Raw genomic sequence first — 113,703 nt, 5'->3', positions numbered from 1 at the left:
CCTTACTGCCGATTTCATCATTGCCGCCGACCACGCGCAATTCTGGCTGCCGGAAACTTCGCTCGGGGTTCTGCCGGATATCGGCTCATTCGTTCTGCCCAAGCTCCTGCCCAAGGTTATAGCGAACGAAGTTCTTTATGGAGGGCGGCGCTTTAGCGCGCAGGACTGCCTCCGCTGGGGTTTGGTCAATGACGTGGTGCCGCAGGCGGAGCTGATGAGCGCAGCCCGTGCGCTCGCTGCCCGTATCCTGCGCTCCGCACCGCTTTCTGTTGCCGCAGCCAAACAGACAGCGCGTATGGCCGAACATATGGGTCTGGCCGAAAGTTACGCCGCCATGCGGGCCGGTAATTTCCCGCTGTTCAAATTGCTGATCGAAAGCGAAGACGCACTGGAAGGACCGCGCGCAGCGGTCGAAAAGCGCGATCCCGTATGGAAAGGCAGATGAAATGAGCGCACATGCCGAAGACGCCATAACAACCCGCCGGGACGGGGCTATTCTGGAAGTTACGCTGGATCGGCCCAAGGCCAACGCCATCGACTTGCCGACATCGCGCGCGATGGGTCAAACTTTTGCAGCCTTCCGCGATGACCCGGAATTGCGTATCGCCATCCTCAAGACCGCTGGCGACCGTTTCTTTTCTGCCGGTTGGGATTTGAAAGCCGCGGCAGAAGGCGCGCCTATCGATGGTGACTACGGAATTGGCGGTTTCGGCGGCATCCAGGAACTGCGAGACCTGAACAAACCTGTCATCGCCTGTGTCAGCGGCATGGCCGCGGGCGGCGGCTTCGAACTGGCGCTGTCCTGTGACCTGATCTATGCCTCGGAGCATTCAACCTTTTCGCTTCCCGAAATTCGCTCCGGAACCATTGCAGACGCGGCAAGTATCCGGCTTCCGAAACGCATTCCATACCACATAGCCATGGAACTTTTGCTGACTGGCCGCTGGATCGACGCTCACGAAGCTCATCGCTGGGGTTTCGTCAACGAGGTCCTGCCTCAGGAGAAGCTCGAAGAACGTGTCTGGGAAATTGCCCGTCTGCTCGCCTCCGGTCCTCCACTCGTTTACGCCGCGATCAAGGAGACAGTCCGGCGCGCGGAAAGCGAGGACTTCCAAACCATGATGAACCTCATCATGCGGCGCAAGTTGGCGACGGTCGACATTCTGTATGGATCGGAGGATAATTTGGAAGGCGCCAGAGCTTTCGCCGAAAAGCGCGATCCTGTCTGGAAGGGAAAATAGCGACTGTTGTATCAAGGAGCAGACGCGCTGCCGGTGGCAGATACCATCCGCCAGACCGGCTTTTTATCGCAGGCTGCCGATCAGAAAGTCCGGCAGCTTTTTTCTGCGTTCAATATGTCCCGCAATTATTGATTGCGGAGTTTCTCCAGCTTCTCCGAAACCAGGTCCTCAGCGACCAGTTTGGCGAATTCATCACCATCCTGCGGTTCGGAATGCTTGAACACGTACCAGCCGCCGGTGGGTTCCTTCCTCTGGTAGATCATCTGGCCATCGATCATGTGCTCGAAACACGTCCTGTCGCTGGATGTGCCGTTTGGAGCATGCCAGTCGGCCTCAAGGCACATCCGTCCGGTGTCGGCCACGGTCCAATGTCCCAGTGCCCAGGAAGCACGGGCACCCGAGCCTGCCCATCCCTTGAATATCCGCTCCTTGTCCTGCATGTAAGCGGCGCCATCGCACCATTTCCAGCTCTTGTCGCGGTAGAGTTCATGAAGTTCCACTGCGGTCATTGGCCGTGCATTCTCCGGCAAACGCAGGCTGACCCGCGCTTCGCCATTTTCCGGAGCGCTACAGGTTAATTCGTCAGCCACGGCTGAGGACCACGCCATCATCACGCCCACCGACGCGGCCATGATTGCCATGCAGGTCTTTCCGATACGTGATGTAAAATGTTGGAATTCGTTGGTCTTTAACATCGTTTTCGCCCTCTACGTGAAACTTTACATCTCTTGAATTAACGACAGGCCAGAGTTGGTGCGATTTACAGCCTTCTCCCGAGCAACCCTCAAGAAGCCTCCCGCACTATCGTTCTTTACCGGCGATTAGCCTTCAGCCGCGCCACTTCTGCGCCCACCCGGTCACCTTTGACCAGTTTGCGTATCTCATCGTCTTTCCGAACTGGATTGTGCGCAAAGACATACCATTTTCCGCCAAGAGCGGGTTTCTGGTAGACCACGCCATTTTTCTCGCGGTGCAGGAAGCAGGTGACTGCGCCGCTGCTGTCGCCTTGGCTACTCCAGAGCGCGCGCAAGCAGAGCTTTCCGCCATCGGTCACGTACCAATAGCCTGTTGCATGGGTTGTGGCCGCGCCTTTGCCGGACCAAGCGGAGAATTGTTTCTGTTCGCCAGAAAGGATCCAGCTGCGGGCTTTCTTGCTTGAAAAGAATCCGCCGCCGGTTTTCCATTTCCAGGTGCGGCCGGCATAGAGCTTTTCAAGCGCAGGGCCTTTCATCGGTGAGGCGGCGGCCGCAAGTTGGGTGACGGTATTATCCGTCGCTGGCTTTGGCGCTGCACTGGCGTTGCCTGCCAGCGAGAGCGCTAACATCGCAGCGCTCGCAATGACGAAATGCTTCAATAGCATTTTCTTCTTCCTGTTGATCGAGCAGTTCCGGCAAGCTGGCTTGGCGGAACTGCAAGAATGCAAAGAAAGGAGCGGCGGCGTTTTCACAAATAACAAGCCGCTCCGGTTGAATTACCCGGGTCAATCGAGCGGATGGTTTGCGACGCGCCAGTCCGGGCGTCCGACACCACGCGGCCATGGGTAGACTTCACGGTCGTTAAAGTAGATGACGGCGGTCAGGGCCGGAAACTCGGCGTGGGGCTTGTTGGCTTCCGCCGCCCAATCCCGTACGTAGCTGTCACTGCCTTCATAACCGAGCTCGGCAATGGCAACTGGTTTGCCAAAACCTGCCACACGATCATATCCCGGCTTGGTGCGCTCGACGAATGTCGTATCTCGCCCTACAACCAGCTTGTCATAGGGTTGGTAGCCGAACACCGACAGACCGATGATATCGAGATATTCGTCACCCGGATAATAGGCTTCCAACTGGGCATCTCCCCGCGGTGACCACATATATCGCGCGTTTGGAAGATGCTTCCGGCAAATGCTGATAACATGCCTGTATGCCTTGCTCAAAAGATTCGATTCAGTCCGATTGATCATTGGCGCATCGCACTCCTCCACTCAGGTCGTAATTGGACCGAAGTGGACGGCCATGTTGCACAAAATGAGCCGGGCATGATGGAAGTTCGTTCGCTCGGCCGACTGTTTCGCCGGCGTCATCTTCTCACTGCTCATGCCATGCTGGCAGATCCTGCGGGTAGCCAGAAAATTGCAGACATCGGACTGGCGATTGGCATCAAATCCTCGGCCAATTTCAGCCGCACCTTTACACCGTATTTCGGTTATAGCCCTAGCAGCGTATACAGGAAAAATTCTATTGTAGATCAAATTCCTCCTGCTGAGCGAGGAGTTATAAAAGATTACCATCAACATACATTTGAAGGCTTGTTGAGGCCCCTCGGTCTCTTCTGATCATGAAGCATTATCTGAACTTGCCCACATGTACACACCTATGACGAGTCGTGCCCCACGCAAAGTTAGCTTAACGGACTTTGGTTTCTCAACACAGCATCGGCGAACTTCAGGATGCCAGCGTTCGGGCTACGGTGGTTCTCGCCACCGAGATCGAATTCCGTGACCTTAATCGTCTCGCGTAGAATGTCGAGCCGCCGTGGATCGATGTCATCTCGATAATCAAAGATGCGTTGCTCAGGATCGGCGAGACAGAAAACGTTCGTGACGCCCAACAGCGCCCGTACGATCCCCCACTGATTGTCGTCCGTGTCCTGGAATTCATCGACGATTATCATCGGAAAGCGGTCGGCAATCAGCTCGCGCAACGCGGCGCAGCGTTCGAGCAACTCGACAGTTCCGGCAGCGAAAAGATCGAAACAATGAAGGCCAGACTCGGCCGCCTGCCGTTGGCGCTCCAAGTTCCAATCGCCGTCGAAAGATGACTTCTGAAGCCTCTCATCGCCGGGGTAGAGGAAGCGCACGGGTTTGCCGCTCAGTAAGCGACCGTGCGCTTTTTCCATGCAGAAGGCGTGATAGGTTTGCACCGTCACCGCGCGTCGTTCCGCTGGCGACAGGATTTCCTTGCAACGCCGAGAACCTGGCGGATCGCCGCGCGCGAACAACTCAGGAAAAGGATTTCCTGACCGGATTTCAACTCGGCGAACCGCTTCTGCGCTTTGAACAAGGCGATGGTGGTTGTTCCGGAACCCGGACCGCCTAACACCAGAAGGTGCCCGTCGTGCGCGATGATTGCCTTACGCTTGTCGCACAGATCGACCTTCATTCGAGCAGGTCCACGAAGTCATCTGGCGGCGGTGACGGTACAGCAATGTCTTCCGGAACCGCGCTCAGCGCCTTGTGGATCGTCTCCAAAATCTCACGGACTGTCGCCGGCAGTTCGTTGGCGTCCTGGCATTGTGCGATCAGCATGGCGGCGTAGCCATAAGCGTCGCCCTTGCGCGCCTTCAGCACCTTGCCGGCCAGCGTGAGAACATCGGCGTCTCCGGCCGCCGGATCATAGGCGCCGACCGGCGGATAGTCCGAACGGCTCTTTACCTCATCAAGAAACCGACGGACCACCTGGATGGGCATCTGTTTCAGCAGGACGTTTTCAATGCCCTTCTCCGGCTATCCCCAGAACTGGGTGTAGCCCTTCAGCTTCTCCGTGGCGTCTGCGGTCAGCGCGGCATTCGGCTTATCGTAGAACCCTAAAGACAGCTTACCGAGCGCAGAGAACACCGGCCCATGTCGGGGCACTGCCCCATCGCCGCCCGCATTGAAGATGCTGGACTTCCCCTTCAAAGGTGAAGGGCTTCTGTTAGATAAGACTGACAGGAGACTTAAAATTGAAGCGGCGAGAATTTACAGAAGAGTTCAAACGCGAAGCCGTTCGTATTTTAACGACGAGTGGTCTAAGCATTTCATCGGTCGCCAAGGACCTTGGCATTGGCAAGTCAACACTTGACCGTTGGCGGCGTAATATTGCTGAGAAAGATTTGCTTTCTGGCCCCATGAGGACATGAACTAGGAGCTTGCCCGTCTTCGAAAAGAATGAGCTTCTACGACAGGAACGAGAATTATTAAAAAAAGCGACGGCCTTTTTCGCGCGGGAGACAAGTCGATGAAGTTTGCGTTCATCGACACGGAGAAGGCCCATATGTCTCTGTCACGGCTATGTGCTTTCGCAGGTGTCAGCATCAGCGGCTATTATGTATGGAAGCGTCGTTTACCCAGTCGTCGCCAGCTTGATGACATGATTATCCTGGCTCACATTCGTAACCAGTTTGTACTATCACGCGAACCTTACGGCAGCCCTCGCATGCATGTTGAGCTGAACGAAGAGGGCATTCGGGCAGGTCGTCCCCGCACAGCGCGACTGATGCGTCAAAATGGTTTGAAAGCCCGACAAAAGACGCGTTTCAAGCGCACGACGGACAGCAATCATGGCGAGCCTGTCGCTCCCAATCTTCTGGATCAGGACTTCACTTGTGACGGACCGGATCAGAAATGGGGTGTCGATATCAGTTACATATGGACGGTAGAAGGCTGGCTGTACTTGGCAATCGTTGTCGATCTCTATTCTAGTCGCATCATCGGCTGGGAAGCGCGCGATCGGATGAAAAAGGATCTGGCTATCTGTGCTTTGAAGAAGGCTATTGCAATCCGGCAACCAAAACCGGGACTGATCCAACATTCGGACAGGAGAAGCCAATACGCCAGCCCGCTGGCCCGTATCGGCCGAGGGTCAAGGTCTCGGGTCGACCGTGCATACGGTAGTCATAGCCGAACACGACGGCGCCCGACGGGTTCACGACGACATACATACCGTCACGGTCAGTGACCTTGTATAATTTGTCCTTTGGCTTCAGTGCTTTGATTGCCGCATCGGTAAGCATCGGCCCCTCCTAGATCGTTCAAAAAACGCCAGAGAGCCCCTGAAAATACCGTCAGGCCAAAATCGACCAATCCTGTCGCCGAATTTTCCTTTATTCTCAATGGAATAAGGGGCAAAAAAATACCGTCACAAGCTCTCTAAGCCATGACGGTATATGCAATTCCGCGATGTCACAAGACACCCATACCGTCAACTCCGCCGTCGATAGCGAGGCTGGCTCGGCGATTGACGGCGAAAGACGGCGGAAAGAAAAGTGTTTATTTTGAGTGCGTTATAGAGGGAGATAGGCGGCTATTGGCGGCGTCTGGGTAGGCGCGAATTATTCCCACTCTATTATCAGTAGATTGATATTTCTCTTATACATCAATTACCTGCATACCATCGACACCAGGATGCCATGAAAAATGCCATGAAGTGCAAGCCGCGGCCATATTCTCCCCTTTAATGCTTTAACCGACGTCGGATACCGGCTTCGGTATCGTGTTGTTCAGCTTCACGCTCATACGTATTGACCATCGACATCAGCAACGATGACGACACGAAGGGATGCGTAAATTGCAAGGCGTCGGCCCAGGCGCGATACTTGTCTGCAAGCTCCCGCTCCTGACCACCGCCTTCCCCGCGCCAATGGACGCCGCGCGCGTTGTATAAACCCGTATGTGCGCCGCTGCTGATGTCCTCAGACCGCAGGTCCTCCATCACATCGCGAACGGCTTCGTTCGGCCACACGCCATCCTCGCCAGCCGGTGCGTTAGAGAATAGCTTTCCAAGGCACACGTCCGCGATCTCCGCGCGGTCGAGCTCAGCACAAGACCGCCTTACCGTTGCAACCCATTCTGCGAGCTTTTCCTGCTGTTCCTCTTTAGTTGCTTTGTCCTGACCAGGGATACGTTCAACGGCTTCAAGGAGGCGGTACCCGCGCTGTGCCAAATGCTCGAGACCTTCTGTAACGCGAAACTCGGCGGGATCTTCGCCACGGTCCTTGCGCTTATAGGCCCACACTACAGCCTGCACGAATAGTTCAGGATGTTCCTCAATGTAGCGCTCAAGGTTTGGAATCTGCTGCTGGTCTTCCCCTCGGAAAGAGCGAGCCAGAACCTCTAAATATGCGAACTCCAGTCCAGCTTTTTCCTCTAGAGTGAGGTCTGAGTTGCGATTGAGTAGCTGGAAGGCTCGCCGCACATCGTAGTCGTGCAACTGGTACTCCCCAGCTTTATCCTGACTATTTTTCGCCATGGCAGATAGCATCTGCACAAGGAGGGGCGGGTGTATTTCTTCGAGCTTGAAATGCATCGACGCGAAGGCTGCCCTAGGACGTTCGACTTCAAGCAGGCGGCGAACGCTCTCGTTGTTTTCGTCAGGCGAGTCAAATGAATATTGCGGAACCACTTCAACCCAGTACCGACTCCGAGCTTCAGCCGAAAGTTGATCTACAAGCTCCCACGTAGAAGCCCGGTAAGGCGAAAGGAGCAAGAGACGGAGCGCTTCCTCTTCGGCAACTTTACCCCGCAGGCTCGCATATATGGCCTTTCTCCTATCCTCGTCCAACGACCAGAGCGCCCCGGCGACGATGCCATCACGACCCGAATAATTTTCTGCCGGACGTAGGCATTGCAAGATCAAATCTTCAATCTGCTCGTCGGCAAGTATGCCGGACACTAGGTGAGCGCCGATTTGGCGTTGGGCATTTCCTTTTTCAGAGAGCGCGAGAATGCCCGGAATACCTCGTTCTTGCGCAATGTCTGTCAGGGCTTCAACGCGTAGCTTTTCTATGCGTTGCTCACGCGCTCGGAAGTCCATCTCGTCTCCTGCGAGTTCGTCCGCCGACTCCTCAACCCATCCCTGGCGAAACAGCCACTCATACTTGTTCACAATGTCCTTGGGCTGCAACTCGGCATAGACTGCCTTGGCTTTTTCCGTCAGGCTCGCTTGGCCTTCCTCATTGACCTTTTTACGCCCCCGGCGAGAGAGAACAGTCACACGAATTTTTTCGCGTATCTTCGCAACTTCCTCGTCAAGAGCGCCCGCGTTGCGCCACTCGTCGATGATCTCCCATACGCGCGCCTGATCCTCCGACGCGAGTGCATGCAGCCTTGACACCAGGTCACATAACATCTCGACAGTGTAGGACGGCCTGCTTAGCGCGACTTTCACCATCTCTCTGACGAATGCATGGATCGGTCCCCATGTCTTGAAAGGCTCCCCGAACCCGTAGCCGTCAGGACGCCACTTCGGCTTATGGCTATAGCCGCCGACGCGACTCCCGTAATCACCGAACTGCTGGAGACAAACCCTCCACCCGACCGCCGGGTGCTTATCCAAAAGCATGCTGACCGCCTTCAGGCGCATCTCGTGGTTTGCCGCCGTCTGCGGCATCCATGCACGAAGAATGGAGCCAAGCGATTCGATAGGCTTATTTGCCCAGTTATCGTTAATCTCTACCTCAGAAAGCTGACCCAGAATCTTCACTACCCGCGGAAAGGTGGTCGGATTCCAAGCAAGTCCTTCGAGAGCCCAAAGCAGTCCAGTGCGCGGACATGAGCCAAAAAACCCGGTATCGGCAGGTCTCAGCAAGCCCATGACTTCGGACTTTTCTGCTCGCAGATCACGCTCGATGATATCAAGGAACTCGGCGGGAGCAGCTTCTGCATAAAGTGGAAGGTCGTGCCCGTTAGCCTCTAGCTTTCTAGTCGTTACAGGCACAAGAAGATCACGCACGATTCTCGCGGCTTCAAATTCCCCATCAAAGCCAAGGTGCTTCCCGAAGAGATTCTTGCCGTACACAGCCAGCAAAACCAAAGTCTCGGAAACGCCTTCTCGCACTGCCCCGGAGAACTCTCGTCTTTTGCCATGCATGGCCGCCGCCCAACGATCTTCCTCGGGCAAGTCGAGGGCAGGATCATCTTCACCCAGTACAGTCCGCGCAACGTCAAGAAAGCGGTCAAGATCGGCCTTGGAGACCGTGCCCGCAATTGCGAAGAGGGAGTCGATTTTCGAAATCACCCCCCGATACCCACCAATTGACCAGACTGGAGAGTCGTTGAGCCGCAACAAATCAAGAATGCGCTTTTCCAACACCTCAAAAGGTGCCTCAGCCAGATGGGACAGGATAGTTCGATCCGCCTTGTTCTGGGCGTCCCATGCGCCGACAAGAACGAGCGGAACAAGCCCCGATGCGATTCTTGGATCTTCAGCCCAAGCAGGTGTGTGGATTGCCGGAATATTCGAGAGTTGACGTCGAAGAACCGTCAACGAACGCCCCGAGGCGTTAGTTAGTTTCGCTATGTCATCGCGCGATTTTCCCATCGCTTCCAGAGCTTTAGTGAACGGCTCGAACCCGAGCGGCTCCAACACGACATGAGGCTCCACGCTAGTAGCATTGCGGGGATAAACAACAATGGTTCGCAGCGATGTGCTGTAGGGCCCAAGCTCACGCTCCACTTCCCGCGTATGGGCTACGGCAATGAAATCGGTAGTGCCTTGGGCGAGTTTCGGCAGTACTCCTGCCTTGTCAAACACCAACACCCGATCCATATACTGTTCAAGCTCGGGGGTTGCCAAGACTTGATTTAAAAACGCCAGCGCCTCTTCAACGGAGTCAGCCGCTATTACTAAGGGGTTCGCATCGTCTTTCGCTAGGAAGGATTTGATCCTGCCGTTCCACGCCTCGTTCGCCGTAGCAAAAAGAGAAGGATGAAGCGCGGGGGCCGCTACGTTTGCCCAATCGCTCCAGCAACGCTCCAGGGTTCTGACGCCATTAGAAGGACGATCCGTCTGGTTCGCAAACCAGGTCTGGGCCGCGAGTGATTGCTCCATCCACTGCTCAAGATCACTGGCGTCGTATGCACGAATGTCTTTCCAGAGCTTCTTGCCCTTCATTTCCGCGACCCAGGCAGCCTTACCCGGCCACCGCCTTGGAGTGACAAAGACAAACGTAATATTTGCCCTTTCAGCGCTCTTGATCGCCCGGACGCTTTTTGCAAAATCCCCGTCTGCCTTGGCTTTAATGTCCGCGGTGACACCGAACTCCCACCCAGAGGCGCCAGAAGGTATCCAAGGCGTGCCGGAACTGGCCTCAATGAAGCCGTCCCAGCCGGCACGCTCGGCATCGTCGTTACCGGGGAAATCCACTTTCTGAAGATCGCGTCCCGTGGAGTGAATGAGCGTTCGCAACAGCACCGACAGCTTAGTGCGTGCAAGAATTGTCGTTGTGAACCAATTTACGAGATCGTTGGCCTGGACATTTAAAAAAGGAGGCACGTAAGTGCGCGCCTTTTGAGCTGCGCCTGCCGTTTTATCAGCTTTCGCGTCATATTCTGTCTGCAAATCGAGAATGGCCTTGGCAGAAATCCCGAAAGCACGTTCAAGACGTGCCGCCATATCGGGCGTTGCAGATACCTTCCCATTGAGGAAATTCGATAGGCCCGGGCGGCTAACGCCGATCAACTTCGCCACCTCAGTAACCGTGAGTCCGCGAGGATCAAGGACGTTTTTCCGAACATAGGAACCGGGATGAAGGGGGAGGGAATCATCAGTCATGGCCCGCGCCTCACTGTAAAGTGTAATGTGACACTTTACACGTTAGCACCGAAGACGATCCATTGCAATGTCTAGTGCAGCTCTCCCGCAATAATTTCTCCAAGACAGCGGCTCGCCAGTATGGCTTTGGCCCATTCGATAGACTCCCTCATCTCCTGGCGCAGCGCCTCAATCTCGGCTGGCGACAACTCTCGCACCCGTGGTTCACGGTCGTTCGTCATGGTCGTGCGCCTCTTTGGCCGGCCGCAGCCAGGGCATCGGCTTCGCTCAGGGCGTCCTGGAAGGCTCCCATGCGTTCCGTTTCGTCCTTGCTGACCTCGGCCCATATCCGCTTGACCTGGGCAGGACTATAGCCGGCCAGCTCGGCCGTCTTGGTGATGCTGTGGCCGGATCGGCGCAAGGCGATCACCTGGGCGCGGCGCTTCGGATCGGCACGCCGGCCCTGGTACTTGCCCGCATTCTTCGCTAGCTCGATGCCCTGGCGCTGCCGCTCGCGGCGGTCCTCGTAGTCATCGCGGGCCATCTGTAGGGCCAGCTTCAAAAGCATGTCCTGGACCGATTCCAGCACGATCCTGGCAACGCCCTGTGCCTCGGCCGCCAGTTCAGACAGGTCTACAACGCCAGGAACAGCCAGGCGCGCGCCCTTGGCCCGGATCGTGGCAACCAGGCGCTCGGCTTCGGCCAGTGGCAAGCGGCTGATGCGGTCGATCTTCTCCGCAATGACCACCTCGCCAGGCTGTAGGTCCGCGACCATGCGCAGCAGCTCGGGACGGTCGGGACGCGCGCCGGATGCCTTCTCCCTGTAGACGCCGGCGACGTAGTAGCCGGCCGCCCGCGCGCCGTCGATAATGCTTTCCTGGCGTTCCAGGTCCTGCGCGTCGGTGCTGACGCGCAAATAGACGCGGGCGACCTTGAGGACAGGGGCGTCGTCAAATTTCATCGGCTCGGCCGGCGTCTTTTCGCGGAGCTGGTCAAAGCTCTCGGCCTCGGCATCGGTTAGCCGGCCCGCCTCGCGTGCGATTCCGGCCAACATCGAACCGACGCGCCGGACCTTTTTTGTGCTCATGCAGGCTCCTTTGGGTATAGGCTAATGCGCCCCATCGTAACTGACACGGCTCAATTTTGAAATTCCGATTTATATGCGCCTAGCGCAAAACCACGACCCTAATGAGCTTCCACGACAAATTCAGCGTTGCCGTCTGTAGCGGCTAAATTTACTCATGAACTCAACGCCAAAATACGGAAGAACAATTTTCTTGCCCCCCACGCTGTCCACGTGGCGGGGCGTATCAAATCTAGGGACCTGCACACCAACATGGAGAAGAGGGAACGATGACCAACGAGACCTTTGCGAGTGTGTGGGATGCCATCGAAGACGCGCCTGCCGAGGCTGAAAACATGAAGCTGCGTTCGGCGCTGATGATGGCCCTGGAAAAACAGATCCACGATCACGGATGGACGCCGGCCGAAGCCGCGCGCCGTCTTGGCGTGACGCAATCTCGCGTGTCTGACCTGATGCGCGGGAAGATCGACGAATTCGGGATGAATACGCTTGTGGACATGGCCGTCGCTGCAGGCCTGCACAACGATGATCCAGCATGGGCGCAACTCAAGGCTTTGCTGGCCGAACGGATTAATGCTGGCTTGGCGGGGCAGGTGTCCCCCAAGAGCGTCAGCGAGATTCTTGATGATGAACTCGCTCAGCTCGTCGCTGGCATCACCCCGGACAACCTGCACCCTGAAACCAACACCGGTCCCGACGTCGGCCGTAAGCGGGATAAGCCGAAATAGAAAGTGCGGCACACTCGCCGCCCTTCTCGTTCCGTTGCTAGGCTTTCGGCAGCACAACTCTCATCATGACCTTGCCCAGCTCATCTTGCTTTTCCTCGATCTTCGCCAGCAAGGCGAGGATCGTTGCATCACCGAACCGCGCCGTGCGCGGGTCATCGGTGAGCCAGAGTTTCAGTAGGCCGCCCAGGCGGCCAAGGTCGCCATTGATGCGGGCCAGCTCGCGGACGTGCTCATAGTCCACGACGCCAATGATCTTGTAACCTTGGCCGACCTCGCGCAGATAACGGGCGACGCTCATGCCCGCGCGCTTCGCATTCTCTTCAATGGCTTGCGCTTCGTCCGGGAACACCGGCACCCGCAGATGCCGGTGGCGTTTTCGGGCAGTGTCTATCTCGTATGTCTCCATCATCAGCCCTCGTGGGACGGCTTCTCGCCACGAAGTTGCCGAACGGCGGCGAGATCAATCACGCCCGCTATATGCTCCACAGGCTGCACCTGCCTTGCTGGCTTGACCGGCAGTGCAGGTGCCGGCGCGGGCCGGATCAGTTCACGCACGTAGATAAAGGCCAATACGAAGGGCAGGACCGGCAGGACAATCAACGCGGTCGGAATGAACACCGCCAGATAGCCGACAACGCCCACTGATCCTTCCTCGCGCGCAGCCGCAAAACTTTTCCGAAGAATTCCCATGTCTCCTCCTGTCAGTTGTGGCCGTGAGGCTGATGCAAGGCGAGCTGAATAGCTGTCCTGGCCTGGGAGAAGTCCTCGCGCGTCGCAAGACCCGTTTCCGCCTGGTAGAACAGCACCATGAACAGGTTGGCCGTCGCTTCGGCCAGCGGCCCCAGCTCGCGTGCGGTGTCCTGGTCCAGCCAGTCGATAGCGTTCAACTGCGCCGCCGCTTGCTGAACTGCCTGAGAAAATTGATTAGGATTGATGGTTGCCATGATTTCACCTCTGCATCAGGTGGGAATGTGGAAGTGTCGGCCGGCGTTGCATCGTCGGCCGACACGCCTTAGGTCGCCTCAGGGCGATTCACGAACGCGGCCACCTCGTCATTTCTGGCTGCTGCCGTCGCGTCGTCATTCGAGCCGGAGAGGGTGTTGCCATCGGCCCAGCTGCTGGCCGCCTTAATCGTCGCGGCGAGCTTGCCGCCGGTTGTCTCTGCAATCCGGCTCTTGGCCGTGTCGGCCATGCTGCCGGCCTTGGCCGACGCCATCGAGCCGATGCCTTTGGCAAGGTTGGCGACCGTTCCTTTAGCAACCCGGCCCGCTTTCCCGGCCGCGCCAGAGAAACCACCGCCGCCCGAGCTGCCGTCGCCGGCGGCCGAGGCCATCGGCGTTGCACCGCCGCCGGATGCTGCGGCCATAGGCTCGCCGCTTGCACCGCCACTACTACCGCCGCCAGCTTCCCCGCCGCCGCTACTCGTGCCGGGCATATCACCACCGTCAGCGGCCTTTGCGGCGGCCGACGCGGCCGCCATGACCGCCTGCGCACCGCCGGCGGCCGACGCAGCCAGAGAGGCACCGCCGGACGCAGCAGCGGCCACGGCTTGCGCTGCCATGCCGGCCGCCGCCATGCCTGCGCCGACGACAGCACCGGCCCCGAAGTTGCCGAGGCCGCCGGCAGCCCCAACGCCGCCGCCGGTGATGATGCCGGAGACCAAGGGCGGCACCCTGTTGATGAGCAACAGCAGCGCCAGGCAGAAAACCAGCATCACGCCCATTTCCTCAAAGTTGAGCGTGCCCTTGCTCATCTTGGCGTAGAACCCGGCCAGCAGATCGTTGCCGATCCCGACCAGGGCCACCATGACGAGCAGGTTGACGCCCACCCCGAGGACGGTCTTGTAGTAGTTGATCGCCATGTCCGAGGTCCAGCGCGAGCCGCCGAAGCCCAGGAAGAAGATTCCCAGGTACATCAGGCACCACGACGACACCAGGACCAGCAGCATATTGACGGCAATGGTGGCGAGCAGCAGCAGGATTCCGAGGCTCAGAATTGCGCCGATGACGGTATCTACCGGACTCCACACGGACGAATTCTTGACGTGCTGCTGGAAGATCATAAAGCCCACGTCGACGATGCCGGATGGCGTCACCGACGATATGCCGGTTGCTTTCGATCCGAGTTGCTGCATCGACCGAATGATCGAATCCGCGAAGTCTGGCCCGTTGCGGAGCAGCCAAAGGTAGAAGCCGAAAAACAGGATGAAGCGCACGAACTCCACAAAGAACTCGCCAATGTCGGCCCTTTTCATGACCAGGGTGCCGCCCGTCCAGACCAGGGAAATCGTGCCCAAGGTCCAGAACAGCCAGGTCGCGGCATCCATGATCGCGGTTTTCCAGTTCGCCGCCTTGCTGGCAAACTCCGTCACCACCTGGTCAAGCATGCCCTGGTTGGTCAGCTCGGCGGCCGCGCCCGATGAATAGAGCGCGAAGGCCAGGCCGAGGCTAAGAACGACCGCCGTTCTATTCATGGTTTCACCTCCAGCCAGTTCTTAGGATTTTCGGTCGGCGCAATCGCTCCCGACCTGCGGGAGCACGCGCCGGCGAACTGCTCGCGTGTCGCCCGATCCTCGATTTTCTGGATGCGATCGAGCGTGCAGTTTTCCGCGTTCACCTCGGGCATTTGGGCGGGCTGCTTGTTATCGCAGCCGGCAACCAATGCGACGAGGATGGCGGTCAAAACGACCGTTGATTTCCTCATTTCCCACCCCTCCTTACGGCTTCACTTGCAGCCAGTTTTTCGGGTTGGCGGTCTGCCCGATCCTGGATTCCGTGGATGCCTTGTGCGCGGCTTCCTGCTGCGCTTCGCGGTCGGCTTGTGCCTGCATCCGTGCGCCGATGGCGTTCTGCTGCGCGAGCAGCAGGCCACGGATTTGCAGGAGCTGGTTAGCCTGCTGGCTGGCGAGCTGGTTGGCGTAGCCGATGGCTTCCATCTGCCCTTGCGCGCCCTGCGCTTTCGATTGCAGCCGTTCGAGCTGGCGCGCGTCCGCCTTTAGGTTGTCCTGTTGATCCTTGATGCCCTTGAACAGCGCATCGTTCGCCGCTTTTTGCGACTGCGATGCCAGGTCGCGGGTTTTCTCGAACGCTGCGCGTTCGGTGTCAGAGCAGCCGGACGAGGTGAAGCAAGGCGACGACTTGTAGTAGGAAATGTCCTGGAACTTGCCCAGGTAGGCATCCAGGCTACCGGCCTGATTGGTGAGGTTGTTCAGGGTGTCAATGGACTGCATCAGCCCATTGATGGTGGTCTGCGCCTGGTCCCAGATGTAGGCCGCCGGCGCGACGGTGTTTTGCAGCATGTTTTCGTACTGCTGCAACTGCGTCCGGTATTGCTCGATTTGCTTCTGAACCTGCGCAACCTGCTGAATCGCGGTGACGGTGGTCTGCGACAGGTTCGTGCCGTCAAGGACCGGGATACCTGCGTGCGCAGGCATCGCGGCGACGCCAACGGTGAGGGCTATGGAGAAAGCGATTTTAGCCGCTAAAACGTGCTGCTTCATGGTCATTACCTCGCGATGAATGGCTGCTTCCTTGAGCAAGCGCGCTTGCTCAAGGGTTCATCGCGTAGCTGCGCCACGGAGCTACCGGTAATTGACCTGGGCGACACCGAAGCCCGGCCTTTTTGATCAGATCACGGTGTCAGGTAGCGATCGGATTTACTGATGGTCCCAAGGATTGATAACAGTAAGCCCAGCCGCTTCAAAAGGGCTGGTGTCGCGTGTTGCTACGATAAATCCCTTGGAGGCCGCAATAGCCCCGATATATCCGTCGGGTGTTGGGAACCCCTTCCCGGCTGTGCGGGCCTTCACCGCCAGCTCGGCATAATGGCGAGCTGCTTCGGTGTCGAACATCAGCACCCGCTCGCCGAACAGTTCGAGCAAGCCGTCCAGGGCTTCGCCCAGGCCTTTCTTACGTTTCCCGTTCGGCAGCGCGCCGATGCCGAACAGCAGCTCGGCCAGCGTCACGCTGGACAGGTAGAGGGTTTCCGCTACCTGTTCATTCAACCAAGCTCGCACGGCCGGGTTGGGTTCGGGCTTCATCGCCTCGGAGACGACATTCGTATCCAAGACAATCATTCAAACCTCATCGGTTCTGCCGGCACCTTGTCGCGCACCTGGTCCAACACTGCGAAGTCTTCGTTTGTCAGCCCTACGCGGCGGCCAAGCTCCGCCAACGCGTCGCCCATGCGGATGCGCTTTTCCGACTTCACTGCACTTTCCAGAATCTCGCGCACCTCCGCCTCTGTACTGCGGCCATGCTCGGCGGCCCGTAAGCGCAGAGCGCGATGCACCTCGTCCGGCACATTCCGCACTGTCAGGATTGCCATAGTCAAAACCTCATTTGTGACTTCATTGACTGCAATCATAAGCAATTGACAGCATCAAAGCAAGGGGCGGCTGCGCCCCTCCTTTTGGCGTTTCACGCCTTCGGCGGTAGCCGGTCGGCCTCGCAGAGCAGGATTCCCGTTGAGCACCACCAGGTGCGAATAAGGGACAGTGAAGATAGATGACCGGCTCGCCGGTTAGCTAACTTCACCTATCCTGCCCCGCTCACGCACCTGCAAACTCCAAGGAAAATAATGCAGTCCCTTCTGCATAAGGCGGTGTATTGCATGGAAATGACAGAAATCGCTGGTAAATGGGCTGAATACAGCGAAAGGCCGTGTTTTCAGGGCGATAAACTGCCATTTGCCAAGGTTCTACTGATTAAAAACAGGCAAATACAGGAACTTGCAAACATTTGACTGTCGCGACCTGCGACCGCGCAGCGAGGGCCGCCGCACCTGTCAAAGAACCATCAGACCCAAACGCAGAACGCCCGTTTTTCCCAGGTTTACCGGTCACACGTTCCTGGTTTGTGCCGTGTTCTTTGACACTTGAGGGGCGGCAAATTTAGCCGCTGAAATTCTGAGGTCGCCGCAAGGAGTTCCGCACTGGTCGAACCGCACTCATGTACACGAAGCCGCAGACGTTTGGCAGCAAGGGCTAGGTAGTGATAATAAGAATATTATTCTTATTATTCTTACCGACTAAAGAGGCTGTTGGTCCAATCCGCTGCGTTCTTTCTCTGGCGATTGCAGAATCGAGTATCGGCCTGCGGCCGATGGTTGGACGCCAAGGATGGGGAGTGGCCCCCAGAGGGCCTATAGCAGCCGTAGCGGCGTTGTAAGTGCGATTCGGTGGCCCAAGGGTGAGACGAGCCCTAGAAGGCCATAGCGGTCGTCGTAGGCGGTCTGACGACCACCCGCACTTTCCTTGGTGTTCAACCGTCGGCCCACGGCCGACTGGCAAGGCCAGGTCGCGCGTCAAGCGCGGGCTGCGCCGCGCAGGATCTGAATATCCTGAATATCCTGCTAACTCCGGGCGGGTGTGCGACGTTTCGGGCGCCTGTGCGACGCCATCGGGCGGGTGTGCGACGCTATCGGGCGGGTGTGCGACGCTTTAGGCGTCACCAGCACCTTTTTTCCTCACGCGGTCGCCATCCACAGTCAGGCCGAGCGCCTTCAATTCGTCGGCGTCTTCCCTCAGCCTGAATCGTGCATCGCGCATTGCCTTGCTTGGTACGGTGCCAGCAACGGCTACGATAACGGTGTCTACATACCAACCACCCGTCGGCTCGACTTTGTGGCTTAAGACGTGCCTTGCGACGGCCTGGCTGATGCCATGCTGTAGGCGAGCAATGGGGGCCGGGTCATAGTACAAACTCAAGTCATGTTCGAGCAGCATCACAAGCGCAACCCCAAGCCGCACCCTCCACAGATTCCGCTCTCTTCCCGTCAAAGGGTCAGGGCGTGTCATGGGTGAAGGGATAACGTGATCAATCAATCCGCCGATGATTGGGAAATCGAACTGAGGCGTCTCGATTGTGATCGTCGCAGCTCTCAGCTCGGCCAACAGCTTTTCGATCTGAGTAAAGCTGTACCGGCTGTCGGAAAGCGTTTTCCGCACGCGGGCTGGGTCTACGAGCAGCTCGACTCCACCATCTGAAACATCACGCCGCCGTTCGGCGCAGTACAGAATCGCCTCAACAATATCGGCGTGCCGCTGACCTAACCTGCCGGTCACGCGACATCGACCAAAAGAGGTATCCATCCAGTCGCCTTCCCGCAACCGCGGGCGCTGGCTAGGTTGATAGAGCATTACTCGTGCCTGCGCGCTGGTACTGGTGGGGGTCACGGCATTACCACCGCTCATCGTCACTCCCGTTTACGACGTGCAGGACGTTCTCCTTCTTCACCTCCACCAGTTCCACCGGCACCAGGACGCCGCCATCGTGACGTCGGTACCATCGGTCGAGAGCGGTCGCGTCATAGTTCTGCTTGCTGACACCAAACCGGATAAAGAAGCCGCGTCGGTCGTTGCCGATGGGCCGTCGGTCATAGTCGCGGTCGCTCAAACGCTTCGCCTCGTCTTCACTCATCTTGGCGACGAAGCCACACCAGCGGGCATTGTCGATTAGAGCGGATGCGCCTCGCGCAGCCTGCTGCTGATCGGTTTGCCCTTCGCGGGCGCTGCCCTTGCTCACATGGTGTAAGTACAGAACCGATGCGCCGGTGCTGGCCGCGACGTGCTCAAGCGTGGCGACAAGCCTCGCCATGTCACCGTTGCTGTTCTCGTCCTTGTCGTGAATTCGGCTCAGGGTATCCAGTACGATCAACCGAGCACCCGCGCAAAATTCAATGACACGGGCAAGGTGCCGATCATCCATCACGTTCAGGCGCTTGCCCATGATCGGCTCAAGGGTGAGGTTCTGCGCGATAGCTTCGCGTGCCTGCTGATTCAGGTGCAGGCCTATCGCATGAATTCGCCGTACCAACGCAACTTCCGGGTCTTCCCCTGCGAAATAGACCACGCGTCCAGCGCGTTCAGGGGCAATCCCCACCAGGTCCCCACCGGCAACGGCGCACGCGATGGACATTGCAGCTTCCAATGCCCAAAAGCTCTTCCCCGTGGCTCCTGGGGCTACTAGCGCTCCCACGGTTCCTGCGAGAAAACCTGGCCATACAAAGTCGAGTAAAGGCGGCTCGTTGTCGAACGCGGCTCTTAAATCAATCGCCACGATTAAGCCCCCAATCCAGGGCGGCGAGCTTGGATACCCGACAACTTGCGGGCCTCGATCCACTCCTCAACGTCAGCCAGGTCCCACACGACATTTCGGCTGGTTAGCGCAATGCGGCGCGGGAATTCTCCCCGCTGCTCCAAGTTGTATATCGTGCGCTCACACAGCGGGATCATGGCGAGCAGCCTCTTCTTATTGATGAGCGTTCGGTTTGTCGTTGCTTGCATGCATTGACCTCCATCAGGCACTTTCGAATACGTGCCTGATCATGCCTTGCAACGCGGGTTGCAGCAGCCGAATAATTGGCGATAATGGTTGACATGAAAATTAAACCAACCATAGCTGTTTGGGAGAATTGCGATCCCACAGTGTCTGAAGCCATCGGGCAGTTTCTGGATCGCTGGCACCCGTATTCCAGGTACTCGGATCGCTACCCCATCATCAGGCTGATAAAAAAGCTGATCGACCCTGCCGTGGCCCGATATATGGCCACGCTGCCACAACGCTACTTGGGCCACGTCCCTGGCGCGGGAACCGGGGTGAGCTTTAGCGAAATCACTCGATTGATCGGGCTTGACGCGATGGCTCGCGTGCAACGCCAGTTACTGCGCCAGTTCATCAAGACCTTGGACAAGCAATCCGCAAGGGACACGCGGTTCGTGGCGACGCTGGAAACGTTAATTGAGCTAGTAGAGTCCTGCGCCAGCAAACGACCAGGAAAGTCGCAAGTTCGCACCACACGCCTAAATGGAGAACGGCGGCAGGGTTTTTGCCGGTTCTGTGGATCACGTACCGAACTCGCCTTGTACGCTGACGGAGACGACGCTCCGAAAGCTGGGGATCACGAGGATGCGCTTCGGCTAAGCAGCCAATACTGTCTAAATCATCGACCTCGGTTACCGAATGGCGCATGGAACCCGGCCTATCGGCAGGCGAGGTGGTCAGCCGCTCAATTCGAGCTTGAACTAGCCAGACTTACCCGGCAATGCGCGAAGCGATCCACCCCCCGTGCAGCAGCATCCGGTGACCCGCTCGTTGATGAGTACTTTTTTCACTACATGCTGGGCCAGACCATACAGCCTGCCGACATAGCTGAGCTGCGTGACTTGGCACGACTGATGGTGGACTCCAAGCTGTCAGACACCAAAAAGAGAATACTGATGCTCCAGCATTTGGACCTCAATCAGTCGGAAATCGCAGAACAGCTTGTAGGCAACGGCCAACGGCCACTGACACGCCAAGCAGTATCCAAGGCAATTGCCTCTATCCCCAAGAGCTTTCACCTGAAACAACCGAAGCGCCCTGGGCGGTGAACACTGCTCGGTCGCGCTCAGGGTTCGCATTGGTGAAAGCACAGGAAATCTCTGTATTTCTCATGGAAAATTCGAGGGAAATCCGGCGAAATCCAATGAAAACACAAGGATCGTCAATGCGCGCCGTACGCAGAGCAATTGCAGCGCTTTACATAGGGATCGATGTGGATTTTCCTTGGTGTATCCAACGGCGTCAGCCGGGCAAGATGGGTGAAGTTAGCTAACCGGCGAGCCGGTCATCTATCTTCACTCCCCCTTATTCGCACCTGGCGGTGCTCAACGGGCATCTTGCTCTGCGAGGCGGGTGGAACTTGGCCGTCATGCCGAGGCTGTCCGCCGAAGGCCATGCCGTTTTTTAGCGGCTAAAATCGCATGAGGCAGGAAAGTGCTCCATGCACTCATTCCTTCGGACCTGGCTTCCTGAGCGTCCATTCGTCAATCATGTCCGCCCAATCCTGTAGCATCGCCGTCCGCTGCTCGCGGTACTCGGCTTTGTTGTACACAGACCTGACGCCTCTCTGCTCGTGCGCCAGGCACTTCTCGATCCAGTCCGTGTTGTAGCCGGCCTCATGCAACAGCGTGCTGGCCGTACGGCGCAGATCATGCGGCCCAAATTTGGCTAGCGATTTCCCCTCCTTCTGCGCCAGTCGGTATGTCAACGTCAGTACCTGGTTGAGTGTGGCACTGCTCATGGGTAAGTCCGAGTCATACCGCGACGGAAGCACATAGGCCGATCCGCCGGCAAAAGTCTTGAGGGCGATGAAGATGTCCAGCGCCTGCCGTGACAGGAAAACCAAGTGCGGATTGCGTCGCTTCATCCGCTCCTTGGGGATTGTCCAAAGCGCCTCGCTGAAATTGATCTCGCTCCAGGTAGCGTTGGTCAATTCGCTTTTACGCACCATCGTTAGAAGCAACAGCTTCGCGGCTGCCCGGATGGATGGTGTCGTGCCGATCCGCTCCATGTACTGGTACATCAACCCGATTTCATCGGGTGTCAACGCACGGTCACGCGGCTCGAATTTGGCGATGGTCGTCGGTCGAACCAGTTCTGCCGGGTTCTCCACCTTCTGACCACGCTCAATGGCCCAGCGATAAACCTGCAACACGATGTCGCGGGAATGCACCGCAGTCGCTGGTGCACCTCGCTCGACAATGGCATCGGTTAGTGCCCTCAAATCTTCGTGGGTGATCTCGATCAGCTTCTGATTGCCGAATTTCGGCTTCAACTCACGCTCGTACACCGAACGACGCATATCGCGGGTGGAGTCCGCCATCTGATAGCCCCGCAGCCACTTTTCCGCCCAGGCTCCGAACGTCTCAGCGCCCTTGACGCGGGCTTTATCGCGCGCCTTCTCCTTGGCAGGTGACTTGCCGGCTGCGATCAGCTTCTTTGCCTCCCCCAGCCGCTCGCGCGCTTCTGCGAGGGAGATGCCGCCGAGACCGTAGCGTCCGAAGGTGATCGTCTCCTGCCTGCCGTGAATTGAGTAGTTGTAGCGGAACGAAATCGAACCCGCCGGAGTGACCGCCACGTAGAGGCCATCACGGTCATTCACCTTGTAGAGCTTGTCCTTTGGCTTGAGGTTGCGCAGCTTGGTATCAGTCAGCATGGTTCGGCTGGGTCTCCACTCAAAAATACCATGCTCAAAAAGCCTCGCACCCCTCCAATAAAATCCTTATAGATCAATGCGTTGCCCAATCTCAATACCATGACAGGCCCGCAAAGGGCAGCATGGTATCGAGTGCCGAACATGGCACCAGACTCAAATCGTACCATCTACCATGCCACAGAAACGGGATGCTTGGCGATGCAAAAACTTGCCAGTCAGTACCAAGCAGAGAATGAAAAAAGCCCGCAGTTACGCGGGCTTAGAGGTGATTTCCTGCCATTTGGTGCCGGTCTATGCCAGACGCGGGATCACTCCCACTCAATCGTACCCGGCGGCTTTGACGTCACGTCGTAGACGACGCGGTTGATGCCCCGCACTTCGTTGATTATGCGGGTTGCCGCATTGCCAAGGAAGTTCATGTCGTAGTGATAGAAATCAGCGGTCATGCCGTCTACGGAAGTCACAGCGCGCAGCGCGCAGACGAATTCATAGGTACGGCCATCGCCCATCACGCCGACAGTCTGAACCGGCAGCAGAACCGCGAAAGCCTGCCAGATGGCATCGTAGAGGCCAGCCTTGCGGATTTCGTCCAGATAGATCGCATCCGCTTCACGCAGAATTTCCAGCTTTTCGCGCGTGATGCCGCCGGGGCAGCGGATCGCAAGACCCGGCCCAGGGAACGGGTGACGACCGATAAAGCTGTCCGGCAGGCCCAGTTCCTTGCCGAGCAGGCGCACTTCATCCTTGAACAGTTCGCGCAGCGGCTCAACCAACTGCATCTTCATGCGCTCGGGCAAACCGCCGACATTGTGGTGCGACTTGATCGTGACCGAAGGTCCGCCGGTAAAGGAAACGCTTTCGATAACGTCCGGATAAAGTGTGCCCTGCACCAGGAAATCTGCGCCGCCGAGCTTCTTGGCTTCTTCTTCGAATACTTCGATGAAGAGGCGTCCAATCGTCTTGCGCTTCTTTTCCGGATCGGTTTCGCCTTCCAGTTCACCGATGAAACGGTCGGAAGCATCCACGAGGATCAGCGGCAGATTGTAATGTTCGCGGAACATCTCAACGACCTGCTGCGCCTCGTTCTTACGCATCAGGCCGTGGTCGACGAGAATGCAGGTGAGCTGGTCGCCAATGGCTTCGTGGGCCAGAAGGGCTGCAACAGAGGAATCCACGCCACCGGAAAGCGCGCAGATGACCTTTCCGCTGCCGACCTGCTTACGGATCGCTTCGACAGCCTGTTCGCGGTATGCGCCCATCGTCCAGCCCGGCTTCACACCGACGATACGATGAACGAAATTCTGCAACAGCTTGGCGCCATCCGGCGTATGCACAACTTCCGGATGGAACTGCACGCCGTAATATTTGCGCTTTTCGTCGGCGATGGCTGCAAAAGGTGCGTTCGGCGACGTACCGATGATTGTGAAACCATCCGGCAGCGATGTTACCCGATCGCCGTGGCTCATCCAAACCTGGTGACGGGTACCCTTGGCCCAGATGCCTTCGAAAAGCGGGCTGTCTTCCTGCACATCCAGGAAAGCCCGACCAAATTCGCGGTCATGACCACTTTCCACCTTGCCGCCCAGTTGGGCGCAGATCGTCTGTTCGCCGTAGCAGATGCCAAGAACCGGAATACCTGCCTCGAAAACCGCCTGCGGCGCACGTGGCGAGCCGATGTCGGTCGTCGAATGCGGGCTTCCTGAAAGGATGACGCCTTTCGGCTTCAGCCGTTTGAATGCCTCTTCAGCAGACTGGAAAGGAACGATTTCACAATAGACATTGGCCTCGCGCACGCGACGCGCAATCAGCTGCGTGACCTGGCTGCCAAAGTCGATGATAAGGATTGTGTCGGGATGTGCCGTAATACTCATGTGCAGCATCTATTTAAAAAGTGGCCGGGATGCAATGCCTATATGGGGTATGGACGAGATGCTCAACAAGTGTGTTGCGAAAAAAGGGCCCATACTGACACACCATTGTCAGGAGGAGATGAGGCCATCCGCGATTGCAGCTTCCAGTCGCTCGACCGCGTCGGCTAGTTTTTCATCTATAACATGCAGATACTGCGTCCAGTCGCCGACATGCTGCAACTCGCTTGTGCCATCGGAGATACCTCTAAGCCCGAAAAGAGGGACACCTGCAAGTTGGCAGGCTCGCAGGCAGGCGTAAGTCTCCATATCGACCATATCTGCATCAATTGCCGAATAAATATCGCCGGAAACAATGTTTGCGCCGGTTGAAAGCGATGCAGCAGGGATTTCGGGCACATAAATCGGAAGTTCAACCACCGTGGGGAGGTCAAGAAAGGGCGTCGCTCCCTTTTCAAATCCAAGCGGCGAAGCATCCATATCGCGATAAGATACGGAAGATACCTGAAATACTTCCGCCTGGGCTAATTTGGCTGATCCGGCCGAACCCAGCGAGACCACGAGGTCGGGTTTTTTGCCTGCGTGAATCAAGCTGCCGAGAGCATATGCGAGATTGGCCGCCGCTTCGACTGGCCCTACCCCGATCATGACCGGCGTGAAGAGCTTCGCCAGGTGCCGTCCATATTCGGCATCTGCTGCCATAACGTAGAGCAGGCGCTTTCCGGCGACGGTCTTTATCATCCCTGCAAGCCTTTTCTATCCTGCACCACCATCATCGTCCCGGTCATCGTCGCGATGAGACGCACTTCCGTGTCGGTGACCGCAAATGCCTGGCCATCGCTGACCATGATCGTCCGACCGGGTTTGGTCACCTCGCCACGGAACAGAAAGCGTTCGCCCTTGCCCGGAGCAAGCAGATTAACCTTGAATTCGATGGTCAGCACCGCCGCATCGGACGGCATCAGCGTAAGTGCCGCGTAGCCACAGGCGGAATCGAGCGCAGCCGAAATCACGCCTGCGTGGAGAATGCCGTGCTGTTGCGTCAGTTCTTCCCGGAACGGCATCTCGATTTCGACAATACCGGGCTCACACCGTGCCAGCTCAGCACCAATCAGCTTCATCGCAGCCTGCCGCCCGAAACTTTCCTCCACGCGTTCCTTGAAATCCGGTTCGGCTACACGGTGTGCTGACATCGGCTCGGTTCCCCCGTTCCATCCGTTTGCTTTTACACATTGTCCGGCGCAAACCGCTTCGCACTTTTGCCGGGAATGCTCTAGTTCGACCTTTGCAGAATGCTCACATAAAAACCGTCAGTGTCAGTAGACAATGGCGAAAATACCGCGCCGTACTCGGGGAATACCGGCTTGATGTCACCGGCATCTGCAACAACTGCGTCCCACAAGGGCTGCGGGGCGACTTCCGTAAAATCAGCATTATCGCGAAGAAACCGCGCCACTTGCCGGGTATTTTCTTCAGCAAAGAGCGAGCAGGTGACATAAGCAAGCCGCCCACCCTGCTTCACATAGTGCTTGGCCGATTCCAGCACTTCCCTCTGATCCTGAACGCGCCGCTCAAGCTGCTGCTCGTTCAGCCGCCATTTTGCATCGGGACGGCGGCGCCATGTGCCGGAACCGGTGCAGGGCGCATCGGTCAGCACCAGATCCATCTGCCCCGTGAGCGGGTCGAGCGCGTCGAGACTTCCATGCACCTGTGTATTGCGAACCCCTGCACGCTGCAGTCGTTCATGCATGGGTGAAAGCCGCGCACGTTCGGCATCGTAGGCGTGAATTTGACCGCTGTTTTGCATCGCAGCCGCCAGAGCCAAAGTCTTGCCCCCGGCCCCGGCACAGTAATCCAGTACCTGCTGACCGGGTTTCGCACCGGCAAAAAGCGCGGCAAGCTGTGATCCGAGGTCCTGCACCTCGAACCAGCCATCGAGAAAAGCCTGCTCACCCTGTACATTCGGATGGCGACCAAGCGCTTCGATCGGCGGTATGCGCAAGGCTTGTGCAAGGAACGGCGCCGGCGCAGCGCCGGCTTTTTCCAAGGCCGCAAGCGTTTGCTCAGGCTTGGCCTTCAAACTGTTTACGCGCAGATCGACGGGTGGCCGCGTTGCCAGTGCCCTGCCCTCGTCCATCCAGCGCGCACCAAAAAGCTCCTCAAGCGAAGAGGCACACCATTCCGGTATGTCTGCTTGAACGTGCGAGGGCGCTTCGGCAATATCCCGGCTTTCCCAGGCAATACGGCGCGGCTGTTCCAGCGTTTCAGGCGCGAACTTGTCGCCGTCGAGGACCGTATCGATGCCCGCGATATCCATGCCACCATCGGCCAGCAAAGCGCCGAATGCGAGCGCGCGCGCGTCATCAGCATCCATTCGCCACGCAATGGACAGTTTGCGGCGCAGTGCGTCATAGACGATATTGCCGATCACAGCGCGATCGCCTGCGCCTGCGAAACGATGGGTAGCGCCCCAATCCTTCAGCACATCAGAAGCCGGGCGCGTGCCCGCTTCGATCTGATCCAATACCTCGATAGCTGCCTGCAGGCGTCCGCCAAGCCGCATTGTGTCTCCTTCTCGAATGCCTGCTCGGGCATAGCCTTCCTTGCAGGGAAAAGGCAATCGGCAAATCAAAACAAAAAAAGCCGAAGCGGCGAGCTCCGGCTTTTTCAAGCTTACAATGCCAGCTTATTCTGCCGCTGTTGCCTCTTCGCTCAAGGCAATCGTGTTGGCTTCATAGCCATGAGCATCCTTAAGCGCTTTGCGCTCCCCGGCTTCATAATCGGGATGGACCAGCTTGAAGTGACCAAGCTGGCGCTCAACGATGAACCCTGGCACTCCCGCCATTGCCGCAGCAATGTTGGAGAACAGGCGCTGCTTCTGACCGTCATCGAACAGATTGAACAGAGCACGTGGCTGCGAATAGTCGTCATTGCCGACACGGTGGTCGTAACGGGCGGCATCGCCGGAAATACGCAGCGGCGGCTCCTTGGCAGCTGGCTGCTCGACCGGCCCGTTGAAGGAATTCGGCTCGTAATAAGCGTCCGGATTGCCGGTCTTGATGCCGCCATAGACATTCATCTGACCGTCGCGGTGATAATGATGGACGCGGCATTTCGGCTGGTTGACCGGAATGCTTTCGTAATGCGTGCCCAGCCGGTGGCGATGAGCATCCGCATAGGAGAAGATACGAGCCTGAAGCATCTTGTCAGGCGAGTAGCCAATGCCCGGCACGATATTCGACGGCGAGAACGCTGCGTTCTCAATCTCGGTGAAATAGTTTTCCGGATTGCGGTTCAACTCCATGATGCCGATGTCGATCGGCGGATAGTCGGCATGCGGCCAGACCTTGGTGAGGTCGAACGGGTTGTAAGGCGTTTTGTCGGCATCGAGTTCCGGCATGATCTGCACCTGAACCTTCCACTTCGGATAATCGCCCTTATCAATGGAAGTGAAGAGGTCTTCCTGTGTAGATTCACGCGTGCGGCCAATCACGGTCTCGGCTTCCGCATTAGTCCAGTGCCTGTGGCCCTGCATGGTCTTGAAATGGAACTTGACCCAATAGCGCTCACCGGCATCGTTCCAGAACGAATAGGTGTGAGAGCCGTATCCGTTGATGTGACGGACGTCCGTAGGCAAGCCGCGATCCGACATCAGGATCGTTACCTGATGCAGGCTTTCCGGTGAGAGCGACCAGAAGTCCCACATGGCTGTCGCTGAACGCAGGTTCGTCTTGGGATGACGCTTCTGGGTATGAATGAAATCCGGGAACTTGACCGGATCGCGCACGAAAAACACAGGCGTGTTGTTGCCGACGAGATCCCAGTTGCCTTCCTCGGTGTAGAACTTCAGGGCAAAGCCGCGCACGTCGCGCTCAGCGTCGGCGGCTCCAAGTTCGCCGGCAACGGTGGAAAAACGCGCCAGCATCGGCGTCTGAGCACCCGGTTGGAGAGCCTTGGCCTTGGTATATTTTGAAATGTCGCCGGTGATGGTCAGTGTACCATAAGCACCCCAACCCTTGGCATGGACCGCACGTTCCGGGATACGTTCGCGATTTTGATGGCTCAGTTTTTCAATGAGCTGGTAATCCTGCATCAAAAGCGGGCCGCGCTCGCCTGCGCTCAGGGAATTCTGGTTGTCCGGTATCGGAGCACCTGCGCTCGTCGTCATTATCGGGCGATCTGCCATGGGAATTCCCTCCTGAAAAGCCAATATTGGAATACGACCAGCGTCCGAGAAGCATGACACGGCTTGTCCGCGTCACACCGGGGCTAGTGAACGGGCGTAGATTAGACCTACTCCAATCATAATCTCCAATTGCTTTTCCGATTATTTCCGATAAGTTTTTCCTATCATGTTTACAGTACGTCAGATGCGCTATTTCGATGCGCTCGCCACCACACTGCATTTTCGCAAGGCGGCCGAACTGGCCCACGTGTCGCAACCGGCCCTTTCGGCTCAGATAGCGGAAATGGAAGCGCTTGCAGGTGCGCCGCTCTTCGAACGCTCGCAGCGGCAAGTGATAATGACAGAGCTCGGCAAGCAACTTTATCCGGGCATTCAGACGGTTTTGCGCGAGCTCCACTCCCTTGAGGAAATAGCAGCGCAGAGCCGGGGGCTTCTGCAGACACGGTTGCGGCTGGGCATAATTCCCACAGTGGCCCCCTATTTGGTCCCGGTTCTGATTCCGCTTCTGCGCGAACGACATCCGTCGTTCCGCCTTCAATTACGAGAAAGCGTGACTGCCAGACTACTGGATGAACTGCATGCAGGCGATATCGATGCGATTGTTGCCGCTCTTCCAATTGACGACGAGCGACTTACCCAAAGGAAGCTCTTCGATGATCGCTTTCTGATCGCGACCTCCACCAACGATCAAACTGTTCTCGCTTCGCCGATGACACAGGACAATGTCGCTCTCGATCGTCTGCTCCTGTTGGAGGAAGGACATTGCATGCGGGATCAGGCGCTTGCCGTTTGCTCGCTACCGTCGCAGCGCCAGCTGGTAAAATATGGCGCCACCAGCATGACCACCCTTTTGCAAATGGTGAGCCATGGCATGGGCCTTACACTCATCCCAGAAATCGCGGTGCGCGCCGAAGCACGCAGCAATCATATGCGTATTGTCCCGTTTGACGGCGAACAGCCGAAGCGGGAGATTGCCCTCTTCTGGCGGCGGCAGAGCATGCGTCGAGAGGATTTCAACGCCCTCGCCGACTGTATCGTCGAAAGCGCACAAAAATTGAAAGTGAACCCGGACGATCTCATCACCCTCGGCTCGTAAGACCTTTGCACTCTTAAGGCTGCATTAAGCTTCGAAGCCTAGCCACCAAACGTTTTGATTCTGAAACGTATTGCCTGGAGGGGATGATGAGGTGGTCTGATTTGACGGCCTATGGCGTGGTCTTTTGCCTTAGCCTGGGATATTTCGCGGCGACGAGCGGCAGTTCGCGATCGTCTGCACCGCCACGTACCAGCAATAGTGTCGCCAAGAGTACGGCGACTGCGCCGCAGAAAGCGGCGACTGCTGCAAACACGCAAAGCGCGCCCGTAAAAGCCGCAGAGACTGAAGAAGCAGCCTGGAACATACCGGATCCAGATACATTGCCTGATGACGCGTGGGGACGCGTTGTGCGCGAAGGCCGTGATCTGATTATTGCGACTTATGCGCATATAGGCCCGGAAGTAGCCGATGAAACCAAACGTTTTGCAGGCAACAATCTTTCCTGCCAGAGCTGCCATCTGGAAGCAGGAACCAAGAAGTATGGATTGCCACTGGTTGGCGTCTACGGGGACTTCCCACAATATCGTTCCCGTGAAGGGCAAGTGGGCACGATTGAGGATCGCGTCAATGGCTGCATGACCCGAAGCCTGAACGGCAAAGCGCTCCCTATCGACTCTGCCGAGATGAAGGCGATGGTCGCATACATCAAATATGTATCCGCTGGCACGATTGTCGGTGAAAACACGAAGGGGCGCGGCTCCGGAAAAATGCCTGAATTGAAGCGCGCGGCGGATCCGGTACATGGCGAGAAACTCTACGCCGAAACTTGCGCCGCCTGTCATGGAGCGGATGGCCAGGGCAAGCGTGTTGGCGTCGTGGGCGATGCAAAGGGCTATGAATTTCCACCGCTTTGGGGCCCGGATAGCTTCAACGATGGCGCAGGCATGAACAGGCTGATCTCAGCCGCGAATTTCATTCACGCCAACATGCCGAACGGCGTATCGCTGGAGGAACCACAGCTGGAGCCGGAAGACGCCTGGGACATCGCTGCTTTCTTCCAGTCCAAGCCGCGTCCGGCGAAAGCGGACCTGGATAAAGACTTCCCGAACCGGTTGGAAAAGCCGGTAGACGCTAGCTACGGCCCTTATGCCGACGACCTGCCCGTTCAAACGCATAAAGTTGGGCCGTTTGACGAAATCAGAGCCGAGATCAAGAAGCTGAAGACAGTGACGAACTGAAAAATGAAAAAGGCGGCGCAACCGAGCCGCCTTTTCCTTTTACCTATGCGAAATGATATTACATACCGCCAGGATAGTTCGGGCTCTCCCGGGTAATCGCAACACCATGCGAATGGCTTTCCCTCAAACCGGCATTGGAAATGCGCACAAAGGTTGCCTTTTCGCGGAATTCTTCCAGCGTCTTCGCCCCCACATAACCCATGGAAGCGCGCAGTCCACCAGCAAGCTGGTGAAGAACCGCGGAAATCGGACCCTTGTAGGCAACCTGTCCTTCGATACCTTCCGGTACGAGTTTCAGCTCATCGCGCACTTCCGCCTGGAAATAACGATCAGCCGAACCACGCGCCATGGCTCCGACCGAGCCCATGCCGCGATAGGCTTTAAACGAGCGGCCCTGATGCAGATAGACTTCCCCGGGGCTTTCCTCGGTACCGGCCAGCAGCGAGCCTGCCATCGCGGCGACTGCTCCGGCGGCCAGAGCCTTGGCAAAATCACCGGAGAACTTGATGCCACCGTCTGCGATCACCGGGATATTTTGCTTCTGCGCCGCCTCGACCGCTGACATTATGGCTGAAAGCTGCGGAACGCCGACGCCCGCAACGATGCGAGTGGTGCAGATGGAGCCCGGCCCGATACCAACCTTGACCGCATCCGCTCCGGCATCGATCAGCGCCTTGGTACCGGCAGTGGTTGCCACATTGCCTGCAAGAATTGCGACATTGGGATAGGCTTTCTTGATGCGCGCCACAGCATCCAGAACGCGCTGTGAATGGCCATGTGCCGTGTCGACGACCAGAAGATCAACACCCGCTTCGATCAGGCGCTCGGCGCGTTCGTATCCGTCTTCACCGACGCTTGTTGCAGCAGCGGCGCGCAGGCGACCTTGCGCATCCTTCGCGGCGTTGGGATTGAGCTGCGACTTTTCGATATCCTTGACCGTCACCAGACCGACGCAACGTCCCTGATCGTCGACGACAAGAAGCTTTTCAATGCGATGTGCGTGCAGGAGGCGCTTTGCTTCGTCCTGATTGACATTCTCACGGACCGTAATCAGGTTTTCGCGGGTCATCAGTTCGTGGATTTTCTGCTTCGGATCGGAAGCAAAACGCACATCGCGATTGGTCAGGATGCCAACAAGACGTCCGGGCCCCTTGGCTGCATTCTCGACAACCGGAATGCCGGAAATTCCGTGCGCCTTCATCAATGCCTGCGCATCGGCCAGAGTGGCGTCCGGTCCGATGGTAACCGGGTTCACAACCATGCCGGACTCGAATTTCTTCACCTGGCGGACTTCCTCCGCCTGACGCTCCGGCGTCAGATTGCGGTGGATGACCCCGATGCCCCCGGCCTGTGCCATTGCGATGGCCAGACGGGACTCCGTTACGGTGTCCATGGCCGCCGAAAGAAGAGGAAGATTAAGCTCGATGTCCTTGGCGATGCGCGTGCGCAGATCGACCTGCCCCGGCATTACTTCGGAATGGCCCGGCTGAAGCAGCACATCGTCGAATGTGAGAGCGAGCGCGCCAGTGGGCGATTCCACGATTTTAGCCATTGCCAATTCCTTTGCCGGTTTTATCGAATGAGAAAAGCCGCCTCTCCGGAATAGGTCCGGGAGCAGCGACGAGTCTGATTTGCTAGGTTGAATTGGCACCGGCTGGTAACACGGTTATGACCAAATGGGAAGCCTTTTGCAGACAAGTTTCAGTTACCGATAAGGATTTGGGTGATAAATCTTCGCTCATCGCAATCCGGGAGTGACAGATTTGCAGGCAAAGTGAAAAATTCCGCCAGCGAATTCGCCTTTATCCGCGGCCCAAAACTATGTGAAACATCGCATAGCAACCATAAGAACGATGTCCGCGACGCTCGGCACGCTAAAGAATATGCACTCACCACAGAGTGAAAATGGAGGAGAAAACTGTTCATGGATCGCAGAAGATTTGCCATGTCGCTTGCAGGACTTGGAGCAATGCCCCTTGTCGTCAATGTAGCGTCCGCTGCCAACAAGGGAGGAGAAAGCGTGCTGGAACTCATGGGTGGAAGTATTACGGATGTGCCCGGAATTAAGCTGGGTCATCATACGCTGACAAAGCGCCCGACCGGATGCACGGTTCTGCTTTGCGAGGAAGGCGCTTCTGCCGGGGTTGATGTGCGCGGTTCCGCACCCGGTACGCGGGAAACCGATCTGCTCGATCCGATCAATTATGTGCAGCAGGTTCAGGCTATCCTACTATCCGGCGGCAGCGCCTATGGTCTGGCGGCCGCCACCGGGGTGATGCGATATCTCGAAGAGAACAATCTCGGTTTCAAGATTGGCAAGGGCGTTGTTCCGATTGTACCGGCGGCAATCCTGATGGACCTTGGTGTTGGCGATTTTTCTGTCCGCCCCGGAGAGGAAGACGGCTATCTTGCCTGCAAGGCAGCCAAGGCGGAACCATCGGGCGAAGGCAATATCGGCGCGGGTGCAGGAGCAACTGTCGGCAAGATGTTCGGCATGGACTATGCCATGAAGGGCGGGCTTGGCACGGCGAGTTACAAGGTCCCTGGCACCGAAATCGTGGTCGGCGCCATTGTTGCCGTCAATGCTGTCGGTGACGTCTATGCCCCTAACTCACGCCGGATACTGGCCGGCGCGCGTACCGAGGACGGCAAGGGATTCCGTGATACGATGTCAGCCATCATGCAGGGTTACGGCGTGGTTAAATCGGGTGGCGCGAACACAACGATCGGCGCGATAGCGACCAATGTCCCGTTCGACAAAGCGCAGCTTAAGAAGATCGCCGGCATGGCGCATGACGGCTTTGCGCGCACGATCAACCCGATCCATACGATGTGGGACGGTGACACGATCTTCGCTCTTTCCACAGGCAAGGCGAAGGGGGTGGAGGCCGACGTAACGGCAATAGGCGCGATTGCAGCAACCGTGATGGCAGAAGCCGTGGCCCGTGCAGTTATCAATGCGGATAGCCTCAAGGATTTGAACCTGCCCGCACACAAGGATTACGCAAAAGAATAAGCTGACTATCGGGATGACGCTGGCAGGCGGATTTTGGCAATTCCTCCCAATGCGCATAGGCGAGTCTTGGCGGGCGATAGAAGCGTGTTCTTTACGGAAGCGAATCCTTTTATAGTCCGCCCATGCCCATTCGACACTTAAGCGAAACCATCATCAACCAGATCGCGGCGGGTGAAGTCATCGAGCGCCCCGCCAGCGTCATCAAGGAACTTGTCGAAAACGCCATCGACGCCGGAGCGACCCGCATCGAGGTCGTAACGGGGGGCGGCGGCAAGACCTTGTTGCGGGTAACGGACAATGGGTCCGGCATTCCCGTTGACGAACTTCCCTTGGCAGTTTCCCGCCACTGCACCTCCAAGCTTTCAGACGATGTGCACGACATCCGTGCTCTGGGATTTCGTGGCGAGGCCCTTCCATCAATCGGCTCGGTGGCCAAGCTGGTGCTCAAATCCCGTCCGCAAGACGCCGACTCCGGCTTCGAAGTTTCTGTTTCCGGCGGGCATCTGGACGGGCCCCGCCCCTCAGCGCTCAATCGCGGAACGATAGCGGAGGTGCGTGACCTTTTTTATGCGACGCCGGCCCGCCTCAAATTCATGAAGACTGACCGCGCGGAAGCTTCCGCCATAACCGATGTCATCAAACGCATCGCGATTGCCTTTCCGCATATCCGCTTTTCCCTTGCAGGCAGCGACAGGACGCCGCTGGAGCTTGCGGCAACGGGCAGCGGCGCCGAAGCAACGCTTGAGCGCATCAATCAGGTATTGGGAAAAGAGTTCGGCGAAAATGCGCTGGCCATAGATGCCGAGCGCGACGGTGTGCGGCTGGCGGGTTTCGTCGGCATTCCCTCTCATAATCGCGGCAATGCCTTGCATCAGTTCGCCTATGTGAACGGTCGCCCGGTGCGTGACAAGCAGCTTTTCGGTGCATTGCGCGGAGCCTATGCAGACGTGATGGCGCGGGATCGCCATCCGGTTGCCGTATTGTTCCTGACGCTGGATCCCGCGCTGGTCGACGTCAACGTGCATCCTGCCAAGGCCGACGTGCGTTTCCGGGATCCGGGTCTTGTGCGCGGGCTGATCGTCGGCGCGATCAAGCAGGCACTGGCGCAATCGGGCATAAGGCCCGCGACGAGCGGCGCCGATGCCATGCTGCAAGCCTTCCGCGCCGAAGGGTTGCAGCCCTCGCCGTCCTCCTTTGCCTCGCGTTCTTCCTCTACAGGTTACGCCTCCGGCGGCTGGCGTCCTGCACCTCCCGCCCCGCGGACGGAATGGTCTCCGCAGACTGCGCATCCAGCCCATAGGCCACTCGATTTCGCAACCTCGCCATCTTTTCAGGAGAGCGAGCAGGCGACGCTTGCAGCCGTCAATGTGCTCGCGGCGGATGCCCGTGCAACAGTTCACGAAGCGCCAGCGGAACTACAGCAGAAACCACTGGGAGCAGCCCGCGCACAAATCCACGCCAACTACATCGTGTCACAGACGGAAGACAGTCTCGTCATCGTGGACCAGCACGCTGCACACGAACGCCTTGTTTACGAAGCCTTGAAAAACGCATTGCATTCCCGCCCGATACCGGGACAGATGTTGCTTATTCCTGAAATCGTCGACCTTCCGGAGGAGGACGCCGAACGGCTGGCAACACACGCGGAAACGCTTGCTCGCTTCGGCCTCGGGATCGAGCAATTCGGGCCGGGCGCTATCGTCGTGCGTGAAACGCCAGCCATGCTCGGAGAAATGAATGTGCAGCAATTGATCCGCGATCTGTCGGACGAGATTGCGGAGCACGACACTTCCGATGGGCTGAAAGCAATGTTGAACCATGTGGCGGCGACGATGGCCTGTCATGGTTCCGTGCGCTCTGGACGGCGGTTGAAGCCTGAAGAAATGAATGCGCTTCTGCGTGAAATGGAATCCACTCCCGGCTCAGGCACCTGCAACCACGGTCGTCCGACCTATATCGAACTGAAGCTGACTGACATCGAACGGCTTTTCGGCAGGCGCTGACAGAATTACGACAGAGCAAAATGCGGTACTGCTGGACGCAACGCGCGACGCTTGCTAGAGTCCGTTACAAAGGTTTTAGACACATGAATAAATTTGAATCGCCCCGTTCCTCCGAAGCTGTTCTGCGCTATCTCGACGGTGACTACGAGATCGTCCGGCATGGTGCCTATGTGGCATGTGCAGTGACCGGCGCTCACATCCCGCTCGATGAACTGAAATATTGGAGCGTAGCCCGGCAGGAGCCTTATGCAACGGGGCTGATTTCTTTTGAACGGGAGTTGGAAGTCAATCCCGAGCTGCGCAGCCGCAGGAAGGCTTAAACTAGCTCGTCACGCGGCTTTTGAAGCGCTCTGTGACCGTATCCAGAATTCGGCCGAGCGCATCCTTGCGATCAAATTTAAGGTCGACGTCGAGGACAGCAAGTTTTTCCAGAAATCCGGCGGGGACTCCAACCATCGTTGCCAGGCGCACCTGATCCTTCGCCGTGGTGATCAGACCCAGGCCTTGGCGGCGGGCAGCATCTGTCAGGTTGCGGATATCATCCGCTTCGAAACTGTGATGATCAGGAAACGAGCGCGTTTCCACAATCTCACCTCCTGCTTCAGCAACACTTGCATAGAATTTTTCAGGGTTGCCGATACCGGCAAATGCAAGCCAGCGATTACCCGCGACCGGTGCTGTAGACGAGGGCTCAAGACGCGCTTCATATATGGGTCGGCCCGCTCGCGCTGCCTGACGGATCACGAAGTCGGCGCCGTCGCCCTTGCCAATGCGCAGCAAGGCATCGGTCTTGCGCATCTGGTCGGTCAGCGGAGCCCGCAACGGGCCTGCCGGTATGACTTTCCCATTTCCAATGCCGCGTGCCGCATCCACCACCAGCAGCGAAAAATCGGCAAAAAGCCGCGCGCTCTGAAAACCGTCATCCATGATGATGAAATCGCAGCCGAGCGTCTGCAGATGTCGCGCTCCCTTCAGTCGATCAGGACAGAGAGCTACCGGGGCATGGCGCGCTAATAGCAGCGGCTCGTCCCCAACGTAGCGCGCACTGTCATGTGCGGCATCGACAACGTGCAATCCCCTGTAAGCGCCACCATATCCCCGCGAGACGATACCGGGGCGCAAACCCCGCGCTTTTGCGCCATTGGCAAAGGCGATGGCGGTCGGGGTTTTTCCAGCTCCCCCCACCGTGAAATTGCCAATGCAAAGTACGGGCAGGGAAATTCGCGGCGGATCCGCCTTCAAAAGCCGACGCCCGGCCACCGCTCCGTAAAGCAGGGCAGCAGGCGCCAGAGACATCGCACGCCAATCAGGCTTTTCCCACCAGAAAGGCGGCGCCTCACTCGCCATGGTCAGTGTCCGCCCGACTGATATGCAACCTCATTGCGATTGCCGGGCAATTGTGCCTGCAGGATCAATGGCTGGATGAAAGGCTCAAGTGCTACGAGCGTCCGGTCCAGCGCACCGCGCATGTCTTTCACCGTATTCACACCGGCATTGATCATGCCACGCAGATGCTGGGGATTGTTGAACAGGAAGTTGATCGCCCCTGCCAGCATGTTGCGATCCTTCACAATGCGCGCACCGCCATTCTTGATGAGACGCTGGAAGGATTCCCGGAAGTTCTGGACATTCCGCCCTGTCAGTACGGCGGTCCCCATCATTGCTGGTTCCAGCGGATTATGCCCGCCTTCCTTGGTCAGGGAGTTGCCAATGAATGCAATCTCCGTGAGCTGGAGATAAAGCCCCATCTCCCCGATCGTGTCACCCAGAAGGATATCCGTGTCGGCTTCAATCGGCTCACCGGCGCTCCTGCGTGCAACCTTCAGGCCTTTTTCAGCAAGCATGGCTTCAATGGTGGGAGCGCGATCCGGATGGCGCGGCACGATGATCGTGACAAGATGCGGATAACGGACTTTCAGCATCTGGTGGACTTCGGCGGCAATCGCTTCTTCACCATCATGGGTCGAAATGGCAGACCATGTCCGCCGTCCGGCGATCTGGCGTTGCAATGCAGCTAGCGCCTGCAGATCGGCTGGTGGTGGATTCGTATCCACCTTCAGATTTCCTGAAACGCTTACCGGCCGTGCACCCAGCGCCCGGAAGCGATCTGCGTCGAGTTCCGATTGTGCGACCACATAGGCAAAATTTTCAAAGAGCGCTTCTGCCAGGGCCGGTCTTTTCTGCCAGGCGGCAAAAGAGCGATCAGACATGCGCCCGTTGACCAGAACCTGCGGCGTATGGCGGCTGCCTAGTGAAAGGACTGTTGCCGGCCAGACTTCGGATTCACAACCAATCGCAAGATCAGGCTTCCAGTGGTTGAGAAACCTGTTGACCGCAGGCTGCAGGTCCAGCGGTGCATATTGGTGGATAACCTTGTTACCCAATTGTTCCGCAACAACTTTCGCCGACGTCACCGTGCCGGTTGTCAGAACGATATGAATACCCGTTGCAGCTATCCGCTCAATCAACGGTGTGATTGCAACTGTTTCTCCGACGCTCGCCGCATGAGCCCAGATGACTGGCCCCTGGGGACGCGCGATAATGGATTTGCCGTAGCGCTCGCCACGACGCATGCGTTCTTCCTTGCCGCGAGAAGCGCGGTAGGCAATGTAAGGCCCCATGAGAGGATAGGCCGCGGAGCCGAGTACGCGGTAGGCAGACAACATATTGCGCGCCCAGCGTTCGCTCATTTCGCTTTCTCCAACGCTGCATAGGCCTTGGCGGTCGCGTCGTTGAGTTGGCGCGTTAGCTCCATGCGTTTTTCTTCCAGTTGCGTTTCATCGGCATCCGCGTCGACCCATACATTGTCGCCGCGCACGATAATCGAACGCCCGAAGGGCAGCGGAATCGCCGTTTTATCCCACGACTTTTCCAAAACATGGTTCCGGGAGAAGGCATAAGCAACCGGTATTATCGGACGGCCGGATAATTTCGCCAACAAAATGATACCTTCTCCTGCCTCACGCGGCTTCCCGTGAGCAATATCCGCTATCATTGACGCCGATTGCCCTTTCTTGAGAGCATTCTTCAGCGTCAGAAGTGCCCGTGCCCCGCCCTTTTCAGGTTTTGAGCGAGAACCGCGACCGCCAGACCCGCGCACCGTCACCAATCCGAGCTTCTCCGCCACACGCGCATTCAGCTCCGCATCCGCGCTGCGCGAAAACATGGCAACCAATTCGATTCCCCGGGGACAGATGAACGGCCCCATAAGATGCTGCCCATGCCAGAAAGTCACGATGAATGGATCGTCCTTGCCGACGAGTGCTTGCGGATCGGCAGATTCCTTCAGGCGCGAATTGGTGAGATAGACGAATTTGAAGTATGCGGTGATCAGCCACACAAGCACAGATCTGACCACGGCAGACTGCGCCAGCGGTCCGCGAATGCGCCGCCATAAGCGCTTCGCGAATCCCTGTTTTTTCCGTCCGGTTGCCTGACCTGAGCTGTTTTCACTGTGCATCCGGTATGGGCCGCTGCTCAATCCGCCTTCAATGTCACACCTTCGGGATCGAGCAACCGATGCAGGTGCACGATGAAGTAGCGCATGTGGGCATTATCTACCGTTTGCTGGGCCTTGGACTTCCACGCGGTCTTGGCCGATTCGTAATCCGGGTAGATGCCAACGATATCGAGGTTTTCAAGATCACGGAATTCAACGGTACCGAGCTTTTTCAGCTCGCCGCCAAACACCAGATGAAGAAGCTGCTTTTTGTCGCCTTCGACGCTCATGACAATTATCCCTGAACAAATTTGGTTCGCGGCATGATTAACCCAAGGGTCAGCCCGCGACAACACTCAACATTTCTTGCAGAAGGTTCCCGCTGGCGGCAACGAGAGCGCCATGGCTCCGCGTTGGTCCACCATATGCGATCGGCAAGGCATCGCTTGTCAGGATTGCCCCGCCCGACTCACCGAGGATCAGATCAGCTGCTGCCAGATCCCAATCATGCGAATTGGGCCGAATGAAGGTGCCAGCTATATCTCCACGCGCCACCATTGCAATTCGGTAAGCAAGAGACGGAACATAGGGATGAACCTTTGCGCGGCCTCGCCAGCTTTCCGGAAGTGCCGTCACCATGTTGCGCGCAGATGCTATTGTCACCTGTTCATCGGGCGATGGTAATCTGACACGAATGGCAGCGCCGTTCTGCGAAGCGCCGACACCTTTTCCCGCCACGATGAGTTCCGCTCGCGCCGGACATTCCAGCACACCCGCCAAAGGACGACCATTTTCGATGACGGCAATGCTCACACACCATTGATCCTGTCCGGCGATATAGGCACGCGTGCCGTCGATTGGATCGACCACAAAGGCACGGCTGCGTTTGGCCGCCGCCCGATCATCGACAGTTTCTTCCGATATCCAGCCATAATCCGGCCGCGCGTTCAAAAGAACCTCTTTCAAATAGCGGTCAACGGCAAGATCCGCTTCACTCACCGGCGACACGCCATCCTTCAGCCAAACCTCCGGCGACCTGCCAAAGTAGCGCATCGCGATGCGGCCTGCTTCGCGGGCCGCATCTCTTAACAGGGCCAGTTCTCCAGAAACGTCGTTGTGCTTGTCAATTTCCGGCAAGGGTCATGCCTTCGATTACGAGTGTCGGCGCCGCCATTCCAAAGTTCCTGTCAATATCGGACGCAGGCGTCATATTGAGGAACATATCCTTGAGGTTCGAAGCAATCGTCACTTCGCTTACAGGATAGGCAAGTTCCCCATTCTCGATCCAGAAGCCCGACGCGCCACGGCTGTACTGGCCGGTAATCATGTCCACGCCCTGCCCGAACACTTCCGTCACGTAAAAGCCTGTGCCGACGGAACGAATTAACTCTTCCGGCGATTGCGAACCGGGCTCTATCGCAAAATTGGTGGATGCTGGCGAAACACCAGAGCCGGAACGAACGCCCCGGCCATTGCCTTGCAGTCCAAGTTCACGGGCGCTCGATCCTGAAAGCAGCCAATAATTGAGAACGCCGTCCTCGACCATCATCAACGGCTGTCCTTCAAACCCCTCACCGTCGAACGGACGCGAGGAAGAGCCGCGCACACGCAGCGGATTATCGGTAACATTTATACCGGACTTGAGAACCTGTTTGCCGAGACTGTCACGAAGAAAACTGGTCTTGCGCGCTACCGAAGCGCCGTTGATGGCGCTGGCAAGATGCCCGGCAATACCACGGGCAAGCCGGGGATCATAAACGACTGTGACGGGACCGGTTTTTGCCTGACGCGCACCCAGTCTCCGCACAGCGCGTTCTCCCGCGCGGCGGCCTATTTCGCTAGGTGTATCCAGATCGGAAAAATGCAGCCGCGAACTGAAATCGTAATCGCGCTCCATTTTCGTGCCCTCGCCAGCAATGGCAGAGACCGACCGGCCAAATCGTGTAGCCGCATAGTGCCCCGAAAAACCTGTTGATGTGACGAGCACCAGGCCACCCAGACTGCGCGAAGCGCCAGCCCCGCCCGAATTCGACACGCCTTTAACCGCAAGCGCCGCCTCTTCCGTCGCAAGGGCATCCTGAGTCAAACGTTCGGTATCGATTTCCGTTGAATCGAAGAGATCAAGATCGCGAGGCGAGACCACGAGCAGCGAGGGATCGGCGAGTTGCTCATAAGGGTCTTCCGGTGCAACACGCGCCATGGCTACAGCCCGCTCAGCGAGCCGGTCAGGGTCGGCACTCGCATTCGCGGAAACACTGGCAATGCGGCGACCTACAAAAACCCGCAAGGAGAAGTCATCGCTCTCCGACGATTCGGTTCCCTCAACCTTGCCAAGTCTCACCGACACGCTGACAGAACGCGCCCGCATCACGACTGCGTCAGCGTGATCGGCACCTGCCCGCCTAGCAGCGGCCACGAGCACGGCGGCTCGATCGACAAGTTTTTCCGCCGAATTATCTGAAATCATTATATAATCCGAGTTTCCCAAGCGCTTCGCGGTTCGACCACGCACCATAGTCTGCGGCATGATCGAAACCGGGACTTGTCAAAAAATATCGTCAAATTGTTCGACATCGGGCTGATTACAGCCATATCTTGTTTCTATATTGACGAAATCCAAGGGCTTCAAGGCAAGTCCTCCCACATTTCTCCAAATTCCAAGAGCTTGGCATGGTTGCGACTGGCGGAAACCTCTACCTACAGTGCCTGATGATTCTGGGCGGCGCGATTATCGCGGCACCGCTGTTCAAGCGATTAGGGCTTGGCACGGTCCTCGGCTATCTTGCGGCAGGCATTACGATAGGCCCCGTGGCAAGCCTTGTCGCCGATGGAGAGGAATTTCTGCATTTCTCCGAACTCGGCGTCGTGTTCCTGCTCTTTATCATCGGTCTCGAGCTGAAGCCGTCAAGGCTTTGGGCTCTCCGCCATTCGATTTTCGGCCTTGGAAGCGCGCAGGTACTGCTTTGCGGAGCCGCACTTACTGCCCTTGGCATCTACTTTGCCGGTCTCAGCACAGAAGCAGGAATCATCATCGGTTTCGGCCTCGCGCTCTCTTCCACGGCATTTGCCATGCAGGTGCTGGAGGACCGGGCTGAAACCAACCAGAAACACGGGCAGCGCGCCTTTGCGATTCTGCTGTTTCAGGACCTGGCGATCGTACCAATTCTTGCAATCATTCCAGCGTTATCCCCGAACGAGCCTTCCCAGGCCAGTGCTGGTTTTCATCTCGCCACTGCCATCGCAGCCATTGCAGCGCTGGTGATTGCGGGACGCTATCTCATCAATCCCATGTTCCGCATCATCGCCAATACCGGCGCTCGTGAAGTCATGATCGCCGCCGCGCTCTTTGTGGTGCTTGGGTCGGCCAGTCTGCTTCAGGCTGCTGGCCTTTCGATGGCCATGGGCGCATTCATTGCAGGGGTCTTGCTGGCGGAATCATCCTACCGGCACGAACTTGAAGCCGACATCGAACCATTTCGCGGAATTTTCCTTGGCTTGTTCTTTGTCGCAGTCGGCCTGTCCCTGAACCTTTCGGTAATCCTTCAATACTGGAAAATAATCCTTCTTGCTGTTCCCGTCTTCATGGCAGCCAAGATTGGGATCATTTACCTTCTATGCCGCGCCTTCCGGTCCAGCCATAATGATGCCGTGCGGATCGCTTTTCTTCTTCCGCAAGGCGGCGAGTTTGCGTTCGTACTTTTCTCTGCGGCCACTGCGGGAGGCATAATCTCCAGCGCTCTCGGTTCAGAGCTTGTGGCCGCGGTTACCGTTTCCATGGCACTCACCCCGCTTTCTGTCGCACTCGGCTCGAAACTGCTCATCAAGGACAAGACGGTCGATGTCATCGAGGAGAATTTTGACGGCGCCGGTTCCGACGTGCTGATGATCGGTTTCTCGCGTTATGGCCAGATCGCCGCTCAAATCCTGCTTGCTGGCGGTATCGACGTAACGGTGATCGACAGTTCTCCCAATCGCGTCCGCGCAGCCGGAAAATTCGGTTTCCGTATCTATTTCGGCGATGGCACCCGCAAAGACGTGCTGGAAGCATCAGGAATCCGAAAGGCGAAGATCGTCGCCGTCTGTACCCACAAACGGGAAACGACCAACCACATCGTCAATCTCATCCAGTCGGAATATCCAGACGTAAGGCTGTTCGTTCGTTCATATGATCGCGAACATACATTGCAATTAAGGGCCCAGGGCGTGGAATACGAACTGCGCGAAACGTTCGAGTCCGGTCTGCTTTTCGGTCAGCGCACGCTCGAAGGGCTCGGCATGGCCGAAGCGCAAGCCTATGGAATTCGCGAAGACGTGCGTCAGCGGGACGAGGACCGGCTCCACGTACAGGCTTCGGAAGGCATCATGGCTGGTCGACATTTGTTGTTCAATAAGCCTGTAACGCCTGAGCCGCTGGTCAAACCCACTCGCGAAGGCCAGCGTATCGACAAGGCGGTGGAAGATGCAACGGCCTCGTCAGCACAGGCCGTCCCGGCAGAATAGCTCTGCGCTACGGCGGCGATAGACTCAATTCGCCAGAGTTGAGCCTATCGGCGCCGCTTTCCCCTCGATCGTCAGTTCTATGGCGCGCTTCAGTTCGTCGCGAACACTGGCACTTTGCGACAGGATCTGTTCGAACTTCAGGAAATCCAGAAGCCCGATCCGTTCGACATTGGGACGGATAAAAATGTGCGGCGGACGGATGCGAAACTTGTTCTCGATGATGGAGCACATAGTCAATTGGTTGGCGCCGATCACTGCTTCGAACGTAGTGGGCATATAATCGTCCGGGCCAACAGGCGTGCCGACAACGTCGATACCGATAACGATATCGGCCTTGTCGAATAACAAATCAAAAGGCACGGGATTGAACAAGCCGCCATCGACCAGAATTCGACCTTCCCGGCGCACGGGTGCGAAAACCGGCGGTATTGCACAAGATGCCGCTATCGCTGAATGCAGATCGCCATCGCGGATATGAATCTCCTGAGCGGCGTGAAAATCCGCCGCCGTGATGCTCATGGGAATTTTCAGCTCTTCCACATTGGCGGGCAGGCTCTCAGGCAGAAAAACGTCCAGCACCTTTTCGATATTGAACTGGCTGACACGCAGGCCGCCCTTGAGCAATTCGACCCAACGGGCCGGACGGGTTTGCCACATGCGCTTTGCGACTTCCGAACGGCGATTGAAAATCGCCGCCATATATTTGTGTATCTCGTGGCCGGTCATGCCACTCGCCATTCCTGCCCCGACGATCGAGCCTATCGAAGAACCCGCAATGGCGACCGGCTTGATGCCCAGTTCATCGAGCACTTCGACGATATGGAGATGAGCAATACCCCGCGCCCCGCCGCCGCCGAAAGCGACGGCAATTCGGGGCGATGACGGCACTGCCTTTTCCAATCTGCCACCTGTTAGCTTTGGGCCGGACCGAAGATCAGAATAGCTGGTTCTGCTTCAAGAAGTTTCCTGGCGATGGCTTTGACCTGATCCAGCGTCACTGCCTCAATCAACTCTGAGCGCCGGTCGATATAATCACGCGGGAGCCCTGCTTCCTGCAAGCTTACCAGAGTTTCAGCAATTGCCGCGGACGAGTCCAGATTATTAACGGCATAGGACCCCTTGAGGAAGCTCTTCGCAGCAGCAAGTTCTTCTTCGGTCGGTCCATCGGCGGCCATCGCGGCAACTTGCTCGCGAATGATTTTCAGAGATTCCTGCGCCTTGTCGGGACGGGTTGCCGTCGAAATCATCAATGCCGAAACATGGTCGCGCAGAACCATGGACGAGGAGACAGAATAGGCAAGACCACGCTTTTCACGCACCTCGGCATAGAGACGCGAAGTGAAGCCACCACCCAGAATGTGATTCATGAGGTAGGCCGCGAAAAACTCCGGATCCTTGCGCGGAATCGCAGGATATACAAAGCTGATCGAGGTCTGTGGCATATCGAAATTGAGGCTGGTCGTTGTACCGAGCGCCAGTTTGGCATCAGGAACGGGAACCAGTTCAGCCATCGCTGGCAGTTCGCCGAACACCTTGTCCAGCAACGCACCCAGATCCTGCGCATTGATGGCTCCCACGACGCCTATCGTCAGGTGGTCACGCGCAAAATTCCTGCGATGAAAGTTCACCAGATCGTCACCCGTGATCAACTGCAACGACTTCACCGTGCCGTCATTGGGCCGCGCATAAGGATGATTGCCGTAGAGAACTTCGGAAAACTTGCGCGATGCTATCGTTGAAGGATCGCGTTGCGAAGCTTCGATACTGGCAACGACCTGCTGACGAATGCGATCAACGGCGTCCTGATCGAAACGAGGCTTGTTGACGGCGAGAGCGAGTAGGCTGGTTACCGCATCGCGATTTTCGGCAAGCATCCGAATGCCGCCAGAAACCGAATCCTGCGTTGCGGAAAAGCTCATTTCCGCGCCAAGATTATCCATCCGTTCCTGAAAGGCATCCGATTTCAGATCGCCTGCGCCTTCATCGAAAAGCCCCGTCATCAGATTGGCTAAACCTTCCTTGCCGGAAGGGTCCTGCGACGTGCCGCCCTTGAACGAAAACCGCATTGAAATGAGCGGAACCGAGTCATCCTCTACCAGCCAGGCTCTAATGCCCTTTGGCGAGACGACCTCCTGAATTTCAATCGCGCGCGCGGGCAATGCGCACACGATCAAGACTGTCATTGATGCCACGAACATGCCAACCATAGAGCGGGCATAGCGAAATGCGAGAACACGTTGGAATTTCAGCATAAGAATGTTCTTCACTGGATCGCTCCTCCCGAACCATTGGCCCCGACGCCTTCAGGTGATGCATCCGGGTTTTCCCGAGCACTTTGCGGCTCTGCATTCGGTGGAAGCAGGTAGCTTGTTACCGATTGGTCCTCGACAAGGTAACGTGTCGCAACATCTTTAACCTGGTCGACGGTAACGCGCTTGATGACTTCTGGCCACTTCTGGATATCGTCGACCGTTTGTCCAACGGACAGTGACGAACCATAAATTCGCGCCATGCCTGTCTGGCTATCGCGTGCAAAAATAACCGCTTTGAGGAAACGGTTACGAGCCTGATCAAGCTCGGTCTGGCTCACACCTTCCTTGATGATCCGTGCGACTTCGGCTTCGACGGCCTTTTCCACGTCACCCAGCGTGGCCCCATTGCGTGGTGCGCCATAAACGGAGAACGTGCCGTCATCGAGCGCGTCACCGCCATAGCTCGCACCTGTATTGGCGGCGATGCCCTGCCTCACTATCAGTTCCTGATAAAGGCGTGAACGCAACGAACCGCCGAGAATTTCGCTCAGGAGATCAAGCGCGGGCGCATCCCCCGGCTTTGCATTCGGAAACCGCTTTTCATTCGCATAAGACGGCACCAGCCAGGATACACGAAATGAAGGCGTGCTCACGCGCTCATCATGCAGCGTCACTATTCGGGCGGCATGTTTCTTGGGCTCCTGTGGACGTTCGCGCGGTAGGACTTCAGCGCGTTTCGGAACGTTTGCCCAGGTTTTCAGGGTCAGTTCGCGCACGCGTTCCGGCGAAACGTCTCCGGCGATCACGAGCGTCGCGTTGTTCGGTGTGTAATATTGCTGATAAAAGTCGATAGCGTTCTTCAGGCTCAGCTTTTCCATCTCCTGCTGCCAGCCGATGACGGGCTTGCGATAAGGATGGTTATAGAAAAGAACAGCATCGGTATTTTCCATCAGCATGGAAGCGGGATTGGAATCGACCCGCATGCGACGCTCTTCCAGAATAACATCCCGTTCCGTTTTCACGGCTTCTTCGTTGAGTACCAGATTCTCCATCCGGTCCGACTCGAACTGCATCACCATTTCCAGAGCTTCAGGAGATACGCGCTGGAAATAGGCCGTATAATCGTAAGAAGTGAATGCGTTTTCCTGCCCGCCAATGGAGGCAACTTTTGCTGAAAACTCACCGGCGGGGTGATTTTTCGTTCCCTTGAACATCAGATGTTCGAGGAAATGCGCAATGCCTGAAACACCGGGCGCTTCGTCCGCCGATCCGACATGGTACCAGATCATCTGTGTAACCACGGGCGCGCGATGATCGGGAATGACGATTACTTCCAAGCCATTCGGCAAAGTGAAATGGCTGACCCCGTCCGACTGGGAAATTTCGGGAAGTGCTGTCTGCTCAGCGGCTGCCGGTGCTGCCGGCGCGGGCTGTGCTTCAGCAGTGGCGGCAGCGGGTTGGCTTTCTGCCCGCACGGCACCGCCTGCCAAAGGCAAAGCCAGTACGAAACCCAACGCGGTGGACAATAGCAAGCGCCGGAGTGAGGGGTTCTTCACCAAGCGACATCTCCAATCGGTTTCATTACTGCCCGGTTCTTCCGGACAGCATATCAATTTGATGCGGACCATATTTGTCCGCGAATTCAAGCGGCGACTTTCAGCCGGATCAGCCGAATGATCGTGCCCCCGTAGTTGCGCTCTTCCAGGATGACGAATCGTTCATCAAGCTCAAGTGCCGCCTCGCCATCTTCTTCAAGCACCAAAAGTGCGTCAGGATTAAGCCAACCGCCTTGAAGTGCTGACAAAAACGCCTTTTCTCCCATGCGCCGTCCATAAGGCGGATCGGCAAAAACGAGATTGAAGGGCTCCATCGTGCCAACGATACCCAACTGGCAGGCGTCGCGCCGCAATATCTTGGTATGTCCCTGCAGACCGAAGGCCTCGATATTCTGGCGCAGCAAACCACGGCCCTCAGCAGATTCTTCCACAAAGGTCGCATAGCGCGCACCACGCGACAAAGCCTCCAGGCCAAGCGCGCCAGTCCCTGCAAACAGGTCGAGGACGCGTGCGCCCTCCACCTTGTCGGGGAAATTATGCGCAAGAATGTTGAAGAGGCTCTCGCGCGTACGGTCGGTGGTGGGGCGAATGGCGTTGGTTGAAGGCGTTACAAGTGCACGCCCGCGCAGCTTACCGCCGACGATCCGCACCGCCGCCTCCAGTTCTGCCACCACCCGGCTTGCCGCCGCCCGGTTTTCCGCCCGGCCCGCCGCCTGACTTGCCTCCCGGCCCGCTACTACGTGGGCCTGAGCGCGTATCACGGTCGGAAGCGCTAAAACGTCCTTCCCCCCGCGGCGCGCCCGGCTTACCAGACTTGCGGCCTTCGAAACCGCCCTTGCCGCGTTCACCTACGCGGCCTTCTGCATCGCGCAATTCTGCACGCTCGCGTTTTCCGGGGCGGCGTTCCTTGCGTCCATCCTCACGCGGCTCGCGACGCTCTGGACGCCCCTCTTCCGAACGATTTCCTTCCGGGCGCGGCCGCTGTGGACGGGAATCCTTGTCGAAACGACCTTCCGGGCGCTTGTTGTAACGACGCTCACCGCCTTCTTCGCGACCCTGCTCCTCTTCGCCAGCCCGGCGTGGGCGCATCTGCAGATCGCCACTGAACTTTGCGGAACGGTGCGGAACCTGATGTTCGACGCGGGGCGGCTTTGCGGCAGCCTTTTCTCCCTTGGGGCGAGCGCCCGGAGCCATCCAGACATTGGCATTCCCGCGACGGCGAGGCTCGACCTTTTCCGTCTTGTCTTCGCGTCCGCGACGGCGTTCGGGGCGGCTGGAAATCCACTCACGCTCCCGCGGTGCCCGACGGGTCTCGCCGTCCTGCTCCGGCTGACCTTCCTCCATCTCGCGGCGAGTGCGTCCCTGAACCGCGGCATTGGAAAATTCGTTCAGGACAGGCGCATCAAAATCTGCTCCCGATTCCTCAATCAGCTTGTCACCCAACTGGTCTCGCAGGGTGCGTCCCTTGATTTCGCGGACAGCACCTTCTTCAAGATCGCCAAGCTGGAACGGACCGAATGAAACACGGATAAGTCGTCCGACCGTCAGCCCAAGGGCACCCAGAATGTTCTTCACTTCACGGTTCTTGCCTTCGCGCAACCCGATGGAGATCCAGACATTCGCGCCCTGCACGCGCTCAAGTTCGGCCTCTACGCTGCCGTAGAATACGCCATCAACCGCGATCCCGTTCTTCAGCTCATCCAACTGCTGTTGCGTCACCTTGCCGTGCGCGCGCACGCGATAGCGGCGCAGCCAGCCCGTGGATGGCAATTCGAGAACACGCGACAACCCACCATCATTGGTGAGCAGCAGGAGACCTTCGGTATTGATATCGAGACGACCAACCGAAAGTACGCGCGGCATTTCGGCAGGCAGCGCCTCGAACACGGTTGGACGCCCTTCAGGGTCACGATTGGTCGTCACAAGGCCAGCCGGCTTGTGATACAGCCAAAGGCGAGTGCGCTCTGTCTGCTTCAAAGGTTTGCCGTCAACCGTGATAATGTCCGTGCGCTTGACATTGACTGCCGGGCTTTCGAGCACCTTGCCATTCACAGCAATACGGCCGGCTGCAATCATCGTCTCCGCTTCGCGGCGGGAGGCTATGCCAGCGCGCGCCATACGCTTGGCTATACGCTCGCTCGCATCCTCCTGCGCTTCGGCATTGCGAGGTCCGAATTTACGCGGCTTGTCACGGGCACCGTCGTCGCGGCGCGGACGGCTGTCGCGGTCTTTGTCACGATCTGGCCGGCCCGGGCGATCACAGCGCCCTCCACGGCCATGGGGACGCTTGCCGTCCTTGTTGTCGTCATCTGTAGTCATCTGGTATTGGCCTTTCAGCAGCGCTGCCGTGTCATCTTACACCCTTAAGCACAGGTAAGAGACAGCCGGAAACAGGAACGCCGTATAAATCCGTTCGCAAATCGGTTTCGATTTCGAGAATTATGCAGTAACAAATCGCTCCATGGCTTGCGAGCGAAATTTCCCAAAGAACGCACGAAATGGAGCAGGCATGAGCAAGGGGGTCGAGGTCCTGAACCAGAATGATACCACTCCCATGGAGATCGCGCTCGAAGAAGCGCGAGCTGCAGGCGCACGTGGAGAAGTCCCCATCGGTGCAGTCATCGTCCATCAAGGCACGATCATCGCGCGGGCGGGCAACCGGACACGCGAACTCAATGACGTGACCGCTCACGCCGAAGTGCTGGCCATCCGCGAGGCCGGAGAGACCCTGCAATCGGAACGTCTGGTTGGTTGCGACCTTTATGTAACGCTGGAGCCGTGTGCGATGTGCGCAGCCGCCATTTCATTCGCCCGCATCCGTCGCCTCTATTATGGCGCAACTGATCCCAAAGGAGGCGGCGTCGAACATGGGCCGCGCTTTTACACGCAGCCCACCTGCCATCATGTGCCGGAGATTTATGCCGGTTTCTCCGAAGGAGATTCGCAGAAAATCCTGCGGGAATTCTTCCGCGACAGACGATAGCTTCAGTTCAGAGCCTTTCTTCCGGTCATATAGCGCAACGTATCGTCACGCAGTGCAAAATGATGGATAAAGGCCATCACAACATGCCCGACGATTACGGCGAGCAAAACCCAACCCAGCAAACCGTGCAATGCGCTCCCCGGTGCAGTCAACGCGGCGTTCTGCACGCCCGTTTGTTCGAAAATCTGGATACCGAGGAAGGAAAACCCGCGCCCGCTGCCATATGTACGCAGCAAGGCCAGTGCGGGGACTACAAACATAAGCCCGTAAATAACGATATGCCCAAGCGCTGCCAATTTGCCCACATGGCCTGACTTGTGCGGGCGGCGGCTCAGGTTCAGCAGCCCCCACGCCCCGCGCAATAACACCAGCACGAGAAGGGCAAAGCCAAGCTGATAGTGCGCCGACCAGAAGATGCTATAGATTGCTGTGTCTTTAGCCGCGACCCGCAGCAATGCAGACGCAAACTGCCAAATAAACAGGAGAGCCATCAACCAATGCAGGGCTCGACTGATAAGGCCATATCCCGAGGGCCTATCCCATATAGTGTTTGTATTGTTCATCAGATCATACCTTCCATCCCGAGTTGGCATGATGACGAACTGCACCAAAGAAATCTTTGATTGAAATCAAATATTCGTCAGATTCCAAAACATTAAAAATATTTAATCTTTTGCTTCAATTATGGGATTTATGCGCTCAACCTCGCCCAATCAAGTATATGGTATAATAAAAAATAGGTCGCAGTAAATTTCCTTCACTGCGACCTATTGTTAAGAATAATAAATTCAGGCGACATTAGTTCCAAGGCAGGTAATCGCGCCAGCCCTTGGACTTACCAGAGGCCTTCTTGCGTTCACGCTCTTTCTGCGCCTCGTCTGTTCCCAACTCGCCAACTGCAGCGGTGGAGGCAGGCTGACGATAGGTAAGTGGCGGCTCGCTCAAATAACGGCGCGTCGAGGAAGATCCCTGAACCTGCTGCTGACGCATTGCCTTATAGGCTGCGACCTTTGCCGGATCGAACGTTGGCGTGCGGGATTCATAGTCTTCGCGGCGGCTGTTACCGCGCGGCAACGCTGCCTGAATATTGGACGCGACGGGCACATCCTGAACGACCGGCGACACGAAATTCGGATCGTCACGGTTCGCGGTAATCTCGTCGCGCAGGCGCTTGCGGCGCTGCTCGGGCGATTCCGGCCAATTTGGATCGTTAGCGCTGGCAACACTCTGCTGCGGAGCAGGCAACTGGCCTTTTTCGCCCGGTGCCGGACGGACAAGATCGGGACGCGGCTTGTAGTCAATCCGCTCTTTCTTGTTCTTACCCTGTCCGAAACTTGCTAAATTCGACACATCGTCCAGGAGCTGTGCTCCCGCCGTTTTGTCGGTTCCGTAGGTTGGCGAAGAAACGCAGCCGGATAGCGAAACTCCCGCTATCGCTGTCATAAGCACCAGAACTCGTCCTTCAATCTTCATTAGCGCCACTTCTTTTACGCTTGCCGATTTTATCTTCACCAAGACTTGCTCAGGCGAGCCTTGAATGAAGAAACCGGCAACTCCAAGGCAGATCTTGAAATTATCCGAGGAATGCCTTGTACATGAGTGCAACTCATGCGGCAATCCGATGTTAACCGCTATTTCACCATGTCCGAAGCGGAGATTGCAACCCCATTTCCCCTCCCGAAGCTCCCGGCATATGAACTGCCGAGAGCAAGATCGTCAGAATTCGATCAAACTTCGAGCTTGCCCAAAGACTTGAGTTCGCGAAGTGCAACAGCATCACGCGCCGACACTTCCGGAAACTCGGGATCTGAGCCAACATCCGTCGTATACCGCCATGAGCGGGCACACTTTTCGCCCTCTGCACGTGCGGGCACGACAGCCACGCCTTTCACATCGCCAAGCGTGAATGCTCCTTCGGGCGCATCGGCGTCACTGAACGAAATGCCGCTGGTGATGCAGATTTCCGCAAAATCTAGACCTTCGAGCGAATCGGTCAGGCTCTTGTCGGAAACATAGACGACCGGAGAAGCTTCCAGCGACGAACCGATGCGCTTGTCGGCGCGTTCCAGTTCCAGTGCGCCGGTTACTACGCGGCGAACAGCACGAACCTTGCGCCACTTTTCGGCCAGCACATCATCCCGCCATTGGGCTGGCGTCGGGCGGAACTGCTCGGCATGAATCGAAACCGAAAGCGGATATCGGTCAAGCCAGGCTTCCTCCATGGTGAAAGGCAGCATTGGAGCGAGCCAGGTCGTCAGGCGATCAAAGATTTCACGCACGGTCTGCAGCGCCGCCTTGCGGCGAACACTCGACGGCGCATCGCAATAAAGGGCGTCCTTGCGGATATCAAAATAGAACGCCGAAAGCTCGACATTCATGAAATCGATCAGCGTGCGGGCAATGCGCTTGAAATCGAATGCGTCATAGCCGGAGCGGACGATCTCATCCAGTTCCGTCAGACGGTGCAGCATCAGGCGTTCGAGTTCCGGCAGTTCCGCATGAGCGACGTTTTCGCCTTCATCATGAGCAAGCGTGCCCAACATCCAGCGGATCGTGTTGCGCAGCTTGCGATAGGCGTCGATATTGGTCTGGATGATGCTCTTGCCGAGGCGCTGATCTTCCCAGTAATCGGTCGTCATAACCCACAGACGCAGAATATCCGCCCCGGATTCCTTGATGACGTCCTGCGGCGTGACCGTATTGCCGAGCGACTTCGACATCTTCTTGCCGTGCTCGTCCATGGTGAAACCATGAGTCACGACGGCGTTATATGGCGCCCGGCCGCGCGTGCCGCAGCTTTCCAGAAGCGAAGAATGGAACCAGCCACGATGCTGGTCCGAGCCTTCCAGATAGACGTCAGCCGGCCATTTCATGTCCGGACGATCTTCCAGCGTGAAAGTATGCGTCGAACCAGAATCGAACCAGACGTCCAGGATATCGCGTACCTGCGTCCAGCCTTCATTGGCGCGGCTGCCGAGGAACCGCTCGCGCGCACCTTCGGCAAACCACGCATCGGCGCCTTCTGCCTCGAACGCTTCAAGGATGCGCTTGTTGACGGCATCATCCTGAAGGATGTTGCCTTCCTCATCCACGAAAACGCAGATCGGCACGCCCCACGCCCGCTGGCGCGAAAGTACCCAGTCCGGCCGGCCTTCGATCATCGAGCGCAGACGCGTCTGACCAGACGCTGGCACAAAACGAGTGTCGTCAATGGCTTTCAGCGCGCGTGAGCGCAAGGTTGTGCCGTCACCAAGGTTCTTGTCCATATAGACGAACCACTGCGGCGTATTGCGGAAGATGACCTGCTTTTTGGAACGCCACGAATGCGGATAGGAATGCTTCAGGCGACCGCGCGCGAAGAGCTTGTCGCGGGCGATCAACTGATCCATGACGGACTTGTTGGCATCGCCCTTCTTGCCGTTGTCATCGATAACACGCGCAGGTCCACCTTCGCGGTCCGGGCCGAATCCGGGCGCGTCCTTGGTATAGAAGCCGGCATCGTCAACGGGGAACGGGATGCTTGGATCGATGCCCCGCGCTTCCAGTTCGCGGGCATTGTTCATCCAGGCTTCAAAGTCTTCGCGACCGTGGCTTGGCGCGGTATGCACAAAGCCCGTACCGGCATCGTCGGTCACATGATCACCGTCGAGCATCGGTACAACGAATTCATAACCGCCGCCAAACCCCTTGAGCGGGTGATCGAGTACGACTTTGCCCAATTCGTCAGCCGCAATACCGCGCAGGCGCTTGAACTGAAGCTTTGCCTTCGCGAAGCTTTCTTCGGCGAGCTTGTCAGCGAAGATGAGCTTCTCCCCCGGGCGCGGCCCAAAGTCGTTCTCGGCTTCCGTGACTTCATAAAGTCCATATTCGATACGCGAGGAGTAGGACACAGCGCGGTTGCCGGGAATGGTCCACGGCGTGGTCGTCCAGATCACTACTGCGCTACCGGCAAGATCGTTCTGGCCAGCGACAGGGAACTTGACCCAGATCATGTCGGACTCGACGTCGTGATATTCGACTTCGGCTTCCGCCAGCGCGGTGCGTTCCACAACCGACCACATCACCGGTTTGGAGCCGCGATAAAGCTGACCGGATGCAGCGAACTTCAGGAGTTCCCCGGCGATCCGCGATTCAGCGTGGAAATTCATCGTCGTGTATGGATTTTCAAAGTCGCCGAGAATTGCAAGGCGTTTGAATTCTTCCGTCTGAACCTTGATCCAGCCGGCAGCAAAATCCCGACATTCCCTGCGGAATTCGTTGATCGGCACTTCATCCTTGTTCTTGCCTTCGGCGCGATATTTCTCCTCGATCTTCCATTCGATAGGCAGGCCGTGGCAATCCCAGCCCGGAACGTAGTTCGAATTGTATCCGCGCATCTGGAAGGAGCGCGTGATGACATCCTTGAGGATCTTGTTCAGCGCATGGCCGATATGGATATTACCGTTGGCGTAAGGCGGGCCATCGTGAAGCACATAAAGCGGACGGTCCTTCGCCTGCTCACGCAACTTCTTATAGAGGTTCATGTTCTCCCATCGCTCGACGAAAAGCGGCTCGCGCTGCGGAAGCCCGGCGCGCATGGGAAATTCGGTCTGCGGAAGATAAAGGGTTTTGGAATAATCGATTTTGGTCGTCTCAGTCATGAGGGTATTCGCCTGTGAAGCCCTGGCCAAAGATGGCGGGCATGTGGATCAAAGAAAACAGGGGACTGTAGAGCACAGCCGGTCGCTCCCGGACCTCCGCGCCGTATATTGCCTGGCAAAACAGCCGTTCAGGCAAAGCGGGAGGCCGGGCCAATAATTCGTATGGCCGTCATGATAAGCCGAAAATCCGTCATCATGGGCACGCTTTTAACAATGAGCTTCACAGGAATAAAGAGGTGAAGGGGCAAAGACGCAATAAAACTGCATCCCTGCCCCGGAAAATGTTTACATTGATGCGGCTCAAATCAGTCCAGCGAGAAATCGAAACGATAAGTTGCCGAGACACCGACCATGAACTGATCTCGCGAGCCGCGTTCCTTGACGATGCTCGAGTCCTTCGCGGGCCCTTGCAGACGGCTATATTCGCCAAACAGGCTGGTATCGATCTTGTCGGTTGCCTTCCACGTGATGGCACCGCCGACACCAGCGGACTTGAAGCCGCTACCCGGATTATATTCTGAAAGTCCCGACGCTGCCGCTTCCTCGGCATCCACGCCGTAATAAGTCTTGAAATAATCCTTGGACGCGAAGGTCGCACGTGGACCGCCCGACACACGAACGGTCGGCGTAACGTCATAGAACGCATCGGCAGCGATATCGCCTACGACGCCCTTATGCGCACGAATACCTTGACGCACTTCGCCGCGCACGCGCAGCCAATCGGTTGGATAAACGTCAACAAACGCGCCCGCCTCACCGCCAAACTTTGTGTCTTTCAGGCCATGGATATCGTCATCGCGTTCGAAGAGAAGCTTGCCTGCAAGCCCCACGCGGAAACGATCATTGTCGATCAAGGCGAAGGATACGTTGTCATTTCGTGACGAGAAACGCGTCGCTTCTCCCTGTCGACCCAGCGAGATCAACGGCTGTGCGGAAAAGCGATATTTGTTGGAACCCTCGAACTTTGGAGCAACGAGACCAGCCGCACCGACCTTGAGATACCAGTCACCGGACCAAAAATGCTTGCGGGCTGGCTGCGCGGTTTCCGCAGCATAAATATCGGGCTGCTGCACGTCTGCTGAAAACGCAAACGGGCTGCTCATCAGGAATGCGGCACCTGCAACAAGTGCCCGAGGAACAATACGTGCCACATTAAACTCCAACAAAAAGCGCCCCAGTTAGTTTTGAGGCATTTTTCTCTTTTGGTCGAGAATAAGTAAAATTTGATTTAAATTTTAAGTGGAAAAAGCAACCACAAATTCGCTTCACGCGAAAGAAAGCAAGCGATCCAGTTCAGACAGCGGCTTCGCCCCCGCAAGAAGAGCTCGTGCCTCGGCATCGTCCCGCTTCATCTGATCGATAAGCGGATCAAGGCCATCGAACTTTATCTCGCCCCGCAGGAACCCGAAGAACGATACACAAGCGGTCTCGCCATATAGATCGTCTGAAAAATCGAAGAGAAACGTTTCAAGTAGCGGAGAACCATCGCTGTCGACAGTGGGACGCCGACCGAAACTTGCAACACCGTCGTGAAGGTCGCCGTTCGCACGCCGGAACCTGACGGCATAAATTCCATGCTTCAAGCCCGCCTGGGCATCGATTTGCATATTGGCAGTAGGAAACCCTAGCGTTCGCCCGAGCTTCTTGCCGTGGATGACTTCACCGCAGACCATATAGCGATAACCGAGAAGTCCCGCCGCCTGAGCGACATCGCCTTCGCAAAGCAGATTTCTTATGCGGGTCGACGAGACAAGATTATCGCCTTCATCCGTAAAGGCATCGACAAGCGTAACCGTAAACCCGGCAGTTTCTCCCGCCTTCTGAAGGAATTCCGGTGTTCCACGCCGTCCCTTACCGAAGTGAAAATCATACCCCGTGACCACACAGCTTGCGTGCAATCGTTCGACGAGAATGTGCTCGACGAAATCTTCCGCCGACCGGGAGGAAAACTCAACGGTGAAGGGCTGCTCAACGACAGCATCAAACCCCATGAGACGTAGGATTTCGGCCTTTCTGGGTGCTGCTGTCAAACGATCGATCGGCGCATCCGGCTTGAAAAAGCTGCGTGGGTGCGGCTCGAAAGTCAAAACAACGGCCGGCAAGCCACGTTTTTCGGCAATCTCCAGCGCGCGTTCGAGAACGGCCTGATGACCGCGGTGAACTCCGTCGAAATTGCCGATTGCCACCACACAATTGTGCAGGTGTCCCGGCAGGGAATCCGTTCCAGAAAGGCGCTGAAAGCTGGATTTGGTCATTTTGATCTGGTCTTTGACTGGTCGTAGGAGGTTGCTCTCATTCAAACAAGAGCATTCAGCGCAGCAACCGGGCGGTTGCCATGCTTCTGGAGAAACGCCTCCATTCGGGCAATGTCAACGGTGCCGTCGGTCGTATAGTCTGCTGCATGAACTCCACCGGAGATGTAAAGCACATCCAACCCGAAATCCGCAGCCCCCTTAACATCGGTGAGAACCCCGTCACCAATCCCAAGAATTTGGCTTTTCTCGACTTTCGTGCCGCGAATTTCTTCGGCAAACCGCAAAGCGGCCTCATAAATGGGGCGATGTGGTTTTCCGGCTATGAGGGTTCGCCCGCCAAGCTGACCATATTCGCGCGCGAGAGCGCCAGCGCACCAGATCAGCCGCGAACCACGTTCAACCATGATATCCGGATTGGCACAGATGAACGGAAGATTGCGCGAGCGCAACCGGACGAGCAATTCCTTGTAGTCGTCCGGCGTTTCGCTTTCGTCATCGTAAAGCCCGGTACAGACGACGCCCGAAGCTTCAAATTCTTCGACCAGTTCGACATCGAGACCGTCATAGATGGTCAGTTCGCGCTCGCAGCCGATGTGAAACACCTTGCGCGGACCTTCTGCAATCAGATCGCGGGTTACATCACCGGACGTGACTACGCGATCATATGTATCCGAGGGCACACCAAGGCCAAGCATCTGCTTTTCAACATCGGGATGCGGCCTTGGAGAATTGGTTACAAGAATGACCGTAACACCCTTGGCGCGTGCGCGTTTCAGTGCCTCGATTGCAGGCGGATAAGCGGCCACGCCGTTGTGTACCACACCCCATACATCGCAGAAGAGCACATCGTACTGGTCGGTCAGATCGTCGAGGCGTTCAAGCTGCTTCATGGTTTCCTCTTGATAATTCGTCTGTAAGGCGAGAACCGCTAGGGCCGTTTGATGGATTGCCAGCGCTCCATCTAGCGTAGCCAACCACATCTGTCACGGCCTTTAGGCCCGAATCCGACAGCTAAAGCGCGTCCAATTATCCCAGGGGATTCTTCATCGTTCATTTACCCTGCTTCGTGACCGACTGTTAGAAAGATGCTGGTAGGAGCAAGCACAACTTTCCATTTCATCAATTGCGAACACAACCGTCGGCGGGGGCCAAAATGAAGAACTGGATCACGAAAGCCGGCAGGCTTCAGGCGCGCGTTTTTCGCTGTTTGCCTCAATTGACCATCCTGCGCTTCGGGAAAGACGAGCGCGGGAATTTCGCCATGATCGCGGCTTTGGTGCTCGTCCCCCTGCTTCTGGCCGGCATGGTTGCGGTTGACACCGCAAACCTCATGCGCGTGCGCAACAACGTGCAGGCTTCGCTGGATGCCGCCGCTTTGGCTGTAGGCAAGAGGTTCTCCACGGGCGAAAGCCATACGGTCGTACAGGACTACGGTGCCCGAATTTTTTACGCCAACGTCACCGCGCTGAGCGCAGACGCAATCAATTTCCAGATTGCCTTTCCCCAGGACAAGACGACGGACCAGCAAGTACAGGCCACTGCCGCATTCACCTACAAATCCCTATTTGGCGTCGTCGCCTCCCGCCTTACAGGCGACAATTGGGATAAACACCAATATACGCTCACAGCGTCTGTCCGGCTCAAGAACACCATCGAAGTCGCTCTCGTCCTCGACAACTCCAAATCAATGGATGAAACAAGAAGCGGATCGTCAAAAAAACGCATCGATCTTCTAAAGGATGCCGCCTCGCAACTTGTGGAGACGATGGCCTCACAATCCGCGCTCATAACCTATGTCGAAAAACCAGTGCAATTTTCACTGGTTCCTTTCGCCGGTTCTGTGAATGTCGGCCCACAATATCTCAATGCGGCCTGGATGGACCCGGAAGGCAAATCTTCCGTCAATCTTGAAAATTTCACCCTGCCCGTCACGATCGACGCTAGCCGCAAGATAGAAGAAAAGCCCGCGGGCAGCGGACGATATTACAAAGTGGGAACCGGCTGGGGAGACCGTAACAACAAACCTTTTTCACGGGCGGAGCTTTATGCTGACCTCACACGGAGATCAAGCGAGCCGTGGCTCGCCTGGCAGGGGTGCGTCGAATCTCGTCCCGGACCTTTTGCGCTGGATGTAACGCCACCTTCTGACAATAATCCAGATACGTTGTTTGTGCCAATGTTCGGTCCGGCTGAATATTACAACGTGGATAGCAGGGGAAATGTAATTTCCACAGTTTTGAACAGCTGGTGGCAAGATGATATGTCTCTTGCCTACTCACCCCGACAAAGCGACTTGAAAAAATACTATCTGCGCGATTCCCTCGACAAGATCTATCGGAAGGGAAGATCGGAAGGCGGTGGCCCTAACTATAGCTGCACAACATTACCCCTCACGCCTTTGACTGACGTTACAACCGAACAAGGGATGAAAACGGTCCAGACGGCAATCAAGGCAATGGTGCCGAACGGCGGTACGAATGTCCCCGAAGCCATGGCCTGGGGCTGGCGAACCATCGTCCAGGGCGCCCCGTTCACAGAAGCCCGGGCCTCAACGGAACGAGGCAATGACAAGGTGGTGATCGTACTCACCGATGGTGCCAATACTTATTACAAATATGACGGCCTGGCTGGCTCAGGGCCCGACCGTGCCGGAAACCTGTCCTATTACTCGACACATGGCTATACCGCCCGCATAACCAAAAAATATAGCCAGAGCCGCCTCTTTCAGGAAAGCGGCGTTTCAGTTTCCCAAAACAACACGACATACACCAAGGCTTTGAATGCCCGCTTTGCCAAACTCTGCGACAACGCCAAAGCCGCCAATATCATTGTCATGACGGTCGCGCTCGATCTCAACGAAGCAAACAGCACGGAGAAAGCACAAATAGACTTGTTGAGATCGTGCTCTTCAAACTCACGCGTGCGCATGGAAGGCGGCAAACCGGCTAAACTCTTCTGGAATTCGACCGGCGGCGAACTGAGCGAGACCTTTCGGCAGATTGGCGATGAACTGTCAAACTTGCGTCTCGTCGATTGATAACAGCAAAAGCATCACCATATGCGGGTATCGGCTACGACTGCCCATGGCGGTTCTGCGTTAAGGATGGTGCAAATTAACCATCATTCGCCTGTCAAATTCCTCAGGCAATCTTGACAAGATCAGACGCGCCTTCTATCTCAGAACCACGTTAGCACTCTCACACGGTGAGTGCTAACAAGCGCGGATCGGTTCGATCCGTTATCAGGGTTCAACGTCTATAACACCAAGGGTTATACCATGGCTGATATCAAGTTCCGCCCGCTTCATGACCGCGTCGTCGTTCGTCGCGTTGAATCGGAAGCCAAGACCGCTGGCGGCATCATCATCCCTGACACCGCCAAGGAAAAGCCGCAGGAAGGCGAAATCGTCGCTGTTGGCGCTGGCGCTCGTGACGAAGCAGGCAAGCTGATTGCTCTGGAAGTCAAGGCTGGCGACAAGGTTCTGTTCGGCAAGTGGTCGGGCACCGAAGTCAAGATCGGCGGCGAAGACCTGCTGATCATGAAGGAATCCGATATTTTGGGTATCGTTGGCTAATCAAGCCTCGGGCGGTTTCGCCCTTACCTGAAACCAATTCACCATAATCTGACCGGGACAATTCCCAGGAGAGTAAAATGGCTGCTAAAGACGTAAAATTCGGCCGCACTGCGCGCGAAAAGATGCTGCGCGGCGTCGATATCCTCGCTGACGCTGTTAAGGTAACGCTCGGCCCGAAGGGTCGTAACGTTGTTATCGACAAGTCCTTCGGCGCTCCGCGCATCACCAAGGACGGTGTATCGGTCGCCAAGGAAATCGAACTGGAAGACAAGTTCGAAAACATGGGCGCACAGATGCTGCGCGAAGTGGCTTCCAAGACCAACGACACCGCTGGCGACGGCACGACGACCGCTACCGTTCTGGGCCAGGCTATCGTTCAGGAAGGCGCAAAGGCTGTTGCTGCCGGCATGAACCCGATGGACCTGAAGCGCGGCATCGATCTCGCAGTTTCGGAAGTCGTTGCTGAACTTCTCGGCAAGGCCAAGAAGATCAACACCTCGGAAGAAGTTGCCCAGGTTGGCACGATCTCCGCTAACGGCGAAGCCGAAATCGGCAAGATGATCGCCGAAGCGATGCAGAAGGTCGGCAATGAAGGCGTGATCACGGTTGAAGAAGCCAAGACCGCTGAAACCGAACTCGAAGTCGTCGAAGGCATGCAGTTCGACCGCGGCTACCTGTCGCCTTACTTCGTCACCAACCCTGAAAAGATGGTTGCTGACCTCGAAGACGCATACATCCTTCTGCACGAAAAGAAGCTCTCGAACCTCCAGGCTCTTCTGCCGGTTCTGGAAGCTGTCGTTCAGACCTCGAAGCCGCTCGTCATCATCGCTGAAGACGTCGAAGGCGAAGCTCTTGCAACGCTCGTCGTCAACAAGCTGCGCGGCGGCCTGAAGATTGCTGCTGTCAAGGCTCCTGGCTTCGGCGACCGCCGCAAGGCAATGCTCGAAGACATCGCGATCCTCACGGGTGGTCAGGTTATCTCCGAAGACCTCGGCATCAAGCTCGAAACCGTCACGCTCGACATGCTCGGCCGCGCCAAGAAGGTCTCGATTTCGAAGGAAAACACCACGATCGTCGACGGTGCAGGCCAGAAGGCTGAAATCGACGCTCGCGTTGGCCAGATCAAGCAGCAGATCGAAGAAACCTCTTCGGACTACGACCGTGAAAAGCTTCAGGAACGTCTTGCCAAGCTCGCTGGTGGCGTTGCCGTCATCCGCGTCGGCGGTGCAACCGAAGTTGAAGTGAAGGAAAAGAAGGACCGCGTTGACGACGCGCTGAACGCAACCCGCGCTGCGGTTGAAGAAGGCATCGTTGCTGGCGGTGGTACCGCACTCCTCCGCGCTTCGGCCAAGATTTCTGCCAAGGGCATCAATGCCGACCAGGAAGCCGGCATCAACATCGTTCGTCGCGCTCTGCAGGCTCCGGCTCGCCAGATCACGACCAATGCCGGTGAAGAAGCTTCGGTCATCGTTGGCAAGATCCTTGAAAATGCCTCTGAAACCTATGGCTACAACACTGCCTCCGGTGAATTTGGCGACCTGATCAAGGCTGGCGTTGTCGATCCGGTCAAGGTTGTCCGCACCGCCCTGCAGAATGCAGCATCGGTTGCCGGTCTCCTGATCACGACCGAAGCCATGATCGCCGAACTGCCGAAGAAGGATGCAGCTCCGGCTGGCATGCCTGGCGGAATGGGCGGTATGGGCGGCATGGATTTCTAAGAAATCCACGTCCTCGTTTCGATGGAATGTGAGAAAGGCGGCCCTTGGCCGCCTTTCTTTTTACGTGACGTAACTATTTGTGATTTATGAAAAATTTACTTTGCTTGCGCTTTGCCGCCGCGAAGCGGTTATTTCAGAAACTTCTGATTGACACTCTACCACCAATCATGATCAATCCGAGATGACATAGAGACGGACTTCCTGTTTGCCCCCGCACTATGGAAGTCCTGTCTCAGGCAACAGGAAAGACAGGCTTCGGCCTGTCTTTCCACTTGCTCTCCTTCACAAGTCCAGCCTCTATTCTGCAGCGTCGCTCTGCGTCTTCACCGATGTGAGGGCGTCATATCGGGCGCGCGCCATCACCACTTTTGCTTCATTGGCTATTGCCCATTCACCCAGCGCACGCACAGGCCTCAACAGGTCACGCCCCATTTCCGTCAGTTCATACTCGACCTTGGGCGGAATTGTCGGAAAGATGGTACGATTGACGAAACCGTCCCGTTCCAGATTGCGCAGGGTGGTTGTCAGCATCTTCTGGGAAATGCCCTCGACGGTTCGGCGCAATTCATTGAAACGCATCGGGCGATTGCCGAGATAACTCACCACGAGCACAGTCCATTTATCGCCAACACGCGACAAAATCTCCGTTACGGTCCTGCATGCATTGGTTTCCTTGAAGTCACCGGGTTTCATAAAAGTGCCTCCTTGCGTGGGAATTTGGTCACTTATATAGCGTCGGTCTCCAATGGTTACCACTGCAATAAAGGTGTCATCAATGTCCAAGCTCAAAGTCGCCGTTATCATCGGCAGCACACGTGAACAACGTTTTGCGCCCGTTCCAGCCCAGTGGATTGCCAGGCTCGTTGCCGAGCGGCCGGAACTGGACGTGGAAGTTCTCGATGTCGCGGATTATCCGATGGGTTTCTATGGCGACACGTCCACCACGACCGCTCAGGCAGAAACAGCCGACAAATGGAAAACGAAACTGCGGGAGTTCGACGCCTACATTCTTACGGCCGCTGAGTATAATCACGCGCCGACCGCCGTTCTGAAGAATGCCATCGACTACGGCGACTGGATACAGAAGCCCATGGGCTTCGTTGGCTACGGAGGCGTGGGCGGCGCTCGCGCTGTCGAGCAACTGCGGATGATCGCCGTCGAAATGTCCTCCATGTCCGTCAAAACGGGCGTCCACATCCTCTTCCCCGACTATCTTGCGGTCGTGAAAGGCGAGAACAAGCTGGATGATTTCCCTCATCTGGCGGAAGCGGCCAAGAATATGCTGGACCAGTTGATCTGGTGGGGCAAGGCACTAAAGGTCGCTCGCGGCTGATAAGGAACAAGGCAAGCCGGAACACGGAATTCCGGCTTGCCGCGGGCATCGTGTGCCCTATGATTATTTCCGATTACAACGGAGTGATAATCATATGCGCAAGGAACTTCCCATCGCCACGGCGCCGAAAGATGGCCGAAAGATAACAGTCGTCTGGACCGACGACGACGACCAGCGCAACGAGTCGATCGCACAGTATCGAACACTTGCCCAACTGCAGGCCGGGGGCGGTCAATGGGATGAGGCGGATACCGGGTGGTGGACGTTCACCGACAGCAAAACCCAGCGTAAGATTGAACCGACCGCCTGGATATCCGAAATGGATGACGACGAAGACAGCGATACTTGACAGTGCCGACGGTCAATAAAAATTGACTTTTTTCGTCATATTTTATCAAATGATTGCGCTTTAAAGTTTCACGAAGAAACATGAGCCGCCACCAAATGGCGGTGTTATATTCGTTGTGCACGGCTCGGTTCCGAGTCCACGTCAGCCGGAGACCAGAAATGACCGCTACTCGTACCGAAACAGATACTTTCGGACCGATTGATGTTCCTGCCGACCGCTACTGGGGAGCTCAGACCCAGCGTTCGCTGCAAAATTTCAAAATCGGTGGAGAGCGCATGCCGCTGCCATTGGTTCATGCGCTGGGTGTCGTCAAGCGGGCGGCAGCGGAAACCAATATTGCACTGGGAAAGCTCGATCCGGTTCTTGGTCAGGTGATCGCGGTGGCCGCCTCGGAGGTGATCGAAGGTAAACTTGACGATCATTTCCCATTGGTCGTCTGGCAGACCGGTTCGGGCACTCAATCAAACATGAATGCCAATGAGGTCATTTCAAACCGGGCTATCGAGCTCCTCGGTGGTGAAATGGGGTCGAAAAAGCCGGTCCATCCCAACGACCACGTTAATATGAGCCAATCGTCCAATGACAGCTTCCCGACAGCGATCCATATCGCCACAGCAGTTGAAGCGGTCCATCGGCTCTATCCGGCGCTGGAACATCTGACCAACGCGCTCAAGATCAAGGAAGAAGCGTTCAAGGATATTATCAAGATCGGCCGAACGCATACGCAAGATGCAACCCCGGTCACACTCGGACAGGAATTTTCCGGTTATCGTGCTGCATTGGAATATGCGCGCCACCGTATAGAACAATCGCTTGCAGACGTCTTTCTGCTCGCCCAGGGCGGGACAGCAGTCGGGACGGGGCTGAATGCACCAATCGGCTTCGACACAGGCTTTGCTGAAGCCGTGAGTGAAATAACTGGCCTTCCCTTCAAGACGGCGCCGAACAAATTCGAAGCCCTTGCCAGCCACGGTGCGATTCTTGACTTCCACGGCAGCTTGAACGCCTTGGCGGCGGATCTCTTCAAGATCGCGAATGATATTCGTTTCCTTGGCTCCGGGCCGCGCTCTGGCCTCGGTGAACTGTCACTGCCGGAGAATGAACCGGGATCCTCCATCATGCCGGGCAAGGTTAACCCGACCCAGGCCGAAGCTTTGACGATGGTGGCAACACAGGTGTTCGGCAACCAGGCGACAATTACGGTTGCTGCCAGCCAGGGGCACTTTGAACTCAATGTGTTCAAGCCGGTGATCGCATATAATGTCCTGCAGTCGATCCGCATCCTAAGCGACGTGATGGTGTCGTTCGCCGATCATTGTGTGGATGGAATCGAGCCAAATCTGAGCCGCATCAAGGAACTATTGGATCGTTCGCTGATGCTCGTCACTGCGCTTGCTCCAGCTATCGGTTATGACAATGCGGCCAAGATCGCCAAGACCGCACACAAGAATGGAACGACCTTGCGGGAAGAAGCGCTGGCGAGCGGTCTCGTGTCGGAAGAGGATTATGAGCGACTGGTGCGCGCAGAGAGAATGATTGCGCCGGAGTGAATTGGTATTCATACTGTAAACAAACTGTCGAGGATTAGACGGCTTTCCTTGACAGTCCGCAGTCGTTAATTGATGGCCCAGTTCAACAGGAGATAGCCCCGCATGTCCTCTATCACCCCGCAGTCCAACGGCGTTGTTACGCTCATTGCCCGCATCTTTCTTTCAGTTCTTTTCATCATTGCCGGCTACGGCAAACTGACCGCCATTGCCGGCACCGCAGGTTACTTCGCTGGCCTCGGCCTTCCGCTCCCCACCGTTACGGCTGTTGTCGTCGGTCTGGTTGAATTTGTAGGCGGCCTCGCAATTCTCGTTGGCTTTCAGACCCGCATTGCTGCGGCTGTTGTCGGCCTCTTCACCATCGGTGCGACGCTCGTTGCCCATATGGACTTCTCGCAGGGCATGAACGCCATGATGGCGCAGAAGAACCTCGCAATTGCTGGCGGCCTGTTCATTCTTGCCCTGCACGGCGCTGGAGCCCTCTCGATCGACGCCAAGCGCGGCTGATCGACATTCTCATCGCAATAAAATGAAAAGACCGCACCATGAAAATGGTGCGGTTTTTCTTATTTCAAAATCGTGTTGCGAAGAACTAGAGCGCATCCCGAAAAGTGGGAACCGGTTTTCGGATGAGATGCGCGATAAAATAAACAGAGAGAGCATTCCAACGATTCATGAAAACAGGAAATGCTCTAACTGCTCAACCCTTTACGGATGCGCGTCGCAACGTCCATGACGCGTGCGTTCTCCCGGCTTCGGCGTGCCGATACGAGGCATGCTTGCGAGCGCAGGATAATGCCGTCTTCCAGAATCTTCAGCCTGTTGGCCCGCAACGTGGAGCCAGTCGACGTAATATCGACGATCATATCGGCGGAGCCCGCAGCCGGAGCGCCTTCGGTCGCGCCAAGGCTTTCTACAATGCGGTAAACCTGAATGCCGTGTTTCTGCGAAAAGAACTGCTGCGTCAGCCGCCAGTATTTGGTGGCGATGCGAAGGCGGCGACCGTGGCGCTGGCGGAAATCTGCTGCCACATCGTCCAGATCGGCCATGCTGGTCACATCACGCCAGACTTCCGGTACGGCCACGACAACATCAGCGTGACCGAAACCCAGTTCGGCTTCGATAGCCACACGCTCTTCCGAGTGCGCCAGCGTCTCGCGAATGAGGTCTTCGCCAGTTACGCCAAGATCCACGCTGCCATATCCCAGTTCACGGGCAATTTCGGAAGCGGAAAGGAACAGAATATCCAGATCAGGCTCGCCCTCGACACGGGCGCGATAATTGCGTGAGTCATCAGGCAGGATCACCTTGTAGCCAGCTCTTTCAAGCACAGCGAGCGTCTGCTCCTTCAACCGCCCCTTGGACGGCAATGCCAGCGTCACACTCATTTTTTCTCTCCCGCCAGCATCTGCAACCGGTCGAGCCAGATGGAAAAGCCGACGCCGGGAATGTTTTCCGAAGCGCCAAGCATGGTCAAAAGTCGGTCATATCGCCCACCACCCGCAAGAATGCCATCTTTCTCGACGCCAGCAGCCCGGATTTCGTAAACGAGACCGGTATAGTAATCGAGCGGGCGCCCGAAGGACGCATCATAGATAATGTCTCTGGTGGCAATGCCTGCATTCGCAATCGCATCGCTGCGTGCTTCGAATTTCTGCAGCACCGCAGCCAGATCAAGAGCGTGTTCCGAAGCGAATGCTCGCAGGGTGATGGCTGCGGAATCGAGCGAGACGCGCATTTCGAGGAAGTGCTTCAGAAGATCGAGCGCCGATGCCGGAAAGCGCGTAGCCGCCAGGTCTTCCTTTTCGATCAACCGCCGCGCGATCTCGGCAGGGGAACGACCGGCACCGGGCGAAATTCCAGCTTCGAGCATTTCTGCTTCCAGCATGCGCGCAAGCCCGGATTCGTCGCCTTCCGCCACAAGAACCGCAAGCGTTTCCGGTAATGGATCGCGTCGCTGTGCGCCCGTCAGTTCAGCGAGCACCTGCTCCATCGAACCCGCATCGCCGAAGGAACGCAACAGTTTCTTGCGCCATCCTTGCGGCAGGCCCAGCGCTTTCAGCATGCCGGCAAAGACCGACTGGTCTCCCAGAACAATCTCAAGCGCAGCTTCGGGAGCGGCCGCGCGAACGCAGGCCAGCGCATCAGCGATGGAGCGGGCATCGGACGTCGCTTCGTCGGTAGCCCCCAGATCCTCTATACCGGCTTGAAGAAATTCGGCTGCCCCGTCACGACGCTGACGGAACACTTCGCCGAGATAGGCGTAACGCTTCGGCGTGGCTGCGTTAAGCTCGATGTGATTGCGGCAAACAGGAATGGTAAATTCCGGTCGCAGGCACAGACTGTCGCCGTTTTCGTTTTCGGTCAGAAAAATACGGCGGCGCAAATCCTCGCCCGCCATATCCAGAAATGGATCAGCCGGCTGAATCAGCGGAATTTCGACAAGTTCGGCTTCACGCGCATCGAGGGCCGCGCGAAGAGAACTGAGAATACCGGGCGAGTTTGATCCAGCCATGGCTTTCGTCACTTCGACTGTTCTGCGCGATCCCGCGCCTGACTGGCAAGGATTTCGCGGACTGCCTCGACAAGCCCTTCTTCCTTGACCGTGATCTGCGCCGGGCGGCTCTCGCGCCAGGTCACATTGTCTTCGATCTCAGCAGACAGGCGCTTTCCCTCGACCAGATCCTTGATCTGCACCTCACCGGCCTCGCGTTCCTGCGAACCCTGAATGATGACGCACGGCGCCTCGCGGCGATCCGCATATTTCATCTGCGCCTTCATGCCGGAGCCGCCGACATACATTTCGGCGCGAATGCCCGCCTGACGCAGATCGGAAACCATCTTCTGATAGCGGCCAAGACTTTGTGAGTCCTTGTCCATGACCAGGACAACCACGGGACCGACAACATCGGAAACGTCCAGCTTGCCCAGGTTCTTCAAAGCCGTCATCAGACGCGAAACACCGATGGAAAAGCCCGTTGCCGGCACCGGCTCACCACGGAAGCGCGACACCAGACCGTCATAACGCCCCCCGCCGCCTACGGAACCGAACACGACCTTCTGGCCGTCTTCGTTGGTTACGTCGAACAGAAGCTCGGCTTCGAAAACCGGGCCGGTGTAGTATTCGAGCCCGCGCACGACAGACGGGTCGATCTTCACGCGGCCATCATAGCCACCCGCCGAGAACAACGCCTGCATGTCGGCAAGTTCTGTCACGCCTTCTTCACCCTTGGCGTTACCCGCCACAACCGTGTGGAGATTGGCAATCGTATCAGCCCCGGTAACGCCGCCAGCAGCAGTGAATGACAGGATTTTTTCAATCGAGGCGTCAGGGAGTTCAGCACCCTTGGTGAAATCGCCGCTTTCATCGAGACGTCCCTTGCCGAGCAGAAGGCGAACACCTTCCGGGCCGAACTTGTCGAGCTTGTCGATAGCGCGCAGCACATTGAGACGCTTGGCGGCATTGCCCTCGCCTTGCAGCCCGATAGCGTCCAGCACGCCGTCGAGCACCTTGCGGTTGTTGACGCGGATCACATAATCCCCGCGGCGAATGCCGAGACGTTCCAGCGTGTCGGCCATCATCATGCACATTTCGGCATCAGCCGAGACATTCGGTGCGCCGACCGTATCGGCGTCGAACTGCATGAACTGGCGGAACCGACCCGGACCTGGTTTTTCGTTGCGGAACACCCAGCCATTGCGGTAGCTGCGATACGGCTTTGGCAGCGACTCAAAATTTTCAGCGACGTAACGCGCAAGCGGCGCGGTCAAATCATAGCGCAGCGACAGCCATTGGTCGTCATCGTCCAGAAACGAGAACACGCCTTCGTTCGGACGGTCCTGATCCGGCAGGAATTTTCCGAGCGCATCCGTATATTCCACAAGCGGCGTTTCCACCGGCTCAAAGCCATAGAGGTCGTAAACTTCGCGGATGGTCGCCATCATCTTTTCGGCGGCGCGCAAATCATCCGGCACCCGATCGACAAACCCGCGCGGCAACCGCGCCTTCATCTTGTCCGCTTTATCGGCCATTTTTCCCGCCTGATCGCTGATTTGTACATATATGCCGATTGGAGCCGGCACCAATTCTGTTGCCGGTTTCCTAACCGATCAAGTCCGTTGCGGCAAGTGCGGGGAATATGTTCAGCGTGTCGCAATGGCGACTGCAGCCCCCGCCATCATCCCCGCGCTGGTCCTGTTGGCAATCCGCATCATGCGCGGGCTGCGAAGAAACCGCCGAGCCTGCGCTGCGAGCACCACCCATGCGGTATCGACCGCCGCAAGAACCACGAACATGACCAGCAACAGTTCGGCCCAGCCAACCAGCGAAACATGGGTGATGTCGACTACCGTCGGCAGGATGGCAAGGTAGAAAACCATGATCTTCGGATTGCCAAGCGTGATTGCCATTGCGCTAAGGAAGAGCTTTCCGGCCTCCCCCTGACGGGGAATGGCATTCTCATCTGCGACTTCGTCAACTGGCGCGATCCACATCTTCCACGAAAGATAGATCAGATAGGCCACGCCGACATATTTGAGGATGAGAAACGCTGTGTGGAACGTGTTGGCCAGTGCGGCCAGTCCCCAGACGGCCAATGAAAGCCAGATAGCGTCACCGAGCCACAGGCCGAACATGAATGGAAAGACGCCCTTGTGCCCGCGGCTGATGACACGTGCCACCAACGCTCCGACATTCGGCCCGGGCGTCCCCGCCGCAACAACCAGAATGCCAGCAAATGCCAACAACGACACCAGATCCATGACCATCTCCCATCTTCAAAGGCGGATGTTTCTCGCAGAAATGAGGATGCTTAGCAATCGGCCGCCTTAACTGGGTCTTTTGAAACTCTGTCGCAATTTTTCAATGTGCGCACGGCAATGACAACCTTCAATGTGATCGTTCACCAGCCCCATGGCCTGCATGAAGGCGTAGACCGTGGTTGGCCCGACAAATGACCAGCCGCGCTTTTTCAGATCCTTGGAAATGCGAATAGATGTCTCGGTCTTTGGATTGGCGATCAGGGTTGGATAGTCCACGACAACGGGGCGATCTTTTGCACCCGGCTCGAAAGACCAGAAATAAGCCGCCAACGAGCCTCTTTCTGCCACCAGTTCAATTGCGCGTTTGGCATTATTGATCGTCGATTCAATCTTGCCCCGGTGGCGCACAATGCCTTTGTCCGCCAAAAGGCGCTCCACATCCGCCTGCCCGTACCGGGCAACCCGATGGAAATCAAAGCCATCGAAAGCAGCGCGAAAATTCTCCCGCTTTCGCAAGATTGTCAGCCACGACAACCCAGACTGGAAACCTTCGAGACAGATTTTCTCAAAAAGTCGAAAATCGTTTGAAACAGGAACGCCCCATTCATTGTCATGGTAGGCAAGATAGTCAGGTAACTCGCCCGGCCAGAAGCAACGTGTCATTCCATCGGCACCGACAATCAGACCGGTTCTTGCCTCGGCAACATCATTCATTGCTCTGCCTCCCAAGTTTTATCGATAATTAATTATGTCGCGCAACTTGCCACTAACCACAACTTTAATTGGAAGGGGCGCCAGGCGAAACACGCGGCCGAAATTTACCTTTACGATTCCATTCCGGCGCACAATCCCCACTCGAGCATGAGGGCCGCTCTCCTGACAACCGATGTCAGGAGCTGCAAGGGGCAACTGCGCCATAAAGAGTCTCCGGCGCAAAGAGACGGATTTGGATTATGAAACCACGTCATCTTCTTTTAATCGGATCGCTTGCGGCGATTGCCGTTTCCATTGTCAGCACTAGCATGGCGTTTGCCAATGATCGCTATGCCACCCTCCCGCCGGTACGCGTGAGCCCTGATCTTTCCGCTCCGTGGGTTGCGCAGTTGCATGGGCAACCTGCCCGCATCAAAGCCGTGCCGCAAAATCTGCAGCCAGCACCGCGCGTTGCCAACAGACAAAAGCAGAGAGCGAAATCAAGCTATCGCCAGGTTTCATACCAACGCCCGGCTGCAAACCCTGCCACCACCGTGCGAAAGCACCAAATCGACCCGGCTTATCTGCCGCAGACTGTTTCCTATTCGGGAAAAGAAAAGCCGGGCACGATCGTCATCGATACAGGCAAGCGCTTCCTTTATCTCGTGCAGTCGGACGGCAAAGCCATGCGTTATGGTGTCGGTGTCGGAAAGCAGGGATTCAGCTGGAAAGGTTCCCAGCGCATCAGCCGCAAGGCTGAATGGCCTACCTGGACACCCCCGAAGGAAATGATGGCCCGCGAGCGCAAGAAGGGACGCATCCTGCCCGCGCGCATGGAAGGGGGGATCAATAATCCTCTTGGTGCGCGCGCCCTATATCTCGGCGCCACGCTCTATCGGATCCACGGGACCAATCAACCCTGGACCATCGGCAAGGCCATGTCTTCGGGCTGTATTCGAATGCGCAATGAAGATGTGACCGATCTTTACGAACGTGTGCCGGTCGGCGCGAAGGTCGTTGTCCGTTAGAACAACCGTCATTTTCAAGCTTCTCGCGACCGCCTTTTCACCGGGGCGGTCGCATTATTTTCATAAATCTGAAACGACCAAATTTTCTGCACAGAAAGAATGATCGCAGATTTGGAAACATGATTGAAAGGGCTTTTCCTTTTCCCGCGAACACCCATATGCTGACCATGGCAAAGTCCAGAAAGATACGAAAAGGACTGCCACATGGCAGTCCGTGCCGGGGGAAGACCCGGCACGCAGGTCAAATAGCATTCCAGCGCATCGAAGGATCAATCCTGCGCCGGGTGCTTCGAGGGAAAGGATAAAACATGACCGTACCGATGGTTAAACTGAACGACGGAAATCACATCCCGCAGCTCGGTTACGGTGTCTGGCAAGTGGGCAACGACGAGGCGGTCGCCGCTGTCAGCGAAGCATTGAAAGCAGGATATCGCCATATCGATACCGCTGCCATTTATGGCAATGAAGAGGGCGTCGGCAAGGCGATCAAGAATTCCGGCATCGCGCGCGGCGACATTTTTCTCACCACGAAACTGTGGAATAGCGAGCAAGGCTATGAATCGACGCTGAAAGCGTTCGACACGAGCCTGAAAAAGCTCGACACGGATTATGTGGATCTCTATCTCATCCATTGGCCGACGCCTTCAAAAGACCTCTTCATGGAAACATGGCGTGCGTTTGTGAAGCTGAAAGAAGAGGGTCGAGCGAAATCCATTGGCGTGTCCAATTTCCGCACAGCCGACCTCGAACGCGTCATCAAGGAAAGCGGCGTAACGCCGGTTCTCAACCAGATTGAATTGCACCCGCAATTCCAGCAGGACGAGTTGCGTCTGTTCCACGGCAAGCACAACATCGCAACGGAAGCATGGAGCCCGCTCGGGCAAGGTAAGATACTGGAAGATGCCACGCTGAAGGCCATCGCTGAAAAGCATGGCAAGTCGGTTGCGCAAATCATCCTGCGCTGGCACATCGAGACCGGCAATATCGTCATTCCGAAGTCTGTGACGCCCGCCCGCATCAAGGAAAACTTCGATATTTTCGATTTCCGCCTCAACGGAACCGATCATGATGCGATTACGAAACTGGACAAGGCCGACGGCCGGATAGGCCCGAACCCGAGTACATTCTCGGCTGGCTGAACGGGCGAAAAAACCGGGCGATTGCCCGGTTTTTTTATGCAGAGATCTGCGACAATCCTTGCGGCTTCGGGCCACCATAGGCCCAGTCAATCAACTCTACCGTGTGAACGATGGGCAGTTTGCTGCCCGTAGCAATCTGCGTCATGCAGCCGATATTGCCGGTGGCGATAAGATCGGCCCCCGTCGCCTCGATATTTCTTACCTTGCGGTCCCGAAGTTTTACGGCAATCTCCGGCTGCAGGATGTTATAGGTGCCCGCCGACCCGCAGCAAAGATGCCCCTCGAGCGGCTCTTTCACCTTGAAACCTGCCCTTGAAAGCAGGTCTTTGGGTTGGCGTGTAATTTTCTGCCCGTGCTGCATGGAACAGGCAGAATGATAGGCCACCGTCAAGGCTTGGGATACGTCCGGTTCCGGCAATTCGATGCCGGCGAGATATTCGGTGATGTCCTTGGCCAGTGACGACACGCGCGCAGCTTTCTCGTTATAAGCAGGGTCCAGCCGAAGCATGTAACCATAATCCTTGATGGTCGTCCCGCAACCCGAAGCCGTGACAATGATTGCATCAAGCCCGCCTGCTTCCAGTTCGCGGGTCCAGATATCCACATTATGACGTGCCTGCTCAAGCGCCTGCTCTTCGCGCCCCATATGATGGACCAGCGAACCGCAGCATCCCTCCCCCTTCGGCGTCACCACCTCGATGCCGAAACGGTTCAGAAGACGCAAGGTCGCAGCATTGATGCCCGGATTGAGTACCGGCTGCGCACAACCATTGAGGATTGCCACGCGGCCACGCTTCTCCCCTTTGGCAGCACTGATGGCTTCGACCCTGGAAGTCTCGGGCAAATTCCGCGGTGCGAGATCGAGCATTGCCGCCACCGGTCGCAAAGTCTGGCTTTTGCGCAGCAGCGGCGCGAAAGGCTTGCCGAGCTTTGCAAACTTCAGCGCGGCGCGGAAGCGGCCCGGATAGGGCAGAACCTGCGCCAGCACCCCACGCAGGAAGCGGTTCATGAACGGGCGTTTATACGTTTTTTCGATATGCGCGCGCGCATGATCGACCAGGTGCATATAATTGACGCCCGACGGGCAGGTTGTCATGCAGGACAGGCAGGAGAGGCATCGGTCCACATGGCGCACGATTTCCTCATCCGCCGGACGGCCATTTTCCAGCATATCCTTGATCAGATAGATGCGCCCACGCGGACTGTCGAGTTCGTTGCCAAGCGTCACATAGGTCGGGCATGTGGCGGTACAGAATCCGCAATGCACGCATTTGCGCAGGATTTTTTCCGCTTCACTGACACCGGGATCGCGCAATTGCTCGGGGCTGAAATGGGTCTGCATGGTTTCAAGCTCCGGCCTGACGGGGATGCATACGCCCCGGATTGAGGATATTTTCTGGATCGAACTGATGCTTCAGCCGCTGCGAAAGTGCGGCAAGTGCGGCCGGTTGAGGTTCAAACACTTCAACGCTTGAACGAACACTCTCCGGCGCACGTACAAGCGTCGCGTGGCCACCACCATATTTGGCAATGAGTTGACGCAGTGTTTGCGCTTCGGGATCGGCTTCCATCCGCATCCAGATCAAACCGCCCTGCCAGTCGTAGAAGGCATCGACCCCGGCATAGCGACGGAACTCGTCCACCATGCACCAACCCAGCATCGGAGCCATCGAAACCCGCCACACAGCGCGATTGTCTCCCGCATTGGCATAAGGCAGGACATCACGCACCTCGCGCCAAAGCTGGTGCGACTGCGCTTCATTGAGCACGTCAACCACCTCGCCGAGCAACGCCTGCAACTGGCGGCTGCGATGCTCAACCGAAGGCGCAAAGCCTTCGAGCCGCAATACAGTTGCCGCCTCCCAGCCCAGCTTGCCATCCAGAAAGCGATTGGCAACCGTCGGCGGCAGATGCGCTGCGGAAGCGACTTCCTCCCGCGACCCCATGGCCATCGCCATCGCGCGCACCGCCTGTTCATCAGTCAGACCACGCACGGCAAGCGTTGCCGCTGTTTCCGGTTTCGGCAGAACTTTGAACGTTACCTCGGTGGCAACGCCCAGCGTGCCCCAGGAATTGGCCATCCCCTTGGACAGGTCATAACCGGTCACGTTCTTGACCACCCGTCCGCCGGATTTGAACAATTCGCCGCGTCCGGACACCACACGCACACCGAGCACATGATCGCGCGCAGCACCTGCCTTAAGACGGCGTGGACCCGAAAGGTTGGCGGCAAGCGCACCACCGATCGTACCACGGCCACTTTCACCCGACAGCAGCGGGCCGTAGTCCATCGGCTCGAAATGAAAACACTGGTCGTTGTCGGACAGAAGTTTTTCGATCACGGCCATCGGTGTTCCTGCCTTGGCGGAAAGCACCAGTTCGTCCGGTTCGTACAAGGTCACGCCCTTAAGTTCAGACACATCCAGCACATGACCTGCATCGACCCGATGGCCAATGCCACGCTTTGAACCGTGGCCAATAATCTCCAGCGGCGTAGAACCGGCCAAAGCTTCTTGCACCGCGTCAACAACGCCCGCTTCGTCCTGCGGCTTGAGAATAGTTCTATCACTCATGAACCAGACCTCAGATCAGAATCGCGGAATGTCAGGGAAAGCCAGTTCCCCACGATGTACATGCATACGGCCAAGTTCGGCACAGCGACGCAATTGCGGAAAGACCTTGCCGGGATTGAGCAGATGCTTGGCATCAAAGGCACATTTGACCCGCATCTGCTGGTCGAGATCGATTTCGTTGAACATTTCCGGCATCAAATCGCGCTTTTCTATGCCGACCCCATGTTCGCCGGTGAGAACGCCGCCGACTTTCACACATAGCCGCAAAATATCGGCACCGAAATTCTCCGCGGCTTCCAGCTCGCCCGGAATATTCGCGTCGTAAAGGATCAACGGGTGCAGATTGCCGTCGCCCGCATGGAACACATTGGCGACACGCAGTCCGTATTTCTCCGACAGGTCGCGCATACCCGACAGCACTCGCGGTAGTTCCTTGCGCGGGATCGTGCCGTCCATGCACAGATAATCCGGCGAGATGCGCCCCACTGCCGGAAACGCCGCCTTGCGCCCTGCCCAGAAAGCCAGACGCTGCTCTTCCGACTGAGACAGGATACAGGTTGTCGAGCCATTTCTGAGCGCCAGCGCTTCGACCCGCCCAATCAGATAGTCCACCTCAACGGGCGGCCCATCCAATTCGACGATCAACAAGGCTTCGACGTCAAGCGGATAGCCCACCCGCACAAAATCTTCTGCGGCTTTGATGGCTGGTCTGTCCATCATCTCCATGCCGCCCGGAATGATGCCTGCGCCGATGATATCGGCCACGCACTGCCCGGCCTGTTCGCTGGAGGGAAAGCCAACCATCACCGCCCGCGCTGTTTCGGGCTTTTGCAGGATGCGTACCGTAATTTCGGTCACGACGCCGAGCAGCCCTTCCGAACCGGTCATCAGGCCGAGGAGATCGTAGCCCTCGCTATCGAGATGCTTGCCACCGAGCCGGATTACCTCGCCCGTAATCAACACCATTTCGATCCCGAGCACGTTGTTGGCCGTGAGCCCGTATTTGAGGCAATGCACTCCACCGGCATTTTCCGCGACGTTTCCGCCGATGGAGCAGGCAATCTGCGATGATGGATCGGGCGCGTAATAAAAGCCCTCATGTTCGACGGCCTTGGTGATACCGAGATTGGTCACGCCGGGCTGCACCACGGCGACACGGTTAGGATAGTCGATTTCCAGAATGCGGTTGAAGCGTGACATGACCAGAAGCACGGCATCCTGCAACGGCATGGAGCCACCGGAGAGCGAAGTCCCCGCCCCTCTCGGCACGACACGAACATTGTTATCGTGACAATAGCGCAGAACCCGCGCAACCTGATCGACGGTTTCAGGGAGCACGACGACCAGCGGCAGCGAGCGATGTGCCGTCAGACCGTCGCTCTCGAACACACGCATCGCATTGATCGCATCGACAACGCCTTCGCCGGGCACTATGCCGCGCAGGTCCGCGACGATCTGCTCACGCTTTTGCATGACGGACGCGTCCGGCTCCGGCATTATGAGTCCGCTCATATTCTCCTCCACCACTTATGCGGTCAAAGTGCACTCCACACCATTTTCGTCAAGTGGTAAATCATTTTTACCACTTTAGCCGATGGTTAAACAGTTTCCACGCCGCGGCATAATTACTTGCCTAGTTTCCCAGCGCTCGGCTAGATGCTTTTAAAACCCAAAGCTTTAGCAAATGCAGCAGGAAGTGGGATAGCAGAGCATGATGAGCAGTCTGGCAGATATGGAAATCTTTGCCCGCGTCGTGGCAACGGGCAGCATGTCAGCCGCCGCTCGTGATCTGGGCCTTTCCCCAGCGGTGGTTTCAAAACGCCTCGGACGTCTGGAAGAGCGGCTCGGAACCCGCCTGCTTCAACGTACGACGCGCCAGATCGCACTTACCGAGGCCGGTCAGGGCTATCATGAGCGCGTTCTCGCCATTCTCTCCAACATCGAGGAAGCGGAAGCCTTTGTCGCCCGCCGTTCCGCCGACGCACGGGGTACATTGAAAATTTCGGCCCCGACGACTTTCGGTCGCATGCATATTGCGCCTTATCTCGTGCCCTTCATGCGCGCCAATGCCGATCTCACCGTCAATATGCAGCTCACCGACGAAATGGTGGACATTGTGGGGGATGGTTACGATCTTGCTATCCGGATCGCGGAACTTTCCGATTCAACACTCGTCGCACGTCGCCTAGCGCCCGTGCGCCGCATTCTCGTTGCATCGCCCGGCTATATCGCAGAACGCGGCACGCCACAGACGATTGAGGACCTGCAAGACCACATCTGCCTTGCCCCGCACAACAACGACCCCTGGCGGCTGGAAGGCCCCAAAGGGCCGATCGTCATCCGTCCGGTCGGGCCCTTGCAGACCAATTCCAGCGAAATGGTAAGGGAGGCAGTGCTCGCGGGCCTTGGTATCGCGCAGCGCTCAACCTGGGACATCGGGCCAGAACTTGCGGCCGGAAAGCTGGTACAGGTTCTGCCCGACTATGCCGCTTCTCGCAACGTAGCAATTCATGCCGTCTATCCATCGAAACAGTTTCTTCCAGCAAAGGTCCGGCTGTTCATCGACTACCTTGCCGATCTTTATGGCCCCGTTCCCTATTGGGAGAGCGGGACATCCCACCACGAAGCAGCAAAAAAATAGACCAGCTTTCATTCGTCGGTTAATAAGCCACGTGCTTTATATCAGCGTGCCAGCATATAAAGCTGACTAAGCTTTTGATTCAAAAGACTTAGCTCCCTCCGCACTCCGTTATTCAAGCGAATCGGATGCCCTCCTCCTGCTATCCTGATTTTCTGGGAAAAATGATGAACACACCTGTACGCTTCATTCTTGCAATTATCGTCGCCGTGATCGTTGGCTGCGGCTTCATGTTTTATGACAAATCGCGTGGCGCCGAATGGGTCGTTTCCCCTCAGCAGATCGAACAGGCTAAAGCCGAAGGCAAACCCGGTGTGGAAAGCCGTCCCGGCACCGTGACCGTACTGCCCATCCGTAGCGAGACCGCAGACGCACTTCCATTCAAATGGGCGATGTATGGCGTGGTCGCAGGACTTTTCGTCCTCGTAGCAACACGCAAGCGCAATAAAGCCTGATCATTTTTCGATGACAAAGCACGAAAGCCCGGTTGTCTTATGAACCGGGCTTTCAATTCCAATATATTCCGTTGCCGGATATGGGGCTAACGGCTACTTTGCCGCCGTTACAGAGAGGCTTCAGAGGGCATGGCGGAAACGGTTTTTTCACGCATACAGGCAAGCCGCACAGCAGATGATGTTGTGCACCAGATCGAAACGCTTATCCTCGAAGGCGTTCTGCGTGGCGGCGACCGGCTTCCCGGTGAACGCGAGCTGGCGCGCCAGTTCGATATTTCGCGCCCAATCCTGCGCGACGCTCTAAAGAGACTTGAGACCGCAGAACTTCTGATTTCCCGCCATGGAGGAGGTACGTTCGTTGCTGATGTGATCGGGCAGGTATTCAGCGCGCCTGTCGTGAAGCTGTTTGCCGATCACCGCAAGGCGACAGCGGACTATCTCGAATATCGTCGCGAAATCGAAAGCATTGCCGCCGAATATGCCGCGCTTCGAGCCACACCGGCAGACAAGGCGCTTTTGACCGAAATCATGGAAGCCATGGAAAAGGCTCATGGCGCTAGTGATTTCGACACGGAAGCGCGCCTAGACGTTGAACTGCACAATGCCATTGGCGAAGCCGCTCATAACATCGTTCTCCTGCACACCTTGCGGTCATGCTATCAACTGCTGAAGGATGGCGTTTTTTACAATCGCAGCCTTATCTACAGCTATCCCGGCGTCGCCGACATGTTTTTGTCGCAGCATCGCGCCATTTACGATGCAGTGATGGCCGGCAATCCGCAAGCGGCCCGGGAAGCGGTTCAAAAACACATCCGTTTCGTGGAGCAGGCGACACATGATCGCGAGCTTCACGAAGAACGCGAACGTGTCTCGCGCCTGCGCTACCGGCAGCGGGCCGGCGTGAAGACAGCCAAAGACGTGAAGGATGATAACGGCGAATGAGTGTTGTTTTCAAAGATGCGAAAGGGCCTGACGGTATCCGCCTTTATGCAATTGGCGACATACATGGCCGCCTGGACTTGCTTCTGGATATGCATGGGCTGATCCGTGCCGACCTTGATCGCCGGCCCGTTCACGACTGGCGCATCATTCATCTGGGTGACTATATCGATCGCGGTCCGAAATCGAAGGAGGTGCTGGATTTCCTGATCGATGCGTCGGAACGGGACGAGCGCGTGATTTCGCTGCTTGGCAATCACGACGACGGTTTTCTCACTTATCTGGCAACGGGGGACATCGCCGGGATATTCGCGCTGCATGGCGGCATTGACACCGCTCGGTCCTACGGTGTGGAAATTGATTTTAACGATGCGGTTTCAGCCCGCCATGGTCATGCCGCGCTCGTCAAAGCCGTTCCGCAAAGTCATATAGATTTCATCCGCACCATGCCCCGCTCGGTCGGTTTTGGCGATTTCTTCTTCTGCCACGCCGGCATCAATCCCGCTGTGCCGCTCGATACACAAGATCCCGAAGAGCTGATCTGGATTCGCACAGCCTTCCTGAAATGGACTGAACCATTCGAAAAAGTCGTCGTCCACGGACATACCCCACAAAGCGCCATCGACATTCAACCCAACAGGGTCAATCTCGACACCTATGCGTGGAAAAGCGGACAGCTTTCGGCCATCGTGATCGATGGCGCGGAAAAGCGTTTTATCGAAGCGAGATAATGCACTTAGGGCGCATCCCGAAAACTGTGAAACGGCTTTCGGAAAAGACGCGCGTCAAAAAGAGATAAAACGCCGACCTGATCCAATCAGATCGAAACGCGATCTAGTGCGCGCTCGAAATGCCGTACCCGTCGGTCGACATAGCATTGTCGCCTGCGTCGACGGTGAATATGCCGACTGCCATGAACACAATCGCGGAAACCATCAGAACGGTGAGAAGAGCGGCATGCTTGGCGGTCATATTCGGAAACTCTTTCGACGGGGCCGGACAAAGTTCGTTAGACGAGCCGCCACTTGCGAGCATGGCGATCAGCCTTGCCCATTCGGTCGCTGCCCGGGGAGACGGCGTTCAGTTACACCCGAAAAAAGTTACCCGCAACTGAACGGTTCCAGCCGGATCACCGCTTTTTTCGGGGAAGCACTGTTTGGCTGAACGGTGTGGCAAAGCGGCAACGCAAAACTGCGACTTAAGGTTAAAAGGCAGTTACGATGCGTCTAGATTTGGCTAACCCAAGCTTTTGCTAATACAGCGCCTGCAGCATCTGCCTTTATCCCCAATGTCTCTGCAAGGACTGGGTACTGCTCAGTCCACTGAGGTGCGAAGCCTGATATCAAGCCGCCAAGCTGATCGTTCCACTCTGCCACAAGCTTTGTGTCTGCCTCGAAATGGAACTGCGTACCGTAGACCGCACGCCCGATGCGATAGGCCTGATGAGGTGTCATATCGCTGGTGGCCATGTGGATGGCATTCCCGGGAAGCGAAAACGTGTCGCGGTGCCAGTGAAAGATTGGAAAGGCCTCACCCGCCGCGGACAGGACTGGATCGCTTTTACCCTCTTCCGTGAGCTGAACCTCCCGCCAGCCGAACTCCATGGGTCGATCCAGAATGTTCTCGCCGCCATATGCGCGAGCTATGAGCTGGCTGCCCAGACAAATGCCGAGAACGGCCTTATCGCTGCGGCCAAACTTGCGTATCAGTTCAAGCAAATGCGGGAAATAAGGACATTCGTCATCGGCGAGCGCATTCTGTTCGCCACCCAGAACGATCAGGGCCCGATATCCATCGTCGGCCGCCGGTAGCGCATCCCCATCGTAGGGATGACGCAGATCGATGGAAAAACCCGCATCTGTCAGTATGGGTTCAATCTGCCCCAACCCGGAGCCTTGGTAGTTTTGAACGACCAGTACACCCATGAGAATCCCCCACCGACTTTCACATTCGGTAACATGGAAATGACCCGGACAACAGCGGGGTCATCGATCAGTTCACTATCGACACGCTGACTGTCCGGCCCGCAACAAGGTGTACACCATCAGGCACGTCTTCAAGCTTCACACGCACCGGAACGCGTTGCGCCAGCCGGACCCAGTTGAATGTTGGCGAAACATTCGCCAGCAGGCTGGATGAGTCGCTGCGCTCGCGATCCTCGATACCTCCCGCAATACCTTCGACCTTCCCCTTGAGCTGAACCTTGCTGCCCATGATATCGATCACCACCGGATCGCCTACCTGGATACGTTCGAGCTTGTTTTCCTCAAAATAACCGGAGACGTAGTAGGAATCCGTGTCAACGAGAGCCGTCACAGCCGAACCTGCGGAAACATAGTCACCCGGTTGAAGCGAGAAGTTGGTCACCACGCCGTTTACGGGCGCTTTCACCGATGAACGGTCCAGATTGAGCGCTGCAAGATCGCGATCCAGCTGCGCCTGCCGATAGGCAGCTTCTGCCTGCTGAGCCGTCGTTTCAATCTGTTCCAGTTTCTGACGCGTCACGGTCGTATCGTTAAGCTGGCGATAGCGAACCAGATCGCGGTTGGCCATGTCGAGCGCCGCCTTGCTGCTATCGATCTTGGCTTCCGCCGTTTGCAGGGCGAGCTTGTAACGGGCCTGATCGATGCGGAAGATCACATCGCCACGGTGGACCGCTTCATTATCATGAACGAGCACTTCGCCAACCAGTCCAGAAACATCCGGCGCAACACGCACAACATCCGCACGAATCTTGCCGTCGCGCGTCCAAGGCGCGTTCATGTAATAGTCCCACAAATGCCAGCCAAGAAGCCCCGCCATCGTGACCATGACGAGGGTTACAAACACACGGCCTGAATGTGCAAAGAGCTTTTTCATAGCGGTCCATTGAGAATGACGGCTGCTGAGCCGAGAATGCAAAAATACATGGCAGCATCGAACAGGGGCCGGTGCCATACGAAACGGTAGAAGCGGGCGCGCGCCAGAAGGCGTTGCATAATCGTGTTTGCGAAATAGGCTCCGAGCGCCAGCACGCCGAGGGTCGGAATGTAAATTCCGTAAATGTCGAGTTCAGGTTGCATCACAAATCACATTGTTGTTCTAGGCTGCTTGCGGAAGTTCCATCAGCGGACGCGGCGGCAAGGCAAAAGGCGGCGCTTTCGGGAAAAGGTTGAAGCGCAGGGCGACCAGCGCCATTCTTGTGCGCTTGGCATTTGCCGGCGATCCGCTTTCGATGATGGTCGTGATCGCTTCGTCGATGGAGACGAGCAGATTTCTGTCGATCTCATCAGCCTCCTGCGGCTTGCTGGCCAAGGCTCTGTAATGCGCACCGACACCGTCCAGCACCGCATCAACAGCCGCCCGGCAGTTTTCGGGCAGCTTGGAACGATATTGCTGAAGATCGATCGTGTTCATGCCGTTTCGCAGGTCGCGCAGCAAATCGACCTTCGCGACATCAGCCGCCGCAACCAGCGCCAGGCGAGGTGTCATCATGCCGATGCGGTCGATCATGCGGAGCAGCAGGCGGTTCATGCGCTGGCGGCGATGTCGTCCCGGGCGGCGTTCGGCGGCAAGCGCGATGTCGTTCCAGCCCGCCTTGATCAGGCGGCGAACGCTCCATTCCGCCCCCACCGATCGTACAATCGAAGTTACCGCCGCGGCGATCACGATCCCCAGAACCGTGGCCAGATTGGCGTTGGCAAAACTCACAAAATCGTGGGTCAGATGGCCCTGCAGCATGAGCATGTTCGGCAGATTTACGCAAAGAACCATTCCCAGCAAAAATTGCGACGGAATGGCAAGCAGCAGGCCTGCCGGAATGAGGAAAAGCCCCAGCACCAGAACCAGCGGGAAGAAGCCGTCCACAAGCGGCAGAAGCGCGAATTCAAAAATGAAAGCAGCCGCAATGACGATCAGAAGCAGCCAGTTGAACTTGCGCATGACTGGCACAGGATCGTCCATCGTTGCGAAGATGCAGCAGAAGATGCCCGCCATCATGGCTGCGGCGCTGCCTTGGGACCAGCCGCTGGCGATCCAGAAAGCGGTTGCCACGCAGGTGGCCAGAAAAGCCGAAAAGCCTGACAGAAGCGCCATGCCGTAGTCGCGATGCATGGGGCGAGCTTTCAGATGGGCGTCATAACGGCGCCACCGTAGCGAATGCCGCGAACCCGACAGGATATCCTGACGCAGTGTGATACAATCGCTCCATATCTGGACCAGATCGCGAACGCGCGCAGCCACGTTGAAAGGCAGCAATTCGCCCCAGCTTGTCGCATCTTTCCCGTGCCGGTCAATGTCTTCGATCAGCCGTAACAGGACGGCGCGGCGTTCCTCCGTCAGGTTCTCGCCGCTTTCTATCCAGTCGCAAGCTTCGTCCAGGAGCTTTTGCACCGCCGGATGCCAGGGCTTCTCGTTTTCACCGGGCTTCAGCGCCAGCACGTCGTGCAGGCTTGATATGATCGGAAGAACCGCCACCATGCGCTGCTGCAACACATGAAGCAGCGCACCGACATTCCTGATCGACGAGGTGTCATAGGCAACATGCGTGGTCAGATTGCGCAGCTCCAGCGCATCGGCCGCCAAACGCTGCCGATCCCGAAGGAATTCGGGCGTCGCGCCTTCCCCCCGCAAGCTCGCGAGCGCGAGCTTTGAACCATCCCGCAGCCAGTTATCGATACGACTGACGAGCACCGGACCGCTATGGCGCGGAAAAACGAGACGATTGACGACAGCGGCACAAATGATGCCGATCGCGATTTCCTCCACTCGTCCCACGGCGTAGTCGAAGGTGGTTTCCGGCACGGAAACAACGGCAAAGCTGGCGATTGCCACCGTATAACCGGCAAGCATGAACAGATAGCTGCGCGGTGTGCCGTCAAGCAGGCTGATTGCAAGGCAAAGCCCCATCCAGAGGCCGATGGCCAATGTCAGAATTTCAGGCGAATTGACGAGATGCGGCACGAACAGAATGGTCACCGCGCCGCCAATAATCGTACCGATGAGGCGATAGAACCCCTTGGACGTGGTGGCCCCAGACAAGGGATGCGCCACGATATAGACCGCCGCAATGGACCAGTAAGGATTGGGCAGATTGGCCACCAAACCGATCCACAGCGCAAGCATGCCCGCAGCGAAAGTCTTCAATGAAAAGACTACATCCCAAAATTTGGGGTTTGTTTCGGCTGGTTTCGTCATGGCTTGTGGGGGCACCGGTTGAACGCACTGCGTCTTTCCGGTCAGACGGCCGATCAGAAAGACTATGTTTGAAATTTCTCATTCAGCTTGCGCAAGACTTCCATGGCGACATCGACCGCATCGGAGTCGAAATCGCCGAGGAAAAGAGCGCGAAGACGGGCAGCAGACTTTTCCACCTTGGCGGCAAGAGCGCGGCCATCCCCTGTCAGTTGGATGAGCTTGACGCGACGATCGGCATCATCGGCAATCCGCTGGATCAGGCCATCCTTTTCCAGCTCATCGACGACCCGGACAATCGTGGCGCCCTCAATACCGACCCTTTCGGCCAGCACACCTTGAGGAATACGATCTCCATGCCGCAAGAGGGTCATCAGCGGTATGGCTTTCGCGTCGGAAAGACCATGTTCCGCCATCGCCGCATCGAAAGCTTTCCGCCATCCTCTGGCAGTACTGGCAAGAAGCGGCGCGAATTCGACCCACGCTTGTTTCATCACATCAATTCCATTCAAATAGATAGCTTCATACCTATATGGATACAATCTAGTTAAATGCAACTTCCCTGATATTTCCCATCAATTGTTTGTGTAGGAATGCTCATCGATTGCCTCGACATGCGTCGCCAAAGCGCTTGACCGCCGCCCCTGCCCTCTGCCATCGATGCTGACATGCGCGCAAATTACAAAATGCAGAGACTGTACGTCGAAAACGACCTCCAATCTGGCAGCCAGATCGAGGTTGCCTCGCAGGCCGCACATTATCTTACCCATGTCCTGCGATTGAAGGAGGGGGATGAAATCCTCGCCTTCAACGGACGTGACGGTGAATGGAAATCACGACTGAGGCCGGAAGGTAAAAAGCGGCTTTTTCTCGAACCTTTCGATCAAACGCGTCCGCAGCCCCCAGCAAGTGACCTGATCTATTGCTTCGCCCCGCTGAAACAGGGACGGCTGGATTATATGGTGCAAAAAGCAGTGGAGATGGGTGCGGGCGTTCTGCAACCGGTCATTACACAGCACACTCAGGTACCGAAACTCGGAACCGACCGTATCAGGGTCAATGCGATAGAAGCCGCGGAACAGTGCGGCGTTCTTTCCTTGCCGGCATGCCGCGAAACCATTCGCTTTGACCGATTCATCGAGCAGTGGGACGAAACCCGTCACCTGATCTTCTGCGATGAAGGACACGAATCGGACGATCCGCTGACCATCTTGCAAGCCATGAAGCCCGGCCCTGCCGCATTGCTGATCGGTCCGGAAGGTGGTTTTTCCGAAGACGAGCGCCAGACACTCCGAAGGCTCCCATACGTGACGGCTATTCCCCTCGGCCCACGAATCCTGCGCGCCGATACCGCTGCCGTCGCAGCCATGGCTTTGGTGCAATCCGTGCTCGGAGACTGGCGCAATGCAGGATGACATTCTCGAAACCCGATGTTCAATGGAATTGACTTGCGTGATTTGACAAATTTGTCCAATCACGCTGAAACGCGAAAAATCGACTAGGGACAGACTGCATGGCGCGCGATACGACGGACGAAACGGCACTGACGGGCGTTGAACAACTGGCAGGTTATCTGGCTGGCGGATGCAAGCCCAAAGACGCCTGGCGCATCGGCACCGAGCATGAAAAATTTCCATTCTATACAGCCGACAACAGTCCGGTTCCCTATGAGGGTCCGCGCGGTATCAAAGCCATCCTCGAAGGCATGCAGGCCAAGCTTGGCTGGGAGCCCATCATCGATGAAGGCAACATCATCGGTCTGGTAGAACCAACCGGACAGGGTGCGATTTCGCTTGAGCCCGGTGGCCAATTTGAGCTTTCCGGGGCACCACTTTCCACCATTCATCAGACATGCCGTGAGGTGAATGCACATCTTTCCCAGGTTCGCGAAATTGCAGAGCCGCTCGGCATCCGCTTTCTTGGCGTTGGCGGCAGCCCGAAATGGACCTTGGCCGAAACGCCCATCATGCCGAAATCGCGCTACAAGATCATGACCAACTACATGCCGAAAGTGGGGCATGAAGGTCTGGACATGATGTACCGCACTTCAACCATTCAGGTGAATCTGGATTTCAGTTCCGAACGGGACATGCGCCGCAAGATGCAGGTATCCATGAAGCTGCAATCTGTGGCGACAGCACTTTTCGCCAGTTCTCCATTCACGGAAGGCAAGCCGAACCGCCTGCTGTCCTGGCGTTCGAATATCTGGCGCGATACCGACAATCAGCGTTCGGGCGTTCTGCCTTTCGTCTTTTCGGAAAATTTTGGTTTTGCTGACTATGTCGAATGGGCGCTTGATGTTCCGATGTATTTCATCCTGCGCGACGGTCATTATCATGACTGCACGCATGTCACGTTCCGGCAGTTCATGAATGGAGCGCTGAAAGGCGAAGTAAGTGACCCGCTACCCAACATGGGCGACTGGACCAACCACCTTTCCACTCTTTTCCCGGAAGTGCGCCTGAAGCGCTTCCTGGAGATGCGCGGAGCCGATGGTGGCCCCTGGCGCCGCATCTGCGCACTTCCCGCCTACTGGGTCGGCCTGCTCTACGACGAAGAAGCTTTGACGGCGGCCGAGCTTCTGACCAAGGACTGGACCTACGAAGAAGTTCTCGCGCTGCGCAACGAAGTTCCAGCCAAGGCACTGAATACAACCTTCCGCGGCAAGCCGCTGGAACAGGTCGCACGCGAAACTCTGAAAATTTCCAGGCTCGGCCTTTTGAACCGCAACAAGCTCAACAGCGATGGCCATGACGAAACGCATTTCCTCGCACCGCTTGAGGAAATCGTTGCGGCTGGCATCACAGACGCCGAGCGCATGCTGAAAGCATATAACAGTGTATGGGCAGGGTCGGTCGACCCAATCTTTCTGGAATATGCCTACTGAGCGTAGGCCTCGACCACATCCATTAAAAAAGGGCGCGTTATTCGCGCCCTTTTTTTCAGCTCACAACCTGCTGGCCTTTGCTGGGATCCGGTATCACGACGATTGTGCTGCCATCGCGCACATTGTTGTAAAGATCGATTACATCCTGATTGAGCATACGGATGCACCCGGACGATACCGCCTTGCCGATGCTCCAGGCTTCCGGTGATCCGTGAATGCGATAAAGCGTGTCCCGCCCATCCTTGTGAATGTACATCGCTCGTGCGCCAAGCGGGTTCTTGATCCCCGGAGGCATTCCGCCATTGGCGATGCTGTAAGGCTCCAGGGCGGGTTGACGCGCGACCATCTCATCCGGCGGCGTCCAGCGCGGCCATTGGCGCTTGTAAGCGATCTTTGCGCGTCCCGCCCAGGCAAAACCATCGCGCCCGACCCCAATACCATAGCGCATGGCCCGGCCATTACCGAGAACATGGTAGAGATACTTGTTCGGCGTATCGACGATAACAGTGCCTTTCACTTCATCGGTTGGATAATCGACCTCCTGCCGCCAGAATTTGGGATCGACCTTGCTCGTATCGACGGCCGGGATCGGGAATTGTTCGTCAGGCAACGCCTGGTACATCAGCGGTACCGGTCGCGACGGCGCAGGTTGAGGCAGTTTTTTAACCGGTTGAGACGGCTCTGGCACCGTCGAGACACAGCCCGACAATGCAAAGGCGCTGGCGCCTATGAGAAAGCCGCGACGGCTGAAAGCAGCCTTCGCGAAGCCATTTGTAAGGTCGTCCTGGGATTTTTTACGCGACATCCTGAATCTCTAGCAATGACAGATGCGCGAGAAAAAGATGCTCAAGCTTAAGTCAGCCTTAAGGCTGCACAAACCCGGCACAAAGCGGAAAATACAGCGAGCGACTGTTGCTAAAATAGCGATCCCTGATTACCGGATCCGGGAGATTGAACTTTCTTTGTTTGAACGGGCTTTGCGGGCTCGCTCCCGCCCCCCTCATCCGCAATGACAGCCACGTCACCATCGCGAAACCGTATCGACAAGGCGTCACCCGCCGATACGGTTGCAGCCTGCTTTATCGGCTTCCCTTCTGCGTCGAAGACAACCGCAAAACCACGCTCCAGCACGCTTTCGTAAGAAAGCGTGCGCATGAGGCGCTCCAGTTCCTGCCCGCGCCGTTTGGCTCTTTCGATGAGAATTCGCACCGCCTGGTCACGACGGCGGTCCAGCTGTTCCATGGAATTGGTTGCAAGTTTCGTGCGCCGCAGTATCGGCTCTGCCGATAGACGATTTGCCCGATGTGTAAAGGTCGTTCGGCGCTCCCTCAGGAATGTCTCAAGGGCTCGAGGCAATCTTTGCCCGAGAACGGAAATACCGCGTTCCAGTTCCGTAAACCGACGTTGCAGAAGGCGCGGCGATAGCTGTCGCACATGCCCTTCAAAGTGTACCCGCTTCTTCTGCGTGTTGACGAAAAGAGCACGGGTGAGACGCGAAGCCGCTTCATCGAACCGCCGACGCGGCAAAGCCAGCAACTGGTCAGCCGATGGGAGAGCGCGCGCCGCCGAACGGTGGCTTCGCCGTTTCAGATCGATAAAACGGGAAATAGCCGAGGAAAGCCGTGCGGATTGCCCCGCCAGCGCCGCCAGCAGGTCGGCCTTTACCGGCACGGCCATTTCCGCCGCACCGGTCGGCGTGGGGGCGCGAATGTCGGCTGCGAGATCGATCAAGGTCCAGTCGGTTTCGTGGCCGACAGCCGAAATCACGGGTATGTGCGATGCGGCAACAGCCCGAACGACGATTTCGTCGTTAAACCCCCAAAGGTCCTCAAGACTGCCGCCACCGCGCGCCACGATGACCACGTCGGGCCGCGGAATTGCCCCGCCCTCCGGCAAAGTATTGAAACCATGTACTGCGGTGGCCACTTCCGGACCGCTTGTTTCGCCCTGCACACGCACGGGCCAGACGATGACGTGCAGCGGATAACGGTCTGCAATCCGGTGAATAACGTCGCGAATGACTGCCCCGGTTGGAGAAGTAACCACCCCGATCACACGAGGCATGAAAGGGAGGAGTTGCTTGACGGCGGGATCGAAAAGGCCTTCCGAAGCCAGCCGCCGTTTGCGTTCTTCCAGAAGCGCCATCAAGGCGCCCGCGCCGGCGGGTTCCATCTGTTCGATGACAATCTGATACTTTGAAGAACCCGGATAGGTCGTGAGCTTGCCAGTGGCGATGACCTCCATTCCTTCTTCAGGACGGAAGCGCAGCCGACTCATCGAGCCGCGCCAGATCACGGCCTCAAGACGCGACCGATCATCTTTCAACGCGAAATAGGCATGGCCCGACGAATGCGGACCACGATAGCCGGAAATTTCGCCGCGCACGCGCACATGCCCGAACACATCCTCGACCGTGCGCTTCAACGCGCCGGAAATCTCGGACACGCTATATTCAGCGACATTGGACGATGCGCCGGTAAAACTCGAATCGGAACCCATGCTCATCCCATCATAGGCAACCAGGTGGCATGGCTGGTCAAGAAGCCATGCGGCGATTTACTGCTTCGTCACCAGCCTGGCAGCAATTCGTTGGCTCGCACCCTCCTCGTGCGGACCGCAGGAAACGGCGATATTTCAGCCGAAGCCATCGCGCCCGGTTGCGGTGACGATATATTGTCTAGACTTTCAATGATGTGCTGCGCAAGTGCATCTACGACAGCGTTTTGTTTTGTATGGCCGCGCATGATGCCGATGCCGAATTCCGGCAGCATTCCAAACCCGTCAGCTTCGCCAAGAACACGCATACCCGGGCGGAGCGCGCACTCCGGAAGTACCGAAACCGCAAGCCCGGAAAGAACTGCCGCCGCCAGCACTGTCGCAGACCAACTCGTGATTATGATGCGATAATCACGCCGGGCCGCTTCCAGCACATCGATAGCGGCATGACGCCAGATACAGGTTGGACGCCCGACAGCCAGCGGCAATACGGCTTCTTCGTGCACCGCGTGGTTGGCGGACGTAACCCAAAGCAAGGGCTCCGTGCGAACCACCTCGGACCGGCGTTTGTCATCGCACTGGGTGACTAGGGCAATATCCAGCGTTCCACGACGGATCATTTCGTCCAGATTGACGGTGGGTTCGCACACAACCGACAATTCGACGCGCGGGTTCGATCGTGCAAACCGCGCCATGATTTCCGGCAGAAAGCGATCGGCATAATCGTCCGGTGTGCCGATGCGAACGTGGCCTTCCAGTTGAGTATCGTCGAAGGCCGCGATGGTTTCACCATTGAGCTGCATCATGCGGCGTGCATAGAGCAATAGCCGCTCCCCCTCTTCGGTAAGACGATTGGTCCGTCCGTCGCGTTCGAACAAAGGTTTGCCGATGCGCTCTTCCAGACGGCGCATCTGCATCGAAACGGCTGATTGCGTCTTGAAAACAGCGTCCGCGGCACGCGTAAAACTGCCCATGTCCGCGATGGCTATGAAGGTCTGCAACTGATCGAGATCCAGAGGCGTGCTCATTAGCGTGATCCATCACTATTATTGAAGAATGACATTAAAAACATTCGCTGGAACAATCAATTCGATTGTTGGATAAAGCCGCCATCGTAAAGGAAAAGGAGCCGCGCAAGCGAATGACCCTGACGATGAGGATAACCTAGCCCCGCTAAATCAAAGGAGAGCGGACATGACAGCGACAAGCAAGATAACGACCACGCATTTACCGGCAACGAGCGCCTCGACCTCCACGCTCACGCAAATGGTGAAAGCCGTATTCACGTCGATCATGCGTCGCTGGGCGTTTTCCAAGGGTCGACGGCAATTGCTGAACCTGAGCGACTTTGACGATCACATGCTACGCGATATCGGGCTGCGCCGTGAGGATATCTACACGGCAGTGCATTATCGAGGCATTGAGGATCCTACCCAGGTTCTAAGCGAACTAGCAGACGCACGTCTGCGGATCAAGGCAACACGCCGGATATGCTGAACCGGTAGTCTCTACATCTGGCAGGCGCCACCTTCACATGCCGGGCCCCCTCCCGGCCAGCCTGCCCATTGCCCGGCCGCTCCTCCGCTGGCCGGGCTTTTTTATGTGGCTGCTTGGGAAGGACACTTCTCTGCAAGCCATTTCGCAACGGTCCGAACACTCGAAATAAGCAATCGCTGGATAACTGAAATCGCTTTGATTTTTTTCAAAGAAAAGTGTTGCGTTCGGTGTTTGAGTTCGCTAGATGGGGGCCGTCGCGAACGAGTACACGCTTCTGTCGCGCTTGCGGGCCTCCAAGTTGAAGGCGTATGCAAATCCCTGCTGGGGGATAGTTTAAGGGTAGAACAGCGGACTCTGACTCCGTTAGTCTTGGTTCGAATCCAGGTCCCCCAGCCATTTGCTTTCGAGAAAAAGCTTGGATACTTTTTAGCTTTTTGGCGGCAAGTTCATGTCGCCATTGCCAAAAAAATGCTCCCTCAGTGCTCGGCGTTCGGTGCCTGACCCCAACTATCAGTATCCATTGCACACACTCAGGAATAGGGCCCCTTCGGGCCCGCGATCTCCTTGGCTATTTCGAATTCGAGCAACATTACAAAAAATTCAGTTTCCACTCTTGAACTTGGCCAAACCATACACATTTGAAGAAATGCAGCGCCGGGCCCCTCTGGTCATGGCTACCGCTATGGCGATGTCGGGGCTGCTCCACTTGTTCAAATGGAGATGGTCCGGCGATGGATTCGCTTATTGTAGCCCTATCGGGCGATTTTCTTGGTACACCTGTATATTTTTGGGCGGCATTCATTGTTGTCGTCGTGGGCTTGCTTGTCTTCGACCTCGGCATTCTCCATCGTGACGAACACGAGATCGAAGCCAAGGAAAGCCTCCTGCTTTATGGCTTCTATGTTCTGATCGCATTGGCCTTCGGTGGCTGGGTGTGGTGGCAGCGCGGAGCGGAAGCCGGCCTGGAGTTTTATACCGGTTACTTGATCGAGCAGAGCCTCGCGATGGACAATATGTTTGTCATCGCCACGATCTTCGGCTTTCTCGGCATTCCGCGCCTTTATCAGCACCACGTGTTGTTCTGGGGTATTCTCGGTGTCATCGCCTTCAGAGCAATCCTGATCGGGCTGGGCGCGGCACTTGTGCACGAGTTCAACTGGATTCTTTTCCTCTTCGGCGCGTTCCTTGTTTTCACCGGCTTCAAGATGTTCGGTCACAAGGACGAGACGCCTGACATCGAACAGAACGCCGTTTTCAAATTTCTGCGCCGTCGGTTCAACATCACCAGCGAGTTGCATGGCCGCAATTTTACGGTCAAGCAACCGCATCCGAAGACCGGCAAGATGGTCACCTGGCTGACACCACTGGCAGTTGCTCTGATCATGGTGGAAACAGTCGACCTCATCTTCGCGGTCGACTCTGTCCCGGCCGTCTTCGCCGTTACCCAGGACACGTTCATTGTCTACACCTCGAACATCTTTGCCGTTCTGGGTTTGCGTGCGCTTTACTTCGCACTCGCCGCTGCGATGAACCGGTTCCGCTATCTGCAGGTCTCGCTTGCAATCATTCTGGTGCTTATCGGCATCAAGATTTTCCTCGTGCCGCTCGGCGTTCACATCAACACGCTGCTGTCGCTTGTCGCGACGCTGGCCATCCTCGCAAGCGGAGTACTGTATTCGCTTTATAAAACCCGCAATGAACCGGACGTGAGCGTTGAGGACCTCGCCAAGCAGCACCATACCGAAAACTGAGCGAAAGCAGTTTTGACCACGGAGAGGCCGGCGCTAATCGCCGGCCTTTCTGTCGATAAAGTCCGGCCCCATACTATCTGAGCATATGAGAATTTATGGGTAGCACCTGCGGGATTGTCCCGATATGAGTGCGCCATGACACGCAAAGGCCAAGGCTATCTATTCACACTTCTCGCGGTTACCATTTTCGCGACGCAGGATGGTATCTCGAAGTACCTTGGTACGCATTATTCGCCCATCCTGATAACGATGATCCGCTATTGGGTTTTTGCAGCTTTCGTTCTTCTGCTTGCCATTCGCTCCGGCGGCATCGCCAAAGCTGCCGCGACGAACCGCCCATTTCTGCAGCTTTTTCGCGGTATTCTGCTTGCCGCCGAAATCGTGACCTTCATCTTCGCGCTCAGCCGTGCAGGCATGGCAACGGCGCAATCGATCTTTCAGGGTGCACCGCTGCTGGTGACCATGCTTTCCGTACCGTTTTTGGGTGAAAAGGTGGGATGGAGGCGCTGGACGGCGATCATCGTTGGACTGATCGGTGTCCTGCTGATCATTAATCCCGTCAATGCCAAGTTCGACGCGTCCCTGCTTCTGCCTGTTGCAGCGATGGTCATGTTCGCCGTCTATGCTGTTGCGACGCGCGCCGTCAGCAAAAGCGACGACGCCATGACCAGCTTCTTCTATACCGGGATGGCTGGTGCTGCGGCCCTTACATTCGTAGGCAGCTTCTATCTGATGCCGATTGCACGGAGCGACTGGTTCTGGATGGCGGCTCTTTGCGCCTGCGGCATCGCGAGTCACTACTTCCTGATCCGTGCCTATGACATTCTGGAGGCTGGAGAAGTGCAGCCCATCACCTATCTTCAACTTGTTATAGGCGCATGTATCGCAGTTACGGTATTCCATGAACAGCTGACATGGAACATTGTCGCCGGTGCGCTTATCGTCGTAGGCGCCGGACTGTTTTCTGTCTTCCGGGAACGTCAGCTCGGTAAAAGCAAGCCGCCCGCTCTCGGCTAGCCCCCCAAAAAACGTGCTGTTTTGAGTTTATAACATTATAGCATTCATTTTCTGCGGCTTCCGGTCGTTGGCTGATAACTTGACAAATAAAACATGATAATTTAATTCATGTTTTGACCTCTTCTGGTCGCGTAGACTTCCAGCCGGCGCTTGACCTACGAGAGCGCCGGTCTTTTTATGTCTTTTGGACCGCACCAGCATGGTTGAGTGGATAAGTCATGACGCAGCCAGTCACATCGCATAGCAACTCCATAAAGACGGACTGCGTGATAGCGGGCGGCGGGCCAGCAGGCTTGATGTTAGGTCTTCTGCTTGCCCGTTCAGGCGTGAGCGTGACGGTTCTCGAGAAGCACCCGGATTTTCTGCGGGATTTCCGTGGCGACACAATTCATCCATCCACTCTTCAGATCATGCATGAGCTTGGCTTGCTGGACGGCCTGCTTGCGTTACCCCATACCAAGGCGTACCGCTTACATGCGGAGATCGGCGGCCAGGACATAACGATAGCGGATTTTTCCAGGATTCCAGCGCGGTGCAGATTCATCGCTTTCATGCCACAATGGGAATTTCTGGATTACATTGCACGCGAAGCTGCGAAGTATCCTAATTTCAAACTCATAATGCCGGCCAACGTAGTGGAACTGATTGAACGGGACGGAAACGTCACCGGTCTAGTTGCGGCAACGCCCGCTGAAACGATCGATATCAGCGCTAAACTCGTAGTGGGTGCCGACGGCAGAAACTCCGTGGTGCGCACAAAAGCCGGTATGGAGATCGAGAGCTTTGGTTCGCCAAGCGAGATACTCTGGATGAAACTGTCTCACCTTCCCGATGACCCGCCCTATACGATGGGTCATGGCGGCCCCAGGCAGGGGTTCGTCATGATCGATCGCGGCGACTCCTGGCAATGCGGTTATGTGCTGCGCAAGCAGACTTTCGCCGAGGTAAAACAGAAAGGGCTCGATGCATTCAGGGAAGCGGTAGCGAAAGTATCCCCATTGCCCCCTGACCGGATGGACGAAATACATACATGGGACGACGTCCATCTGTTGAGTGTGCGCATCGATCGACTGAAGAAGTGGTGGAAACCGGGACTTTTATGCATCGGCGATGCCGCCCATGCCATGTCGCCTATCGGTGGTTTCGGAGTCAATCTTGCCATTCAGGATGCTGTAGCGGCCGCAAATAATCTGGCTGCGCCGCTCAAGAGTAACGACGTCTTGTCCCGCCATCTTGCAGCCGTCGAGGCGCGACGCCGCTTTCCCACAAAGGCGACGCAAAAGCTGCAACTCATGATGCGCAGCGATCGCCGCAAACGCGAGACGAAAAACGGGAGGCCGGATGGACCGCCCGCTTTCATGCGGTATCTCGCCCGCTGGCCAATCCTCGCGCACCTCGCGGGCAGACTGATCGGCGTCGGCTTCCGCCCGGAGCACGTGCGCAGCAACTAAGGGGAGACTTCAGTCTATATCGTCAAGTTCGTCGTGTATCCCGGCAACGATCTCCAGTCGCTGTTGCGCCGATTTCCCTGCAAGCGAAGCATAGGTCAAAGCGAGAAGCCGAATGGCACTGCTGACAGCCGTATAGGATGCCCCCAATGCGAAACTGTCGACATGGCATGGAAGGACGACGCGGGCATATCGCTGCGCCTCTGAAACCGATCCACGGTCCGTAATGGTCACGATATTCAGCCGGCTCGTAGCGGCATATCCCAGAATTTGCTTTAACAGAGCCCGATGCGGTGGCAGCGTGATCAGCAACAGCACGTCTTTCGGGCCGGTCATGGCCAGATCTTCAGCCCATGAACCCTGATTGATGCCAAGGATCATCACGCTGTGCCGCAGCCTGGAAAACAGGAGCCGCGCATAGCGTGCGAACCCTTCCTCATCCCCCATTCCTATCACCCAGACACGCGGCGCGGCCGCGATCAGTTCCGCAGCCTCGCGCATCTTGTCGGAACGCAGCGCCTCGAAGGTTCGCGTGATATTGGCGATCTCCAGATCAAGATGCGCGCTGATGGTACGCACCAGCGGCACTTCTTCATCAATTGTGGCCGAATATTCGTAGGGCTCGGTGCGATTGCGCTCCTCGCGCGCCTGAAGTTTTACTTCGTTGAAATCGGCATAGCCCAGATGTTGAAAGAAACGGGCCGTCGTTGCCTTGGATACACCGGCCATCTCCGCGATTTCAGTGGCGGAGTGAATCAGAATATCGTCCTCGCGCTCAAGTACTAGCTGCGCGATTTTCTGCTCTCCTGCCGTGAGCTTTGCGTAGCGCTCCTGTATGCGCAGTACCAGACGTGAAGCCATGTGCGTTTATTCCGAATCTCTAATGCACCAAAAAAGCTTATCATTGCCTCTTGCAATACTGAAACATTTGTTTCATTGATAGTGAAACGTTGAAATTCATGGAATCTCCATGGCGTATTCCCGCAATACCCGGCAGCGCATCTGGGAGCGACTGAAAGATGTCGCACGTCCTGATGCACGCTTCCACCTCAAATTTTCGGAATTCATTCCGGACTTTGAGGGTGTCGAGGCAGCTACCGATCGTTTGCTGGCGCTTGAAGGGTTTGCAAAGGCCAATCTGGTTTTTGTCACTCCGGATAATTCCATGATCGAGTTGCGCCGTCGCCTGATCAAGTCGGGTACACCATTCATCATGCCGACTTACGGCATGCAGCGCGGCTTTCTCCTACTGCAACCGGGATCCGTTCCCCCGGGGTTGGAGAAAGCCGCAGCCTGGCTTGACGGGATGGAACATTTCGGTCGAGCGGTCAGCCTCGAAGACCTGACCCATATCGGCCGTTTTGATGTCGTGGCGACTGGCGCATCCGCTGTTTCCATTGATGGAGTCCGCTTTGGCAAAGGCCATGCGTTCTTCGATCTGGAATGGGGCATGTTCACCGACCTGGGGCTTGCAGACGAGCAATCCCTGATTGTCGCAGCAGTCCACGACGTGCAGATCGTGGAAGAGCGCCTCAACGTCTCCGAAAGCGATATTGCTCTCGATTTCATTGCCACACCAAGCCGTCTGATTGAAATAACGCGCAATCGTCGCCGACCGCGCGGCGTCCGCTGGAACGAGGTTTCGGCAGAGGAAATACAATCGATTCCACCATTGCGTGAACTCGCCCGCATACGCGGCATAGCCTGAAAATTCAGCACCAAAAGGAAGTTTCGATGAATATTGCCTTGGATCGTCGCCGTTTTCTCGGACTTATGGGAGCTGCTGCCACCTTTCCTGCGATGAGCCGCTTTGCCGATGCCGATACGCCGTTCAACTTTCAAGCGTCCTGGATCAATGACGCGGAATTCTGCGGCTATTTTGTTGCGGCCGACAAGGGTTTTTATCGAGAAGAAGGCCTTGATCTCAATTACATTTCCGGCGGTCCGGATGTCATCCCCGAAAGCGCGATCATTGCGGGCAAGGCTGACCTGACACTCACCACTCCGGACACGACGATCAAGGCTATCGTCGAACAGGGCGCACCTTTCAAGATCATCGGCGCCCAATATCAGAAGAATCCCATCGGCATTGTTTCGCTCGCCAAGAATCCGATCAGGGAACCAAAGGATCTCATCGGCAAGACCCTTGCGGTACCGCCGGTCAATGTCATCTCGGTCGAGGCAATGCTGAAGATTTCGGGGATCGATCCGTCCCAGGTTAACATCGTCCCTTACGCGTATGACCCAACGCCGCTTATCAAGGGTGAAATCGACGCGTCGCTTGATTTTACGACCAACGTTCCCTTCACCATCAAGCAGGCCGGTGAAGAGGCCATATTCTTCCTGCTTTATGACTTCGGCTTCACCATCTTCAACGATACGGTGGTCGTTACGGAAGAAACGCTCAAGACGAAGCGCAAGGATATTGTTGCTTTCCTTCGCGCAAGCCGCAAGGGCTGGGATGAAAACCTCAAGGACCCGGCAGCCTACCCGCCCAAATTTATCGACAGCTGGTTTAAGGGTACGGGCCGGTCAGTGGAAAATGAAGTCTATTTCAACACTGCCCAGAAGCCGCTGATCGAGTCCCCCCATGGCATATTCTCCATGAGCGAGGAAGCCATCGAAAAAACGATCGCGGCTCTCGGTACGATCGGCATCGCCGCCAAGCGCGATCATTTCGACACCACGCTTCTTGAAGAGATTTGATGCCAGAAATGTCCGGGATCAAACTTGAAAACGTGACACGCTCCTTTTCAGGGCGTGGCACGAATGTAATTGCATTATCCGATGTCTCCCTTGAATGCCCGGCCGGGTCGTTCACAGCACTTATCGGGCCATCGGGCTGCGGCAAGTCGACCATGTTGCGGCTGGCACTCGGTCTTGACCGACCCGACAGCGGCGCGATTTCGGTTATGGATAAAAGCCCCGTCAAGGCGGCAAAAGCCGGGCTGACGGGCGTGGCCTTTCAGGACGCGGCGCTCATGCCCTGGCGCAGCGTCGAAGACAATATCGCTTTGCCGCTTGATGTCCTCGGTCTTTCGCGTTCTGCGAAGTCTCACAGAATTGCCGAGCTTATCGCTCTTGTCGGTCTCAAAGGCTTCGAAAAGGCGCTTCCGGGCGAGCTTTCCGGTGGCATGCGCCAGCGCGTCGCAATTGCCCGCTCACTGGTTACCGATCCGCGCGTTCTGTTTCTCGACGAGCCTTTCGGCGCACTCGACCAGATATTGCGCCGCCAGATGAATATTGAGCTTCAACGCATATGGCTGGAAAGCAAGGCGACCACCCTGCTTGTTACCCACGGCATAGACGAGGCGGTTTTCCTCGCCGACCGGATCGTGGTGATGCACAGTCGCCCCGGACGCATCGCGCAGATCATCGATATTCCATTGGAGCGCCCGCGCAGCCCCGAGATTTTCAGCACATCGCAGTTCCACGCGCTGGAGGATGCCATCGCGGAGGCCCTGCATGGCTGACGTGAAGCCGTCCACCCATCTCTCGACCTTGCGCAACTGGATTATCCTTCTTGCGATATGGGAGATATGCGGTCGCTTCTCACTGATCGCAGATGGCGCCCTTCCGGCACCGTCGGCTATACTGGCTCGTCTCTGGATAGATCGGGCCGACTATCCCGCCCATATACTGGCAACACTTGAAGGCGCAGGCGCTGGATTTATCATCGGCAATCTCATCGCCGTGGCAGCAGGCATCCTGTTCGCGCTATTTCCTGCTGCTGCAAAGCTCGGACGTGGCGTCAACATCGCGATTTTCGCACTGCCTCCAATCGCCATATCGCCCATTCTGGTGCTGACCTTTTCGGGCATGACGCCGCGTATTACGCTGGCAGCGCTTGGTTGTTATTTCATCACCATGGCCGCCACCGTAACAGGCATCAGCCAGACGGACCGCCGCATGATCGATATCGTTCGTGCATATGGCGGCAACCGCTGGAAAGTGCTGCGCCTGGCGCAATTGCGATCTGCACTTCCGTCGATTCTCGCGGGTCTACGCATTGCTGCTCCGAATGCGGTTCTGGGTTCCATCCTGGCCGAATTCGGCGGAGGAGGTCGCTTCGGTCTTGGTGCCTATCTGATCGGTTCTCTCGGGAGAGCCGAACCGACCCGGTTATGGGGCATCGGCCTGTGCGCTACCCTGCTCGCGGGGCTGGCCTATGCGCTATTCTCTGTTGTTGCGAAGGTACTGACGGGCAGCACCAAGGCAATCACCGTCCCGGCCAGCGCTCCAGATGTTGTCCAACACCGCTCTCGCGGGCTGAACTATGTTCTCACTGTCTGTTCAGTCGCGCTTCCGTTCCTTTTGTGGTGGCTGTTGCTTGTCGTCATGGGAACGCCAGCCATGATAGCGAAAACACCTGCCGGACTGTTCGATTATCTGTTCCTCGCTCCGTCCGCGACCGCCGCCCAGACCAAACTGCTGACAGCGCTTTTGCAGACTTTGCCGCTCACATTTCTCGGCATGGCCGCCGGCATCCTGTTTGCCTTTGCACTCGCCATTGCGTCCGTCGCCAAACCAGCCATCGTGCGCGGCTTCATGCCTGTCGCCCTCGTCACTCAGACGATGCCTCTGGTTGCACTGACGCCTCTGCTCGTTCTGTTGCTGGGGCGCGGGCCGTCCGTCATCCTCTGGATCACCATTTCGGTCACATTCTTTCCCGCCTTCGTCACCATGGCGCAGGGTATGGCATTGGTTCCCCGGGCTGCGCTGGATGTACCCCGCGCATACGGCGCGAATGTCTGGAAACAGATACGCCTGGTGTCGGTGCCAGCGTCCCTGCCCTATCTCTTCGCGGCCATCCGCCTCGCCGTGCCGCGCGCTCTGCTCGGGGTCATGATCGCCGAATGGCTGGCCACCGGAACAGGCCTTGGAAACCTGCTCAACCAATCGCGCGGATATCTCGACTACGGCATGATCTGGGCCGTCGCCGTGGTCTCCGTCATGCTGTCTGTCTTTTTCTACCAGATCGTAGCCCTCTGCGAGCGCCGTGTGCTCGCCCGCCGGGGTATGAGCCCGGCAGACTAAAATGCAAGGAGTCCCCATGGAAATCACCGATCACAAAGCTTCCGTTCGCGAACGTGTGTGGAGCGAGTTGCGCAAGGTCGCTGTTCCGGATAGCCGTTTCCATTTCGACTTTGGCGAATTCATCGCGGATTTTGAAGGCGGCGAGGAGGCGGTCGCCCGCCTGACCAGCCATCGCTATTATCAGAATGCCGATTTCATCTTCATCACGCCCGACAATTGTCTCGACCGCCTTCGCCTTCAGGCCCTCAAGGACGGCAAGACCGTTCTGATAACCACTTACTCCATCAGGCGCGGCTTCTGGGTTCTCGATCCGAAACTGATTTCGCCGGATCACTACCTCTATGCGTCAACGCTTGACGGCATGGAGCGTGTCGGGCAGCCGGTAACGCTGAAAGACATCTCGGCCCTGCCGGTCATCGACTACATGGTCACGGGCACCGGGGCCATCAATCTGGAAGGGGTCCGTTTCGGCAAGGGGCATGGTTTCTTCGATGCCGAATGGGGCATGCTCTACCGTCTGGGTCGCATCACCGCCGCTACGCCGGCAGCCGCTGTCGTGCATGATTGTCAGGTTCTGTCCGAAAAGCTGACGCCCGATATCTACGACACGGTTGCGGACGTGATTTTCACGCCCACCCGCACCATAGAGGTTAAAGACCCGCATAAGCCGACCTGCGGGATCATCTGGGACCGCCTCGATCCTGTCATGTTCGAGACGATCCCTCCGCTTCAGGAACTCAAGGCAATGGGACTATAGACAACGTCCCACTGAAAACTCAAAAAAGCCGGATGCGTTTATCGCTTCCGGCTTTTTCCTTACATGCCGATCACGAGCTTCAGCGCAATTGACCACATCGTAAGTGCAATCACGCCTTCCAGAATACGCCAGGAAGATGGACGGGCGAAAATCGGGCGCAACCAGCGGGCACCGAAACCGAGCGAAAAGAAGAACACGAAAGACGCAGTGATCGCACCTGCGGCAAACGATGTTTCCAAACCGGGAAACTGCGTGGAGATCGTTCCGAGAAGAACGACCGTGTCCAGATAAACATGCGGATTGAGCCATGTCAGCGCCAGACAGGTTGCCAGCGTCCTCGTCAGGCTTACGGACGCCCCGTTCGCCGTCGCCAGTACGGCAGAGGATGTGAAGGCCGAATGGAGGCTTCGGGCACCATACCAGATCAGAAAAGCCGCTCCGCCGTATCGCATGATGGGATCGAGCGCCGGCATGATGGCAGCGATCTTCTGGAAGCTCGTCACGCCAATAAGGATCAATATGGCATCCGATATGGCGCAAACGAGACTGACAGCAAACACATGCTCATCCCGCAATCCCTGCCGCAACACGAAGGCGTTTTGCGCGCCAATAGCAACAATCAGGCTGAGGCCCATGGTGAGGCCGGTGACGTAGACGGAAGGATTCATGAGTGGTCGCCATCTGGGAGTAAGTTGGCCCTTGGATAGCGGACGGAAGCCCATTAGAATAGTTAAATCTGATAAACTCAGTTTAGGAAACCTAATGATCGACTATTCTGCTCTGAGAGCAGTGGCAATGGTAGTGCAGACAGGCAGCTTTGAAAAAGCCGCACGTGCTTTGAGTGTTACGCCGTCTGCGATCTCCCAGCGCGTCAAACATCTGGAAGAGCGGCTGGGCGCGGTCCTGATTGAGCGGGGAACGCCCTGCACGGCAACTGAAAAGGGTGATTGGCTATGCCGTCACATCGAGCAGGTCGGCATGCTCGAACGAGAGCTTCTGGCGGAATTGCCAGGACTGTCCGGCAGCGAGAATAGTGCTCAGCGCGTTACGCTTCATATAGCCACCAACGCCGATAGCCTTGGCACCTGGTTTCTGAATGCGATTTCGCATTTCAGCACCGCATCGGATTATCTCTTCAACATTGCCGTCGATGACCAGGATCACACCGCCGAATGGCTGCAACGGGGACGCGTCGTCGCCGCTGTCACTTCCCTGCCCAAACCCGTGCAAGGCTGCCGTCTCACCCCGCTTGGTACTCTTCGCTATCGCGCCACAGCATCGCCGGATTTCATCACCCGGTATTTTCCCGACGGAGTAACCCGCGATGCGATTGCCAAGGCCCCCGCGCTGACATTTAACCAAAAGGACAGATTGCAGGATCGCTGGGTCCGTTCTGTTCTCGGAACCGATATGACTTGCCCGACGCATTGGCTTCCCTCGACGCAGGCCTTCGTCGATGCAAGCCTGTCAGGCATGGGATGGGGGATGAACCCGGTGCAATTGGTCGGCGAGCATCTGAAAGCCGGGCGGCTGGTTGAGCTAATCCCCGATACGGCTCTGGATATTCCCTTGTTCTGGCAAGTGAACCGCCTGGCGGCCGACCGACTTGCAGGATTGACGCAGACCGTCCTCACGACAGCGCGCCGGGAACTTGCGCCCCTTCCTCAAAAATGACTGCCATCCAACCGGGCGCGCTGTCGCAAGGCGAGAAACCAGACAAGGCTTTTCCTTACCCTTCGGTCAATCACCATCTGTTTTCTTGAACGTGAACAGCGATTGAGCGATGCATGAAGAATGAAGCTCCTGTTCCTCATCGCGGCGCTGATCGCCCTTGTTTTCCTCGGCTGCTATTTGCAGATGTTCTTTGCCGTGCCGTGAAGGCGCGAATATCCGGCGCGCTCTTCCGGCTGGCTTTCCGAAGAGCTGTCTATCGCCCAAGCGAACAACAAGAAAAAGGCAGGATCAATGATCCTGCCCCGTTTGCGCGACACCTGCTGCCTCTTCACAGACCCTGACGTGCTCTGCCAGTGCCTCGAGCTGCAAGAAAGCGCTTATGCTACAGATATCCCGCTTCTGAAACTTTGGAAGCTCCTGAAGCTCCTTCAATCTGGTGAGAAGTGCACCGCGGTTCATGGTTTTCCCTCCATCTTTCTGGCTATCCGCAAGTTCGGTGTTCGTCAGGCTGCCCGCACCTTCGCTTTCGTCTTCAGTGGAAGCTCGATATCGACTTCCAGCGTCGACATCTGGTCGCCCCGATCCATTTTCACGCTGACCTTGTCACGATCGATCTGGATATGCTTGGCGATGACGGCAAGGATTTCCTCCCGCAATACCGCGACAAGATCGGAATGTTCGTGCGATGCCCTTTCATGGGCGAGCAGAACCTGCAACCGTTCGCGCGCTTGTGGCGCGGAAGCAGGTTTGCTGAAGAAACGAAACAGGCTCATGCCGCTCTCCTTCCGAAAAGTTTACCCAGAAGGCCGCGCTTTTCGGATGGAACAGTCATCGGCACTTCTTCACCGGCAAGGCGGCGGGCTGCGTCGAGGTAAGCCAATGCAGGCGCACTGCGCTGATCGGCAAGCGTCACGGGGGAACCAATATTGGAGGCCCGCAGAACGTCCTGGCTTTCGGGAATGATGCCCAGAAGCGGGATGGACAGGATTTCCAGAACGTCTTCAACCTTCAGCATATCGCCGCGTTCAGCGCGAACCGGGTCGTAACGGGTCAGGAGAAGATGTTTTTCCACACGTTCGCCACGCTCGGCCTTGAGCGTCTTGGCGTCCAGCAGGCCGATAATGCGATCGGAATCACGCACCGACGATACTTCGGGATTTGTGACGACCACCGCCATGTCTGCATGGCGCATTGCCAGCGTGGCACCGCGTTCAATTCCGGCAGGGCTGTCGCAAATGATCCAGTCGAACTCCTTCTTGAGGTCTTCCATGACGCGGTCGACGCCCTCGATGGTCAGATTATCCTTGTCGCGTGTCTGCGAAGCCGGCAGCAGATAGAGCGTCTCAAGACGCTTGTCGCGGATCAAGGCCTGCGGAAGCTTTGCATCGCCCTGAATGACATTGACCAGATCGAACACGACGCGGCGTTCCGCTCCCATGACGAGGTCGAGGTTGCGCAGGCCGACATCGAAATCGATAACGACGGTCTTCTCGCCGCGTTGCGCCAGCGCGGCGCCGATTGCGGCGGTAGATGTCGTTTTGCCAACGCCACCTTTACCGGAAGTTACAACAATCACTTTTGCCATATTTGTCTCCTGTATCTCCCGCGCGCCTCCAGAGCATCCGTTACCCGGGATATGAGATGCTCTGCTTTTCTTTTGCGGCACTCAAACGTGCCTGAAATCAGTTCGGGACCTGCGCTCCCAAAAGGCGTTTCGCCTGTTGGAAACGTGCTAGCCCAGCGTTTCGGCCATCATATAGTCGCCGTCGAGCCACAGCTGGACAGCCTGTCCGCGCAATCTGCTTTCCATGTCTTCCGCCGTCTTGTAGAGGCCGTCGATAGCGACAAGCTCGGCTTCCATCTTGCGGCAGAAAATGCGCGCATCGGCGTTTCCGGCTGTTCCCGCCATCGCGCGGCCGCGCAATGCGCCATAGACGTGGATCGATCCGCCAGCCACCACTTCCGCTCCGGATGCAACAGAACCGACAATCGTCACATCGCCATCTGGAAAATAGATCGACTGCCCCGACCGGACCGGCTCGGTGACGACCATGGATGGTACAGCCTTGACCAGTTGCACCGATGCTGGCGCAGCCGGCGCGCGTTCCTTCGGTTTCGATTCCGCGATCTCCGGATCGAAATCGGCTGCAGGCTGTCCGCCCCGCATCGCCGGCGGCATGCCGGGACCGAGGAGCGAAGGCCGTGCATTTTCGAAACCAGTGATCCAGACGCCGCGGCTAACCAGATCCTCAAGCAATTGCACCAGTTGCGGGCGCTCGATCGTTACATTTTCAAGATCGAGAACGATCGGACGATTGAGAAAGAACCCAACCGAACGCGCTGCAAGATCGTCCAGCTTGTCGAGCCAGCCATCGAGCGGCAATTCAGGCGAAAGGACCAGCGCCAGAAAGGACCTTCCTTTCAGGCGGATTGGACGAGACTGTGTTAGCACTTGATTCATCTTGGTTAAAAAACGGTTTATCCGGTCTATATGCGCAATGGTTAACAGATGGTTAATTTCCGGGGCTTGAACGGTTCCTTGAGTTGGAGAATCCGTTCCTTTCCGACGATCAGAGAATAACTATCCGCAGGGAATCCGCATCAGGCACAGAACGCAACATCATGCCCGCTCGAACAGCCAGAGGCGCCTCAAGAACGAAAGCGACTCAGCCTTCTCCTGATTGTAAACGGATAATTGGGGCGATAATTGACGTTTCTTCGACCGTCCACAGAAGACAATGCAGAAAAATATAAACTTAAATTTCAATCAAAAGTGACGCTACGTAATGTATTATAAATTTATAATATATTTTATTTAGCCAAATGAACAGAAAAACTTGCACACCGACTGAATTGTTGAAACTTCATCCGTCAGTTTTCGAAGTGTATTTTAGTTATTTCACACCACACAAAAGTAAAGAGGTGTTCCTCTCTCAGCAGACCAACTTCAGAATTTCGGAAGCAATACGCAACATAAAGCACGTGCCTCCGTTTTTCCGAGCGATGGAATGCGTGCAGAAATGGGCATGAGCCGCCGGAAAAACGCAGACTTTCGGACGCGGTTTGTCTCAGCCTACTTCAGCTGGAAATAACTTCTTCCAGATGCGCTGGAATATAAAGCTATGAGAAGGTTCCCGCTCAAAGGAACCGCCTCGCGTTTGGGCGGGGGGCTTAGGGGCGCGAGGCGGGCGAGCTCTCAGGAGTGCACGCACCATGAAAATGGAACGTTAGCTGCGATTCTGGAACTAACAATACATTCCAGCCTGAAAAATTACGTGACTAAGATACAGAAAAGCCCGCAAGGCTCGGGAGGAGGTGAGCGTTGCGGGCTTGATCAGTAAGCGCGATTGGGAAGAGGAGTATCGCGCTCGGCCCCGGCTTTTGGGAGGAGGAGCAAGCCAGGACGGATATTCAATAATCCCTTCGCCCCGCCCACTCAATCAACAAGCTTGCATTGCTGATATGCACTTTCCACCCCCCAAACAAAAACCGCCCCGCGGCGACTGAACGCGCTGAGGCGGCGTATCTCCCTCGAAAGCCCCCAATCGAAGAAGATGGTGGAACTTAATCACAGCTTTGAAAAAAATAAATAGGCAATTTGCACCATTGTTAGAAAACCCGTGAACAATATCGCCCGGAGGTTGAGGCCACTTGTCTTTCCGAACAATTCCCTGCGATCGGCCATCCAAGCACATCAACAAGATTCGCATAAAACGCACTGCAATGTCGTTGTGACTGCTTTCCCACCGCTCATTTTGAGTCCCGACCGATTTACTAACCGTACATAATTTTCAGTATTTTCTGAAAATCGTGTAGTTATATTAAGGGGTTGCTTTCTCCATAAGCGGAGTTATTGTTCCTCTCACTTGGAGGAGGGAGTACCGCCCCAGCGCGCTAGACCGCTGCGGGGCGGTTTCTTTTTAGCTACCCAAAAATGCATATCTGCATTGCAAGCTTGCCCCTTGTAACCGGCACGCCGTATTCCTATTTTGGGCTTGTTCGGTTTTACTCCTCCTCCCAAAAACCGGACCCAAAGCGCGATACTCCTCCTCCCAATCGCGCTTTATAGATTCGCCCACTGCACACTCCTCCTCCCAGTGCAGTGGGCGTTCTCATTTCTGGAAGTCTTCTCCCTTTTGAAATCGAGTTGAATCCAACGGCCTCCGGCTGTTTCTGTAGTTTTAAGGGTTTGCGGCTAGTTTTTGCGCATGACGCATGGGGGTGGGGTTTCATGTTCTTCGGCAAGAGCTTCAAAATTGCACGAGCGCCATTGCTGAGCGCGCCGATGTTCTGGCTGGCTTTCACGCTCATACTGCTGGTCGTTCTCTTGTCATTCCGGCTCAATGTCCCTATCGGCCCGATGTACTGGGACAGCTACATCTATTTCGATGCGGCCCAGCGCATAAGGACGGGCCAGGTTCCCAATGTGGACTTCTCCACACCGGTCGGACCGCTTGGCTATTATCTTTTTGCATGGGGACAATCCCTGTTTCCGAAAGCGCAACCGCTGTTGCTCGTTCAGTGGTCCATATTGATCGTCGCAGCGCCGCTAATGTTCGGAGTGCTGGCTGAGCTTCACCCTCGGAATCGAACAACCGGATTTCTTATCCTTGTCCCATTTCTGGTATTCGCCATCTTTCCCGCCAATACACAGAGCTTTTATCCATATCCCGGCCTGGATGGTTTCGGTATTTATAACCGCCACACGTCGCTTCTGCTTTACGTGCTCATGTGCGGGCTGATGTTCATGCGGGATAGTGCGAAGCTTGCGCTCTTTTGCGCAGCGACGATGTCCGCCCTGCTCCTGATGAAAATAACCGGTTTTCTAGCAGGCGGGCTGTTCGGACTCACAGCACTTCTGGCTGGCAGAATTTCGATTCGCCATGTCCTTCTCGCAGCGGCCGTTGCTTCTGCGGCGCTGTCTGTTCTTGAGTTGCATAACGGAATCATCGGCGCATATGTTCGCGATATCGCTACATTGGTGGCGCTGAATGAAGGGGCTCTGCTTCCGCGGTTCCTGACCGTCATATCGTTGAAGCTCGACGTCATTCTACCAGCTTCAATCCTTGTTCTGTTGCTTTTCTGGAACGAGCAGCGCCAGTCCGGTGCTCAGGCCTCCAGCGAACAACCCCACTTCTTCGACCGGAGCTCCGTGTGGCTCGCTGTCGGGCTGATCGGCAGCGTCTTCCTTGAAACCCAGAACACCGGGAGCCAGGAGTTTATTTTTCTTTGGCCTGTTCTGATCATGATCTTTCGGCGAGTGCAGCTTCGCAGTCAGAACTTCAAGATCGCTTTCCTGACACTGGCCGCTTTCTGTTCCATTCCGACTTTCGCCAAGGTTGCGCACACGACCTTGCGGGCCGTCGCTGTAGCGCCAACTTATGTCCAGCCCTCTTTGCCGGAGTTGAAGAATCTGGGTCAGGTGCTGACACGGCCCGATTTCCTGCAGCGGGCAGAGCTTTTCCAATCCCATTATCCGCAGAACAACGCGGCGTATGAAGCACTGGCCAAACAGGGACAACTACCCAGTTGGCAGCTTTACTCGGAAATCGATTTCCAGGTTTTCTGGCTCCTGTCTGCAAACCAGATGGTGACGGACCTGAAATCCTTCGAAACCCGCACCAACATTCGCCTGCAAAGCATCATGACGCTTGATTTCGTCAACCCGTTCGCCTGGATTTTGGACCGTGATGCTACGCGACATATCCAGATCGGCGCCGATCCGTTCCGCACGGTCCCGGTTCTGTCCGAAGAAACGAAAGCCGCCGTGGAAGCAACGGACGGCGTAATGCGCCCGAAATGCCCGACAACGACCAATCGCCTTGCCTTGCAGAAGATATACCTCGAGGCGCTACAGGATCGCACAGTTATCGCTTTGAACCCCTGTTGGGATTTGCTGCTTCGCCCCGGTCTTCTTCCGTAATCGGCCCTTACTTGATCTGAGCCTTGATGAAATCCCGCACAATCCGGATGATCCCGCGTGAAAGCACCTCATCCAGCGCCTGGATGAACGCATCCACATGCTCGCGCCCGCAAATCAGTGGCGGCTCAAGACGAATGACATTTCGATTGTATTCGGTAAAGGCAACCAGAACCCCATGATCGCGCAGCAGATGGCTGCCGATGAAGCCGGGGAGCGAGCCTTTGAGCTTCTCATCCAGCATCCCCAGAACCGGCCGCAACACAGCCGGCATGGTCTGGGAAAAATCATGGAACTCCAGTCCCACCATCATCCCCTGCCCGCGCACATCTTTCAGAAGAGCTGGATAACGGCTCTGCAACTCACGCAGCCTTTCCAGAAGATAATCCCCGACATCGGCAGCGTTATCGATCAGATGTTCATCGTAGAGAACATTCAAGGCTTCGATTGACGTGATGCAGGCTTCGCCAATCCCGCCGAAGGTCGCCATTGCATGGATCATCGCAGTCTTCGGCGTGCCATAGGCTTTCATATAGATGCCACGGCGGGCGATCATCGCGGCCATAGCCGTCTTTCCCCCGCCCAGCGATTTCGCCAGCGCAGTGACGTCCGGTATGACGCCATAATGCTCGAAAGCATAGAATTTCCCGGTCCTGCCCAATCCGCACTGCACTTCATCGGCAACCCAGATCACACCATGCTGGTCACAAAGGCGACGCAGCTTCTGCCAGAACTCTGCGTCCGCCTGAATGATACCGCCGCCGCCCTGCACCGTCTCCAGCACGATCACCCCGATTTCCGGGTCCGAACGAAACGCGTTTTCAACGGCAGCAATGTCACCGAAGGGAACCCGTACAGTGTTGTCGACAAGCTTGAATTCGCCGCGATAAAGCCCGCCATCCGTGACGGACAGAACGCCCTTGGTCTTCCCGTGAAATGAGTTTTCCGCATAGACGATTTTCGGCTTTTCCGGACCGGCGGCGCGCTCGGCAACCTTGATCGCCGCTTCCATCGCCTCGGAACCGGAGGACCCCAGAAACACCATGTCCAGATCGCCTGGCGAGCAGGCCGCAATGTCATAAGCAAGAGCAGTCGCATATTGCGACATGAAGGCGATCGCGATCTCGTGGCGCATCTCTTCCTCAAATTGGCGACGTGCTTCGAGAATACGCGGATGGTTGTGACCAAAAGCAAGCGACCCGAAGCCGCCGAAGAAATCGAGAATCGGGCGCCCGTCCTGATCGTAATAATACATGCCTTCTGCTCGTTCGATCTTCACCTTGTGAAAGCCGAGCAGCTTCATGAAATGAAGCTGGCCCGGATTAAGGTGGGTCGTGAACAGCTCGGTCATGCGTGGCAGATCGAGCGCTTTCGCCTCGCTTACGGTCAGCAGATTCGGCTTTGGCGTTGCGTTGGTCCTGGTCATTTTTTGCCCCTATGCCGTTTCAGAAGCCTGTACACCCGAGGATGCCGCGCCGATTTTCCTGCGATATTCGCTATAGGCTGCGATCAACATGTCCTCGTCCCGATATTGCGGCACCCAGCCAAGCTCGCGCTCGCCCTTTGAAACATCCAGAACACACATTTCATCGGCGATGAGATATTGCTCCGGGTCCATGATCGGCATGTTCATCCAGTCGAGCAGATCCAGTGTCCGCTTTACTGCCCAGGCGGGCGTCGGCAACAGAATGGATTTCGATCCTGCATGACGGATGAGATCACCGAGTAGTTTGCGGACGGGAGGCGGGTTGAGTGATCCGAGATTGTAGGCCTCGTTGGGGATACCCGCTTTGAAAGCGGCGCGTGCCGCCTCCGCACAATCGAACACCGAAACGAACTGGTACGGGTTTCTGCCCGAGCCGATCATCGGCACCGGCAGATTTTTATCTATCAGCTTGAACAGCTTTTCCAGAATGCCGAGACGGCCGGGACCGATGATAAGGCGAGGACGGAACAGGGATATATGCATTCCACGTTCGCGCCATTCAGCGGCGAGTTCTTCGGTTCTCAACTTGGAAAGCCCATACTCGCCGAGCGGCTTGCATGGATGGTCTTCCTTCTGCGGCCAGACATAAGTGTGGCCATACACCATGTCGGTGGTGAAGTGGATCAGCTTGCTCGCACCGGCAACATCCATTGCCTTGATGATGTTCTCCGTCCCGTAATAATTGACGGGAAAGAAGAAATCATGCCGCTTCGCGCGGACCTGTATCGGCGAGAGCATCTTGGCAGAGAGATTGTAGACCACGTCGTCAGCGCGGATACCCAGTCTGCGGATTGCTGCCGGGTCGGTTACATCGGTCGCGAAAAAAACGGCGTCAGCATAATGCGGCAGATCGCTTTTCACGATATCTGCGACAATGACCTCTTGACCGTCGGCGAGCAGTTTGGGCGCGAGATACCGACCGACAAATCCATCTCCACCGAAAATTACGTGTCTCATCATACCGCCCCGTTCAACCTTGCGTCTGCCGGCTCACACCCGTATCCGCCTGCGGTTCGGGCGATTTGCCGCTTTGCGCGATCAACACCGTCCCGATGCAGATGAATGCAATGCCCGCGATCTTGTATGCGCCCAGTTCCTCCTTGAACAAAAGCCAGGCGAACAACGCGACCGCCACATATGCAAGACTGAGGAATGGATAGGCGAAGGAAAGGTCCACCTTCGACAGCACGTAAAGATGCGATGCCATCGAGATCACAAAGGTCAGCAGACCCGCAAAAACCCAGGGGTTGAACACGATCTGGAATATGCGTTGGATCATTGTTTCAGCGGAAAAACTGATCGGGCCGAGCGACAGCATGCCATATTTCAGCATCAACTGCGCGGCAGCGTTGGTCATGACTGTGAACAGGATGAAGGGAATATATTTCATCACGTTTCCTAAACTGCCGCACCGGACGTCAATGCCGTGCGGCGCCAGAAATTGGAATTGAATGCCTTGTCGCGAAAAACCTCGAAGTCGCGCCAGCCTGGAAAGCTTGCAGCGAAAACCTCCGCGCTCATCCGCTGGTCCTTGTACGGATTGACCCGGCCCCCGACGCCCACGACCATCTGGTCCAGACTATCCAACAATTCCAGCGTCTTGCCGCCCCGATTGGGAAAATCCATTGTCAGCGTATATCCAGGCATCGGAAAGGACATGAGACCGGGAGACTTCACCGACCCGAAACGCTTGAGTACCGTCAGGAACGAGACCTGCCCGGCCGCGCGGCTTGCTTCCAGCATTGCGGGAATGACCTTTCGCGCCGCATCGAACGGAACGACGCTTTGATGCTGATAAAGCCCCCTTGGGCCATAAAGCCGGTTCCAGTTTCTGATGCTGTCGAGCGGATAGAAAAAATTTCGATATGGCACCCTGTGTGCCGTTCTGAGCCGTCCCTTGCGCCGAAAATAGGCCGCGTTGAACAATGACAGGCTTGTCCTGTTCAGTACGGAGAACGGCAGTTCAAAAGGCACGCCAAACCGCCCCATTCTCGATGGCTGCGGGCCGCTGGCCTTCCTCACATGATTGCCGACCATCAGCAGGCCCCGCCCATCGGAAAGCTGATCGACCCAGGCAACGGCATATTCATTCTCCCGGTCCGCAACCTCTGCCATATCGAAATATGCATCGAGGCTACCGAATGGCAGGATCTTTTCCTCAATATCGAGGCCGCCCACCCGCATGAGCCGGATCGTTGCACGCAGAATCAATCCGGTCAGCCCCATTCCACCGATCGTGGCCCGGAACAGGTCGATGTTTTCGGCGTCGGAACATTTGTAACGAACACCGTCCGAGCGAAGCAGATCCAGCCCGTCGACGTGACACCCGAACGTTCCCCGCAGATGGTGGTTCTTGCCATGCACGTCATTGGCGATGGCCCCGCCCAATGTGACGAACTGGGTGCCGGGCGTGACGGGCAGGAAATAACCATGCGGCGCGACATGCGCGATGATATCGCTCAGAAGCGTACCGCTTTCAGCCGACAGCAATCCCGTATCGGGATCGAATTGGAGTATCCTCCTTCGGGCCTGCATGGGC

At 56.7% G+C, this 113,703-nt stretch carries 107 protein-coding genes, 1 tRNA gene and 3 pseudogenes (2 of these 111 only partly in view); 40 read left to right on the top strand and 71 right to left on the bottom strand.

Going from position 1 to position 113,703, the window contains the following annotated elements:
- Both ACOWVS_RS01340 and ACOWVS_RS01335 read left to right on the top strand, forming a co-directional pair.
- Positions 1-445, top strand: partial view of an enoyl-CoA hydratase-related protein gene (locus ACOWVS_RS01340; protein WP_006472212.1) — the 3' portion only. Its footprint begins 344 nt before the window's first position; 445 of the gene's 789 nt are visible here — the last part of the coding sequence; its start codon lies beyond the left edge, outside the window; it ends in the stop codon at positions 443-445.
- Position 446: 1 nt separating this feature from the next.
- Positions 447-1,241, top strand: coding sequence for a carnitinyl-CoA dehydratase (locus ACOWVS_RS01335; protein ID WP_021588151.1), 795 nt, complete (start codon positions 447-449; stop codon positions 1,239-1,241).
- A gap of 125 nt (positions 1,242-1,366) precedes the next feature.
- Here ACOWVS_RS01335 and ACOWVS_RS01330 read toward each other — a convergent pair whose 3' ends face one another.
- The 3 genes and pseudogenes from ACOWVS_RS01330 to ACOWVS_RS01320 all read right to left on the bottom strand — a co-directional run.
- The gene (locus tag ACOWVS_RS01330) at positions 1,367-1,936 is read right to left on the bottom strand and encodes a DUF995 domain-containing protein (protein WP_006468533.1); all 570 of its coding nucleotides are present in this window, start codon (positions 1,934-1,936) and stop codon (positions 1,367-1,369) included.
- Between the two features lie 116 nt (positions 1,937-2,052).
- Positions 2,053-2,601: a DUF995 domain-containing protein gene (locus ACOWVS_RS01325; RefSeq protein ID WP_006468532.1), complete on the bottom strand. Its 549-nt coding sequence runs from the start codon at positions 2,599-2,601 to the stop codon at positions 2,053-2,055.
- Positions 2,602-2,721: 120 nt separating this feature from the next.
- A pseudogene (locus ACOWVS_RS01320) lies at positions 2,722-3,153 on the bottom strand (glycosyl hydrolase); the annotation flags it as partial.
- Here ACOWVS_RS01320 and ACOWVS_RS01315 point away from each other — a divergent pair.
- Entirely contained in the window at positions 3,115-3,558 is a 444-nt protein-coding gene (locus ACOWVS_RS01315) for an AraC family transcriptional regulator (protein ID WP_112669425.1), read from the top strand. The pseudogene ACOWVS_RS01320 and the gene ACOWVS_RS01315 overlap by 39 nt on opposite strands.
- 65 nt (positions 3,559-3,623) lie before the next feature.
- Here ACOWVS_RS01315 and ACOWVS_RS01310 read toward each other — a convergent pair whose 3' ends face one another.
- Genes ACOWVS_RS01310 through ACOWVS_RS01300 form a run of 3 tightly spaced genes read right to left on the bottom strand, consistent with a single transcriptional unit; the run spans position 3,624 to position 4,692 of the window.
- Positions 3,624-4,151: a UvrD-helicase domain-containing protein gene (locus ACOWVS_RS01310; RefSeq protein ID WP_021588154.1), complete on the bottom strand. Its 528-nt coding sequence runs from the start codon at positions 4,149-4,151 to the stop codon at positions 3,624-3,626.
- The gene (locus ACOWVS_RS01305) at positions 4,148-4,384 is read right to left on the bottom strand and encodes a hypothetical protein (protein ID WP_021588155.1); all 237 of its coding nucleotides are present in this window, start codon (positions 4,382-4,384) and stop codon (positions 4,148-4,150) included. The genes ACOWVS_RS01310 and ACOWVS_RS01305 overlap by 4 nt, the downstream gene beginning before the upstream one ends.
- The gene (locus ACOWVS_RS01300) at positions 4,381-4,692 is read right to left on the bottom strand and encodes a hypothetical protein (RefSeq protein ID WP_021588156.1); all 312 of its coding nucleotides are present in this window, start codon (positions 4,690-4,692) and stop codon (positions 4,381-4,383) included. Before ACOWVS_RS01300 ends, ACOWVS_RS01305 begins: the two co-directional genes overlap by 4 nt.
- Positions 4,693-4,928: 236 nt before the next feature.
- Here ACOWVS_RS01300 and ACOWVS_RS01295 point away from each other — a divergent pair.
- Positions 4,929-5,821: pseudogene (locus tag ACOWVS_RS01295) on the top strand (IS3 family transposase); the annotation flags it as partial.
- Here the strand turns inward: ACOWVS_RS01295 and ACOWVS_RS01290 are convergent.
- The 3 genes and pseudogenes from ACOWVS_RS01290 to ACOWVS_RS01280 all read right to left on the bottom strand — a co-directional run.
- A pseudogene (locus tag ACOWVS_RS01290) lies at positions 5,820-5,996 on the bottom strand (Arm DNA-binding domain-containing protein); the annotation flags it as partial. The pseudogenes ACOWVS_RS01295 and ACOWVS_RS01290 sit on opposite strands and share 2 nt — an antisense overlap.
- A 440-nt stretch (positions 5,997-6,436) precedes the next feature.
- Positions 6,437-10,534 (bottom strand): HigA family addiction module antitoxin, encoded by a 4,098-nt coding sequence (locus ACOWVS_RS01285; RefSeq protein ID WP_075041560.1) that lies wholly within the window; start codon positions 10,532-10,534, stop codon positions 6,437-6,439.
- A 217-nt stretch (positions 10,535-10,751) separates the two neighbouring features.
- Entirely contained in the window at positions 10,752-11,474 is a 723-nt protein-coding gene (locus ACOWVS_RS01280) for a recombinase family protein (protein ID WP_075041584.1), read from the bottom strand.
- A gap of 392 nt (positions 11,475-11,866) precedes the next feature.
- Here ACOWVS_RS01280 and ACOWVS_RS01275 point away from each other — a divergent pair, with 392 nt between their 5' ends.
- Positions 11,867-12,325 (top strand): XRE family transcriptional regulator, encoded by a 459-nt coding sequence (locus tag ACOWVS_RS01275; protein ID WP_075041561.1) that lies wholly within the window; start codon positions 11,867-11,869, stop codon positions 12,323-12,325.
- Between the two features lie 37 nt (positions 12,326-12,362).
- Here ACOWVS_RS01275 and traJ read toward each other — a convergent pair whose 3' ends face one another.
- From traJ to ACOWVS_RS01220, 11 genes are all read right to left on the bottom strand, one after another.
- A complete protein-coding gene (gene traJ, locus ACOWVS_RS01270; protein WP_033971864.1) occupies positions 12,363-12,731 on the bottom strand; it encodes a conjugal transfer transcriptional regulator TraJ in 369 nt (122 codons plus the stop codon).
- A gap of 2 nt (positions 12,732-12,733) precedes the next feature.
- The gene (locus ACOWVS_RS01265; protein WP_058176101.1) at positions 12,734-13,015 is read right to left on the bottom strand and encodes a hypothetical protein; all 282 of its coding nucleotides are present in this window, start codon (positions 13,013-13,015) and stop codon (positions 12,734-12,736) included.
- Between the two features lie 11 nt (positions 13,016-13,026).
- Positions 13,027-13,269 (bottom strand): type I toxin-antitoxin system ptaRNA1 family toxin, encoded by a 243-nt coding sequence (locus ACOWVS_RS01260; RefSeq protein WP_075041562.1) that lies wholly within the window; start codon positions 13,267-13,269, stop codon positions 13,027-13,029.
- Between the two features lie 68 nt (positions 13,270-13,337).
- Positions 13,338-14,798, bottom strand: a complete 1,461-nt coding sequence (trbL, locus tag ACOWVS_RS01255) for a P-type conjugative transfer protein TrbL (protein ID WP_075041563.1) — start codon at positions 14,796-14,798, stop codon at positions 13,338-13,340.
- Positions 14,795-15,028 carry an entry exclusion lipoprotein TrbK gene (gene trbK / locus ACOWVS_RS01250; protein WP_075041564.1) on the bottom strand — a complete coding sequence of 78 codons (234 nt, stop codon included), beginning with the start codon at positions 15,026-15,028 and terminating at the stop codon, positions 14,795-14,797. Before trbK ends, trbL begins: the two co-directional genes overlap by 4 nt.
- 13 nt (positions 15,029-15,041) lie before the next feature.
- Positions 15,042-15,824, bottom strand: coding sequence for a P-type conjugative transfer protein TrbJ (trbJ, locus tag ACOWVS_RS01245; protein WP_075041585.1), 783 nt, complete (start codon positions 15,822-15,824; stop codon positions 15,042-15,044).
- Positions 15,825-15,980: 156 nt separating this feature from the next.
- A complete protein-coding gene (locus tag ACOWVS_RS01240; RefSeq protein WP_075041565.1) occupies positions 15,981-16,400 on the bottom strand; it encodes a type II toxin-antitoxin system VapC family toxin in 420 nt (139 codons plus the stop codon).
- Positions 16,397-16,651, bottom strand: coding sequence for a FitA-like ribbon-helix-helix domain-containing protein (locus tag ACOWVS_RS01235; RefSeq protein WP_033480715.1), 255 nt, complete (start codon positions 16,649-16,651; stop codon positions 16,397-16,399). Before ACOWVS_RS01235 ends, ACOWVS_RS01240 begins: the two co-directional genes overlap by 4 nt.
- A 1,114-nt stretch (positions 16,652-17,765) precedes the next feature.
- A complete protein-coding gene (locus ACOWVS_RS01230) occupies positions 17,766-18,518 on the bottom strand; it encodes an ABC transporter ATPase (protein ID WP_075041566.1) in 753 nt (250 codons plus the stop codon).
- A complete protein-coding gene (locus tag ACOWVS_RS01225) occupies positions 18,505-19,383 on the bottom strand; it encodes a helicase RepA family protein (protein ID WP_075041567.1) in 879 nt (292 codons plus the stop codon). Before ACOWVS_RS01225 ends, ACOWVS_RS01230 begins: the two co-directional genes overlap by 14 nt.
- 2 nt (positions 19,384-19,385) lie before the next feature.
- A complete protein-coding gene (locus ACOWVS_RS01220) occupies positions 19,386-19,610 on the bottom strand; it encodes a helix-turn-helix transcriptional regulator (protein ID WP_023114650.1) in 225 nt (74 codons plus the stop codon).
- A 93-nt stretch (positions 19,611-19,703) separates the two neighbouring features.
- Between ACOWVS_RS01220 and ACOWVS_RS01215 the strand changes: the two genes are divergently transcribed.
- Entirely contained in the window at positions 19,704-20,696 is a 993-nt protein-coding gene (locus ACOWVS_RS01215) for a LuxR family transcriptional regulator (RefSeq protein ID WP_247644412.1), read from the top strand.
- Between the two features lie 398 nt (positions 20,697-21,094).
- Here ACOWVS_RS01215 and ACOWVS_RS01210 read toward each other — a convergent pair whose 3' ends face one another.
- The 6 genes from ACOWVS_RS01210 to katA form a co-directional block, all read right to left on the bottom strand.
- On the bottom strand, positions 21,095-22,303 hold the full coding sequence (locus ACOWVS_RS01210) for a tyrosine-type recombinase/integrase (protein WP_075041569.1): 1,209 nt from the start codon (positions 22,301-22,303) through the stop codon (positions 21,095-21,097).
- Between the two features lie 308 nt (positions 22,304-22,611).
- A complete protein-coding gene (gene guaA / locus ACOWVS_RS01205) occupies positions 22,612-24,174 on the bottom strand; it encodes a glutamine-hydrolyzing GMP synthase (protein WP_006472762.1) in 1,563 nt (520 codons plus the stop codon).
- A 108-nt stretch (positions 24,175-24,282) separates the two neighbouring features.
- The gene (locus ACOWVS_RS01200) at positions 24,283-24,912 is read right to left on the bottom strand and encodes a 5'-methylthioadenosine/S-adenosylhomocysteine nucleosidase (RefSeq protein ID WP_006468526.1); all 630 of its coding nucleotides are present in this window, start codon (positions 24,910-24,912) and stop codon (positions 24,283-24,285) included.
- Positions 24,909-25,364 carry a PaaI family thioesterase gene (locus tag ACOWVS_RS01195; RefSeq protein ID WP_006468525.1) on the bottom strand — a complete coding sequence of 152 codons (456 nt, stop codon included), beginning with the start codon at positions 25,362-25,364 and terminating at the stop codon, positions 24,909-24,911. Before ACOWVS_RS01195 ends, ACOWVS_RS01200 begins: the two co-directional genes overlap by 4 nt.
- Before the next feature lie 80 nt (positions 25,365-25,444).
- On the bottom strand, positions 25,445-26,734 hold the full coding sequence (locus ACOWVS_RS01190; RefSeq protein WP_075041570.1) for an RsmB/NOP family class I SAM-dependent RNA methyltransferase: 1,290 nt from the start codon (positions 26,732-26,734) through the stop codon (positions 25,445-25,447).
- Positions 26,735-26,857: 123 nt separating this feature from the next.
- Positions 26,858-28,357: a catalase KatA gene (gene katA / locus ACOWVS_RS01185; protein ID WP_075041571.1), complete on the bottom strand. Its 1,500-nt coding sequence runs from the start codon at positions 28,355-28,357 to the stop codon at positions 26,858-26,860.
- A 166-nt stretch (positions 28,358-28,523) separates the two neighbouring features.
- On the opposite strand from katA, the gene ACOWVS_RS01180 reads away from it, so the two are divergent.
- Entirely contained in the window at positions 28,524-29,453 is a 930-nt protein-coding gene (locus ACOWVS_RS01180) for a hydrogen peroxide-inducible genes activator (protein ID WP_006468522.1), read from the top strand.
- 86 nt (positions 29,454-29,539) lie between these two features.
- Complete coding sequence (locus ACOWVS_RS01175; RefSeq protein ID WP_006472757.1) at positions 29,540-30,631, top strand: c-type cytochrome; 1,092 nt, start codon at positions 29,540-29,542, stop codon at positions 30,629-30,631.
- A gap of 58 nt (positions 30,632-30,689) precedes the next feature.
- Here the strand turns inward: ACOWVS_RS01175 and guaB are convergent, their stop codons facing one another.
- The gene (gene guaB, locus ACOWVS_RS01170) at positions 30,690-32,183 is read right to left on the bottom strand and encodes an IMP dehydrogenase (RefSeq protein ID WP_006472756.1); all 1,494 of its coding nucleotides are present in this window, start codon (positions 32,181-32,183) and stop codon (positions 30,690-30,692) included.
- A 372-nt stretch (positions 32,184-32,555) separates the two neighbouring features.
- On the opposite strand from guaB, the gene ACOWVS_RS01165 reads away from it, so the two are divergent.
- The 3 genes from ACOWVS_RS01165 (at position 32,556) to ACOWVS_RS01155 (ending at position 35,970) form a co-directional block, all read left to right on the top strand.
- Entirely contained in the window at positions 32,556-33,647 is a 1,092-nt protein-coding gene (locus tag ACOWVS_RS01165) for a P1 family peptidase (protein ID WP_006468518.1), read from the top strand.
- A 122-nt stretch (positions 33,648-33,769) separates the two neighbouring features.
- Positions 33,770-35,650, top strand: coding sequence for a DNA mismatch repair endonuclease MutL (gene mutL, locus ACOWVS_RS01160; RefSeq protein WP_006468517.1), 1,881 nt, complete (start codon positions 33,770-33,772; stop codon positions 35,648-35,650).
- 83 nt (positions 35,651-35,733) lie between these two features.
- On the top strand, positions 35,734-35,970 hold the full coding sequence (locus tag ACOWVS_RS01155) for a DUF2093 domain-containing protein (protein ID WP_006472755.1): 237 nt from the start codon (positions 35,734-35,736) through the stop codon (positions 35,968-35,970).
- 1 nt (position 35,971) lies between these two features.
- Here ACOWVS_RS01155 and lpxK read toward each other — a convergent pair whose 3' ends face one another.
- Genes lpxK through ACOWVS_RS01125 form a run of 6 tightly spaced genes read right to left on the bottom strand, consistent with a single transcriptional unit; the run spans position 35,972 to position 41,556 of the window.
- A complete protein-coding gene (gene lpxK, locus ACOWVS_RS01150; protein ID WP_006468515.1) occupies positions 35,972-36,997 on the bottom strand; it encodes a tetraacyldisaccharide 4'-kinase in 1,026 nt (341 codons plus the stop codon).
- A 2-nt stretch (positions 36,998-36,999) separates the two neighbouring features.
- Positions 37,000-38,340, bottom strand: coding sequence for a lipid IV(A) 3-deoxy-D-manno-octulosonic acid transferase (waaA, locus tag ACOWVS_RS01145; RefSeq protein ID WP_006468514.1), 1,341 nt, complete (start codon positions 38,338-38,340; stop codon positions 37,000-37,002).
- A complete protein-coding gene (locus tag ACOWVS_RS01140) occupies positions 38,337-39,110 on the bottom strand; it encodes a lysophospholipid acyltransferase family protein (protein ID WP_006472754.1) in 774 nt (257 codons plus the stop codon). The genes waaA and ACOWVS_RS01140 overlap by 4 nt, the downstream gene beginning before the upstream one ends.
- A 17-nt stretch (positions 39,111-39,127) precedes the next feature.
- Positions 39,128-39,379 (bottom strand): DUF4170 domain-containing protein, encoded by a 252-nt coding sequence (locus ACOWVS_RS01135; RefSeq protein ID WP_006472753.1) that lies wholly within the window; start codon positions 39,377-39,379, stop codon positions 39,128-39,130.
- Positions 39,380-39,428: 49 nt separating this feature from the next.
- A complete protein-coding gene (locus ACOWVS_RS01130) occupies positions 39,429-40,226 on the bottom strand; it encodes a 3'(2'),5'-bisphosphate nucleotidase CysQ (RefSeq protein ID WP_006468511.1) in 798 nt (265 codons plus the stop codon).
- Positions 40,213-41,556, bottom strand: a complete 1,344-nt coding sequence (locus ACOWVS_RS01125) for a TldD/PmbA family protein (RefSeq protein WP_006472752.1) — start codon at positions 41,554-41,556, stop codon at positions 40,213-40,215. Before ACOWVS_RS01125 ends, ACOWVS_RS01130 begins: the two co-directional genes overlap by 14 nt.
- 203 nt (positions 41,557-41,759) lie before the next feature.
- Between ACOWVS_RS01125 and ACOWVS_RS01120 the strand changes: the two genes are divergently transcribed.
- The gene (locus ACOWVS_RS01120; protein ID WP_025092075.1) at positions 41,760-43,589 is read left to right on the top strand and encodes a monovalent cation:proton antiporter-2 (CPA2) family protein; all 1,830 of its coding nucleotides are present in this window, start codon (positions 41,760-41,762) and stop codon (positions 43,587-43,589) included.
- Between the two features lie 24 nt (positions 43,590-43,613).
- Here ACOWVS_RS01120 and ACOWVS_RS01115 read toward each other — a convergent pair whose 3' ends face one another.
- The 5 genes from ACOWVS_RS01115 to ACOWVS_RS01095 form a co-directional block, all read right to left on the bottom strand.
- Positions 43,614-44,489 (bottom strand): patatin-like phospholipase family protein, encoded by an 876-nt coding sequence (locus ACOWVS_RS01115; RefSeq protein WP_025092076.1) that lies wholly within the window; start codon positions 44,487-44,489, stop codon positions 43,614-43,616.
- A gap of 11 nt (positions 44,490-44,500) precedes the next feature.
- Positions 44,501-45,841 carry a M16 family metallopeptidase gene (locus tag ACOWVS_RS01110; protein WP_170873243.1) on the bottom strand — a complete coding sequence of 447 codons (1,341 nt, stop codon included), beginning with the start codon at positions 45,839-45,841 and terminating at the stop codon, positions 44,501-44,503.
- A gap of 11 nt (positions 45,842-45,852) precedes the next feature.
- Positions 45,853-47,397, bottom strand: a complete 1,545-nt coding sequence (locus tag ACOWVS_RS01105) for a M16 family metallopeptidase (protein WP_025092078.1) — start codon at positions 47,395-47,397, stop codon at positions 45,853-45,855.
- An 86-nt stretch (positions 47,398-47,483) separates the two neighbouring features.
- The gene (gene rsmD / locus ACOWVS_RS01100) at positions 47,484-48,047 is read right to left on the bottom strand and encodes a 16S rRNA (guanine(966)-N(2))-methyltransferase RsmD (protein WP_006472515.1); all 564 of its coding nucleotides are present in this window, start codon (positions 48,045-48,047) and stop codon (positions 47,484-47,486) included.
- On the bottom strand, positions 48,028-49,716 hold the full coding sequence (locus ACOWVS_RS01095; protein ID WP_006468503.1) for a pseudouridine synthase: 1,689 nt from the start codon (positions 49,714-49,716) through the stop codon (positions 48,028-48,030). Before ACOWVS_RS01095 ends, rsmD begins: the two co-directional genes overlap by 20 nt.
- A gap of 190 nt (positions 49,717-49,906) precedes the next feature.
- Here ACOWVS_RS01095 and ACOWVS_RS01090 point away from each other — a divergent pair, with 190 nt between their 5' ends.
- On the top strand, positions 49,907-50,380 hold the full coding sequence (locus ACOWVS_RS01090) for a nucleoside deaminase (protein WP_006472514.1): 474 nt from the start codon (positions 49,907-49,909) through the stop codon (positions 50,378-50,380).
- Between the two features lie 2 nt (positions 50,381-50,382).
- On the opposite strand, the gene ACOWVS_RS01085 is transcribed toward ACOWVS_RS01090, so the two are convergent.
- The 6 genes from ACOWVS_RS01085 to ACOWVS_RS01060 all read right to left on the bottom strand — a co-directional run bounded on the left by ACOWVS_RS01085 (position 50,383) and on the right by ACOWVS_RS01060 (position 58,165).
- Positions 50,383-50,943, bottom strand: coding sequence for a cytochrome b (locus ACOWVS_RS01085; RefSeq protein WP_006472513.1), 561 nt, complete (start codon positions 50,941-50,943; stop codon positions 50,383-50,385).
- 235 nt (positions 50,944-51,178) lie between these two features.
- On the bottom strand, positions 51,179-51,853 hold the full coding sequence (locus ACOWVS_RS01080; RefSeq protein WP_006472512.1) for a hypothetical protein: 675 nt from the start codon (positions 51,851-51,853) through the stop codon (positions 51,179-51,181).
- 254 nt (positions 51,854-52,107) lie between these two features.
- Positions 52,108-55,020, bottom strand: a complete 2,913-nt coding sequence (gene ileS, locus ACOWVS_RS01075; RefSeq protein ID WP_006472511.1) for an isoleucine--tRNA ligase — start codon at positions 55,018-55,020, stop codon at positions 52,108-52,110.
- A 305-nt stretch (positions 55,021-55,325) separates the two neighbouring features.
- On the bottom strand, positions 55,326-56,186 hold the full coding sequence (locus ACOWVS_RS01070) for a MipA/OmpV family protein (protein ID WP_006468498.1): 861 nt from the start codon (positions 56,184-56,186) through the stop codon (positions 55,326-55,328).
- Between the two features lie 99 nt (positions 56,187-56,285).
- Positions 56,286-57,275 carry a bifunctional riboflavin kinase/FAD synthetase gene (locus ACOWVS_RS01065; protein ID WP_006472509.1) on the bottom strand — a complete coding sequence of 330 codons (990 nt, stop codon included), beginning with the start codon at positions 57,273-57,275 and terminating at the stop codon, positions 56,286-56,288.
- Positions 57,276-57,316: 41 nt separating this feature from the next.
- Positions 57,317-58,165: a TIGR01459 family HAD-type hydrolase gene (locus ACOWVS_RS01060; RefSeq protein WP_006472508.1), complete on the bottom strand. Its 849-nt coding sequence runs from the start codon at positions 58,163-58,165 to the stop codon at positions 57,317-57,319.
- Positions 58,166-58,428: 263 nt separating this feature from the next.
- Here ACOWVS_RS01060 and ACOWVS_RS01055 point away from each other — a divergent pair, with 263 nt between their 5' ends.
- The 3 genes from ACOWVS_RS01055 (at position 58,429) to groL (ending at position 62,567) form a co-directional block, all read left to right on the top strand.
- A complete protein-coding gene (locus ACOWVS_RS01055) occupies positions 58,429-60,312 on the top strand; it encodes a VWA domain-containing protein (protein WP_006472507.1) in 1,884 nt (627 codons plus the stop codon).
- Positions 60,313-60,552: 240 nt separating this feature from the next.
- A complete protein-coding gene (groES, locus tag ACOWVS_RS01050; RefSeq protein ID WP_006472506.1) occupies positions 60,553-60,849 on the top strand; it encodes a co-chaperone GroES in 297 nt (98 codons plus the stop codon).
- Positions 60,850-60,926: 77 nt separating this feature from the next.
- Positions 60,927-62,567 carry a chaperonin GroEL gene (gene groL, locus ACOWVS_RS01045; protein WP_006468493.1) on the top strand — a complete coding sequence of 547 codons (1,641 nt, stop codon included), beginning with the start codon at positions 60,927-60,929 and terminating at the stop codon, positions 62,565-62,567.
- 297 nt (positions 62,568-62,864) lie between these two features.
- On the opposite strand, the gene ACOWVS_RS01040 is transcribed toward groL, so the two are convergent.
- Positions 62,865-63,260: a winged helix-turn-helix transcriptional regulator gene (locus tag ACOWVS_RS01040; protein ID WP_006472505.1), complete on the bottom strand. Its 396-nt coding sequence runs from the start codon at positions 63,258-63,260 to the stop codon at positions 62,865-62,867.
- Positions 63,261-63,342: 82 nt separating this feature from the next.
- On the opposite strand from ACOWVS_RS01040, the gene ACOWVS_RS01035 reads away from it, so the two are divergent.
- The 4 genes from ACOWVS_RS01035 to ACOWVS_RS01020 all read left to right on the top strand — a co-directional run bounded on the left by ACOWVS_RS01035 (position 63,343) and on the right by ACOWVS_RS01020 (position 66,303).
- Complete coding sequence (locus tag ACOWVS_RS01035; protein WP_006472504.1) at positions 63,343-63,900, top strand: NADPH-dependent FMN reductase; 558 nt, start codon at positions 63,343-63,345, stop codon at positions 63,898-63,900.
- A gap of 94 nt (positions 63,901-63,994) precedes the next feature.
- A complete protein-coding gene (locus ACOWVS_RS01030) occupies positions 63,995-64,249 on the top strand; it encodes a hypothetical protein (protein WP_006472503.1) in 255 nt (84 codons plus the stop codon).
- A gap of 158 nt (positions 64,250-64,407) precedes the next feature.
- On the top strand, positions 64,408-65,799 hold the full coding sequence (fumC, locus tag ACOWVS_RS01025; protein WP_006472502.1) for a class II fumarate hydratase: 1,392 nt from the start codon (positions 64,408-64,410) through the stop codon (positions 65,797-65,799).
- 102 nt (positions 65,800-65,901) lie between these two features.
- Positions 65,902-66,303 carry a DoxX family protein gene (locus ACOWVS_RS01020; protein ID WP_006468489.1) on the top strand — a complete coding sequence of 134 codons (402 nt, stop codon included), beginning with the start codon at positions 65,902-65,904 and terminating at the stop codon, positions 66,301-66,303.
- Between the two features lie 185 nt (positions 66,304-66,488).
- On the opposite strand, the gene hisG is transcribed toward ACOWVS_RS01020, so the two are convergent.
- The 5 genes from hisG to ACOWVS_RS00995 all read right to left on the bottom strand — a co-directional run bounded on the left by hisG (position 66,489) and on the right by ACOWVS_RS00995 (position 71,271).
- A complete protein-coding gene (hisG, locus tag ACOWVS_RS01015; protein WP_006468488.1) occupies positions 66,489-67,184 on the bottom strand; it encodes an ATP phosphoribosyltransferase in 696 nt (231 codons plus the stop codon).
- Entirely contained in the window at positions 67,181-68,311 is a 1,131-nt protein-coding gene (locus tag ACOWVS_RS01010) for an ATP phosphoribosyltransferase regulatory subunit (RefSeq protein ID WP_006472498.1), read from the bottom strand. The genes hisG and ACOWVS_RS01010 overlap by 4 nt, the downstream gene beginning before the upstream one ends.
- An 8-nt stretch (positions 68,312-68,319) precedes the next feature.
- Positions 68,320-69,828, bottom strand: coding sequence for a histidine--tRNA ligase (gene hisS / locus ACOWVS_RS01005; RefSeq protein ID WP_006472497.1), 1,509 nt, complete (start codon positions 69,826-69,828; stop codon positions 68,320-68,322).
- Positions 69,829-69,939: 111 nt separating this feature from the next.
- Positions 69,940-70,557 carry a LysE family translocator gene (locus ACOWVS_RS01000; protein ID WP_006472496.1) on the bottom strand — a complete coding sequence of 206 codons (618 nt, stop codon included), beginning with the start codon at positions 70,555-70,557 and terminating at the stop codon, positions 69,940-69,942.
- A gap of 66 nt (positions 70,558-70,623) precedes the next feature.
- The gene (locus tag ACOWVS_RS00995) at positions 70,624-71,271 is read right to left on the bottom strand and encodes a DNA-3-methyladenine glycosylase I (RefSeq protein ID WP_006472495.1); all 648 of its coding nucleotides are present in this window, start codon (positions 71,269-71,271) and stop codon (positions 70,624-70,626) included.
- A gap of 239 nt (positions 71,272-71,510) precedes the next feature.
- On the opposite strand from ACOWVS_RS00995, the gene ACOWVS_RS00990 reads away from it, so the two are divergent.
- Both ACOWVS_RS00990 and ACOWVS_RS00985 read left to right on the top strand, forming a co-directional pair.
- Positions 71,511-72,278, top strand: a complete 768-nt coding sequence (locus ACOWVS_RS00990) for a L,D-transpeptidase (RefSeq protein ID WP_006468483.1) — start codon at positions 71,511-71,513, stop codon at positions 72,276-72,278.
- A 308-nt stretch (positions 72,279-72,586) separates the two neighbouring features.
- A complete protein-coding gene (locus tag ACOWVS_RS00985) occupies positions 72,587-73,417 on the top strand; it encodes an aldo/keto reductase (RefSeq protein WP_006468481.1) in 831 nt (276 codons plus the stop codon).
- A gap of 34 nt (positions 73,418-73,451) precedes the next feature.
- On the opposite strand, the gene glcF is transcribed toward ACOWVS_RS00985, so the two are convergent.
- Genes glcF through ACOWVS_RS00970 form a run of 3 tightly spaced genes read right to left on the bottom strand, consistent with a single transcriptional unit; the run spans position 73,452 to position 77,502 of the window.
- Complete coding sequence (gene glcF / locus ACOWVS_RS00980) at positions 73,452-74,759, bottom strand: glycolate oxidase subunit GlcF (RefSeq protein WP_006468480.1); 1,308 nt, start codon at positions 74,757-74,759, stop codon at positions 73,452-73,454.
- Between the two features lie 4 nt (positions 74,760-74,763).
- Positions 74,764-75,990, bottom strand: a complete 1,227-nt coding sequence (gene glcE / locus ACOWVS_RS00975; protein ID WP_075041572.1) for a glycolate oxidase subunit GlcE — start codon at positions 75,988-75,990, stop codon at positions 74,764-74,766.
- Between the two features lie 15 nt (positions 75,991-76,005).
- A complete protein-coding gene (locus ACOWVS_RS00970) occupies positions 76,006-77,502 on the bottom strand; it encodes an FAD-linked oxidase C-terminal domain-containing protein (RefSeq protein ID WP_006472494.1) in 1,497 nt (498 codons plus the stop codon).
- Positions 77,503-77,701: 199 nt separating this feature from the next.
- On the opposite strand from ACOWVS_RS00970, the gene ACOWVS_RS00965 reads away from it, so the two are divergent.
- From ACOWVS_RS00965 to ACOWVS_RS00950, 4 genes are all read left to right on the top strand, one after another.
- On the top strand, positions 77,702-78,631 hold the full coding sequence (locus ACOWVS_RS00965; protein ID WP_006468477.1) for a LysR family transcriptional regulator: 930 nt from the start codon (positions 77,702-77,704) through the stop codon (positions 78,629-78,631).
- A 164-nt stretch (positions 78,632-78,795) separates the two neighbouring features.
- Entirely contained in the window at positions 78,796-79,083 is a 288-nt protein-coding gene (locus tag ACOWVS_RS00960; RefSeq protein WP_006472493.1) for a hypothetical protein, read from the top strand.
- 129 nt (positions 79,084-79,212) lie between these two features.
- Positions 79,213-80,025 carry an FCD domain-containing protein gene (locus ACOWVS_RS00955; RefSeq protein WP_006468475.1) on the top strand — a complete coding sequence of 271 codons (813 nt, stop codon included), beginning with the start codon at positions 79,213-79,215 and terminating at the stop codon, positions 80,023-80,025.
- The gene (locus ACOWVS_RS00950; RefSeq protein ID WP_006468474.1) at positions 80,022-80,753 is read left to right on the top strand and encodes a metallophosphoesterase; all 732 of its coding nucleotides are present in this window, start codon (positions 80,022-80,024) and stop codon (positions 80,751-80,753) included. The genes ACOWVS_RS00955 and ACOWVS_RS00950 overlap by 4 nt, the downstream gene beginning before the upstream one ends.
- A 103-nt stretch (positions 80,754-80,856) precedes the next feature.
- Here the strand turns inward: ACOWVS_RS00950 and ACOWVS_RS00945 are convergent, their stop codons facing one another.
- From ACOWVS_RS00945 to ACOWVS_RS00920, 6 genes are all read right to left on the bottom strand, one after another.
- Complete coding sequence (locus ACOWVS_RS00945; protein ID WP_006472492.1) at positions 80,857-80,994, bottom strand: hypothetical protein; 138 nt, start codon at positions 80,992-80,994, stop codon at positions 80,857-80,859.
- A 254-nt stretch (positions 80,995-81,248) separates the two neighbouring features.
- A complete protein-coding gene (locus tag ACOWVS_RS00940; protein ID WP_006468472.1) occupies positions 81,249-81,947 on the bottom strand; it encodes a type 1 glutamine amidotransferase in 699 nt (232 codons plus the stop codon).
- Between the two features lie 67 nt (positions 81,948-82,014).
- Positions 82,015-82,881, bottom strand: a complete 867-nt coding sequence (locus ACOWVS_RS00935) for an HlyD family secretion protein (protein WP_006468471.1) — start codon at positions 82,879-82,881, stop codon at positions 82,015-82,017.
- Positions 82,878-83,084 carry a DUF1656 domain-containing protein gene (locus ACOWVS_RS00930; RefSeq protein ID WP_006472491.1) on the bottom strand — a complete coding sequence of 69 codons (207 nt, stop codon included), beginning with the start codon at positions 83,082-83,084 and terminating at the stop codon, positions 82,878-82,880. The genes ACOWVS_RS00935 and ACOWVS_RS00930 overlap by 4 nt, the downstream gene beginning before the upstream one ends.
- A gap of 19 nt (positions 83,085-83,103) precedes the next feature.
- Positions 83,104-85,197 carry an FUSC family protein gene (locus ACOWVS_RS00925; protein WP_006468469.1) on the bottom strand — a complete coding sequence of 698 codons (2,094 nt, stop codon included), beginning with the start codon at positions 85,195-85,197 and terminating at the stop codon, positions 83,104-83,106.
- A 62-nt stretch (positions 85,198-85,259) separates the two neighbouring features.
- The gene (locus ACOWVS_RS00920) at positions 85,260-85,688 is read right to left on the bottom strand and encodes a MarR family winged helix-turn-helix transcriptional regulator (RefSeq protein WP_006472490.1); all 429 of its coding nucleotides are present in this window, start codon (positions 85,686-85,688) and stop codon (positions 85,260-85,262) included.
- 174 nt (positions 85,689-85,862) lie between these two features.
- On the opposite strand from ACOWVS_RS00920, the gene ACOWVS_RS00915 reads away from it, so the two are divergent.
- Positions 85,863-86,609, top strand: coding sequence for a 16S rRNA (uracil(1498)-N(3))-methyltransferase (locus ACOWVS_RS00915; RefSeq protein ID WP_006468467.1), 747 nt, complete (start codon positions 85,863-85,865; stop codon positions 86,607-86,609).
- Between the two features lie 98 nt (positions 86,610-86,707).
- A complete protein-coding gene (locus ACOWVS_RS00910; protein WP_006468466.1) occupies positions 86,708-88,081 on the top strand; it encodes a glutamate--cysteine ligase in 1,374 nt (457 codons plus the stop codon).
- Positions 88,082-88,136: 55 nt separating this feature from the next.
- Here ACOWVS_RS00910 and ACOWVS_RS00905 read toward each other — a convergent pair whose 3' ends face one another.
- The 3 genes from ACOWVS_RS00905 to ACOWVS_RS00895 form a co-directional block, all read right to left on the bottom strand.
- Complete coding sequence (locus ACOWVS_RS00905) at positions 88,137-88,886, bottom strand: L,D-transpeptidase (RefSeq protein WP_006468465.1); 750 nt, start codon at positions 88,884-88,886, stop codon at positions 88,137-88,139.
- A 110-nt stretch (positions 88,887-88,996) separates the two neighbouring features.
- Positions 88,997-90,580: an exodeoxyribonuclease VII large subunit gene (gene xseA / locus ACOWVS_RS00900; protein WP_025092081.1), complete on the bottom strand. Its 1,584-nt coding sequence runs from the start codon at positions 90,578-90,580 to the stop codon at positions 88,997-88,999.
- Between the two features lie 68 nt (positions 90,581-90,648).
- Positions 90,649-91,605 carry a LysR substrate-binding domain-containing protein gene (locus tag ACOWVS_RS00895; protein WP_006468463.1) on the bottom strand — a complete coding sequence of 319 codons (957 nt, stop codon included), beginning with the start codon at positions 91,603-91,605 and terminating at the stop codon, positions 90,649-90,651.
- 166 nt (positions 91,606-91,771) lie between these two features.
- On the opposite strand from ACOWVS_RS00895, the gene ACOWVS_RS00890 reads away from it, so the two are divergent.
- The 5 genes from ACOWVS_RS00890 (at position 91,772) to ACOWVS_RS00870 (ending at position 96,293) form a co-directional block, all read left to right on the top strand.
- On the top strand, positions 91,772-92,074 hold the full coding sequence (locus ACOWVS_RS00890; protein ID WP_006468462.1) for a DUF1127 domain-containing protein: 303 nt from the start codon (positions 91,772-91,774) through the stop codon (positions 92,072-92,074).
- Between the two features lie 322 nt (positions 92,075-92,396).
- Positions 92,397-92,470, top strand: a tRNA-Gln gene (locus ACOWVS_RS00885).
- A 335-nt stretch (positions 92,471-92,805) separates the two neighbouring features.
- A complete protein-coding gene (locus ACOWVS_RS00880) occupies positions 92,806-93,825 on the top strand; it encodes a TerC family protein (protein ID WP_075041573.1) in 1,020 nt (339 codons plus the stop codon).
- Between the two features lie 135 nt (positions 93,826-93,960).
- Positions 93,961-94,842 (top strand): DMT family transporter, encoded by an 882-nt coding sequence (locus ACOWVS_RS00875; protein WP_006472486.1) that lies wholly within the window; start codon positions 93,961-93,963, stop codon positions 94,840-94,842.
- 218 nt (positions 94,843-95,060) lie between these two features.
- Positions 95,061-96,293 carry an FAD-dependent oxidoreductase gene (locus ACOWVS_RS00870; protein ID WP_006468459.1) on the top strand — a complete coding sequence of 411 codons (1,233 nt, stop codon included), beginning with the start codon at positions 95,061-95,063 and terminating at the stop codon, positions 96,291-96,293.
- A 9-nt stretch (positions 96,294-96,302) separates the two neighbouring features.
- Here the strand turns inward: ACOWVS_RS00870 and ACOWVS_RS00865 are convergent, their stop codons facing one another.
- On the bottom strand, positions 96,303-97,151 hold the full coding sequence (locus ACOWVS_RS00865; RefSeq protein ID WP_006468458.1) for a MurR/RpiR family transcriptional regulator: 849 nt from the start codon (positions 97,149-97,151) through the stop codon (positions 96,303-96,305).
- A 109-nt stretch (positions 97,152-97,260) separates the two neighbouring features.
- On the opposite strand from ACOWVS_RS00865, the gene ACOWVS_RS00860 reads away from it, so the two are divergent.
- Genes ACOWVS_RS00860 through ACOWVS_RS00840 form a run of 5 tightly spaced genes read left to right on the top strand, consistent with a single transcriptional unit; the run spans position 97,261 to position 102,084 of the window.
- Positions 97,261-97,998 (top strand): 5-formyltetrahydrofolate cyclo-ligase, encoded by a 738-nt coding sequence (locus ACOWVS_RS00860; protein ID WP_025092082.1) that lies wholly within the window; start codon positions 97,261-97,263, stop codon positions 97,996-97,998.
- A 26-nt stretch (positions 97,999-98,024) separates the two neighbouring features.
- Positions 98,025-98,996, top strand: coding sequence for an ABC transporter substrate-binding protein (locus ACOWVS_RS00855; protein WP_006468456.1), 972 nt, complete (start codon positions 98,025-98,027; stop codon positions 98,994-98,996).
- A complete protein-coding gene (locus ACOWVS_RS00850; RefSeq protein WP_006472485.1) occupies positions 98,996-99,763 on the top strand; it encodes an ABC transporter ATP-binding protein in 768 nt (255 codons plus the stop codon). The genes ACOWVS_RS00855 and ACOWVS_RS00850 overlap by 1 nt, the downstream gene beginning before the upstream one ends.
- A complete protein-coding gene (locus tag ACOWVS_RS00845) occupies positions 99,756-101,327 on the top strand; it encodes an ABC transporter permease (RefSeq protein ID WP_006472484.1) in 1,572 nt (523 codons plus the stop codon). Before ACOWVS_RS00850 ends, ACOWVS_RS00845 begins: the two co-directional genes overlap by 8 nt.
- Positions 101,328-101,343: 16 nt before the next feature.
- A complete protein-coding gene (locus ACOWVS_RS00840; protein WP_006472483.1) occupies positions 101,344-102,084 on the top strand; it encodes a 5-formyltetrahydrofolate cyclo-ligase in 741 nt (246 codons plus the stop codon).
- Positions 102,085-102,143: 59 nt separating this feature from the next.
- Here ACOWVS_RS00840 and ACOWVS_RS00835 read toward each other — a convergent pair whose 3' ends face one another.
- Entirely contained in the window at positions 102,144-102,752 is a 609-nt protein-coding gene (locus ACOWVS_RS00835) for a LysE/ArgO family amino acid transporter (protein ID WP_006472482.1), read from the bottom strand.
- Between the two features lie 94 nt (positions 102,753-102,846).
- Here ACOWVS_RS00835 and ACOWVS_RS00830 point away from each other — a divergent pair, with 94 nt between their 5' ends.
- Positions 102,847-103,758 carry a LysR family transcriptional regulator ArgP gene (locus tag ACOWVS_RS00830; RefSeq protein ID WP_036565607.1) on the top strand — a complete coding sequence of 304 codons (912 nt, stop codon included), beginning with the start codon at positions 102,847-102,849 and terminating at the stop codon, positions 103,756-103,758.
- A gap of 503 nt (positions 103,759-104,261) precedes the next feature.
- On the opposite strand, the gene minE is transcribed toward ACOWVS_RS00830, so the two are convergent.
- The 3 genes from minE to minC form a co-directional block, all read right to left on the bottom strand.
- Entirely contained in the window at positions 104,262-104,531 is a 270-nt protein-coding gene (gene minE, locus ACOWVS_RS00825) for a cell division topological specificity factor MinE (protein ID WP_006468449.1), read from the bottom strand.
- A complete protein-coding gene (gene minD, locus ACOWVS_RS00820) occupies positions 104,528-105,343 on the bottom strand; it encodes a septum site-determining protein MinD (protein WP_006472480.1) in 816 nt (271 codons plus the stop codon). Before minD ends, minE begins: the two co-directional genes overlap by 4 nt.
- 147 nt (positions 105,344-105,490) lie before the next feature.
- Positions 105,491-106,219 carry a septum site-determining protein MinC gene (minC, locus tag ACOWVS_RS00815; protein WP_006468447.1) on the bottom strand — a complete coding sequence of 243 codons (729 nt, stop codon included), beginning with the start codon at positions 106,217-106,219 and terminating at the stop codon, positions 105,491-105,493.
- A 1,770-nt stretch (positions 106,220-107,989) separates the two neighbouring features.
- On the opposite strand from minC, the gene ACOWVS_RS00810 reads away from it, so the two are divergent.
- Positions 107,990-109,681: a hypothetical protein gene (locus tag ACOWVS_RS00810; protein ID WP_006472479.1), complete on the top strand. Its 1,692-nt coding sequence runs from the start codon at positions 107,990-107,992 to the stop codon at positions 109,679-109,681.
- Positions 109,682-109,688: 7 nt separating this feature from the next.
- On the opposite strand, the gene ACOWVS_RS00805 is transcribed toward ACOWVS_RS00810, so the two are convergent.
- The 4 genes in view from ACOWVS_RS00805 to ACOWVS_RS00790 are tightly spaced (at most 13 nt apart) and all read right to left on the bottom strand, a layout consistent with a single transcriptional unit that may run on beyond the window.
- Positions 109,689-111,104: an aspartate aminotransferase family protein gene (locus ACOWVS_RS00805; protein WP_006468444.1), complete on the bottom strand. Its 1,416-nt coding sequence runs from the start codon at positions 111,102-111,104 to the stop codon at positions 109,689-109,691.
- Positions 111,105-111,113: 9 nt separating this feature from the next.
- Entirely contained in the window at positions 111,114-112,121 is a 1,008-nt protein-coding gene (locus ACOWVS_RS00800; protein ID WP_006472476.1) for an NAD-dependent epimerase/dehydratase family protein, read from the bottom strand.
- Between the two features lie 13 nt (positions 112,122-112,134).
- On the bottom strand, positions 112,135-112,554 hold the full coding sequence (locus ACOWVS_RS00795; RefSeq protein WP_006472475.1) for an EamA family transporter: 420 nt from the start codon (positions 112,552-112,554) through the stop codon (positions 112,135-112,137).
- An 8-nt stretch (positions 112,555-112,562) separates the two neighbouring features.
- On the bottom strand, positions 112,563-113,703 hold the 3' portion of the coding sequence (locus ACOWVS_RS00790; protein WP_006472474.1) for an FAD-binding oxidoreductase. The gene runs 176 nt beyond the window's last position; 1,141 of the gene's 1,317 nt are visible here — the last part of the coding sequence; its start codon lies off the right edge, out of view; it ends in the stop codon at positions 112,563-112,565.

The sequence above is a fragment of the Brucella sp. IR068 genome (assembly GCF_049065885.1).
Taxonomy (GTDB): Bacteria; Pseudomonadota; Alphaproteobacteria; order Rhizobiales; family Rhizobiaceae; genus Brucella; species Brucella intermedia.
The sequence above is the reverse complement of the archived record's forward strand: the minus strand, read 5'-3'. Positions and strand labels throughout refer to the sequence as shown.

Bases quoted from the DNA above. Each gene is read 5' to 3' on its own strand.
- ACOWVS_RS00810 (WP_006472479.1), top strand. From the start codon at position 107,990: ATGTTCTTCGGCAAGAGCTTCAAAATTGCACGAGCGCCATTGCTGAGC.
- waaA (WP_006468514.1), bottom strand. From the start codon at position 38,340: ATGAGCGAACGCTGGGCGCGCAATATGTTGTCTGCCTACCGCGTACTC.
- ACOWVS_RS01095 (WP_006468503.1), bottom strand. From the start codon at position 49,716: ATGACTACAGATGACGACAACAAGGACGGCAAGCGTCCCCATGGCCGT.
- ACOWVS_RS01335 (WP_021588151.1), top strand. From the start codon at position 447: ATGAGCGCACATGCCGAAGACGCCATAACAACCCGCCGGGACGGGGCT.
- ACOWVS_RS01230 (WP_075041566.1), bottom strand. From the start codon at position 18,518: ATGAGCGGTGGTAATGCCGTGACCCCCACCAGTACCAGCGCGCAGGCA.
- trbL (WP_075041563.1), bottom strand. From the start codon at position 14,798: ATGAATAGAACGGCGGTCGTTCTTAGCCTCGGCCTGGCCTTCGCGCTC.
- ACOWVS_RS01110 (WP_170873243.1), bottom strand. From the start codon at position 45,841: ATGCTGAAATTCCAACGTGTTCTCGCATTTCGCTATGCCCGCTCTATG.
- ACOWVS_RS00955 (WP_006468475.1), top strand. From the start codon at position 79,213: ATGGCGGAAACGGTTTTTTCACGCATACAGGCAAGCCGCACAGCAGAT.
- ACOWVS_RS00995 (WP_006472495.1), bottom strand. From the start codon at position 71,271: ATGAATGATGTTGCCGAGGCAAGAACCGGTCTGATTGTCGGTGCCGAT.
- glcE (WP_075041572.1), bottom strand. From the start codon at position 75,990: ATGAGTGATAGAACTATTCTCAAGCCGCAGGACGAAGCGGGCGTTGTT.
- ACOWVS_RS00800 (WP_006472476.1), bottom strand. From the start codon at position 112,121: ATGAGACACGTAATTTTCGGTGGAGATGGATTTGTCGGTCGGTATCTC.
- ACOWVS_RS01175 (WP_006472757.1), top strand. From the start codon at position 29,540: ATGAGGTGGTCTGATTTGACGGCCTATGGCGTGGTCTTTTGCCTTAGC.
- ACOWVS_RS00940 (WP_006468472.1), bottom strand. From the start codon at position 81,947: ATGGGTGTACTGGTCGTTCAAAACTACCAAGGCTCCGGGTTGGGGCAG.
- ACOWVS_RS01235 (WP_033480715.1), bottom strand. From the start codon at position 16,651: ATGGCAATCCTGACAGTGCGGAATGTGCCGGACGAGGTGCATCGCGCT.
- lpxK (WP_006468515.1), bottom strand. From the start codon at position 36,997: ATGGCGAGTGAGGCGCCGCCTTTCTGGTGGGAAAAGCCTGATTGGCGT.
- ACOWVS_RS01140 (WP_006472754.1), bottom strand. From the start codon at position 39,110: ATGCACAGTGAAAACAGCTCAGGTCAGGCAACCGGACGGAAAAAACAG.
- ACOWVS_RS01280 (WP_075041584.1), bottom strand. From the start codon at position 11,474: ATGAAATTTGACGACGCCCCTGTCCTCAAGGTCGCCCGCGTCTATTTG.
- ACOWVS_RS01200 (WP_006468526.1), bottom strand. From the start codon at position 24,912: ATGATAAAGACCGTCGCCGGAAAGCGCCTGCTCTACGTTATGGCAGCA.
- ACOWVS_RS00915 (WP_006468467.1), top strand. From the start codon at position 85,863: ATGCGCGCAAATTACAAAATGCAGAGACTGTACGTCGAAAACGACCTC.
- ACOWVS_RS01265 (WP_058176101.1), bottom strand. From the start codon at position 13,015: ATGGGAATTCTTCGGAAAAGTTTTGCGGCTGCGCGCGAGGAAGGATCA.
- ACOWVS_RS00875 (WP_006472486.1), top strand. From the start codon at position 93,961: ATGACACGCAAAGGCCAAGGCTATCTATTCACACTTCTCGCGGTTACC.
- ACOWVS_RS00990 (WP_006468483.1), top strand. From the start codon at position 71,511: ATGAAACCACGTCATCTTCTTTTAATCGGATCGCTTGCGGCGATTGCC.
- ileS (WP_006472511.1), bottom strand. From the start codon at position 55,020: ATGACTGAGACGACCAAAATCGATTATTCCAAAACCCTTTATCTTCCG.
- ACOWVS_RS01260 (WP_075041562.1), bottom strand. From the start codon at position 13,269: ATGGCAACCATCAATCCTAATCAATTTTCTCAGGCAGTTCAGCAAGCG.
- ACOWVS_RS01210 (WP_075041569.1), bottom strand. From the start codon at position 22,303: ATGCTGACTGATACCAAGCTGCGCAACCTCAAGCCAAAGGACAAGCTC.
- ACOWVS_RS00895 (WP_006468463.1), bottom strand. From the start codon at position 91,605: ATGAGCACGCCTCTGGATCTCGATCAGTTGCAGACCTTCATAGCCATC.
- ACOWVS_RS00850 (WP_006472485.1), top strand. From the start codon at position 98,996: ATGCCAGAAATGTCCGGGATCAAACTTGAAAACGTGACACGCTCCTTT.
- ACOWVS_RS01135 (WP_006472753.1), bottom strand. From the start codon at position 39,379: ATGAGCGTCGAAGGCGACAAAAAGCAGCTTCTTCATCTGGTGTTTGGC.
- ACOWVS_RS00985 (WP_006468481.1), top strand. From the start codon at position 72,587: ATGACCGTACCGATGGTTAAACTGAACGACGGAAATCACATCCCGCAG.
- trbK (WP_075041564.1), bottom strand. From the start codon at position 15,028: ATGAGGAAATCAACGGTCGTTTTGACCGCCATCCTCGTCGCATTGGTT.
- ACOWVS_RS00920 (WP_006472490.1), bottom strand. From the start codon at position 85,688: ATGAAACAAGCGTGGGTCGAATTCGCGCCGCTTCTTGCCAGTACTGCC.
- ACOWVS_RS00835 (WP_006472482.1), bottom strand. From the start codon at position 102,752: ATGAATCCTTCCGTCTACGTCACCGGCCTCACCATGGGCCTCAGCCTG.
- xseA (WP_025092081.1), bottom strand. From the start codon at position 90,580: ATGGGTTCCGATTCGAGTTTTACCGGCGCATCGTCCAATGTCGCTGAA.
- ACOWVS_RS00925 (WP_006468469.1), bottom strand. From the start codon at position 85,197: ATGACGAAACCAGCCGAAACAAACCCCAAATTTTGGGATGTAGTCTTT.
- ACOWVS_RS01275 (WP_075041561.1), top strand. From the start codon at position 11,867: ATGACCAACGAGACCTTTGCGAGTGTGTGGGATGCCATCGAAGACGCG.
- ACOWVS_RS01000 (WP_006472496.1), bottom strand. From the start codon at position 70,557: ATGGATCTGGTGTCGTTGTTGGCATTTGCTGGCATTCTGGTTGTTGCG.
- ACOWVS_RS01330 (WP_006468533.1), bottom strand. From the start codon at position 1,936: ATGTTAAAGACCAACGAATTCCAACATTTTACATCACGTATCGGAAAG.
- groES (WP_006472506.1), top strand. From the start codon at position 60,553: ATGGCTGATATCAAGTTCCGCCCGCTTCATGACCGCGTCGTCGTTCGT.
- groL (WP_006468493.1), top strand. From the start codon at position 60,927: ATGGCTGCTAAAGACGTAAAATTCGGCCGCACTGCGCGCGAAAAGATG.
- ACOWVS_RS01165 (WP_006468518.1), top strand. From the start codon at position 32,556: ATGGATCGCAGAAGATTTGCCATGTCGCTTGCAGGACTTGGAGCAATG.
- ACOWVS_RS00950 (WP_006468474.1), top strand. From the start codon at position 80,022: ATGAGTGTTGTTTTCAAAGATGCGAAAGGGCCTGACGGTATCCGCCTT.
- mutL (WP_006468517.1), top strand. From the start codon at position 33,770: ATGCCCATTCGACACTTAAGCGAAACCATCATCAACCAGATCGCGGCG.
- ACOWVS_RS01315 (WP_112669425.1), top strand. From the start codon at position 3,115: ATGCTTCCGGCAAATGCTGATAACATGCCTGTATGCCTTGCTCAAAAG.
- ACOWVS_RS00845 (WP_006472484.1), top strand. From the start codon at position 99,756: ATGGCTGACGTGAAGCCGTCCACCCATCTCTCGACCTTGCGCAACTGG.
- ACOWVS_RS01020 (WP_006468489.1), top strand. From the start codon at position 65,902: ATGTCCTCTATCACCCCGCAGTCCAACGGCGTTGTTACGCTCATTGCC.
- ACOWVS_RS00870 (WP_006468459.1), top strand. From the start codon at position 95,061: ATGACGCAGCCAGTCACATCGCATAGCAACTCCATAAAGACGGACTGC.
- ACOWVS_RS00880 (WP_075041573.1), top strand. From the start codon at position 92,806: ATGGATTCGCTTATTGTAGCCCTATCGGGCGATTTTCTTGGTACACCT.
- ACOWVS_RS00830 (WP_036565607.1), top strand. From the start codon at position 102,847: ATGATCGACTATTCTGCTCTGAGAGCAGTGGCAATGGTAGTGCAGACA.
- trbJ (WP_075041585.1), bottom strand. From the start codon at position 15,824: ATGAAGCAGCACGTTTTAGCGGCTAAAATCGCTTTCTCCATAGCCCTC.
- ACOWVS_RS01040 (WP_006472505.1), bottom strand. From the start codon at position 63,260: ATGAAACCCGGTGACTTCAAGGAAACCAATGCATGCAGGACCGTAACG.
- ACOWVS_RS00860 (WP_025092082.1), top strand. From the start codon at position 97,261: ATGGCGTATTCCCGCAATACCCGGCAGCGCATCTGGGAGCGACTGAAA.
- ACOWVS_RS01180 (WP_006468522.1), top strand. From the start codon at position 28,524: ATGTTTACAGTACGTCAGATGCGCTATTTCGATGCGCTCGCCACCACA.
- ACOWVS_RS00905 (WP_006468465.1), bottom strand. From the start codon at position 88,886: ATGTCGCGTAAAAAATCCCAGGACGACCTTACAAATGGCTTCGCGAAG.
- hisG (WP_006468488.1), bottom strand. From the start codon at position 67,184: ATGAGTGTGACGCTGGCATTGCCGTCCAAGGGGCGGTTGAAGGAGCAG.
- ACOWVS_RS00795 (WP_006472475.1), bottom strand. From the start codon at position 112,554: ATGAAATATATTCCCTTCATCCTGTTCACAGTCATGACCAACGCTGCC.
- ACOWVS_RS01300 (WP_021588156.1), bottom strand. From the start codon at position 4,692: ATGCCCATCCAGGTGGTCCGTCGGTTTCTTGATGAGGTAAAGAGCCGT.
- ACOWVS_RS01325 (WP_006468532.1), bottom strand. From the start codon at position 2,601: ATGCTATTGAAGCATTTCGTCATTGCGAGCGCTGCGATGTTAGCGCTC.
- ACOWVS_RS01065 (WP_006472509.1), bottom strand. From the start codon at position 57,275: ATGACCAAATCCAGCTTTCAGCGCCTTTCTGGAACGGATTCCCTGCCG.
- ACOWVS_RS00935 (WP_006468471.1), bottom strand. From the start codon at position 82,881: ATGAAAAAGCTCTTTGCACATTCAGGCCGTGTGTTTGTAACCCTCGTC.
- ACOWVS_RS01090 (WP_006472514.1), top strand. From the start codon at position 49,907: ATGAGCAAGGGGGTCGAGGTCCTGAACCAGAATGATACCACTCCCATG.
- ACOWVS_RS00805 (WP_006468444.1), bottom strand. From the start codon at position 111,104: ATGACCAGGACCAACGCAACGCCAAAGCCGAATCTGCTGACCGTAAGC.
- guaB (WP_006472756.1), bottom strand. From the start codon at position 32,183: ATGGCTAAAATCGTGGAATCGCCCACTGGCGCGCTCGCTCTCACATTC.
- ACOWVS_RS00840 (WP_006472483.1), top strand. From the start codon at position 101,344: ATGGAAATCACCGATCACAAAGCTTCCGTTCGCGAACGTGTGTGGAGC.
- hisS (WP_006472497.1), bottom strand. From the start codon at position 69,828: ATGGCCGATAAAGCGGACAAGATGAAGGCGCGGTTGCCGCGCGGGTTT.
- ACOWVS_RS01010 (WP_006472498.1), bottom strand. From the start codon at position 68,311: ATGGCTGGATCAAACTCGCCCGGTATTCTCAGTTCTCTTCGCGCGGCC.
- minC (WP_006468447.1), bottom strand. From the start codon at position 106,219: ATGAATCAAGTGCTAACACAGTCTCGTCCAATCCGCCTGAAAGGAAGG.
- ACOWVS_RS01190 (WP_075041570.1), bottom strand. From the start codon at position 26,734: ATGCGGCTTGGCGGACGCCTGCAGGCAGCTATCGAGGTATTGGATCAG.
- minD (WP_006472480.1), bottom strand. From the start codon at position 105,343: ATGGCAAAAGTGATTGTTGTAACTTCCGGTAAAGGTGGCGTTGGCAAA.
- ACOWVS_RS00965 (WP_006468477.1), top strand. From the start codon at position 77,702: ATGATGAGCAGTCTGGCAGATATGGAAATCTTTGCCCGCGTCGTGGCA.
- glcF (WP_006468480.1), bottom strand. From the start codon at position 74,759: ATGCAGACCCATTTCAGCCCCGAGCAATTGCGCGATCCCGGTGTCAGT.
- ACOWVS_RS00945 (WP_006472492.1), bottom strand. From the start codon at position 80,994: ATGACCGCCAAGCATGCCGCTCTTCTCACCGTTCTGATGGTTTCCGCG.
- ACOWVS_RS01120 (WP_025092075.1), top strand. From the start codon at position 41,760: ATGGTTGCGACTGGCGGAAACCTCTACCTACAGTGCCTGATGATTCTG.
- ACOWVS_RS00890 (WP_006468462.1), top strand. From the start codon at position 91,772: ATGACAGCGACAAGCAAGATAACGACCACGCATTTACCGGCAACGAGC.
- ACOWVS_RS01030 (WP_006472503.1), top strand. From the start codon at position 63,995: ATGCGCAAGGAACTTCCCATCGCCACGGCGCCGAAAGATGGCCGAAAG.
- ACOWVS_RS00910 (WP_006468466.1), top strand. From the start codon at position 86,708: ATGGCGCGCGATACGACGGACGAAACGGCACTGACGGGCGTTGAACAA.
- ACOWVS_RS01285 (WP_075041560.1), bottom strand. From the start codon at position 10,534: ATGACTGATGATTCCCTCCCCCTTCATCCCGGTTCCTATGTTCGGAAA.
- ACOWVS_RS00930 (WP_006472491.1), bottom strand. From the start codon at position 83,084: ATGCAACCTGAACTCGACATTTACGGAATTTACATTCCGACCCTCGGC.
- ACOWVS_RS01195 (WP_006468525.1), bottom strand. From the start codon at position 25,364: ATGTCAGCACACCGTGTAGCCGAACCGGATTTCAAGGAACGCGTGGAG.
- ACOWVS_RS00865 (WP_006468458.1), bottom strand. From the start codon at position 97,151: ATGGCTTCACGTCTGGTACTGCGCATACAGGAGCGCTACGCAAAGCTC.
- fumC (WP_006472502.1), top strand. From the start codon at position 64,408: ATGACCGCTACTCGTACCGAAACAGATACTTTCGGACCGATTGATGTT.
- ACOWVS_RS00970 (WP_006472494.1), bottom strand. From the start codon at position 77,502: ATGAGCGGACTCATAATGCCGGAGCCGGACGCGTCCGTCATGCAAAAG.
- ACOWVS_RS01085 (WP_006472513.1), bottom strand. From the start codon at position 50,943: ATGAACAATACAAACACTATATGGGATAGGCCCTCGGGATATGGCCTT.
- ACOWVS_RS00855 (WP_006468456.1), top strand. From the start codon at position 98,025: ATGAATATTGCCTTGGATCGTCGCCGTTTTCTCGGACTTATGGGAGCT.
- ACOWVS_RS01305 (WP_021588155.1), bottom strand. From the start codon at position 4,384: ATGAAGGTCGATCTGTGCGACAAGCGTAAGGCAATCATCGCGCACGAC.
- ACOWVS_RS00960 (WP_006472493.1), top strand. From the start codon at position 78,796: ATGAACACACCTGTACGCTTCATTCTTGCAATTATCGTCGCCGTGATC.
- ACOWVS_RS01035 (WP_006472504.1), top strand. From the start codon at position 63,343: ATGTCCAAGCTCAAAGTCGCCGTTATCATCGGCAGCACACGTGAACAA.
- ACOWVS_RS01215 (WP_247644412.1), top strand. From the start codon at position 19,704: ATGAAAATTAAACCAACCATAGCTGTTTGGGAGAATTGCGATCCCACA.
- ACOWVS_RS01220 (WP_023114650.1), bottom strand. From the start codon at position 19,610: ATGCAAGCAACGACAAACCGAACGCTCATCAATAAGAAGAGGCTGCTC.
- ACOWVS_RS01060 (WP_006472508.1), bottom strand. From the start codon at position 58,165: ATGAAGCAGCTTGAACGCCTCGACGATCTGACCGACCAGTACGATGTG.
- ACOWVS_RS01055 (WP_006472507.1), top strand. From the start codon at position 58,429: ATGAAGAACTGGATCACGAAAGCCGGCAGGCTTCAGGCGCGCGTTTTT.
- traJ (WP_033971864.1), bottom strand. From the start codon at position 12,731: ATGGAGACATACGAGATAGACACTGCCCGAAAACGCCACCGGCATCTG.
- ACOWVS_RS01240 (WP_075041565.1), bottom strand. From the start codon at position 16,400: ATGATTGTCTTGGATACGAATGTCGTCTCCGAGGCGATGAAGCCCGAA.
- ACOWVS_RS01125 (WP_006472752.1), bottom strand. From the start codon at position 41,556: ATGATTTCAGATAATTCGGCGGAAAAACTTGTCGATCGAGCCGCCGTG.
- minE (WP_006468449.1), bottom strand. From the start codon at position 104,531: ATGAGCCTGTTTCGTTTCTTCAGCAAACCTGCTTCCGCGCCACAAGCG.
- ACOWVS_RS01080 (WP_006472512.1), bottom strand. From the start codon at position 51,853: ATGAAGATTGAAGGACGAGTTCTGGTGCTTATGACAGCGATAGCGGGA.
- katA (WP_075041571.1), bottom strand. From the start codon at position 28,357: ATGGCAGATCGCCCGATAATGACGACGAGCGCAGGTGCTCCGATACCG.
- ACOWVS_RS01155 (WP_006472755.1), top strand. From the start codon at position 35,734: ATGAATAAATTTGAATCGCCCCGTTCCTCCGAAGCTGTTCTGCGCTAT.
- guaA (WP_006472762.1), bottom strand. From the start codon at position 24,174: ATGAGTATTACGGCACATCCCGACACAATCCTTATCATCGACTTTGGC.